At 42.0% G+C, this 115,343-nt stretch carries 100 protein-coding genes, 2 rRNA genes, 1 pseudogene and 2 riboswitches (1 of these 105 running past the window's edge); of the genes and pseudogenes, 81 read left to right on the plus strand and 22 right to left on the minus strand.

The genetic code is table 11. The features are described from left to right. From F0342_RS13355 to F0342_RS13380, 6 genes are all read left to right on the plus strand, one after another. A 23S ribosomal RNA gene (locus F0342_RS13355) occupies positions 1-443 on the plus strand; the annotation flags it as partial. 103 nt (positions 444-546) lie between these two features. After that, positions 547-663 (plus strand): 5S ribosomal RNA (gene rrf, locus F0342_RS13360). A gap of 160 nt (positions 664-823) precedes the next feature. After that, on the plus strand, positions 824-1,663 hold the full coding sequence (locus F0342_RS13365) for a tyrosine-type recombinase/integrase (protein ID WP_188048543.1): 840 nt from the start codon (positions 824-826) through the stop codon (positions 1,661-1,663). A gap of 32 nt (positions 1,664-1,695) precedes the next feature. Beyond that, complete coding sequence (locus tag F0342_RS13370; RefSeq protein ID WP_149156426.1) at positions 1,696-1,896, plus strand: hypothetical protein; 201 nt, start codon at positions 1,696-1,698, stop codon at positions 1,894-1,896. Positions 1,897-2,171: 275 nt separating this feature from the next. Continuing rightward, positions 2,172-3,002 carry an SGNH/GDSL hydrolase family protein gene (locus F0342_RS13375; RefSeq protein WP_149156427.1) on the plus strand — a complete coding sequence of 277 codons (831 nt, stop codon included), beginning with the start codon at positions 2,172-2,174 and terminating at the stop codon, positions 3,000-3,002. A gap of 785 nt (positions 3,003-3,787) precedes the next feature. Further along, a complete protein-coding gene (locus tag F0342_RS13380; protein ID WP_149156428.1) occupies positions 3,788-4,336 on the plus strand; it encodes a serine O-acetyltransferase in 549 nt (182 codons plus the stop codon). A gap of 50 nt (positions 4,337-4,386) precedes the next feature. Here the strand turns inward: F0342_RS13380 and F0342_RS13385 are convergent, their stop codons facing one another. Together F0342_RS13385 and galU are read right to left on the minus strand one after the other, a co-directional pair. Further along, the gene (locus F0342_RS13385; protein WP_149156429.1) at positions 4,387-5,721 is read right to left on the minus strand and encodes a UDP-glucose dehydrogenase family protein; all 1,335 of its coding nucleotides are present in this window, start codon (positions 5,719-5,721) and stop codon (positions 4,387-4,389) included. 11 nt (positions 5,722-5,732) lie between these two features. Continuing rightward, positions 5,733-6,644: a UTP--glucose-1-phosphate uridylyltransferase GalU gene (galU, locus tag F0342_RS13390; protein ID WP_149156430.1), complete on the minus strand. Its 912-nt coding sequence runs from the start codon at positions 6,642-6,644 to the stop codon at positions 5,733-5,735. A 336-nt stretch (positions 6,645-6,980) separates the two neighbouring features. Between galU and F0342_RS13395 the strand changes: the two genes are divergently transcribed. The 14 genes from F0342_RS13395 (at position 6,981) to F0342_RS13460 (ending at position 20,967) form a co-directional block, all read left to right on the plus strand. Beyond that, on the plus strand, positions 6,981-7,577 hold the full coding sequence (locus F0342_RS13395) for a CalY family protein (RefSeq protein ID WP_149156431.1): 597 nt from the start codon (positions 6,981-6,983) through the stop codon (positions 7,575-7,577). A gap of 124 nt (positions 7,578-7,701) precedes the next feature. Then, positions 7,702-8,550, plus strand: a complete 849-nt coding sequence (gene tapA, locus F0342_RS13400; RefSeq protein WP_149156432.1) for an amyloid fiber anchoring/assembly protein TapA — start codon at positions 7,702-7,704, stop codon at positions 8,548-8,550. Positions 8,551-8,556: 6 nt separating this feature from the next. Continuing rightward, a complete protein-coding gene (gene sipW, locus F0342_RS13405; RefSeq protein ID WP_262481743.1) occupies positions 8,557-9,132 on the plus strand; it encodes a signal peptidase I SipW in 576 nt (191 codons plus the stop codon). Between the two features lie 26 nt (positions 9,133-9,158). Next, positions 9,159-9,785, plus strand: coding sequence for a TasA family protein (locus F0342_RS13410; RefSeq protein ID WP_188048544.1), 627 nt, complete (start codon positions 9,159-9,161; stop codon positions 9,783-9,785). Between the two features lie 108 nt (positions 9,786-9,893). Further along, a complete protein-coding gene (locus tag F0342_RS13415; RefSeq protein WP_149156434.1) occupies positions 9,894-10,193 on the plus strand; it encodes a DUF5658 family protein in 300 nt (99 codons plus the stop codon). 283 nt (positions 10,194-10,476) lie between these two features. Beyond that, positions 10,477-11,037: a competence protein ComK gene (locus tag F0342_RS13420; protein WP_149156435.1), complete on the plus strand. Its 561-nt coding sequence runs from the start codon at positions 10,477-10,479 to the stop codon at positions 11,035-11,037. A 250-nt stretch (positions 11,038-11,287) separates the two neighbouring features. Further along, positions 11,288-12,187, plus strand: a complete 900-nt coding sequence (murQ, locus tag F0342_RS13425) for an N-acetylmuramic acid 6-phosphate etherase (protein ID WP_149156436.1) — start codon at positions 11,288-11,290, stop codon at positions 12,185-12,187. Positions 12,188-12,283: 96 nt separating this feature from the next. After that, the gene (locus tag F0342_RS13430) at positions 12,284-13,642 is read left to right on the plus strand and encodes a PTS transporter subunit EIIC (RefSeq protein ID WP_395940687.1); all 1,359 of its coding nucleotides are present in this window, start codon (positions 12,284-12,286) and stop codon (positions 13,640-13,642) included. After that, on the plus strand, positions 13,639-14,667 hold the full coding sequence (locus F0342_RS13435; protein WP_149156438.1) for a MupG family TIM beta-alpha barrel fold protein: 1,029 nt from the start codon (positions 13,639-13,641) through the stop codon (positions 14,665-14,667). Before F0342_RS13430 ends, F0342_RS13435 begins: the two co-directional genes overlap by 4 nt. A 131-nt stretch (positions 14,668-14,798) precedes the next feature. Then, positions 14,799-16,577, plus strand: coding sequence for a LamG-like jellyroll fold domain-containing protein (locus F0342_RS13440; RefSeq protein ID WP_149156439.1), 1,779 nt, complete (start codon positions 14,799-14,801; stop codon positions 16,575-16,577). A gap of 712 nt (positions 16,578-17,289) precedes the next feature. After that, positions 17,290-17,375, plus strand: a riboswitch (cyclic di-GMP riboswitch). A gap of 212 nt (positions 17,376-17,587) precedes the next feature. Next, positions 17,588-18,709, plus strand: coding sequence for a sensor histidine kinase (locus F0342_RS13445; protein WP_149156685.1), 1,122 nt, complete (start codon positions 17,588-17,590; stop codon positions 18,707-18,709). Positions 18,710-18,869: 160 nt separating this feature from the next. Continuing rightward, positions 18,870-19,295, plus strand: coding sequence for a type IV pilus modification PilV family protein (locus tag F0342_RS13450; protein ID WP_188048545.1), 426 nt, complete (start codon positions 18,870-18,872; stop codon positions 19,293-19,295). Between the two features lie 11 nt (positions 19,296-19,306). Next, the gene (locus F0342_RS13455) at positions 19,307-19,747 is read left to right on the plus strand and encodes a PulJ/GspJ family protein (protein WP_188048546.1); all 441 of its coding nucleotides are present in this window, start codon (positions 19,307-19,309) and stop codon (positions 19,745-19,747) included. Then, complete coding sequence (locus tag F0342_RS13460) at positions 19,744-20,967, plus strand: hypothetical protein (protein WP_149156442.1); 1,224 nt, start codon at positions 19,744-19,746, stop codon at positions 20,965-20,967. The genes F0342_RS13455 and F0342_RS13460 overlap by 4 nt, the downstream gene beginning before the upstream one ends. Positions 20,968-21,411: 444 nt before the next feature. Here F0342_RS13460 and F0342_RS13465 read toward each other — a convergent pair whose 3' ends face one another. The 4 genes from F0342_RS13465 to F0342_RS13480 form a co-directional block, all read right to left on the minus strand. Continuing rightward, positions 21,412-22,002 carry an SCO family protein gene (locus F0342_RS13465; RefSeq protein WP_316252610.1) on the minus strand — a complete coding sequence of 197 codons (591 nt, stop codon included), beginning with the start codon at positions 22,000-22,002 and terminating at the stop codon, positions 21,412-21,414. Between the two features lie 65 nt (positions 22,003-22,067). Continuing rightward, positions 22,068-23,063: an aliphatic sulfonate ABC transporter substrate-binding protein gene (locus tag F0342_RS13470; RefSeq protein WP_149156443.1), complete on the minus strand. Its 996-nt coding sequence runs from the start codon at positions 23,061-23,063 to the stop codon at positions 22,068-22,070. A 66-nt stretch (positions 23,064-23,129) separates the two neighbouring features. After that, positions 23,130-23,885: an ABC transporter permease gene (locus F0342_RS13475; protein ID WP_149156444.1), complete on the minus strand. Its 756-nt coding sequence runs from the start codon at positions 23,883-23,885 to the stop codon at positions 23,130-23,132. Continuing rightward, positions 23,869-24,657: an ABC transporter ATP-binding protein gene (locus tag F0342_RS13480; RefSeq protein WP_149156445.1), complete on the minus strand. Its 789-nt coding sequence runs from the start codon at positions 24,655-24,657 to the stop codon at positions 23,869-23,871. The genes F0342_RS13475 and F0342_RS13480 overlap by 17 nt, the downstream gene beginning before the upstream one ends. 338 nt (positions 24,658-24,995) lie before the next feature. Between F0342_RS13480 and F0342_RS13485 the strand changes: the two genes are divergently transcribed. The 3 genes from F0342_RS13485 to F0342_RS13495 all read left to right on the plus strand — a co-directional run bounded on the left by F0342_RS13485 (position 24,996) and on the right by F0342_RS13495 (position 26,987). Then, positions 24,996-26,375, plus strand: a complete 1,380-nt coding sequence (locus F0342_RS13485; protein ID WP_149156446.1) for a Glu/Leu/Phe/Val family dehydrogenase — start codon at positions 24,996-24,998, stop codon at positions 26,373-26,375. 134 nt (positions 26,376-26,509) lie between these two features. After that, positions 26,510-26,728, plus strand: coding sequence for a DUF1659 domain-containing protein (locus tag F0342_RS13490; protein WP_149156447.1), 219 nt, complete (start codon positions 26,510-26,512; stop codon positions 26,726-26,728). A gap of 40 nt (positions 26,729-26,768) precedes the next feature. Beyond that, the gene (locus F0342_RS13495) at positions 26,769-26,987 is read left to right on the plus strand and encodes a DUF2922 domain-containing protein (protein ID WP_149156448.1); all 219 of its coding nucleotides are present in this window, start codon (positions 26,769-26,771) and stop codon (positions 26,985-26,987) included. A gap of 99 nt (positions 26,988-27,086) precedes the next feature. Here F0342_RS13495 and F0342_RS13500 read toward each other — a convergent pair whose 3' ends face one another. The 4 genes from F0342_RS13500 to F0342_RS13515 are packed head-to-tail and all read right to left on the minus strand — an operon-like array spanning position 27,087 to position 30,345. Beyond that, positions 27,087-27,392 (minus strand): PTS sugar transporter subunit IIB, encoded by a 306-nt coding sequence (locus F0342_RS13500; protein WP_149156449.1) that lies wholly within the window; start codon positions 27,390-27,392, stop codon positions 27,087-27,089. Between the two features lie 12 nt (positions 27,393-27,404). Next, complete coding sequence (locus F0342_RS13505; protein ID WP_149156450.1) at positions 27,405-27,725, minus strand: PTS sugar transporter subunit IIA; 321 nt, start codon at positions 27,723-27,725, stop codon at positions 27,405-27,407. Then, complete coding sequence (celB, locus tag F0342_RS13510; protein WP_188048547.1) at positions 27,722-29,014, minus strand: PTS cellobiose transporter subunit IIC; 1,293 nt, start codon at positions 29,012-29,014, stop codon at positions 27,722-27,724. The genes F0342_RS13505 and celB overlap by 4 nt, the downstream gene beginning before the upstream one ends. 23 nt (positions 29,015-29,037) lie before the next feature. Then, a complete protein-coding gene (locus F0342_RS13515; protein WP_149156451.1) occupies positions 29,038-30,345 on the minus strand; it encodes a 6-phospho-beta-glucosidase in 1,308 nt (435 codons plus the stop codon). A gap of 222 nt (positions 30,346-30,567) precedes the next feature. Here F0342_RS13515 and F0342_RS13520 point away from each other — a divergent pair, with 222 nt between their 5' ends. Both F0342_RS13520 and chbG read left to right on the plus strand, forming a co-directional pair. Continuing rightward, positions 30,568-31,293, plus strand: a complete 726-nt coding sequence (locus F0342_RS13520) for a GntR family transcriptional regulator (protein WP_148970316.1) — start codon at positions 30,568-30,570, stop codon at positions 31,291-31,293. A 20-nt stretch (positions 31,294-31,313) separates the two neighbouring features. Beyond that, positions 31,314-32,003 carry a chitin disaccharide deacetylase gene (gene chbG, locus F0342_RS13525; RefSeq protein WP_149156452.1) on the plus strand — a complete coding sequence of 230 codons (690 nt, stop codon included), beginning with the start codon at positions 31,314-31,316 and terminating at the stop codon, positions 32,001-32,003. A 59-nt stretch (positions 32,004-32,062) separates the two neighbouring features. On the opposite strand, the gene F0342_RS13530 is transcribed toward chbG, so the two are convergent. Together F0342_RS13530 and bglX are read right to left on the minus strand one after the other, a co-directional pair. After that, on the minus strand, positions 32,063-35,395 hold the full coding sequence (locus F0342_RS13530; protein WP_149156453.1) for a GH36-type glycosyl hydrolase domain-containing protein: 3,333 nt from the start codon (positions 35,393-35,395) through the stop codon (positions 32,063-32,065). Positions 35,396-35,414: 19 nt separating this feature from the next. Continuing rightward, entirely contained in the window at positions 35,415-37,580 is a 2,166-nt protein-coding gene (bglX, locus tag F0342_RS13535) for a beta-glucosidase BglX (protein ID WP_149156454.1), read from the minus strand. A gap of 552 nt (positions 37,581-38,132) precedes the next feature. Between bglX and F0342_RS13540 the strand changes: the two genes are divergently transcribed. The 8 genes from F0342_RS13540 to F0342_RS13575 all read left to right on the plus strand — a co-directional run bounded on the left by F0342_RS13540 (position 38,133) and on the right by F0342_RS13575 (position 46,998). After that, positions 38,133-39,365 (plus strand): sugar ABC transporter substrate-binding protein, encoded by a 1,233-nt coding sequence (locus F0342_RS13540; protein ID WP_149156455.1) that lies wholly within the window; start codon positions 38,133-38,135, stop codon positions 39,363-39,365. Positions 39,366-39,491: 126 nt separating this feature from the next. Beyond that, positions 39,492-40,394: a carbohydrate ABC transporter permease gene (locus tag F0342_RS13545; protein WP_262481744.1), complete on the plus strand. Its 903-nt coding sequence runs from the start codon at positions 39,492-39,494 to the stop codon at positions 40,392-40,394. A 33-nt stretch (positions 40,395-40,427) separates the two neighbouring features. Then, complete coding sequence (locus F0342_RS13550) at positions 40,428-41,258, plus strand: carbohydrate ABC transporter permease (RefSeq protein ID WP_149156456.1); 831 nt, start codon at positions 40,428-40,430, stop codon at positions 41,256-41,258. A gap of 116 nt (positions 41,259-41,374) precedes the next feature. Next, positions 41,375-43,009 carry an alpha,alpha-phosphotrehalase gene (locus F0342_RS13555; RefSeq protein ID WP_149156457.1) on the plus strand — a complete coding sequence of 545 codons (1,635 nt, stop codon included), beginning with the start codon at positions 41,375-41,377 and terminating at the stop codon, positions 43,007-43,009. Between the two features lie 91 nt (positions 43,010-43,100). Beyond that, positions 43,101-44,090: a LacI family DNA-binding transcriptional regulator gene (locus F0342_RS13560; protein WP_149156458.1), complete on the plus strand. Its 990-nt coding sequence runs from the start codon at positions 43,101-43,103 to the stop codon at positions 44,088-44,090. Positions 44,091-44,302: 212 nt separating this feature from the next. Beyond that, positions 44,303-44,414: riboswitch (SAM riboswitch) on the plus strand. Positions 44,415-44,486: 72 nt separating this feature from the next. Next, on the plus strand, positions 44,487-45,500 hold the full coding sequence (locus F0342_RS13565; protein ID WP_149156459.1) for a methionine ABC transporter ATP-binding protein: 1,014 nt from the start codon (positions 44,487-44,489) through the stop codon (positions 45,498-45,500). Then, positions 45,490-46,155: a methionine ABC transporter permease gene (locus F0342_RS13570; protein WP_149156460.1), complete on the plus strand. Its 666-nt coding sequence runs from the start codon at positions 45,490-45,492 to the stop codon at positions 46,153-46,155. The genes F0342_RS13565 and F0342_RS13570 overlap by 11 nt, the downstream gene beginning before the upstream one ends. 60 nt (positions 46,156-46,215) lie before the next feature. Then, entirely contained in the window at positions 46,216-46,998 is a 783-nt protein-coding gene (locus tag F0342_RS13575; protein WP_149156689.1) for a MetQ/NlpA family ABC transporter substrate-binding protein, read from the plus strand. Between the two features lie 84 nt (positions 46,999-47,082). Here the strand turns inward: F0342_RS13575 and F0342_RS25645 are convergent, their stop codons facing one another. Next, positions 47,083-48,255: an SEC-C metal-binding domain-containing protein gene (locus F0342_RS25645; RefSeq protein WP_316252611.1), complete on the minus strand. Its 1,173-nt coding sequence runs from the start codon at positions 48,253-48,255 to the stop codon at positions 47,083-47,085. Between the two features lie 348 nt (positions 48,256-48,603). On the opposite strand from F0342_RS25645, the gene F0342_RS13585 reads away from it, so the two are divergent. Next, positions 48,604-51,033 carry a S8 family serine peptidase gene (locus F0342_RS13585; protein ID WP_149156461.1) on the plus strand — a complete coding sequence of 810 codons (2,430 nt, stop codon included), beginning with the start codon at positions 48,604-48,606 and terminating at the stop codon, positions 51,031-51,033. A gap of 767 nt (positions 51,034-51,800) precedes the next feature. Beyond that, positions 51,801-57,059 carry a 5'-nucleotidase C-terminal domain-containing protein gene (locus F0342_RS13590; RefSeq protein ID WP_149156462.1) on the plus strand — a complete coding sequence of 1,753 codons (5,259 nt, stop codon included), beginning with the start codon at positions 51,801-51,803 and terminating at the stop codon, positions 57,057-57,059. Positions 57,060-57,123: 64 nt separating this feature from the next. On the opposite strand, the gene trhO is transcribed toward F0342_RS13590, so the two are convergent. Further along, positions 57,124-58,089: an oxygen-dependent tRNA uridine(34) hydroxylase TrhO gene (gene trhO / locus F0342_RS13595; RefSeq protein WP_149156463.1), complete on the minus strand. Its 966-nt coding sequence runs from the start codon at positions 58,087-58,089 to the stop codon at positions 57,124-57,126. A 436-nt stretch (positions 58,090-58,525) separates the two neighbouring features. Here trhO and F0342_RS13600 point away from each other — a divergent pair, with 436 nt between their 5' ends. The 8 genes and pseudogenes from F0342_RS13600 (at position 58,526) to F0342_RS13635 (ending at position 70,171) form a co-directional block, all read left to right on the plus strand. Next, positions 58,526-59,728, plus strand: coding sequence for a M20 metallopeptidase family protein (locus F0342_RS13600; protein ID WP_149156464.1), 1,203 nt, complete (start codon positions 58,526-58,528; stop codon positions 59,726-59,728). Then, positions 59,725-61,047 (plus strand): amidohydrolase, encoded by a 1,323-nt coding sequence (locus tag F0342_RS13605; protein ID WP_149156465.1) that lies wholly within the window; start codon positions 59,725-59,727, stop codon positions 61,045-61,047. The genes F0342_RS13600 and F0342_RS13605 overlap by 4 nt, the downstream gene beginning before the upstream one ends. Then, entirely contained in the window at positions 61,044-62,276 is a 1,233-nt protein-coding gene (locus F0342_RS13610; protein WP_149156466.1) for a M20 family metallo-hydrolase, read from the plus strand. Before F0342_RS13605 ends, F0342_RS13610 begins: the two co-directional genes overlap by 4 nt. A gap of 6 nt (positions 62,277-62,282) precedes the next feature. Further along, positions 62,283-63,590, plus strand: coding sequence for a helix-turn-helix domain-containing protein (locus tag F0342_RS13615; protein ID WP_149156691.1), 1,308 nt, complete (start codon positions 62,283-62,285; stop codon positions 63,588-63,590). 194 nt (positions 63,591-63,784) lie between these two features. Next, the gene (locus tag F0342_RS13620) at positions 63,785-65,314 is read left to right on the plus strand and encodes an AbgT family transporter (protein ID WP_149156467.1); all 1,530 of its coding nucleotides are present in this window, start codon (positions 63,785-63,787) and stop codon (positions 65,312-65,314) included. A gap of 156 nt (positions 65,315-65,470) precedes the next feature. Continuing rightward, positions 65,471-66,687 (plus strand): annotated as a pseudogene (locus tag F0342_RS13625) (ISL3 family transposase). Between the two features lie 231 nt (positions 66,688-66,918). Continuing rightward, positions 66,919-68,922, plus strand: a complete 2,004-nt coding sequence (locus F0342_RS13630) for a penicillin-binding transpeptidase domain-containing protein (RefSeq protein ID WP_149156468.1) — start codon at positions 66,919-66,921, stop codon at positions 68,920-68,922. A 169-nt stretch (positions 68,923-69,091) separates the two neighbouring features. Further along, on the plus strand, positions 69,092-70,171 hold the full coding sequence (locus F0342_RS13635) for an SDR family oxidoreductase (protein ID WP_395940688.1): 1,080 nt from the start codon (positions 69,092-69,094) through the stop codon (positions 70,169-70,171). Between the two features lie 49 nt (positions 70,172-70,220). Here F0342_RS13635 and F0342_RS13640 read toward each other — a convergent pair whose 3' ends face one another. The 6 genes from F0342_RS13640 to F0342_RS13665 form a co-directional block, all read right to left on the minus strand. Beyond that, positions 70,221-71,012 carry an SDR family oxidoreductase gene (locus F0342_RS13640; RefSeq protein WP_149156470.1) on the minus strand — a complete coding sequence of 264 codons (792 nt, stop codon included), beginning with the start codon at positions 71,010-71,012 and terminating at the stop codon, positions 70,221-70,223. Positions 71,013-71,027: 15 nt separating this feature from the next. After that, positions 71,028-73,190, minus strand: coding sequence for a TRAP transporter permease (locus F0342_RS13645; RefSeq protein ID WP_149156471.1), 2,163 nt, complete (start codon positions 73,188-73,190; stop codon positions 71,028-71,030). A 15-nt stretch (positions 73,191-73,205) separates the two neighbouring features. Beyond that, positions 73,206-73,679 (minus strand): DUF1850 domain-containing protein, encoded by a 474-nt coding sequence (locus F0342_RS13650; protein ID WP_149156472.1) that lies wholly within the window; start codon positions 73,677-73,679, stop codon positions 73,206-73,208. Between the two features lie 42 nt (positions 73,680-73,721). Further along, positions 73,722-74,720, minus strand: coding sequence for a TAXI family TRAP transporter solute-binding subunit (locus F0342_RS13655; protein ID WP_149156473.1), 999 nt, complete (start codon positions 74,718-74,720; stop codon positions 73,722-73,724). A gap of 152 nt (positions 74,721-74,872) precedes the next feature. Continuing rightward, positions 74,873-75,565: a response regulator gene (locus F0342_RS13660; RefSeq protein WP_149156692.1), complete on the minus strand. Its 693-nt coding sequence runs from the start codon at positions 75,563-75,565 to the stop codon at positions 74,873-74,875. Further along, positions 75,546-77,156: an ATP-binding protein gene (locus tag F0342_RS13665; protein WP_149156474.1), complete on the minus strand. Its 1,611-nt coding sequence runs from the start codon at positions 77,154-77,156 to the stop codon at positions 75,546-75,548. The genes F0342_RS13660 and F0342_RS13665 overlap by 20 nt, the downstream gene beginning before the upstream one ends. A gap of 74 nt (positions 77,157-77,230) precedes the next feature. Between F0342_RS13665 and F0342_RS13670 the strand changes: the two genes are divergently transcribed. Then, complete coding sequence (locus tag F0342_RS13670) at positions 77,231-78,265, plus strand: DctP family TRAP transporter solute-binding subunit (RefSeq protein ID WP_149156475.1); 1,035 nt, start codon at positions 77,231-77,233, stop codon at positions 78,263-78,265. A gap of 107 nt (positions 78,266-78,372) precedes the next feature. Here the strand turns inward: F0342_RS13670 and F0342_RS13675 are convergent, their stop codons facing one another. Next, positions 78,373-78,696 (minus strand): hypothetical protein, encoded by a 324-nt coding sequence (locus tag F0342_RS13675; RefSeq protein WP_149156476.1) that lies wholly within the window; start codon positions 78,694-78,696, stop codon positions 78,373-78,375. A 174-nt stretch (positions 78,697-78,870) separates the two neighbouring features. Between F0342_RS13675 and F0342_RS13680 the strand changes: the two genes are divergently transcribed. The 5 genes from F0342_RS13680 to F0342_RS13700 all read left to right on the plus strand — a co-directional run bounded on the left by F0342_RS13680 (position 78,871) and on the right by F0342_RS13700 (position 83,015). Then, positions 78,871-79,797, plus strand: coding sequence for a manganese-dependent inorganic pyrophosphatase (locus F0342_RS13680; protein WP_149156477.1), 927 nt, complete (start codon positions 78,871-78,873; stop codon positions 79,795-79,797). A gap of 76 nt (positions 79,798-79,873) precedes the next feature. Continuing rightward, positions 79,874-80,260, plus strand: coding sequence for an SMU1112c/YaeR family gloxylase I-like metalloprotein (gene gloA2 / locus F0342_RS13685; protein ID WP_149156478.1), 387 nt, complete (start codon positions 79,874-79,876; stop codon positions 80,258-80,260). 393 nt (positions 80,261-80,653) lie between these two features. Continuing rightward, positions 80,654-81,559, plus strand: coding sequence for a helix-turn-helix domain-containing protein (locus F0342_RS13690; RefSeq protein WP_149156479.1), 906 nt, complete (start codon positions 80,654-80,656; stop codon positions 81,557-81,559). Between the two features lie 40 nt (positions 81,560-81,599). Further along, positions 81,600-82,487, plus strand: a complete 888-nt coding sequence (locus F0342_RS13695) for a helix-turn-helix domain-containing protein (protein ID WP_149156480.1) — start codon at positions 81,600-81,602, stop codon at positions 82,485-82,487. Between the two features lie 66 nt (positions 82,488-82,553). Continuing rightward, entirely contained in the window at positions 82,554-83,015 is a 462-nt protein-coding gene (locus F0342_RS13700) for a hypothetical protein (RefSeq protein ID WP_149156481.1), read from the plus strand. A gap of 375 nt (positions 83,016-83,390) precedes the next feature. Here the strand turns inward: F0342_RS13700 and murB are convergent, their stop codons facing one another. Then, the gene (gene murB, locus F0342_RS13705) at positions 83,391-84,311 is read right to left on the minus strand and encodes a UDP-N-acetylmuramate dehydrogenase (protein WP_149156482.1); all 921 of its coding nucleotides are present in this window, start codon (positions 84,309-84,311) and stop codon (positions 83,391-83,393) included. A gap of 281 nt (positions 84,312-84,592) precedes the next feature. On the opposite strand from murB, the gene F0342_RS13710 reads away from it, so the two are divergent. The 32 genes from F0342_RS13710 to ftsX form a co-directional block, all read left to right on the plus strand. Then, entirely contained in the window at positions 84,593-85,495 is a 903-nt protein-coding gene (locus F0342_RS13710; protein WP_149156483.1) for a DMT family transporter, read from the plus strand. Between the two features lie 212 nt (positions 85,496-85,707). Next, positions 85,708-86,559 (plus strand): DegV family protein, encoded by an 852-nt coding sequence (locus tag F0342_RS13715; protein WP_149156484.1) that lies wholly within the window; start codon positions 85,708-85,710, stop codon positions 86,557-86,559. Between the two features lie 130 nt (positions 86,560-86,689). Next, the gene (locus F0342_RS13720; protein ID WP_149156485.1) at positions 86,690-88,183 is read left to right on the plus strand and encodes an ATP-dependent helicase ComFA; all 1,494 of its coding nucleotides are present in this window, start codon (positions 86,690-86,692) and stop codon (positions 88,181-88,183) included. Then, positions 88,173-88,874, plus strand: a complete 702-nt coding sequence (locus F0342_RS13725) for a ComF family protein (protein WP_149156486.1) — start codon at positions 88,173-88,175, stop codon at positions 88,872-88,874. The genes F0342_RS13720 and F0342_RS13725 overlap by 11 nt, the downstream gene beginning before the upstream one ends. Positions 88,875-88,934: 60 nt before the next feature. Beyond that, positions 88,935-89,351, plus strand: a complete 417-nt coding sequence (locus tag F0342_RS13730; protein ID WP_149156487.1) for a TIGR03826 family flagellar region protein — start codon at positions 88,935-88,937, stop codon at positions 89,349-89,351. A 114-nt stretch (positions 89,352-89,465) separates the two neighbouring features. Beyond that, on the plus strand, positions 89,466-89,732 hold the full coding sequence (gene flgM, locus F0342_RS13735; RefSeq protein WP_149156488.1) for a flagellar biosynthesis anti-sigma factor FlgM: 267 nt from the start codon (positions 89,466-89,468) through the stop codon (positions 89,730-89,732). 16 nt (positions 89,733-89,748) lie between these two features. Next, positions 89,749-90,243, plus strand: coding sequence for a flagellar protein FlgN (locus F0342_RS13740; RefSeq protein WP_149156489.1), 495 nt, complete (start codon positions 89,749-89,751; stop codon positions 90,241-90,243). Between the two features lie 29 nt (positions 90,244-90,272). Then, positions 90,273-91,850, plus strand: a complete 1,578-nt coding sequence (flgK, locus tag F0342_RS13745; RefSeq protein WP_149156490.1) for a flagellar hook-associated protein FlgK — start codon at positions 90,273-90,275, stop codon at positions 91,848-91,850. Positions 91,851-91,865: 15 nt separating this feature from the next. Continuing rightward, positions 91,866-92,771: a flagellar hook-associated protein FlgL gene (gene flgL, locus F0342_RS13750; RefSeq protein ID WP_149156491.1), complete on the plus strand. Its 906-nt coding sequence runs from the start codon at positions 91,866-91,868 to the stop codon at positions 92,769-92,771. Between the two features lie 74 nt (positions 92,772-92,845). Next, positions 92,846-93,436: a DUF6470 family protein gene (locus F0342_RS13755; protein ID WP_149156492.1), complete on the plus strand. Its 591-nt coding sequence runs from the start codon at positions 92,846-92,848 to the stop codon at positions 93,434-93,436. Between the two features lie 18 nt (positions 93,437-93,454). Then, positions 93,455-93,898 (plus strand): flagellar assembly protein FliW, encoded by a 444-nt coding sequence (gene fliW, locus F0342_RS13760; protein WP_149156493.1) that lies wholly within the window; start codon positions 93,455-93,457, stop codon positions 93,896-93,898. 4 nt (positions 93,899-93,902) lie between these two features. Then, positions 93,903-94,124, plus strand: coding sequence for a carbon storage regulator CsrA (gene csrA, locus F0342_RS13765; RefSeq protein ID WP_149156494.1), 222 nt, complete (start codon positions 93,903-93,905; stop codon positions 94,122-94,124). A 156-nt stretch (positions 94,125-94,280) separates the two neighbouring features. Next, entirely contained in the window at positions 94,281-95,105 is an 825-nt protein-coding gene (gene hag / locus F0342_RS13770; RefSeq protein ID WP_149156495.1) for a flagellin Hag, read from the plus strand. Between the two features lie 505 nt (positions 95,106-95,610). Next, positions 95,611-95,970 (plus strand): flagellar protein FlaG, encoded by a 360-nt coding sequence (gene flaG / locus F0342_RS13775; protein ID WP_149156496.1) that lies wholly within the window; start codon positions 95,611-95,613, stop codon positions 95,968-95,970. A gap of 15 nt (positions 95,971-95,985) precedes the next feature. Next, positions 95,986-97,509 carry a flagellar hook-associated protein 2 gene (locus F0342_RS13780; RefSeq protein WP_149156497.1) on the plus strand — a complete coding sequence of 508 codons (1,524 nt, stop codon included), beginning with the start codon at positions 95,986-95,988 and terminating at the stop codon, positions 97,507-97,509. Between the two features lie 22 nt (positions 97,510-97,531). Then, positions 97,532-97,936 carry a flagellar export chaperone FliS gene (gene fliS, locus F0342_RS13785; protein ID WP_149156498.1) on the plus strand — a complete coding sequence of 135 codons (405 nt, stop codon included), beginning with the start codon at positions 97,532-97,534 and terminating at the stop codon, positions 97,934-97,936. Next, a complete protein-coding gene (gene fliT / locus F0342_RS13790) occupies positions 97,873-98,283 on the plus strand; it encodes a flagellar protein FliT (RefSeq protein WP_149156499.1) in 411 nt (136 codons plus the stop codon). Before fliS ends, fliT begins: the two co-directional genes overlap by 64 nt. Positions 98,284-98,291: 8 nt before the next feature. Beyond that, positions 98,292-98,681, plus strand: a complete 390-nt coding sequence (locus F0342_RS13795) for a DUF8042 domain-containing protein (RefSeq protein ID WP_149156500.1) — start codon at positions 98,292-98,294, stop codon at positions 98,679-98,681. Positions 98,682-98,760: 79 nt separating this feature from the next. Next, positions 98,761-99,105 (plus strand): MmcQ/YjbR family DNA-binding protein, encoded by a 345-nt coding sequence (locus F0342_RS13800; RefSeq protein ID WP_262481747.1) that lies wholly within the window; start codon positions 98,761-98,763, stop codon positions 99,103-99,105. Between the two features lie 6 nt (positions 99,106-99,111). Continuing rightward, positions 99,112-99,867 carry an ABC transporter permease gene (locus F0342_RS13805; protein ID WP_149156502.1) on the plus strand — a complete coding sequence of 252 codons (756 nt, stop codon included), beginning with the start codon at positions 99,112-99,114 and terminating at the stop codon, positions 99,865-99,867. 203 nt (positions 99,868-100,070) lie between these two features. Then, positions 100,071-100,616, plus strand: coding sequence for a transposase (locus F0342_RS13810; protein ID WP_149156503.1), 546 nt, complete (start codon positions 100,071-100,073; stop codon positions 100,614-100,616). A gap of 492 nt (positions 100,617-101,108) precedes the next feature. After that, positions 101,109-101,687: a ribosome hibernation-promoting factor, HPF/YfiA family gene (gene hpf / locus F0342_RS13815; protein WP_113971339.1), complete on the plus strand. Its 579-nt coding sequence runs from the start codon at positions 101,109-101,111 to the stop codon at positions 101,685-101,687. Positions 101,688-101,797: 110 nt separating this feature from the next. After that, complete coding sequence (locus tag F0342_RS13820; RefSeq protein ID WP_149156504.1) at positions 101,798-102,907, plus strand: aminopeptidase; 1,110 nt, start codon at positions 101,798-101,800, stop codon at positions 102,905-102,907. Between the two features lie 14 nt (positions 102,908-102,921). Further along, positions 102,922-103,758 carry a DUF1028 domain-containing protein gene (locus F0342_RS13825; protein WP_149156505.1) on the plus strand — a complete coding sequence of 279 codons (837 nt, stop codon included), beginning with the start codon at positions 102,922-102,924 and terminating at the stop codon, positions 103,756-103,758. A 137-nt stretch (positions 103,759-103,895) separates the two neighbouring features. Next, a complete protein-coding gene (locus F0342_RS13830; RefSeq protein ID WP_188048548.1) occupies positions 103,896-105,824 on the plus strand; it encodes an SEC-C metal-binding domain-containing protein in 1,929 nt (642 codons plus the stop codon). Positions 105,825-105,968: 144 nt separating this feature from the next. After that, positions 105,969-107,099, plus strand: a complete 1,131-nt coding sequence (locus F0342_RS13835; RefSeq protein WP_188048549.1) for a YecA family protein — start codon at positions 105,969-105,971, stop codon at positions 107,097-107,099. 506 nt (positions 107,100-107,605) lie between these two features. Beyond that, on the plus strand, positions 107,606-110,116 hold the full coding sequence (gene secA, locus F0342_RS13840) for a preprotein translocase subunit SecA (protein WP_149156508.1): 2,511 nt from the start codon (positions 107,606-107,608) through the stop codon (positions 110,114-110,116). A 371-nt stretch (positions 110,117-110,487) separates the two neighbouring features. After that, a protein-coding gene (prfB, locus tag F0342_RS13845) for a peptide chain release factor 2 (RefSeq protein ID WP_149156509.1) occupies positions 110,488-111,589 on the plus strand; the annotation gives its coding sequence in 2 pieces (ribosomal slippage) (positions 110,488-110,559 and positions 110,561-111,589; 1,101 coding nt in all). A gap of 546 nt (positions 111,590-112,135) precedes the next feature. Continuing rightward, entirely contained in the window at positions 112,136-113,008 is an 873-nt protein-coding gene (locus tag F0342_RS13850) for a YitT family protein (protein WP_149156510.1), read from the plus strand. 80 nt (positions 113,009-113,088) lie between these two features. Continuing rightward, positions 113,089-113,403: a cytochrome c551 gene (gene cccB, locus F0342_RS13855; RefSeq protein ID WP_149156511.1), complete on the plus strand. Its 315-nt coding sequence runs from the start codon at positions 113,089-113,091 to the stop codon at positions 113,401-113,403. A 509-nt stretch (positions 113,404-113,912) separates the two neighbouring features. Then, positions 113,913-114,599, plus strand: a complete 687-nt coding sequence (ftsE, locus tag F0342_RS13860) for a cell division ATP-binding protein FtsE (RefSeq protein ID WP_149156512.1) — start codon at positions 113,913-113,915, stop codon at positions 114,597-114,599. After that, on the plus strand, positions 114,589-115,343 hold the 5' portion of the coding sequence (gene ftsX, locus F0342_RS13865) for a permease-like cell division protein FtsX (RefSeq protein WP_149156513.1). It continues 130 nt past the right edge of the window; 755 of the gene's 885 nt are visible here — the first part of the coding sequence; the start codon lies at positions 114,589-114,591; its stop codon lies off the right edge, out of view. Before ftsE ends, ftsX begins: the two co-directional genes overlap by 11 nt.

Genomic DNA, 115,343 nt, shown 5'->3' on the forward strand with positions numbered 1-115,343 from the left:
TTATCTCCCCCAAGAGTCCACATCGACGGGGAGGTTTGGCACCTCGATGTCGGCTCATCGCATCCTGGGGCTGTAGTCGGTCCCAAGGGTTGGGCTGTTCGCCCATTAAAGCGGTACGCGAGCTGGGTTCAGAACGTCGTGAGACAGTTCGGTCCCTATCCGTCGTGGGCGCAGGAAATTTGAGAGGAGCTGTCCTTAGTACGAGAGGACCGGGATGGACGCACCGCTGGTGTACCAGTTGTCTTGCCAAAGGCATCGCTGGGTAGCTATGTGCAGAAGGGATAAGTGCTGAAAGCATCTAAGCATGAAGCCCCCCTCGAGATGAGATTTCCCATCACGTATGTGAGTAAGATCCCTAGAAGATGACTAGGTAGATAGGTCAGAGATGGAAGCATGGCGACATGTGGAGTTGACTGATACTAATCGATCGAGGACTTAACCACAAAGAGTCATTTATGAAATGAACAACAATTGGTCGGTATTCGGCTTTCTTGACATCAATTCTTTATCTAGTTTTGAAGGAACAACCCTTCAATTGAATATTCGTCTGGTGATAATGGCGAAGAGGTCACACCCGTTCCCATGCCGAACACGGAAGTTAAGCTCTTCAGCGCCGATGGTAGTTGGGGGATCTCCCCCTGTGAGAGTAGGACGTCGCCAGGCAAATGTGAAGAAAGAGTAGCTCTTAGGAGTTACTCTTTTTTTTGTTATTTGTTTTACAGACAAATTTCTCCCTGCCTGCTACATTCGGAGAAGTTGACTTCCTCATCTATAAGTTCTACGATAATAGTAAACAGAGGTTTGATTCGAAAGGGTGGTACTCTTGCAAGGATCTTCTAGTACTACAATTGATCAGTTTTTAACATGGCTTGAACATGAAGGGAAATCATCAAATACCATCTCGACTTACCAACAGGAACTTAAGAAATATGAGAAATGGCTTCAGGATCATAATCAGGAACTTGTAGATATTAATCAGAAACATGTTCAGAAATATATCGTATTTTTAGAGCAAAAGGGAAAGAGTCCGATCACGACGGATAAGGTTTTTGGTGTGATCCGAACCTTTGCTAAATATTTAAAGAGACCTGACATTACGTTTGATATAAAGATCAAACAGGGAAATAAAAAGGATGAAATCGAAACACTTTCTAAGGAAGATTGTGAGGAACTTTTATCTGAAGTAAGAGAAAGTGAAAATGAACGAAACATAGCGATTGTTTATATGTTGCTTCATACGGGTATTCGGGTTTCAGAGCTCTGCGCCCTGAATATATCTGATATTGATTTTAGAACAAAACAGGTAAACGTTTTGGATACTCATGGAGATAGAAGGATCATTCCTATGTCTGAAGAATTGATAGAGTATCTTTCTTTCTATATGGGTGCTATTCAACCAAAGGAAGCGGTGTTTGTTTCAAGAAACAATGAGCGTTTAACCGAGCGATCGGTGCAATATATGCTTAAGAAGTTTCATATTAATGCTCAAAAGCTTCGTCATACATTTTGTCAGCATCTTATCGATCAAGGTGCCAGCCTTGAAGTGGTATCTAAGTTGGCGGGACATAGGGACATAAATGTAACGAAAAGGTATGCGAAGTCGCGCGTTCCTGAAACTGAATTTGAGAATGCGATTCGACGAACTTTTTCGAAGGATTCATAAAGTGTATTATGAAATGGATTGAGGTGAGGATGATGAGTAAGGATGAATTAGCAAATAGAAGATGGATGGCCATACCAGGTCACATACGCAAGAAACTCGAGGGAAATGTCTTTTGTCGAAACTGTGGAGTGACTACAATCATTGATTATATTGTGGGTTCTGAAAACCATAAAACCGTGTTGGAAGGCAGATGTGAGAAGTGTGGAGCAGCCGTAGCCAGGTTAATTGATTAATGAATGGTAGAACCTCTTTATCAGAAAAGTGATAGAGGGGTTTTTTTGAAATAGCTGAAAAAGTGATCTTGAATAATGATAACTTAGCTTTCATACTCTCCCCCCTTAATCAGACCCACAGATTTAGAAGTGCCATGAATATATTATTATTCATGCGTCAATCCTCATTTATTTTGTCGGAACTTTTGGGACGGTCATCTACATAGATATACAAAATATGTAAGATTCCTTCTGTATCATAGAGTTACAAATTGATAGATTATGGGGGAGTCAAGGTGAAAAAGTTTCTGCTAATCATTCTAACCATTATGACGATTTCAACAGTAATAGGGGGGAAGTACCACTGGAATCAAAAGGTCAGTGCCGTTCAGGCGAAGCTAACTCAAGAGAAGAATGATGGAGGTAGTGTTGAAGGAAAGAGTTCTATAGAGGGAAAGCAAGTGGAAGAAAAGCCAGACAAAAATATATTGGTAAAGCTTGATAAGGTCAATTTCTTACCGAAGGATCTGCAGCCTACCTTTCAAAGGGCTATAGAAGAGAGGCGTCCTGTACACCTTATGATCACCGGCTCTTCCTCCACATCAAAAAAGAATGAAGCATGGCCACGGTTACTGGAAAGGAATTTACTCGATGTATATGGGGATTCGTTAATCCATGTAACGATTAAGGAAATAAGCGGCAAAACATTGCAACAGGTGGTTGAAGAGAATATACATAAAGAATTGGTGAATATGAAGCCCGACATTCTTTTGCTGGAACCTTTTTTACTCTATGACAATGGAGAAATCAAAATGTCTGAAAGACTGAAAAACATTTCAAAGATTATAAAATCTTTCAAAAAAGCGAATCCAGACCTGATCATCTTGATCCAGCCTGCAAATCCTATTTATGGAGCCACTTACTATCCGCATGAAGAAAACGATTTAGAACGTTATACTAAACAAAATAACTATATTTATTTGGATCATTGGAAGGCATGGCCAGATTTTAATAAGAAAGTGATTGAAGATTTTCTTACTGAAGGAAATGTACCAAATGAGAAAGGGAATGAAACTTGGGCTGAGTACTTGAAGGAGTATTTTGTAAGGGATGGCAGAAAAGAGTAGTCATAGGATAAATTCCATAGAGTTGATGAGTCCTCATAGAGCTGAGGGCTTTTTTAGATAAAATACACCTTTTTAGGCTGTGAATTTAGATTCATGAAATTTTAGTTTATGTTTGAGCTGTTCCTTCATTTTTTCATCTAGACAACTTTGTATAAGAGAGAAGTAATAAGTAGCAAGAAGCTTATGAATGATTTTCATAACGTACCCCCATTGCTTTGTAATTCGTATTCATTGATCCTATTTGTGTGTATTCTTATTTTCTACTAGATACCGCTCAAAATATATAGGGAATCATATGTATCTTTCTTACAAAATTCGCCGTCCTTTTCGTTGGAATGATTAGGAAATGAAGTCTAACTATTTCTATTGGATTATTCATAAGTTGTCATTAGGGAATAGAATGGGAGGATGGTAATGAAACATGGGGTTACAGTTGTCACAAAATGTCGAGGAAGACTAACGATTTAATCAAACGTTTGTTTAAAGGAACCAGCATCACTGATATATGAGTGAATCTGGTTAAACGAATGTTTAATGAATTTTGGAACGAAAATCTTCATATAAAAATATATTCACAAATTGTGCAAGGAGGGCCACAATGAGAAAAAGTAAGCAGGCCAAGCTGATTACCTTAAAATTCAAAGTTTTGGTTTGTTCATTTATGAAGAGTGGTATGTGAACAATGGTTGTAATCGAAAATTTACAAAAGCCTAAACTCCTTGAATCAATCTATTAACATCTCTCTAGTAAACTACAGAAAAAGAACCCAGTAGAGGGAGAGATCAATGTTTACATTAATTAAGTCTGATTACAAGGCGTATGGGTTATCATTTAAGGGATTGATCATGAGTGTGTTCAATTTTTCTACTTTTTGGCTGGTAGTACTTTATCGAATGTCACATTATTTGTATAAGAAGAGGATTCCCATTTTGCCTCGCATACTCAGGTCTATAGGAATTATTTTCTACGGAGCAGAAATTTCTCAAGGAGCTGAGATTGGACCAGGTTTCAGAATTGCTCATTCAGTTGGAGTGGTAATCGGGACCAACGTGAAGGCAGGTGCACATTTGGAAGTATTTCAAAATGTGACGATAGGTGGAAGAGATCAAGAACGCAATGGACAGATCAAACCTATCATTGGTGATAATGTGACGATTTTTACCGGTGCTGTGGTTGCGGGGCCAGTTACCATTGGCCATAATGTGTCGGTGGGGGCGAATGCCGTTGTAACGGAGGATATTGCTTCCAACCTGGTGGTAGCAGGAGTTCCGGCAAAGCCTGTTGGGGAGGTACGTATCCCTCATTCGTTAAGGAGTATGAATCGTGTCATTTAATTCAGTTCTATTTAAGAAAGCCTTCTCCCAGGAGAGAAGGCTTTCTTTTTTTACACATTTTCCTTTTCGATACAATGATTCATTACAGCAGGTCTTCCGATTGAATAATAGTTCATTGCTGTCTTCTTCGCTTCGTGAAGAGAGAAGCAATTGCGTCCATCGAACAGATTCGGGGTTTTCATTAGTTTTGCAATGGTTGAAAGTCTTAAGACTTTAAATTCTTCCCACTCGGTTGCAATGAACAGCATTTCTTGATCTTCAATCGCAGCAAAGCAATCTTCAGAGTAAGAAACGGTATTACCTAATAGAAGTTTTACTTTATCTTGAGAAACAGGGTCATATACTGTGACTCGAACTCCAGCTTTCAACAGGGCACTTATGATTTCTATGGAGGCTGCTTCACGAATATCATCTGTATTCGGTTTGAAGGAAAGCCCGAGTATTCCGGCTTTTTTTCCTTTGATATCTTTCATATGCTCTTTGGCGAGTTCGACGAGTTTTACCTGTTGTTTTGCGTTGACGTGAATGACCGATTCGAGTAAGTCGAATTTGTGCTGAAGATTTCCTGCCATTTGAACAAGGGCACTGGTGTCTTTCGGAAAACAGGATCCCCCATAACCGATTCCGGCATTCAGAAATTGGTGACCTATGCGTTGATCCATGCCCATCCCTTTTGCTACATCTTCTACGTTTGCGCCAAGTTTCTCACAGAGATTCGCAATTTCATTAATAAAGCTGATTTTTGTGGCCAAAAAGGCATTGGAGGAGTATTTTATCATTTCAGCACTTTCGATAGAAGTTTGGAGAATCGGCACCCCGAATGGCTTGAGCATTTCTTGAAGTTTCGCTGCTACCTTATTATCCTCGGTTCCAAGCACGATTCGATCTCCGTTAAAGGTATCGTGTACCCCTGAGCCTTCCCGGAGAAATTCTGGATTGGACGCAATCATGACACGCGTATTTTGTTTCAAATGATTTGTTACCCATTTTTTTATCTTTCTATTTGTCCCTACAGGAACCGTGCTTTTAGTGACAATAATGGCATCCTCGTTTTGAACAAATGAACCTATTTTTTCGGCGACCTCTTGAATAGCAGACAGATCGGCAGAGCCGTCATTATTGGAGGGAGTCCCTACGGCGATGATGATCACTTGAGCTTCATTACAAGCGGTTCTGTAGCATGTTGTAAAGGAAATGGTTTTATTCACTAGATTTTGTTGCAAAATGGCTTCCAGACCAGGTTCATAAATCGGTGAAATACCTTGATTCAACTGATCAATTTTTTCATGGTCGATATCGAGGCACGTCACGTGATGCCCAATATTCGCAAGACAAGCTCCTGTCACCAGTCCAACATATCCAACACCGATTACGGAAATTCTCATCGTCTCACTCCTTATTTATTCAGTAGTTCTTTAAGATATTGAGCTACGTCCTGTTGGAGTTCAGGTCTTTTCATGGCAAATTCAATGGTTGCTTTGATGAATCCTAGTTTATCGCCTATATCATATCGATGTCCTTCAAATGATTTTGCATAAATAGGTAATTCCTGACTGTAATAGTTGAGGGCATCTGTCAGCTGGTATTCTCCACCTGCACCTACTTTCACCTGTTCTAAATATGGAAAAATATCAGGAGTCAGAATATATCTTCCCATGATCGCTAAATGGGAAGGAGCGTTATCTTGATGCGGTTTTTCAACCAGTCCGGCAATGGGATATGTGGACTGATCCGCCCCTCCGGTTATAGAAGGCCTTACAATGCCATACTTTGATACATCATCTGGGTTCACTTCTTTTACCCCGAGAACCGGTACTTGATGATGTTCGAATGCTTGAATCAATTGCTGCAGGCATGGAATATCTGAATCGATCACATCGTCCCCTAACATAACAGCGAAAGGATCATCCCCTATAAAGGCACGGGCACATAGTATGGCATGCCCTAATCCTAGGGGTTCCTTCTGTCTGATATAATGAATGTTTGCGAGATTTGCAATCGATTGCACTTCTTCTAATGCACTCCATTTTTGTTTTTTCTCCAAAGTGGATTCTAGCTCGTAGGATTTATCAAAATGATCTTCAATACTCCGCTTTCCTCTTCCGGTAATAATGATAATATCCGTAATTCCCGATTGAACGGCCTCTTCAATAATATATTGGATGGCAGGTTTATCGACAATAGGAAGCATTTCCTTCGGTTGAGCTTTCGTCGCCGGAAGGAATCTTGTTCCTAATCCCGCGGCGGGAATGATGACCTTTTTTACCTTATGTTGTTGCTGGTTGTTAGATAAAGATGAATCCTTCATTCTATCAGCCTCCAATATGTACATGTTTCATATTTTATCAGAATGTATGCTCATATATGATTAAGGATGTAGAAATTTACGCAGGTTTAACAATAAGAAAATAAATGAGCTCCCGTTCTTAATAAAGATTAAATTTTTCTTGATAAAAAACAAAAGATTAAGAAATAGGAAGATAATTCGAGATAAAGAACAATAATTGTTCTTTTTAATGGTAAATTGACTATATTTAACCATTTTCAAGCTGGGTATTCTGTCATATACTTCAATTGTAAGTTCGTTAAAAAGAACAAAACCTTATAAACGGACTATATATTTGAAAACGAGGAGGAATTTTGGATGGGTATTAAACAAAAGTTAGGTTTGGGTGTAGCTTCAGCGGTTCTAGGTGTATCACTGATTGGTGGGGGTACATATGCGTATTTTAGTGACACAGCTGAAACTTCTGGTACGTTTGCATCAGGGACAATTGAATTAAATGCTAATCCAACTACGATCATAGATGTCCATAACATTAAACCGGGTGATACAATGCTTCGCTCATTTGAACTGAAAAATGATGGTACGCTTGACATCGCTTCTCTTAGTTTAGCAACTTCTTACACTGTAAATGATGTGAAAGGAGATAACGATGGTGCAGATTTCGGAAAGCATATCCGAGTTAACTTCCTAGTAAATGCTGATAAATTAAGTGTACCTATCTTTTCAACAACTCTTCAAGAGCTTCAAGGTATGTCACCTGATGTCATTCAAGGAAGTATCTTTAGTGGCTGGTTAGCAGAAAGAGGAGGGAAATTAAAAGCAGGGACTTCTGATACCCTCTTTGTACAGTATGAATTTGTAGAAAATGATAAAGACCAAAATATATTCCAAGGCGACACTTTAGAACTTGAATGGACATTCGAGGGTAAACAAGGCAGAGGGGAAGCCAAGTAAGAGTAAATCAGGAAAGGTGGGGCCACCCACCTTTCTTACATACTATCAAACTCTTAATCCTGTTCAGGTTTTATAAATGGGTTATGCAACCTGAACAGGATTAACCCACCCCCCACCAAAGGAAGTGATTACCATCCGTTTTTTAAGGTCAAGGAAGTTTAAAACAAATTCAAAGCGTTGGAGTGTGGCATTACAGCTTTTTGCCATCTGGTACATGGTCATTATTACGGGAACCTATCTCAGTTCCGGTACGGATGCATACTTTAATGATCATGATCAGGTGACGGGGAAAATAACAGCAGGAACATGGGAAGTGGAGTCTTCTCAGTGGGATAAAAGCTCATTGGCATTTATAAATAAAGATCAGACGATAGTAGTGAAGGCATGTCCCCCAATTAAAATTTCTACAAAAATCAGGAATAACGGGAGAGATATGAAAGGAACAACGGAATTTGAAGTGTTTTACAAAGATAGCGGAAACCCTATGAAAGGTAAAAAGATAGGAGATGGGATTATTCAGCCTATTTCCTCAAACAGGGTTGACGTTCTCACATTTGAGGTGAATAAACCAGGCAACTACAAATTTAGAGCTCTTCAAAGGCCGGGACATGGGAATAAAGATGATAGTAGACAAGACTTATGGAGTGAAACCATTACAGTGAAGTGTGAAGAAGTTAAAAAATCTCAAGAGAAAGAGGAAGTGAAATCAGAATCCGAACCTGGGAAAGAGGTAGAAGAAAAATCGGTACCAGCGGAAAAAGAGCAAAAAGCCGAACAAAACAAAGAAGCATCTGAAACAGAAAGTGACCCAGTCAAGGAAGAAGTGAAAATACCGGATAAAGTGAGTCCTGAGACTGATACCAAATTAGAAAAAAAGGATGAAACCTCAGAACAAGATAAGATTGAAGGAAAAGAAGTACCGTCTCTAACAGAAACAACTGAATCCGAGGCGCCTATGCAAAAGGAAGGATGATTACAGGTGAACGCAAAGAAGATTAAGAAATTCATCAGTTCTAGTATTACGGTCGTTTTATACCTCGTCCTTTTCACGATGATTATCGTGGTCGTATCTTCAAAAGCAGCTGGAGGAGAACCTGAAATATTTGGGAAGCAGATAAAAACCGTCCTTTCCGGATCAATGGAGCCTGGTATTCAAACAGGATCCATCATTGCAGTGAAACCAGGAGGCGATATGACCCGGTTCAAAAATGGTGACGTCATCACTTTTAAACAAGAAGAGAACATGCTGGTTACTCATAGGGTCGTCGAGGTAATGAAGAGCGGGGAACATGTCATGTACAAAACAAAAGGGGACAATAATGATGCTGCAGATTTAGAGCCTGTCTTATCAGAAAATGTTGTAGGTGAATATACAGGGTTCACCATCCCTTATATAGGTTATTTCATGAACACCATGAATTCCAAAAACGGCGCCTTCCTCTTCATCATCCCAGGACTTTTACTCCTTTGCTATTCAGGCTTTGTCATTGGTAAAGCCCTTTCTCAGATTGAGATAAAGAAACCGTCAGAGTCTATTGATAAGAATGTATCGTAAAGATGTCTAAGAAGGAAGTGGAGTCTATGGGTAATAAGCGATTCACCTTGTTAACAATTAGCGTGGTTTTCCTGCTTGGATTCTTCGTTTTTTCACTGGAAAGGGTTCAAGCCGATCAAGGGGATACGACAAATGAAGTGGATATTGCAACATCACCAACAGGAATACTCTTTCAAGTGGATAACATGAAGCCTGGTGACTGGACAACGAAAACCATCAAGGTCAAGAATCAGGGATTGAAGGATTTTCAATATACGATGTCATCGGAAGTGAAATCTGGCTCGGATAAATTATATAACGCACTAATGATGACGCTGTCAAATACTAAAGGGGTCATCTATGAGGGAAAGGTTTCAGAATTCAAAGGGTTTGATGCCCGTAAACTAGCTAGTTCAGGAGAAGAGGATATGACCTTTAAGATCGAGTTCCCTGAACATCTTGGGAATGAATTTCAAGGACTCATGACTGAACTAAAATTCACCTTTCAAGCGGAAGGTATAGTGGGCGAATCTCTTCCAGTTGGTGGAATGACACTTCCGAATACGGGAACGGTCATTTATAAACTTCTATTGATAGGTGGACTATTATTTTTCAGCGGACTTGGAGTTTATGTTTATCAATACCGAAGAAGAGTGAATATAGTGAATGGGTAGAACCTTGATGAGAAGTAGATCAAGGTTTTCTTTTTTGAATTAAATTTATTGGGGTATGAGTCAAAAAACCAGTGTAACATTCTAGTAATGATAGGTAGGGGTGAAAGGATGAAGAAACTATTCCTTGGCTTGGCTTTCCTGAATCTGATGGATGGAATTATCTCCTTTATTGGTCTTAATGGTTCCTTTATGGTAGAAGCCAACCCTCTTATGAACGAATTGTATATGACGAGTCCCATACTATTTTTAGGTATCAAAATATTGTTTTCGCTCTTCTTGGTCCTTATTGTATTTTACGACCGGATCCCGCGTCTGAAATGGGTAACTTCTATAGCATATGTTGTTAGTATCATCTATCTCTTCGTATTTTGTCTCCACGGAATCTGGATCATCCAATCGGTTATGTGATTTTCTCCTCTCGCAAAAGAGGAGTTTTTTCATTTCCTGAAGTGAGTTTCATATAAATGAAAAACTATATTCCCCTCTAGTTTGTACGTCAAGTTAAATCGATTCTTTCGACACTATCTCCCAGGAAATAATCCATTTCCTCAAATTATGAGATTTTTCTCAAAAAACACACAAATATAAATGGAAATATTTTGGGATTAGTATATAATAGTAATAAAGTCTCATATATAAGAAGATTCTGATAAAAGGGACTTTATTATAAAGGAAAAGGAAGGTGTTTTGATTGAAAGGTTTAGAAGTGCTGGTTACTCGAAGGACGGTGGCGATTTGCCCTGCATATGATGGGATTCATCGGTCAATTATTTATGACTACTCGGGGAGAAAGACGTTCAGCAAAAAATCAGTAATGGAGATTCTGGACGACTCCTGTATGGCTTACCGGTCTACATATGACGGCAGGATCAAAGCCGTTCGTCATGCTACCAAGTATTTACGTAAGACACCTCTTATGATCTGCCCGCAGGAATACATCTATGCGATACCCACAATGGCTCCAACCGACTATGATTGTATCTGGTTATTCTGCCAGCATATCGAGTCAACTTCCACTTCAGAAGGAAAAACATACATCCAGTTTACGAATGGAGAGCAGTTGGAAATCAACTGTTCGGAAAAAGTGATCGCCAAACAACGGGAACGGGCGGCAGCCACCATGAATCACTTCGCCAGCTTCCCATCCCGCAGAGCTTTGAGAAGGACCGAAAGTGAACTATATCTTCCTGGTTTTCATCCCGGTATGCTTGATTCACCAGACATTACAAATGATTCACACCTCGATTTTTGAAAGACCTTTGAATATATTAAAAACATGAAATAAAGAAAAAACAGGAGTAGGAAGCTTGTTCCAACTCCTATTTGTCATTTTCATTCACCATTGCCCCATTCTTGAAAACTTCTCCTCTTTTACCATAAAAATTATTGGTCTAATATAAAATAAAATTTCATATAATAAAAAAATCAATTGAAATTTAATTTCAAACGTGATTATAATATAATTAATGAAAACGCATACAGATTTCTGGGAGGAATAACTTATGACAGATAAATTTTTTGAATTATCAACAGAGAAGGTAAATCAGAATACGCTTGGAATCGATACAGCGAGAACTGGTGAGATTCTCCGCATGATGAATGAGGAAGATCATAAGGTCGCTTCAGTTGTTCAAGAGGTGATTCCTCAAGTTGAAAAAGTAGTAGATGATGTTGTGAAATCCATCTCTCAAGGTGGGAGATTGATCTATATCGGTGCAGGTACGAGCGGCAGGCTGGGTGTGCTGGACGCGGTGGAATGTCCTCCGACCTTTAGTGTGAGCAGTGACGTCGTCGTCGGATTGATTGCCGGCGGGGAGAAAGCATTCGTCAAAGCGGTTGAAGGAGCAGAGGACGATGAAGAGTTAGGCGTATCCGACCTGAAAGAAATCGGGCTGACGCCGGGGGACACGGTCGTCGGGATTGCAGCGAGCGGACGTACCCCTTATGTCATCGGTGGTCTAAGATATGCAAGAGTACTCGGTGCCACAACGGTCGCCCTGTCGTGTAATAAAGACTCAAAAATTTCTGCAGAAGCAAAGCATGCGATTGAAGTAGATGCCGGACCGGAAGCATTGACCGGATCCACTCGATTAAAAGCCGGAACCGCACAGAAGATGGTCCTTAATATGATTTCGACCGCAACCATGATCAAGTTGGGTAAGGCATATGGGAATCTGATGGTCGATGTGAATATCAGTAACTACAAGCTTGAGCAGCGAGCGATCGGAATCATTGAGAGTATCACAGGTGCTGATAGGGAAACGGCAGCAGCAACTTTAAAGAATGCGAACAACGAAGTGAAACCATCCATTGTGATGATCACTCTTGGCTGTGACTATGAAGAAGCGAAGAGCCGGTTAAAAGATGCCAATGGATATGTTCGATTGGCTATTGAAAAATAGGCTTTTTGTATAGGGGTACCTGTCCAGAAATCTTCATAGAAATAGATGTGAAGATGTAATGAGAATACAAAGCAGAATTGAAAGGGGAAGGTGAAATTGACAAACAAAGAATTGGCTGGCGTTATCTTAGAGCAGTTTGGCGGTGCTGATAATATAGCAAGCTATGAAAATTGTATGACCAGACTGAGAGTGAAAGTATATAACGAAGATCTAGTCCAAAAGACAAGTATCAAGAAGATCGAAGGAGTATTAGGATTTGTAGAAGACGAAACGTATCAGGTCATTTTAGGGCCGGGTAAGGTCAATAAAGTGACAGAAGAGTTTGGGAAGCTGGTTTCAGCAGGTTCAGGGGATGTTGATCTGAAGGCTCGTGCTGCTGAACAAAAAGCTGATTTGAAGAAAAAGAACAGCACTCCATTTAAATTACTACTAAGACGAGTGGCAAATATCTTTATTCCTCTGATTCCTGCGTTGATTGCGTCAGGATTGATTACAGGGTTTACGAAGTTCTTCGTTCAAGCAGGCTGGTTAAATGGAGAATCACAGCTTGTGATGATGCTCTCAATTATAGGTAGCGGATTATTTGGTTACCTGGGTATTCTTGTCGGGATGAATGCGGCGAAAGAATTTGGCGGCTCAGCGGCACTTGGCGGGTTGGCTGGTATTTTGATTATCAACCCGGCCATTGGTGATGTGACGTTATTTGGAGAAAATCTGCTTCCAGGACGGGGCGGACTGATCGGCGTATTGATTGCGGCAATTTTCATGGCATTTGTTGAGAAAAATGTACGCAAAGTTATTCCACAGGCAGTGGACATTATTGTGACACCGACCATTGCGTTACTTGTCACGGGATTATTAACATACACGGTATTCATGCCGGTAGGTGGATTTATTTCAGATTTAATTACGAACGGACTCCTTTCATTGATTGAAATGGGTGGATTAGTTGCCGGATTTGTACTTGGTGCCACCTTCCTGCCCCTTGTCGTAACAGGGTTGCATCAAGGGTTGACACCGGTTCACTTGGAACTGATCAACACGATCGGGGACGACCCGCTTCTTCCAATCCTTGCAATGGGTGGAGCAGGACAGGTTGGAGCAGCCTTCGCGATCTTCATGAAAACAAAGAAGAAGAAGCTGAAGAGAGCGATTGGCGGAGCTCTTCCGGCAGGGATGCTCGGTATTGGTGAGCCTCTCATCTTCGGGGTTACACTGCCCTTGGGAAGACCGTTCCTGACGGCGTGTATTGGTGCTGGATTCGGCGGAGCATTCCAAGCATACTTTGATGTCGCGACATTCGCGATCGGTGTATCAGGGTTGCCGCTGATTTTCCTTGTGAATGCAGGAGAAATTCTTTACTACACGATTGGACTTTTAATTGCCTATGCAGCCGGATTTGCTATCACGTATCTGGTTGGCTTTAAAGATGAAATGGCGAGTGAGTTCGAATGATCGGAATCTCCGTTTATTTATCTGATGAAGCAGCCGAAGAGAGAATTCTTCGCGCTTCTTCATCAGGTATCAAGCTGGCGTTCACCTCCCTTCACATTCCGGAAGAGTCGGCGTATAGCAGGGAGCATGTCAGTCATCTGTTATCCATTTTCAAAAGGGATGGGTTTGAAGTGTTTGCTGATGTATCTAAAAACACGACCGCTCTTTTAGGATTGAGCCATTTGGAAGAGTTAAAGGAATTGGGTGTGACGGCATTGCGTCTGGATGATGGGTTTACTGCTGAAGAGATGGTGACGTTATCTCGTCACTTTCAGATTGCCATCAATGCCAGTACGGTTGGAGAAAGGGAGCTTCGAGAATGGACCTCGAACGGACTGGAAACAGGGAACATGATTGCGTGGCATAATTTCTATCCTAAGCCTGAAACGGGATTGGATCAGGATTACTTTATGAAGCAGCAAAGACTGTTTGAAGCATTAGACATTCCGGTTTATGCCTTTATACCGGGGGACGAGGAAAAAAGAGGACCGTTATACAAGGGTCTCCCAACTTTGGAGGATCATCGTGATCAAAACCCTTATACGAGTGCCCTCCAATTGAGGCACTGCGGTGTCCAGGGTGTATTTATAGGCGATCCAGGTTGTTCACAGGAACTACTTGGTAAGCTAGCGGATTATGATCAAGAAAATGTAATCGAGCTTTCGTATGAGGGCCTCGGAGAAATTGAGGGAGAATATCAACTCAGACCTGATCCGGGAAGAGATGTGTATCGATTACTCGAAACAAGGACGAATGGCGATGCTCCGCCTTCAAATACTGTAGAAAGACCACGTGGCACCATCACCCAGGACAATAATTTGTATGGACGCTATAAAGGGGAAATGCAAATTGTCCGAAATGATCGGAAGAAAAACCCTGCCGTGAACGTAGTCGGTAGAATTCGCGAGGAAGACCTTGATCTATTGGAATTATTGGAGCCTGGTCAAAAAATCCGGTTGATAAGAGGGATGGACCTCAGTATGTGAATTACTTGTATAAAAATCTTCTAATGATTTGTTCATTAGGAGATTTTTTTTGTTTCAGAAGGATACATCTTCTATTCGACACAGTCCATACTAATTAGAAAACACTTCGGCAATTCAAAGGAGGGACGACATTGAGATTAGACAAAAAACACATGCTATTCATAACGGGACTGGCTGGTTTGATGGTTCTACTTTGGGTGTTGTTCCCTCCTGTCATTTCAGGACGGGACATGGAAGAGAGAGGTCCTTCTACAGCCATCGCCGCCCATTGGATCTTCTCGAAGGATTATATTCAATCCGGAACCATCACTGGGAAGGATCTAGTGATGAAAGACGTAAGTGGGAACGCCAATCATCTCCGGTTAATCAACCTTGAAGGCTCCAATCAAAAACATCCTTTCATCCGCTGGTCGGAAGAAGATTATGAACAAAAGGATGAGGTTCAGACCTTACAATTTAATCACAACAAAAGTGATGCTGGAGGTCAATATTTTCAAACCAGTAAAAATGCCCCTTTGAATCATAATCGTTTTAAAAACGGATATACGATCGAGGTCTTATTCAAACTGCCGAAACAGTTCTCTCCGAAAGACCACGGTGGAATGGGCATTATGTCAAGGGGGGGGCAACGTTCCAACTTATCTGTATCCGCCTATAAACAAGTCCATTGGGCCAGTCATCCCTTAAATCTTCAACGCACCGAGACAGATTGGTCCCTTGCCCTAGATAGTGAAGAAGACTGGTATCATGTAGCGGTCGTCAATGATGGGAAGAATACTAGCATCTATATAAATGGAGAGGCCGACTTTCGGCACTCCACTGCTGAAATGACCGGGATTGATTTGGTAAAAGGAAAGGGATGGTATGTCGGGGCATCAGAAAAAGAGAGTAAAGCAGATGCTTTGTTTGCAGGGAATTTACAGGAAATCCGCATCGCCAATCGATCTCTTCCAAAAGAAGACTGGCTTATCCAACATAAGCCCGGTGACCACGTCAAAAATGGATCCAATCAATATCAATCCTTACGAACGAAGAAGAAGAATTATTCCTTTCTTTTTGTCCCGGATCCACAAAAAACGGTGCGATATAAGCCAGAGATTTTCAAAGAGCAAATGAGATGGATTTCAAAGAGATATAAAAGGTTAAACATCGCTATGACAGCTTTCTTAGGAGACATGGTCGATCAAAGCGACTCGTTGGAGGAATGGATGCACTCGTCTACAAGCATCGGTATCCTCGACAAAAGAAAGGCTCCGTACGTGACGATTGCCGGGAATCATGACTACGGTAAAGGGGATCCTTATCTTAAATATTATGGATCAGGGCGTTTTTCGGACAGATCGTATTATAAAGATTCTTCCCCTACTGGATATAGTTCGTATTCCATCATTAAAGCGGGAAGTTATCATTACTTATTTCTATCCCTCGACATGGAACATATGAAAAAGGACATTCCTTGGGCGAAGAAGGTTCTAAAATCACATCCAAAAACACCGACCATCCTTCTTTCTCATCAAATCCTCGACATGGAGGGAGTCACTCCCATGGAGACAGAGAGGGGGACATTGGCCTGGGATGAACTGGTCCATCCATTTAACCAGGTATTTATGACAGTCAATGGACATCACCATGGCTCCATTCACAGAATGAAACAAAATGCAGCAGGTAATCCCGTTTTACAAATGCTTGTCGACTACCAGTCAAGCTATCACGGGGGCAATGGCTGGATGAGGTTTGCAGAATTCGATGAAGCAGACGAGATGATTTCGTTTAAGACCTATTCCCCATGGGTGGATAAACTGCCGAGGCCGCAGAAAACGTATTTTGATGTGGCGTATTTAACGGGGGTGCGTGATCAATTCAAAGTACCATTTGATTTTGAAGAGCGTTTTGATTTTGTTGACCAGTGATATTTGGGTTTGGATCTGAATAAATAAAAAAGCATGAAGACCTTAATAACATAATTTCATGCTTTTTTAGTGCAAATCTATGTTCCGTAATCTACTCAGAGTCAGAGTCAAAGCGATTGGCTTAAGCGAGCATAAAAATGGATGTAAGGATTAAATGAAAGTAAACAAACTAATACGATATAGTATATTTTCTGCGTTTTCTTGAGTAAATAAAAACAACATCGTTATACATACCCATATGTGAGAAGTTATGATCGGTGAATTTCAAACTTTCTTTCCTTTCGAGATCAAGAATTTGGAAAAGGACTGGGTGGTTTTCGAATGGATTTTTGGTTTCGTAGAAATGGAAGAGTGACAAAAAGTCATTTCATAGGCACATCGGTGTGTATCTAGTCAATCGAAAGTCAAGAAATCTTATTAGTATGAAGTGATTAGTTCTAAAGTGAGAAAGTTGTCGATAAGTATTTTCGCCTAAAATATAGATTATTCTGATTTTTCTTATATAATGTAAATACAAGTAATATTTGTTAATATTTAGATTAATAGGGGGATGGCGAATGCCTGGATATTATATGAAAGAAATATGGACACCACTAAAGATAGTGGGGATTAAAATTTTTAAATCAGAAGAAAATAGTATCTTTATGAAGGTCCTCCAAAAACCAAGGAAACGTATTTTTTAAAACTAATATATTAAATACTTCTAAAACGCGTACGATAAAGGCAAACCCATTGAAAAATGGTGACGCAAAGCTATAGGGGCTTAAGTCTACAAGATAATGCCAGCCAGTTACCGTGTACGCAAATCTTTACACAAGTTAATCAAGATACTTTCCTGAATTTTTCCTTCTTTAATATTTTAACAGATTTATTCCTTTTATTTTTCATCCCTTACCATGCTCCTCATGGTATTAAATTATCAAATGGCTCTCACCCTATCCCCTATTTTCTGTTATAGTAATATCAATGAATATTTCGACAATAACCGGAATGAAGGGACTGCCATTTTGATGACTAGTGCTTCTGTCATGCTAATAGAATTTCTTGAAAATCATTCAGACGAATTTTTACATAATTGGCGTAAGAGTGTCGTCATTTCAGATAATGATCTATATAAAGAAGAAGTGTTGAACAATGGGGTGAAAATGTTTCAATTAGTGAAACGTGCAATCGAAACGCCTCTCAGTGAAGAGGAAATTACCTATCTCGCATATAAGACCGCCCTGGAACGGGTAAACGCTAACGTGAATATAAGTGAGTTTGTCTATAACGTAAATGTCGGGAAAAGTATTATTATCAAATGGGTGAGTAATTCAGGAATTGAACTTCGGGAATTGCAGCCCATCATTGAAGAAATCAACGCGCTTTTCGACCGTTTTTCCTACTTAGCCGTTAGAAAATACACGGAAATTAAAGAACAGCAGCTTCAAGAAAAGGAGTTGTATATCGATCAAACCCATAAAGAGCGGCTGACGATCCTGGGACAGATGAGCTCAAGCTTCGTCCATGAATTCAGAAACCCCCTCACGTCGATCATCGGGTTTACCAAGCTCTTGCAAAACGGTTATCCAGACTTACCTTACTTGGATATTATGCAGCATGAGCTGGAGCAATTGAATTACCGGATCTCCCAATTCCTGCATGTGTCGAGAAAGGATTTGATTGAGAGTACCAGGGAAGAGATCATCCTTACAGAACATCTGGAAGAGACCATTGAATTTCTGTATCCGAGCCTTCTGGATGGTGATGTATCCATTGACTTTCAGTGCGATGCTGACATAAAGGTGTTGGGAAATAGGGATGAGCTTAGACAGGTCTTTCTTAACCTCATCATGAACTCCATTGATGCCCTTCAGGAAGTTGAGGGACAACGTCAAATCACGGTTTCATGCGAAGAAGAAGCAGGTAAAACAAATCTTCAAATCTCCAATAATGGCCCGCGGATCAAAGAGGAGACCATCGAAGCCATTTTCGAACCTTTTTACACGACAAAAGACCTCGGAACGGGAATCGGTCTATATATTTGTAAAAAGCTGATTGAAAAGCATGGCGGGGAAATTCGTTGTCAGTCGAACGATGAGTTGACGACGTTTACGATCGGTATTCCCGTTGAATCTAATATTGTTATTTAATTGACTATTGATTATCGGTGCCAGGCACAAAAACTTAGTTTTTGTGCCTGGCACCGATTTTTTTAGTATTTTATAGCAATTGATTTAGTGATTCATAGAGTGTGAGTGGTATAATTGGAATAGGAAAATATTATCATTTCGGTTGGGAGGGGATAAGGTCTTGGTACATAATGAAAAAGGGGTTACGTTACTTGAAGTGCTTTTGTCTATAACGATCTTATCGATTATCCTTTTGTCTATAACGAATTTTTTCCCTCAAATGGGGATGATGAATAAACACAATGAAGAAAAGTCTCAGGGAATGAATTTTGCTAAGCAGGTATTGGTAGATTGGAAGACTTCTCAAAGGGTTATTGACTTTTTAAAAGCACCGGCACCAGCTAATCGGCCTGAAGAATATAAGAGTGAAGACGATAGTTATTACTATTTTAGTACTATAAAGAATGACTTTGATGTACATATCAAAATTAAAAAGGAATCTGACTTACATTCGACTCCGTCTAAAGCTCACTTGATTCAAATTCAATTGCAGGAAAATAATGACACCGTGAGCGAAACATACGGTTATTTGACGATCGGTGAGTGAGGGGGGATAGTTTGTTACAGAATGAACGTGGACTGACTCTTGTTGAAGTCTTAGCTACATTAACAATTTTATCAATTATCAGCGTGGTTATTTGGAATGTGTTTTTTCAAGGTCTGGACTATTCTGATAAAGCTGTCACCCAAAATTCGATGCAACAAGAATCGAACTATTTAACGATGAAACTGACAAGAATCCATCAAACCGCCAAACAGTATGGACTTAAGAATTCTAACTGCAATATTGTGGTCGATTACATTAATCAAAATAATGAGTCCTCTAAAGAAATAATTACTGATGCTGATCTATGTTTTAAAACAACCTTTACAGGTCGTGTAGACCCAAGTAAGGAAGACTTGCCACTAACCATTTCCATCCATGATAAAAATAATGCTGCGAATGAATTTGTTATGGAAACGATATTTTATAGGCTGAAGGAGGATCAAAGCGAATGACCCATCTGAAAGATGAAAAAGGATATGCTTTGGTAACCGTGTTGTTGATCATCGTGGTATTTATGGTGATTTCCCTCTCCTTTATGGGACAGTCTTTAAATAGTGTGAAGCAAAATAGAGTAGTTGAAAATAACTATCAATCAGTAGCATTGGCTGAAATGGGCATTTCATATTATCAATTAGCTGTCAGGAATGCCTATCTTTCCAATCAGGAGGGTATTGTGAGTCAAATACAGCACCAATTGGAAACGGATAGACGCAATCGGGTAGAAAATACATCAGAATACTATACTGGTCTTATAGTTTCTCTCATGAAGCAGGCCATCCAATCATCTCTTGAAAATGAACATCAAACTCTCAAAATAGAGAATCGTCCCGATGCCACTTACATCATTCAGGATGTGAATATCACTTCAGAATCCAACGACATCATCATTACTTTTACAAGTCTCGGAGAAGAGGAGGATGAGACATCAAAGCTCAGCGCTGAAATGAAGATCCCTATTAAAGATTTAGGATCAACAGACGGGGAAGGTAGCGGATCCGATCCGTCCAATGCTAGTACATTACCGGATTTCAACCAAATTCAAGAGCCTAAAGGTTTACCGGACAGGTGCAAAAACCCACCTGTCATCTATGATAGTTGCAGTGAGATATTCTTAGCTGGATCAGGAGCCTTCTCTTCAAACCATAATAACTTAGATGATAAACTCCTCTACGCAAAGGGTGCATTAATACTAGGTGGTAACGCTAATAACATGAGCAATACCCAGATCCATACAGATGGTTCCTTGTCTATGGGGAAAAATATGAACAATGCAAGGAATGTATTCATAGAAGTAAAAGGAGCTACCAGCTTTGGTGGGCAGCTAAGGATGGATCGATCTCGGGTGTTTGTTGGAGGGAGTATGAGTGTTGCCGGGCACTTAGAAGTTGAGGATAAGTCTATTATATATGTAGGAGGAAGCGCGGCTGTTTCAAAACATCTATCCATCGGTTCAAATTCCAAGATGTGTGTAGCCGGTAATTTAGGTGCCAGTCAATTAGATATTGATGGGGAATTATATGTGAAGGGATCTGTGAGCGGAAAGGTCAAATCTGGCCAAGTCACTCATGTCAACCATGCAGAATTCGAAAAAAATTGCGGCGTACCAAATTCTTCTGCTGAACTAACCGTTGAGTGGGGAGATATCGTAAACAAGGTGGAATATAGTTATTGATATAAGCAGTCGTCCAATGTGTCGATTGCTTTTTTAGTAGTTTATCAGGTACAAATGAATGATTTTGTACCGGGTACAAATCCCACATGATGTACCAGGTACACTCTATCATAAGTGTGCCAGGCACCGATGCCGAGTTTCGTGCCAGGCACCGCAAAGGTCACCCATTATCTCATTGTTTGATTCGATAATTGAACCAATTTTTTAAACTCCTCGGATTCTACGTAATATACATAGAGCACCTTCCCAAACCTTTCAATCAACAGCACATCTTTGTTTATTTGTTAGGGGTAGGGGTTATTCCTGCTTTGGGCGTAGTGGTGAAAATTAAATGAGTGGTATGGCATGGGGGTTTGGTGGAAATTGGGTTATGGGATGAGATGGATGATCGGGCTGTATGACGTAATTCCACATAAAAAACCTCCTCGATTTCACTCGAGAAGGTCACTTCAACTTCTCAATATCCTCAATGATCTCTTCATATGGAGGATTGGACACCCCTTCATATTTCTTCAGAAAAACCCCATTCTCACTCATCAAATAAAAAGAAGTTCCATGAACAAACTGATTAGAGCCTTCCACTTGAGCAGCAGGAGTTTTAAAGGAGACATTGGCGAAGGATTCAATCTCGTCACGAGAGTATCCCGTTAAAAAAATCCAATTCTCATCATCCATTTCATATCGGCCACTATATTCTTTCAACACTTCAGGAGTATCATGTTCGGGATCCACACTAATCGATACCAGCTGGACTCCCCCATCCGATCCCGCTTCCGCTATCTTCTTTTGAAGCTTTGACATATTCGCCGTCATCGGAAGACAAACGGTATCACAATTCGTAAAGATGAAATCAGCAATCACAATCTTTCCCTTATTGAGATCTCCTAATGACGTAGCCTCCCCATTCTGATCCACAGCGGCCAAATCACCGACCTCTACATTCATAGGAAAAGACTCTTCAACATTCTCCCCCTGGCAGCCAGCCAAGAAGAAAAGAGATAAGACAACCGTAGCAATCATAAATTTAAATCCCACTCAACTTCCTCCTTCTGAAACAGAGGTCCGTCCCTCACATTAGAAGAGGGACGGACCTTGTCTGGTTAGTCTATAAACTGCTTATCGATCAAATCGGTGAATTCAGGTTTTTCTTTCAGGAACTTCAGTTCATAGGATGAATCAGCGAAGGCTTGAACGGCATCGGAGTCCACTTTGTAAGTGAAACCGATTCGTTCCCAAGCCTGATCGACGACTTCCTTGCCTAGTTCTTGGCCGGTTACGTCTTTCACGTCTTTAATCGTGATTTCTTTTGCTTCTTCCGGATTTTCAGCGATGAAAGAAGTTGCTTCTTTATGAGCGTCCACGATTTTTTGAATGGTATCAGGATTTTCTTTCACGGATTTTCCAGACGCAACAAGCACTGAAGCAGGAAGTGTTTCACCGAATGAAATTTCGTCATGATCGATGATGATGTTGGCACCTGTTTCCTGTTGAATCACGGCTGCCCAAGGCTCCGGCGCTACGGCAATGTCGACTTTCCCTGATTTCAGCATGTTGGCATATTGTGCCGGGTTTCCTGTTACGTGTTTCATGGTCCCACCGATACGTTGAGATTCAATGCCATGTTCTTTCAAGAATGTTTCGACCTGAACATCATGCGTGCAACCTACGGCAGGGGTGATGAAGGATTTGCCTCCAAAATCGTCCACGGATTTCACGCCGCTTTCCTTACTTGCCAGAACCACGGTTCCACCAGTGGATCCCCCACCAATGATCTTCACGTCAGCCCCTGTCATGTAATTGTTCATGGCAGGACCAGGCCCAACAAGACCGGCATCAATTTCACCTGTTTTCAATGCGGTCATAAACGAAGAGCCATCGGGGAAGGTTTTGTATTCAATGTTTGTGCCGTCTCCCAGCTGTTTTTCATAAAATCCTTTGTCCTTTGCAACCATTGCGGGAACGTGGTTAATATTTGGGAAGTAACCGATGACGACCTTTTCACTGACGTCACCGCCTGAACTCTTTTCAGTACCGCAGCCTGCCAAAACACCTAGAAATGTAAAGAAAATCGTCATGACTAGAAATGCTTTTTTCATTTTGTAACCTCCTGTTTTTATTAATGAGGCAGGTGATCATCCCCTGCCGTATTTTTTCGTCTATGCTTAAGACTCCAATCCCCAACGCTTAATCACTGATTTTTCAATGCGCTGGAAGATCAGTTGATCCACGATCGCTCCGATGACCCCAATGATGATCATGACGGCAATGACCAGGCTCATGTCACCAAAGTCTGATGCGTATCGGAGTGTGTAGCCGAGTCCGGGACCGGTGCTTAATAGTTCCCCGGCCATTAAAGCTCTCCAGGCAAAGGCCCATGCAAGACGTGAACCGGTTACTACATAAGGAATCGATGCCGGGAAAATGACTCGAATGAATAAGTCCAAACCTCTCGATCCCATTGTTTGTGCTGCTTTTAAAAAGAGGGGAGAGACGTTTTTTATGCCCATTCGTATATTGAGGGCCATGACAAATGTTCCACCGAGAATGACAACGAAAATGACGGCTTTTTCATTGAGGCCGAACCACATGATCGCCAGTGGGAGCCATACGATACTCGGTACACTTTGGAAGGCCAGCAGTAATGATCCCAGCGTATCGTCGGCCGTTTTGGATTTGGCGAGAAGGACGCCGATGCTGGTTCCGATAACGAGCGATATCCCCAATCCGATGAATAAGCGTTTAAAGCTTGCAATAAGGTCAATGATCAAGGTTTGATCTGCAATCCCAGTAAATAGGGCCTGGAAAACGGAAGTAGGAGAGGGGAGGACAACTTCTGTCCATAGCCCGAATCGTGATCCCGATTCCCAGAGGCCTATAATAAGGGCAAAAAAGATGATGCGTTTAAGAGCTGTGTTCATAGGCCAATTCCTCACTTATCACTTTGTCTATTTCCTTCTTTAAATAGCTCATGATATGTTCTTCGATTTTCACCATTTCTTCTTTATGAGCATCCCGTGGTCGGGGAAGATCCACTTTGATATCTGCCAAAATCGTACCGGGGCGGGTTCCCATGACGATGATCCGGTCTGAAAGCTTAATAGATTCCGAGATACTGTGAGTGACGAACAGGACCGTTTTCTTCGTTTCCATCCAAATTGTTTCAAGCTGGTGGTGAAGACGGGAGCGCGTTTGTTCATCCAGTGCGCCGAATGGTTCATCCATGAGAAGGATTTCCGGGTTCATGGAGAGAGCACGTGCAATGGCCACCCGCTGCTGCATCCCTCCTGAAAGCTCATGAGGGTAATGATCCTGATAGTTTCCCAGTTGGACCATATGTAAGTATTTTGCGGCTTGCTGCTTCGCTTCTTTTTTTGACATTTCTTTTTTTAGGGGGAACGTCACATTGTCACGCACATTCAGCCATGGAAACAATGCCGCTTGCTGAAACACCATCCCCCGGTCTTTTCCAGGTTTCTTGATGGGATTTCCATCTACAAGAATCTCTCCGGATGTCGAGCCGGTCAGTCCTGCCACGATGGAGAGGAGCGTGGATTTACCGCATCCTGAAGGTCCCAATATTGAAACAAACTCCCCCTTATCTATCTCGAGATTAATATCCTTTAGTACATCGATCGGTTTTCCTGACTTATCGAGGTATTGCTTATTGAGATGGTTGATCTGTATAAACATGTCATCACCCTTATCTTATAATTCATATTAGTTTAGTCGGAATATAAATAATACAATTATAGTATATTGGGGAAGGTTGTCAAGGTTTCCTTTATTTTGGGAAGAATAAAATGAGATCTGCGATAGGTCTTTAAATTTGTTGAACGTCTTTATAAATGGTTTCATATAATTGAATAGCTTTAAGAGGCGTCTTTATTATAGGAGTTGTCATATCTTACAAATGTCATATTTACCTCGATTGGATGAGCAGATTATTACTAGTCGTTTTTAACCAGGTGTGAAAGGGTAACACTATAGTAAATACCATTATTTTCTTTAATTATTAGGAGGGACCCGATTTGATCAGCCAAACGAGAGATATTGTTCAAAAGTCACTGGATGCTTTATTAGAGGACGAATCTTTTTTACCCGAAGTGAAAGGTGAGACAAGAAAGAAAGCGTTTACTTCGCTGACTTCCATTCTATCGACACCGAACCACGTACATAAATCGTATTTGAGGATTCCGCTGGAGGATGAGAAGGTGGTCAGGATCCCTGCATTTCGTGTACAGCATAATAATGCCCTGGGGCCATATAAGGGAGGGATTCGTTTTCATGAGACGGTGAATGAGGAAGAGGTCGTGAATCTTGCTTCCTTGATGACGTTGAAGAATGCCCTTCATAATGTTCCATTCGGTGGAGGAAAAGGCGGGATCATCTTGAATCCCCGGGAGTATTCGGAGAAGGAGCTTCATCTGGTTGCGAGGAAATATGTCCAATATTTCAGCGATGTCCTCGGACCCGATAAAGATATCCCTGCTCCTGATATGGGATCGGGGGAACGTGAAATGGACTGGATGATGGCGGAGTACAAGAGCATCCGGCCAGGAACGCCTTATAGAGGGAGCTTTACGGGGAAGAGTGTTGTGAACGGCGGATCGTTGGGACGGAGGGAGGCGACGGGAAAAGGTGTCTTCTTTACATTCCGCTATCTGGTTCATGATTTTGTAAAGGAACAGAAGAGTTTATTGACGAAAACCGATAATGTCTTTGCGAAAACGGCTCTTGATATTGAAGACCGTGCGTTAACGATTGCTGTACAAGGGTTCGGGAATGTCGGCTCGGTGGCGGCACTTGAAGCCTATCAATCCACTCATTTGCAGAATAAAGTGGTGGCGGTGAGTGACCGGAATGTCACGTTGTTCAACTCGGATGGTCTTGATATTCCGGCATTGGTTGAGTTTACGATGGAGAATAAAGGAGATCTTCCCACGAAAGATGAACAGTTGAAGGAAATCGGAGTAAAGGCTGAAATCCGTGGCCGTGATGAGGTTCTGTATTTAGATGTAGACGTTCTGATGTTAGCAGCATTAGAGGATCAGGTGCACAAAGATAATGTAGAAGAGGTGAAAGCAAGAATCATCGTGGAAGGGGCCAATGCACCAATTACAACAGATGCGGATACATATTTAAGTGATAAAGGAGTCATTATTATCCCTGATATCCTGGCCAATGCCGGCGGGGTCATTGTCTCCTACTTCGAATGGCTGCAAGGACGGGAAACCCAGTTCTACACAGAGGAAGAAGTATTCAACCTCCTCTACGACAAAATGAAAACAACCATGAACACCGTCCTGCCACTATTCTTCGGCGACCCATTCCCATTACGCCAAAACTGCTACATCCACTCCGTCATGAAACTATCCACGGTTCTATACAGACAAGGAAAACTTTATTAAGAACAAGGGACGGACCTCTATTCCTAGGAGCTGGTACTAGGAGTGGAGGTCCGTCCCTCTTTTAATAAATCTTTATAAAGGGTGTCCTTCACTCTCCCTATTTCCTATATAAAGGGTGAAAGGAGGTGAGGCGCATGGCAACAGCGGATTTGAAATCTACGAGAATACGACTGGCTTATAATGATGGGCTGGACGAGAAGGGGAATCCTAAGATTGTGTACAAATCGTACAGTTACATCAATGCACTGGCAACGGCAGATGAGATGAACAGCGCAGCTTTATCCCTGGCAAGTCTTTCATCAAAAGGATTGTTCAACATCGAGAAGGTCCAAAGCTTCGACATTAACGAGTAAGCGATGATCGATAATTTAATAGAAAGGAGGCAGATGCAACATGGCAAAAGTATTGGAACTGGAATTTCAAACCGAAACGGGGAAGTCAGGGAAACTATCCATCAATGACCCGGTTGAGCCGATTGATACTGTGGCGGTGAAAGCAGCGATGGATAACCTGATCGCGACCAATGTGTTTGGAAGTTCGAACGGGATGTTTGTGAGTGTGGAAGGAGCACGGGTGGTCGAGCGTAATGTGACGGATTATGATGTGATGTAGCCGAAAGAAAGTGTTTTCCTTAATGGGGGACACTTTCTTTATGTTATTTAATATGAAAAAAGAGTAACCCTTTACAGGTCACTCTCAATCACGAAAATATTATTTCCTCAACAAACTCACAGCCTGTTCCAACACTTTCTCACCATTCATCATCCCATAAGACATCCCATCGATTACATCCACCTTAATATGATAAGGCTCAGCTTTTTCCTTAATCTTAGATGATAGGTAGCGTACTTGGGGACCGATGAGGATCACATCAAGTTTATCTAAGTGATTGCTTAAGTCAGCTTCAGATGTAGCATTTATAGTGGCTTCAAGACCTTTTTCTTCAGCAGCTTTACGCATTTTTTGGACTAACATACTCGTTGACATTCCTGCTGAGCAGACTAGCATGATATTCATATAAAGCACTCCTTACTTTGTTTGATGGATTTCGATGATTTCCTGGGCCAGTTCTTTGACGGTGATGGCGTTCATGAGATGATCCTGGGCGTGGATCAATAGAATCGTAGGATTCTGTGTGTCACCGCTTGCTTCTTTTTGGAGTAATTGCGTTTGGTAATGGTGTGCTTGATGAACTTCTTTCGCTGCTTCAGCCATTTTTTCCCCGGCCGCGCCGAATTGTTTTTTCTTCGCTGCCTGGAGGGCTTCCATGGCGGAAGACCGCGCGTTGCCAGCGTGTAATATGATATGAAAAGATATTTCTTCTAAGGTTAAATGTTGTTCAGCATTCATGCGATTTTATCACTCGTTTCGGTCGTTTTCTTTAATTGGGCACGTTCAGATGCGAGTAGGAATGGAATATACATGAGTGTAGCGATCGCCAGGTTCACGAGTTGAAGAACGATTCCACTCCAGGATCCGCCTGTTACAAGGTAGCCACTAATGATCGGTGGTGTCGTCCAAGGAACAATCGCGACGGTTTTAGGTACAATCCCTAAGCTCAGGGCCAGGTAAGATGTAACCGTTAATACGACAGGTACTAGTAAAAACGGGATAAACATAAGCGGGTTTAACACGATTGGAAGACCAAAGATGACCGGTTCATTAATATTGAATACTCCAGGTGCAGCAGACAGTTTTCCAACTGTACGGTAATGCTTCGTCTTCACCACAAGGAAGATGGCGATGATCAAGGCGATCGTCGTACCGGATCCACCCATGTACACGTACGCATCAAAGAATGGTTTCGTCACAATGTATGGAACGTCGAAGGCACTCATGCCGTCTGCGAACAGCTGCTGATTTTTTTCAATTAAAGGTAGGTAGATCGGTTCGATGATCGGACCTAAAATGTTTGTGCCATGTAAACCAAAGAACCAAAGGAAATGATTTAAGAAAGCTACAACAATGGCTGATGGCAGTGAGTTTGATACAGCTTGCAATGGTTCCTGAACTACCGTAAACACGATTTCGAAGATACTTTTTTCTGCAAATGAAGTTAAGAGAGCTTGAATAAGACCAACAAGAATCAAGATGATCGTAGCCGGAATCAGGGCTTTGAATGATTTTACGACACCTTCCGGCACACCATCGGGCATACTGATCGTAAACTTCGAACGAATTAACACTTTGAATAATTCAGTGACAAGAAGGGACGTGATCACGGCGACGAATATCCCTTGTGCTCCGGTCCAGGCGTAGGATATTCCCCAGTCTTCCGTTACCGGTGTAAGGATGATGAGTGAAGCGATCGACACTAACGCTGCAGACAACCCATCGATATTATAGGACTTGGCTAAATGATAACTGATGGATGCAGCGACGAGCAGTCCGAGGATGGCGAATGATCCATTCCACATATTCCCGCCAACAGATTTCCAGTTCTCACCGAAAACAGCGACCATGAAATTCTGGAAGGCTTCAATCGGCAGATTATTTAATAAAACAGCCAAAGATCCCACGATGATCAGCGGCATGATCGAAACGAATCCATCACGGATGGCGACGAGATGTCGTTGTGATCCGATTCGTCCTGCAATAGGCATAAACTTGCTTTCCATAAACCCCATTACTTTACTCATTTCTCTTTCCCCCATTTACTAGATTAATTGAATTGCGGTAAAAACTCTTTGTGAGCTTCCAATAATTCATCGACTAGTTGTCTTGCTACCCCTTCGTTCTGTACTAGCGGATTCATCACCATGGCCTGGTAGACATGATTGTACTGACCGGACATTGCTGCTTGAATGACGAGCTCTTCGAACGCTTTCATCTGTTGAATGATCCCTTTAACTGATGGAGGAAGCGGTCCGATGGCGATCGGCCGAGGTCCGTCCCTCGTAATGACGGCGTTTGCTTCGATGACGGCGTCGTTGGGAAGGTCCGGGATGGTTCCGTTGTTTTGTGTGTTGACGGTTTGGATGTCCTCTGAATTGTTGTAAATGCTCGTCATGAGGCTGCAGGCAGCATCACTGTAGTAGGCACCTCCTCGATTTTCCAGTTCTTTTGGTTTTTCATTTAACTCTTCTTTCATATATTGTATGAAAAGTTCTTTTTCAACTTTTCGAACAACCTCTGCCCGTGTACCGTTTTCTCTATAAGCTTGAAGGTCCTTTTCCAACACAGAATCCCGTTGGAAATAGTATTGATGATAAGGATTGGGAAGCATCCCCAGTGCCTGTAAAAATTCTTTCGACCATCCGAGGGAGACGATGTTAGCCGGTGAGTAATCGACTTCTTGATGGATCAATTTTTGCAGAACCCGATCGGTTATATCCTGACCATTGACCCAAACCCTTTTACCGAATACAAAATGATTCATCCCTACAAATTCAATTTGTACTTCATTTGCAGAACAATTCATCATCTCGGCGACGCTGTTCTTCATGTTGAAAGGGATATTGCACACCCCGATGACTTTTTTATGGGTACTGTATTTAAGCAGGGCTTCTGTTACAATGCCTGCCGGGTTGGTGAAATTAATAAGCCATGCATGGGGACAAATCTGTTGGATATCCTGACAAATCTCCATAAGGACCGGAATGGTGCGCAAGGCCTTGAATATACCGCCTGCTCCATTGGTTTCTTGACCGATGACGCCATGACTTAACGGAATCCGTTCATCTTTTTCCCTGGCTATGAGGCCGCCCACCCTGATTTGTGTTGTCACAAAGTCAGCGCCTAACAAGGCATCCTGCCGGTTAAGAGTCCATTCCAATTCAATCGGCACACCTGCTTTTTGAATCATTCGACGAGCAAATTGCCCGATAATCTCAAGCTTCTCTTTCCCTGCTTCGATATCAACAAGCGTTATGTCCGTGACAGGAAAAGATTCGTATCGGTGGATGAACCCCTCGATAATTTCTGGTGTATAGCTTGATCCGCCTCCGATTATGACCACCTTTAATGACATTCTGTCGATCTCCCTTCATTTTGAAAGCGATTTCTATTTTTAAATAATGTATCATACAAATTTTCGCTCGTCTATATATTGTAATGACAAATATAAGATTTATGACTAATTTTTATTTATTTGTAATAACAAATTTATTTTATGATAAAATGAATAGGAATAGAGAATTGATTGTGGATGTGTTATAACAAATATAGGAAGAAAGTGGAAGGGAGAAACAGAATGAAAGAGACACAAGAAGCAAAAGCCTTGCATTCGCATGTAAAAGAAGAAATCATCCACATGATTAAAAATAAAGAATACGCGCCGAATACAAAACTGCCGACAGAGGCGGAGTTTTGCGAAAAGTTCAATGTCAGCCGTACGACGATCCGGACGGCGCTCCAGCAGCTGACACTTGAAGGTTACGTGTATCGCGAGCAAGGGAGAGGAACCTTTGTCGCAGAAGAGAAAGTCAGTCAAATCCTGTCCTCAACGATCGACAACTATACAGAGCAACTGCGATTACAAGGGAAGAAACCTAAGATCAAGGTACTAAGCATGAATGTCATCCCGGCAGAATCAACAGTGGAAAAAGCGTTGGAATTGAAGAATGGAGATCCCGTCAATCGTTTAGAGAGGATCCGTTATTCAGACGGGCTCCCCCTGCAATATGAGGTGGCCTATCTGCCCTGGTACAAGACGCCTGGGCTTGATAAAGACGAATGTGAAAGATCACTTTACAAGCTCCTGGAAACACAGTTTGAGATAAAAATTAAAAAAACCGTCGAAACGATCGAGTTATTTTTAGCAGATGAACGAGTGGCAGAGAAGCTTGAGGTACCAGAGGGGACACCTTGCTTTATGATCGAAACAACAGCCTATGTAGAGGATGGATCGGTTATCGAATTTTCCAAAGCGATCTTCAGAGGAGATAAAGCGAGTTTTCTTGTAGAAAGAACCTATTAGAAAAAAGGGGATGGGGGATTATGAGGAACGTGATCGTCAATGCAGATGATTTTGGTTTATGCCGGGGAGTGAACTACGGCATCGTTGATAGTCATCGATTTGGAATAGTCAACTCAACAACTATGTTGGTCAATATGCCGGGAACCCTGCATGCGGTGGAGTTGGCAAAGCTATATCCGGAATTACAGGTCGGGATCCATTTAACGCTTACATGTGGGAGACCAGTCTCTGGGGGGGTACCATCGCTGCTAGGTGAGAGAGGCTTTTTCCGATACACCAGCAGGATTTTTGAAGAAAAAGAAATCGATGTGGATGAGGTTGAGTTGGAGTGGGAGGCTCAGGTAGATAAATTTCTATCATTCGGTTTGCCCCTTTCTCATATTGACAGTCATCACCATGTTCATAGCTTTCGGCCTTTGATCCCGGTGGTGAAGAGGTTGTCGGAGCGTTTTGGGGTTCCGGTCCGGAATGCGCTTCCTGTAAGTGAGGGAATGAATGTACTAACCGATCGATTCTCCATGGCGTTTTATGGGGAGGGTGTGTCAGTTGGAGGGTTGAAGAGCATTTTGGAGAGTAGGCGTGAGGGGGAAACGCTCGAGATTATGTGTCATCCTGCTTATATGGACTCCTTTTTAAAAGGGAATTCTTCTTATTGTGAGCAGCGGTTGAGGGAGTTGGATGTGTTGACGGCAGCCAAATATTTGTCATGACAAATATGTAAAAAGGTAGTGCAGACCAATGGATTGGTCTGCACTACCTTTTTTAAGGTTTATAAGTAAATCTCAATCGTATTTGATTTCTCGTATAGCCTTTTTTCAAGTTCTTGTCGATTTATCTTGATCCCGCCTTGGCGGTAACGGTTGGTCAGTTGTTCATACGCAGATTCCTTTCCGTTAATCACAATCCGCTTTGAGTCCTGGTTGCCAAGGTGGTAGATGAACGTGACTGAGCGATTCATGAAGGTAAATTCAAGTTTCAGCCCATCAAGGTTGCCGGGTAGCACTGGATCGATGACCAGATCTTCGGATTCCTGACGTATGCCCAAACAATTTGAAATTAGCTGGTTCATGTAGATTCCCGGTCCGCTGGAGTAGATTCTCCATCCTCCTTTGACGGGCACACTCCCGTCACGAAGTTCGTTAAAATGTTCTTCTGCTTCATACCTGGTATTGAATTTACCGTCTGAGCTGCTGAAGTACGCATTGCTTTGTCTTCTTTCCGCATTTGGCACTACGTCTTTCAGACTGATTGGATTGATGATCTGTAACCCTTGCCATACATCATCGGTTTTCCCGAGCTTGGCCATAGCTTCCACATAGCGAATGTGTGCATGTACGTATTGAAGTCCGATTTCACGACCGAAATTCGAAGCCTGCTCAGCCCGTTTAAAGTATGTGCTTACACCGCCATCATATTTGGCAGGACGATTCATTAATCGAACTCCATCCGGGCAGTACAAGTGCTCTTTGACTAATTGATAATGCGAGTCCGCCTGCTCGGGTGTAAATAGCTCTGAAATGATACTGCGGTTCATTGGCAGAAGACGATAATGAATACCTGTCTTCGTATCGGTTGGATGGACCATGAATTCCGGATTTCCTGGCTCTTCCATATAAACAAATCCTGGGATTACGTCATCTTTAAGGATATAGGTATTGAAATCCTTTTGAATTCCCTGAGCTAGAGCATTGAACTCTTTTGCTTCCTCATCATATACATCTTTCAGAACAGTTGAAAGCTTCACAAGTACTTGATACGTCAGGGCGACGGTCCAGCTGCTTGCCATATATTTCTTCAATTGAGTGTCGGCCGGCTGCAGGGTATCATCCCAGTCTCCATCACCATAAGAAGATAAGAATGTGTCATGGAGGAAGTTCTCCTTTATATATGAGATTTCTTTTTGAATATGATGGAGCAGGGTTTCTTTTTCATCGGTGAATCCAAATCCGCTACGTTCTGTATAAGGTATTTTTTCCCGCAGGATCTCATAATCGTTTGTTGCGGCAATGTAGTCGCTGACTACTTTCAATGGCCATACGATGATATCCCCGTGGCTGTCGTCTTGTTGTATTTTGTAATAACGGTCGAACATGAACCATTGCGGCCAATTTCCGTTATCCTCATATTGATGGGAGTAGACAGTCTTAATGATTTCTTTCACAGATTGATAGTTTTGAGTGGCCATGAAGTATTCTGTCGGCCCCTGACATACATCCCTTGTTCCCCAAGCCGCGCCTCCGTATTGCTCAAGTCCATGAGGTACGGAATAATGCACAAGCATATTATGAGTGTACCACCATGCCAAGGCATTCACTTTTTCTAATTCGGCCGGTGCTTTCTCTCCTAAAGAGAGTCGGAACCCATTCATTACCTGATGATAATAGGCACGATATTTTTCGATTTCTTCTTTGACGTTTCGTTCTATAAAGGGTTGCTCTTCACCGTCAATCAGACCTTGAATCGTCATATTCCATTCTGAGGTTTCACTTACATCGATCACGATCAAAGAAGCAGAATTCTTTTCAACATTATGTGCGATTTTTTCTTCGTTGCCCATCTCAAAGGAGGCACCATTGACTTTCATTCGATAGGTTAATTGAGGGAACATCTCGCTGTTTTCTGACTGACGATCTGCCGTAATGGACAGAATATCTTCAGTTTGTTCTACATTAAATCCGACTTCATATTCATGATTGTTCATTGAGACCTGATTTGTAACGAGGTAACGGTATTTTTTATTGTTTTTGGATACAACTTGAAGCTGGACTTCAGGAGAATCCACTACTGTGTAATTGGTGACAATTAACGTATCACCGGTTGTTTTGTAGTACCAGCGTGCATAGTTGAAACCCATCTCAAACATAGATGGCATGGTCAGTAAATGATACATTCCATCCATTTCAACGTAAATTCGCTGACCGGACGTTTTCATGACATTCAAATGATTTCTCTGATTGGTTATCATTTTATTAAAAGAAGTATTTCCGACGACAAGCTGCGAGTTGAACAATCCGTACATGAATGAAGTCGTAGTGATGGTATCATCCTTAAGTTGATGGTTTTCACCCGACATCAGAATATGTCCATGGGGTCTTTCCGTCATCAATTCCTTTTCTTTCAATACGACATGTTCATGAGTGTCTGTGAAGAAAGAAAGAAGTGAATCACCATCCCGTTCTTCATTATGTCTAGAATTAAAATACATACTAACTTCTTCCTCTGTCATTGAAAGGGAAGAGAGGGGCTGTCCGATTGCCGGCATTAAACGTACTTGCTCCATTGTATCCGCAAATTCAGATTTGAAGAGAGATGCTTCTTTCCATGCAGCTTTTATTTCTTCCTTGAACTCCAACGAAGAAATGGCCGTTTCGTGATTTTCTTTGAATACCCCGTAGAAAATAAAATGTTGAGGTCCATTTAGTCGTGCTTTCTCCGATTGTAGTGCTGTATAAGCGAATTCATATTGGTAGACTTCGTTTGCTAATGAGTCTTTCCTTAATGCTTCAGGCTCATTGGTGTCTTTATAGGTTAATCCGAAAAATTGAAATCCATCTGTAGAGTAGCCGATTGTCTTTCCAAGGGATCCCTGTTGAATATAAGGAAATCCACTTGATTGCGGCTGGTTTTGGCGGGAGCAAAGGACATAGCCTTTCTCTTCATCTTCAAACACTTTGTGGTCAATGTATTGTGACATATAGGCTTCGTTGGAGCGGACGGCTCCTTTGTCGGCAAGACCGAGATCCTGTCCGTAAATGACGTCTACTTCGGCTTCGACTCCATCAAGCATCACATCCCAGAACCATACGCCTCTTTCAGTTAGGGTGAACGTCACTTCATATGAGATTTTCTCATATGTCCCAGTCCATCTGACCTGTGATTCCGCGAATTGAACGGAGCTGATGGACTTCACTCCGATTAGTGGGATGACGTTGATTCCAGAAGGTTCATGAATGCGTAAATACACATTATTTAGTGAGCCGTCGATTGGATTTGTTACTAACTGATTGATCATGTTCTCTCTATGTGTAATGGCGAAAAGATCACCACTGTTTAAAAATTCAAATTGAAGATCTCCAGATGTTAATTGTACATTTGAATGCATCGTTTTCCCCTCGATTCCTCTATTTTTCCAGCTTGAATGTTTGCTCCATAACGTCTTTGCTGTTTCTCCCTATATAAACCGTAAACGTCCCGGAATCGCTTTTGTACTGAAGGTCGGAATGATGATACCTCAGTTGATCTTCCGATATCGTAAAGGATACGTCAGCTGTTTCACCCGGCTCCAGGCTGATTTTCTTGAAATCCTTCAATTCCTTTACAGGGCGGATCACTTCTCCGCTATGGTCACGAATATAGAGCTGTACGACTTCCTCGCCTGCAACAGGTCCATCATTCGTCACCTGAATGGAAACATCCAGTGATTGTTCTTCGGTCATCGTTTCATTAGATAGTTTCATTTCAGAATAAGTGAAGGACGTATAGCTTAAGCCGAACCCGAATGGCAGCAGTGGATCATTCGGGATGTCCAGATATTGTGATACATATCGTTCTTGTGCATCGGGTACCCCTTTGGGTCTACCGGTGTTGAAACGGTTATAATAAACGGGAATTTGTCCAACATGATATGGGAAAGACATGGTTAAACGTCCGGAAGGATTCACGTCTCCAAATAATAGATCTGCGATTGCAGCTCCGCCTTCAGTCCCCGGATACCATGCTTCTAACACTGCATCGGTTTGATCCAGAACTCCGTGCAAATCGAGTGGACGCCCATTAAACAGGACAGCAGCCATCGGCTTATCCAATGATTTTAGATGCTCGATGAGTTGTAATTGAGCTGCAGGGAGCTGAATGTTCGCTCTGCATCCGGCTTCACCGCTCATTTCAGAGTCTTCTCCTAGGGCTAAGACGATCACATCCGCTTCTCCGGCAGCTTTCAATGCTTCTTCCAGTTGGGCATCTGTAATGTTTTCGGTGTCACAGCCTTTTGACACGGTTAGGTGGCTGTCCTTTATTTTGGTAAGGAGTCCTTCTTTAACGGTGGCTGCATCTTCCTTAGAACCAAGCCATGACCAAGGTCCCAATATGTCTCCGTTCTCTGCAAAAGGACCTATAAGGGCAATTTTTTGTTCCCTTTTAAGAGGGAGGGTGTTTTCGTTTTTCAATAATACGGAGGATTTTGCTGCAAGTTCCCGTGCAGCTTCTCTATGGGTCGTACTCATGACCACTTCAGATTCAAGCTCCACATTTGCACCCCGGTACGGATTTTCAAACAAGCCCAGTTTTTGTTTCAACTGTAATATGCGTAAAACAGCCTCATCAATCAAGGACTCATCGACCAGTTTTTCTTCTACTAGTTCTTTTAAGTAATTCACGTAGGTTGACGTCATCATTTCAATATCCACACCAGCCGTTATCGCCTTGTAAGCTGCTTCCTTTTCGTTCTCTGCTACACCGTGTGGAATCATTTCTTTCACTGCCCCCCAATCGGAAATAAGGATACCGTCAAAGCCCATTTCTTCGCGAAGCATCTTTCTCATAAGCCGTTTATTACCGGTAGCAGGGATTCCGAATACGGTGTTAAAGGCCGTCATCACCATTTCGCAGCCTTCCTCAAGAGCCGCTTGATAGGCAGGCAGGTAGTTCTCACGAAGCTCTCTTTCAGACATATCGACGGTGTTATAATCACGTCCGCCCTCAGGTGCGCCATATGCAGCAAAGTGTTTCACACACGCAGCAACCCGTTCAACATCCGTTGTCAACTCGTTCCCCTGGAAACCGCGGACGAAAGCTCGGGCGAATTCACTGTTTAAGAAAGGATCTTCCCCGGTTGATTCCATCACTCTTCCCCAACGAGGGTCACGAACAAGATCTACCATGGGGGCAAACGTAACATGTACACCGGAAACGGAAGCTTCCTTCGCTGCCATTTCGGCGCTCTTCTCGGCTAATTTTAAATCCCAGGAACAGCCGATTGCGAGAGGAACAGGGAAAATCGTCTTATAGCCATGTACAATATCGGACATGAATAATAAAGGGATTCCCAAACGATTCTCTTCCATATGTGTGCGCTGAATGTTCATAATCTCTTTTGCACCTGATGCCCCGAGGACAGAACCACTGTTTTGGACGATCATATCTGTTATTCTCATATCTGCCATCGGTCCTGTAATCTGTCCCTGGTCTTCTGCTCCTTTAAAGAAGGGAGTAGCCAGCTGCATGAGCTGGGCGATTTTTTCATCGATTGTCATTTGATTCAATAATGAAATCAGCTTGTTCTCGCTCATTGATAGAACCTCCGTATTAAGATTTATGATTTTTTCTCAATTAAGTGAAACGTTTCGAAAATAAATTGAGATGAATTATAAGTGGGTTTCATTGGATAGTCAACCCGATCCTTTAAACCTAAAAACTCCCTATGACCTCTATATATCAGTGATTTCTGATATATAGAGGTTTGCTCAAGGATGAATTCATATTCAATTCAGTAATTTCTAAAAAAAGTGTTGAAAGCGTATTCACGTTTGATTATAATATAGTTATCGAAACGTTTCAACAAAACTTGAGTGATTTTCCTTTTTATCTTTAAGACTCTTTCGTGAAGATTGTTGCTATTTAAAGAAGTATGTAGGAGTTGATTTCCGCTGCAGGATGCTCGCTTTCTGCTGTAACAAGAGCGGTTCCCCTACCATCTAGTACTCACTGGCTAACAAAAGTACTTGGCAGATCTTTTAAAACAAAAGAGCCATAAAGGTTTTGTATTCTATCAGAGGTAATCATTCGACACGCTTTACCATTTTTAAAGAGTTTTAAAAACAAATAGAAATGGAGATGGGAAAATGAGAAAGAAAAAGTGGTCTATACTACTGATCGGCATACTGACATTATCGACGATTCTTGCAGCGTGCGGCGGCAACGGTGAGTCAAAGGATGGAAAGAAAGAAGTTACTGTGTGGGCAATGGGGGAAGAAGGTAAAAAGTTAAAAGGAATGGCTGAAAAATTTGAAGAAGAAAACAAAGATATCACTGTTAAGGTTCAAGCGATACCATGGGCAAGTGCACATGATAAGCTTCTTACTGCTGTAGCTTCTGGGAACGGTCCTGACGTAGTACAATTAGGAACTACCTGGATACCAGAATTCGCTGATGCCGGAGCACTTTTAGATTTAACTTCACATTTAGATGACTATCCAGAATTCAAGTCTGAAAATTACTTTGCGGGCTCCGCTCAAACAATGAAATATGATGACCAAGTAATTGGTGTTCCTTGGTATATTGATACTCGAGTGTTATATTATCGTACAGATTTATTGAAAGAAGTAGGATATGATCAAGCACCTTCAACATGGGATGAATTAAAGGATGCCGCTGAGAAGTTGAATGCCAGAGGTGATGATGTCTATGGTCTTGATATTGACCGTAATGACCAGATTACTCCTTATATTTTCGCTTGGCAAAATGGATATGAATTTGAAAGTAAAGACAAAATGAATTTTGAAAGTCCCGAATTTAAAGAAGCAATTAAGTATTATGCGAGTTTCTTTCAAGAGGGTATAAGTCCGACAACAGAAGGTATAGATATTGTCCAAGCGTTTAAAGACGGGGTCAAACCAATGTTCTTCAGTGGTCCTTGGATGATAAACATCATAAACGATCAAGCGCCTGACTTAAAGGATAAATGGGCCGTAGCCGTTATGCCTAAAAAGGAAACAAATACATCCAGTATTGGTGGATCAGTCTTTTCTGTCTTCCACAATTCTGAACATGTAGATGAATCTCTGAAATTCATTTCATACATGAATGAAGTAGATACACAAATGGAATGGTTGGATGTATCGAACACTCTTCCATCTCGTGTTGACGCTTGGGAAGAACCTAAGTTAAAAGAGGATCCATTACTTTCTGTGTTTGGTAAGCAATTAGAAAATACAAAAGCATCTCCTAAGATCAAAGAATTTGAGAAGATCACTCAAGAATTCCTTGCTTCTATTGAAAGAATTACAGTAGGCGGAGCAGATGTCGATAGTGAAATTGAGAAGTTCAATAAGAAAGCGCAAGAAATAGTAGAATAACATTAAATAAAAAGCACTTGCTGGATAAGGTTCATATGGAGTTACAGGCACATCCTCTCCCGGATTGCCTGAACTCCATTTTTAGAATCATACCTTATTTATAGTGTTTTGGTTAGGTGGGGTATCATGAGCAATAATATGAAAAGTAGCATATTCAAAAACAAACATCCCTATGTGTTTATTGCTCCTGCAGTAATCATTTTAACTGTTTTCAGTATTGTTCCTATCATTGTAGCCTTTTTCATAAGTTTTACGGACCTTGATTTAAAAGGGCTGGCCAATTGGACAAACGTCAACTTTATAGGTATGGAAAATTACTCTGCGTTACTATCAGACAGCTTGTTTCACAAGTCGATTTTCAACACGTTGTTCTATGTCATCATCGGTGTTCCTCTTGTCATCGTGTTTTCATTAGGAATTGCTTTACTCCTCAATTACGGAACAAGCAGATTGTTTACAGTATTTCGCGGAGTATATTATATGCCTTCCATTACAAATATCATCGCAGTAGCCGTTATTTGGGGATTTCTTTACAATACTGAATACGGTTTATTTAACTATTTATTATCATTACTGGATGTCGAGAAGATTCCTTGGTTAGGAGAGCCAACGATCGCTAAGCTATCGTTGATTGTTTTAGCTGTATGGAAAGGGATTGGTATCAATATGATCATCTTTCTCGCTGCGTTGCAAGGAATTCCGAAATCCTATTATGAAGCAGCTGAAATGGATGGGGCTAATCGTTGGCAGGTTCTGTGGAATGTCACCATCCCATTATTACGATATGCTACTTTCTTTGTAACAGTAACGACTTTAATTGGCTGGCTTCAATTCTTCGAAGAGCCATTTGTCATGACAAATGGTGGACCTTTAGACGGCACCATCTCGATGGCATTATTCATCTATCAAAAAGGCTTCCAGTTCAGTGAATTCGGTTATGCTGCCGCAGGATCGTTTATCCTGTTCATCATTATCATTATCATCACACTTCTTCAATTTAAGTTGAGAAAATCTGATACAGAATACTAATTTTGAAAACTCTACAGTATCGGGGATGAAAATATGGATACAAAAACAACGAAATTTAAAATGGAAAAGCTATTTGTCGCCATTTTACTAATACTCGGCGGAATCATCGTTTCAGTTCCGTTTATTTGGATGATTTCAAGCTCATTTAAGCCTGAAAGTGAAGTTCTTCAAATACCGCTAAGTTTAATACCTGAAAATCCATCCATTGAAAATTATGTGAATCTATTTGAAAGTATGAATTTTGGTGTTTATTTACGAAACACTCTCATTATCGTCTTATTCTCCTTTGTAGGATTATTCTTTAATGCCATGGCCGGTTATGGATTTGCCAAATATCAATTCAAAGGTAGAGAAAAGATCTTCTATATCGTACTGGCAACGATGATGATTCCTGCACAGGTTACGATGATTCCTGTTTACCTGATCCTGAATGAAATGGGACTCACCAATACGATGGCTGGAATTGTGCTGCCAGGTCTTGCAGCAGCTTTTAGTATTTTCTTATTCAGACAGTTCATGACGACCATTCCGACTGATTTAATCGAAGCAGCAAGACTTGATGGGGCGGGAGAATTTTATATATTCTTTCGATTGATTGTGCCGATTGCGAAGCCGATCTTTGCCGTGCAAGGAATTCTTACGTTTATTGGGGCCTGGAACAGCTTCCTGTGGCCGTTGATCATTGCAAATGATGAAAGTCTCTACACATTGTCTGTAGGACTATCGCTCTTACAAGGTCAATACGCTAATAATTTCGGCTTGCAAATGGCAGGGGCTGCCTTCATGGTTGTACCGATCATCATCATCTTCTCCTTCTTCCAGAAATACATTGTCGAAGGATTTACGATGTCGGGGATTAAGTGATCCGTCGTTGTTGGTAGGAGTGTACCTGGTACAAAGATTAGTGAAATGTACCTGGTACATTTCTTTGGTTGGTGGATGACTTTATTACGAAAACCTAAGAATACGGAGGCGGAATGATGGAAAAAGCATGGTGGCATCAATCCACTGTTTATCAAATTTATCCGAGAAGCTTCAATGATCATAATGGGGATGGAATCGGGGACCTTCCGGGCATCATCGAAAGGCTGGATTACCTGGCTCTTCTAGGTATCGATATCATTTGGTTAAGTCCAGTCTATCAATCCCCGAATGACGACAATGGATATGATATTAGCAATTATTATGAAATCATGGATGATTTCGGTACCATGGAAGACATGGAGAGGTTAATAGAGGAAGCGAGGAAAAGAGGTCTTCATATCATGATGGACCTTGTCATCAATCATACTTCCGATGAGCACCCATGGTTTAAGGATTCCAGAAAATCAAAGGATAATCCTTATCGTGATTACTATATTTGGAGAAAAGATGAGAATGGTCCCCCAAGTGACATTCAATCTGTTTTCAGTGGCTCAGCCTGGGAATGGGATGAACACACTGGTGAGTATTATTTTCACCTCTTCAGTAAAAAACAACCTGATCTCAATTTGCATAACCCTAAAGTTAGGGAGCACCTATACACCATGATGAATTATTGGCTCAGTAAAGGAGTCAGCGGTTTCCGCATGGACGTGATCGATTTAATCGGAAAAGAAATCGACCGAAAAGTTCTGACAGATGGTCCAATGCTCCATGATTATTTACAGGAGATGAATGCAAAGGTTCTTTCCAATTATCCTACAGTCACGGTCGGTGAGACCCCTTCCGCTACTCCTGAAACCGCTCAACTATATACAGGAAAAGGCCGGAATGAACTTGACATGGTGTTTACCTTTCAACACATGTCCCTGGACGAAATAGAAGGGGAAGGAAAATGGGCCTTAAAGGAAATGGATTTACTTGAGTTGAAAAATGTGTTGAGTGAGTGGCAGACGTCACTCTTTCAAAAGGGGTGGAACAGTTTATACTGGAATAACCATGACCAGCCCCGTATCGTATCCAGATGGGGAAATGATAATGAATATCGGGTGGAATCAGCCAAGATGCTGGCAACGGTCCTTCATATGATGCAGGGGACACCTTATATCTATCAAGGTGAAGAAATCGGGATGACCAATACCGAATTTAACGATATCTCGCAATATCGTGACATTGAGACAATTAATTATTATAAAGAAAAGACATCTGCAGGTGTCTCCCCAAAGGATATTATGAAATCAATCCGCACAAAAGGAAGAGATAATGCGAGAACTCCTTTTCAATGGAATGACGATGTTCATGGTGGATTTACAGAGGGAACTCCCTGGATTGATGTGAATTCGAACTATAAAGAAATAAACGCTGAACAAGCCATGAAGGATAGGGACTCTATCTTTTATCACTATCAGAAGCTCATTTCACTCAGGAAACAAATGGAGATCATCGTTTATGGAGAGTATGAGCTATTATTGGAAGACCATCCTGAAATCATGGCATATACAAGAAAATGGGAAAATCAGACACTGCTTGTAGTGGCAAATTTCTATGGGGGAAATCCTGAATTTCTTTTACCTGAAAAGATTGATGATACTCATGCCGAGATCATCATCAGCAACTATCCCAATACTAATCGACCATCAGAGTTGCACACTCTTCGTCCCTATGAAGCGATTGTGTACTTAATAGAAGAATAACCCAATAAATCGAAGCGCTTTCATGTATAATGGACAAAGAAAACACTTTAGAAGGATGCCTTCATTTATAGAAGCAATAGGATGTGAACTTATGGCAACCATCAAAGATGTGGCTAAGCTGTCCGGTGTCGCCGTTTCAACCGCTTCATACGCATTGAACAACAGTAAGAAAGTCAGCGAAGGGACCAGACAAAAAGTTTTAGCTGCAGCAAAACAATTGAATTACCAAAAAAACGGGCTTGCTTCAGATTTGAAACGGACAAGCACCAATACGATCGCCTTGATTCTGAGCGATTTATCAGGGCCTTTTTACTCAGAACTGATCAAGGGCGTACAGGACGTTACAACCACAAACGGATATGATCTGATCGCATGCAGTTCCATAGGAGGAGTGCAATCGACTGCCGTTAAATTCTTAAAGGAAAAACGTGTCGATGGCGTCATCATACTTGCCCATAATATCAATGATGAGACGATCCTTGAGTCTGCAAGGGAAGGCTTCCCCATCGTAGTTCTGGACAGGAGCATAAAAAGTGATTACGTCACTCAGATAGAAGTCGATAACGTTCACGGAGCCTTTGTGGCAACGGAACACTTGATTGAAAACGGGAGTCGTGACATTGCCTATATCAGCGGACCATATAACTCCCATGACAATGAGCTGCGTTTTCAAGGATTTCGGGAGGCTCTTGGGAAACACAATATCGAGTACAAATCAAAATGGAAAGTATCAGGGGGGTTCACTCGTGAAGGAGGCTATCAGGCCACCAAAATGCTGATCGCCCAGAGAGATGTCCCACACGCCATCTTCTACGCAAATGATGAAATGGCCATCGGTGGCTTACAAGCACTAAACGAAAAAAACATTTCAGTACCTGGAGACATTTCTATCATTGGTTTTGATGATATTCAACTGTCAGAATACGTTTCACCTGCCTTAACGACCATGAGGCAGCCAAAGTATGAAGCAGGTGCACTGGCTGTTCATCTTATCTTTCAAATGCTCTTAAAGGAAGAGGTCGACTCGTACTACAAGCTGACAACCGAGCTTGTGGAGCGGGAATCTGTGAAGAGGCGTTGATTGGACAGGGTTACCCGGTCCTTACCCGAGTAGTGGGAGGGAGCGGGTTTTTCTGTTATATGAACATTGAGGTGCTGACCAAAAAAAATTCCCTTGATATGTAAGTGAAGATAACGCTTACAACAAGATCCATGAAAATTACCCTATTGACATCCCCACCAATCCCCAGTATTATCCTCTATAAGATAAAAATTTAGAAAATTACATACTTTCAATTATCCAGAGTGACCGAGGGATCAGGCCCTATGACGTCCGGCAACCTCCAGTATTAGTATTGGAACGGTGCCAATTCCTGCAGAATGATTTCATTCTGAGAGATAAGTCGAGATAAACAGGCGATGCTTCTTTCAGGTGAAAGGGGCATTTTTTTATTGGACTAAAAAAGGGGTGTGCACATTGATCGAGATTCGGAATTTGGTGAAAACATACAAAACTAAGAAGCAAACGGTGGTCGGTGTCGATAACGTTTCCGTAAAGATTGAAAAAGGTGAGATCTTTGGAATCGTCGGGTACAGTGGAGCGGGGAAGAGTTCACTCATTCGCTGCCTGAATCTATTAGAAACCCCTACATCAGGAGAAATTATCATTGATGGACAGGATTTTACGAAGCTCACGTCTAAACAACTAAGACTAGCCCGTCAAAAAACGAGCATGATCTTTCAGCATTTTCACTTGATCAAATCCAAAACGGTTTTTGACAATCTGGCTTTTGCTTTGAAAGCGGCTAGTGTGCCAAAATCGAAAATCAAGCCCAGGGTCGTCGAGCTCCTTAAGATGGTCGGTCTTTCTGATAAAGCGGACGCCTACCCGGCTCAGCTAAGCGGAGGACAAAAGCAGAGGGTGGGGATTGCAAGGGCCCTGGCGAATAACCCATCGGTTTTACTTTGCGATGAAGCGACATCGGCACTCGATCCGAATACGACGAAATCGATTTTGAAGCTATTGAAAAAAATCAACAAAGAACTGGGTTTGACGATCGTGCTCATTACCCACGAGATGGAAGTGGTGAAGGAAATCTGTGACCGGATGGCCGTGATGCAGGATGGAAAGATCGTAGAGGAAGGTCCGGTATACGACCTGTTTGCCGAACCGAAACAGTTTTTAACGAAGCAATTCATTGAAACGATCCTTCAATTTGAACTCCCGCCACACCTCGTGGAATCAAGAAAAGGAAAGCTGATCAAAATCCAATTCAAAGGATCGATAGCAGAGGAAAGCGTCGTTTCAGAAGTGTTCCAGAAATACAAAGTGCAAGGCAATATCCTTCACGGCAAGATTGAATATATTCAGGAAGTGCCACTCGGGATTTTTATCATGGAACTGATCGGCTCCCATGACGAAATTGAAGCCGCAATCCGGTATATCACGCTGAAGACACAGAGCTTGGAGGTGCTTGAGAATGCTGCCTGATTCATTGACTGCGATTTTACCAGAATTGAATAAAGCCTTTTTTGAAACGGTATATATGGTGGGGATTTCACTGGGAGTTGCGATTTTAGTAGGGTTACCTCTCGGGATTCTTCTTTTTGTTACAGACAAAGGCTTGTTTTTACAAAATAGTTTGATCAAAAAGGTAGTTGGATTTGTCGTCAATATGGTGCGGTCTGTTCCGTTCATCATTTTATTAGTCGCACTCTTACCATTAACTAAATTATTGACCGGTACCACGATCGGACCGACGGCAGCCTCCGTATCACTTTCTGTTGCGGGAATTCCGTTTTTTGCGAGAATGATAGAAACATCATTGCGTGAGATTGATAAAGGTGTCATTGAAGCTTCGGTTTCAGTGGGGGCAAGCCCTTGGATGATCATTAAGGACGTATTGTTACCGGAAGCTCGTCCAGCAGTGATTCAAGCGATCACGATTACAACAATCAGTTTAGTCGCCTATTCAGCCATGGCCGGCATCGTCGGTGGAGGGGGAGTCGGGGACCTGGCGATTCGCTTCGGGTACTACCGTTATGACAACACGGTGATGATCACGACCGTCATCATTTTAATTTGTTTAGTTCAACTCATCCAATATACGGGTGATGTGTTTGCACGATTAGTCGATAAACGATAACTACTTTAGGGGGAACAACAAGTGAAAAAGTGGATTTTATTCGTAGCATTAGCGGTAACAATGAGCATTCTTGCAGCTTGCGGAGGGGACGAAGCAAGTTCAAGTGCGGAAGATACAAAAGGAGTAACCATCGGAGCGACATCCGGACCGTACAGTGATATGGTGACAAAAGCGATCAAGCCCGGACTTGAAGAAAAAGGATATACGGTGGAAGTGAAGGAATTCAGTGATTACATCCAGCCGAACAACGCGCTGGCCGAGGGAGATCTGGATGCGAACCTTTTCCAGCATAAGATCTACATGGAAACCTTCGCGAAACAGCATAACCTGGATTTATCCGAAGTGATTGTCGTACCAACGGCTCCAATGGGGATCTACTCACAGAAGTTTGATTCTATTGAAGACATCAAAGAAGGCAGCGCCATTGCCATTCCAAACGATCCGACAAACGCAGCACGCGCATTTCAGATTTTAGAAGATGCGAAATTGATCACGTTAAAGCCGGATACAGATCCATTGACGGTGTCAGAAAAAGACATTGCTGAAAACGTGAAAAATCTGCAGTTTAAACCAATCGAAGCGGCTCAGCTTCCAAGAGCGGTTGACAGTGTTGATCTATCTGCGGTTCCAGGGAACTACGCACTTGCTGCCAACATGGACTTACTTGATGCACTTCAGCTGGAAAACATGCCTGATCAGTATCGAAACCGAGTAGTTGTAAATACGAAGGACGTTGATTCACAGTTGGCGAAAGACATCAAAGCAGTCGTCGAAGCAGACGAATTCGAGAAAATCATCGACGAAGAATTTAAAGGCTTTGGTAAGCCGGAGTGGATGGAGTAGAGGGACGGACCTCTAGTCAAAATATTTAGTATAAGAAAGCGATAGGGACGGACTTCCGCAGAATGCGGAGGTCCGTCCCTCACTTTATAGACAGCACTTTTTATATTTTTTCCCGCTTCCGCAAGGGCAGGGGTCATTGCGTCCTACTTTTTCGTCGTTTATGACAGGCTTTGGAATTAGCGCGGGTGGCTCATTCAACATTTGAAGCTCCATTACCTCCAGCAAGTGTCTCCATTCTGGAAGTTTGGGGTGTTGGATGCCATTCATGACGCAATTGACATATAGTGATTCTTCTAAACAAAGCAGCCCATCTTCATACCCTGTTTCAATTAAATCTTCTATCTTGGGGATGGCGTCTGTTGATAAATGTCGACATAGATTATCTGCAATGATTGTTTTGGCGGTTAAGTCATCCGCTTGATCAAACAGTCTGAGTAATGCCTTTTCAGCTTCTTTGGTCTTTATCCTACCGAGTACGTCCAGAGAATAGAAGTAAGTGTTCCCGTAGAGTGCTATTTTTTCAACTTCCCGTACTACTTGGTCCGTCCCTATTTTGACCAGGGAATTTGCAGTTTCCTCAAATATGAAGTCTCCTTCCTCTTCATTTTTGAAGAGACTCACTAATTGAGGGATTGCACCTTCTTTCTGTATTTCACCGGCCATGTAGACGTCATAAATCCCTTCAAATCCGAAAAACTCCCCTTTATCCATATTTTTCTGAAGTCGATTCTGTACTTCCCAGCTTTCAATGCCGCCTTTTTTAACAAGCTCTTTGATAATTCTTTTTCCATGATCATAAAGGATTTGATCAAACTTATGTTCATCCAAGTAACTCATCACGTCAGCTAACGCCATGTAGAGCCCTTCTATAGTTAAAGAAGGAAGCTTCTCTACTTCTTTTAACTGTACCTCACCAACATATTGATTTACTCTATTTCTGTATGTAATTAATAATTCCGTGTTGGCGTTATTAACTAATTGAATGTAGAACAGTCGGTTGTTATCCTTTTTACCCATGACATCTAATCGATTTACTACTTCTTTCAACCCTTCATCATTAAGGGGTAAGTACATTAAATTTGGAAGAATAGGGGATGAATATTCCGAAACCGGTCCACGATCAACTGCATCCAACCCTGTCAAAAAAGTATTCCCATCTGATAAATAAGTGCCCTCCAGCATTTCTATAGCATATCTCTGAACAAATGGATCTTCACTTAGGAAATAAGGCTCGACCCTTTCAACAAAACGATTCATCCAACCATCCTTTATCATTATATTTTCATTTAGTGTAAAGGGTGGGAGTGGAAAAGGGAAGAGGGAAGAGGGACGGACCTCTCTAGCGGCAATTTAATAGCAGTATGTTCTGAGGACGGTCTTCAGCTGAATACGGAGGTCCGTCCCTCTTTATTTCTATTTATTTTAAAAGTTCGTAGTTATCTCTATTTTATTACATTTAATTCTAAATAATAGGCCTTTTTACTCAAGGGATTGAGTTTTGTTAGGTGAATTACTATTAGAGTTGTGTATTTTTTAATGGGATGAGGAGGGTTAAGAGTCATTTGGTAAAACCATTTTATGAAAAAGGGAGTTGTAGGATTTACTATGAAAAAACGATTTTCACAATCATCTATCATTTCAATCGTCCTGGTATTTATTCTTTCCATCTTTGGATCAGGGGCAATGGCAAACTCGAATGCAAAGACACCTCAAGCTCAAACACCACCGGATTTAGCCGAAATCTTCGGAAACATCGATACAACATCTTCAAAGTCTACCACCGTTATTGTTGAAATAGAGGAAGAATCCTTAGTCGAATCAAAACATAAAGGGAAAAAACAATCCAAAGCGAATTTGACAAACGCACGACACAAAGTAAAGAAGAATGTTAAAGGAGTAACAAAATCCAGCAAAGTAAAACGTGAATACGATTATGTTTTCTCTGGTTTTTCTTTAGAAGTAGCTGCTGATGAAATTCCAAACCTATTATCTGTACCTGGAGTAAAAGCAGTGTATCCTGATGTTACATATACAGTGACAGGGTCTGAAGGGATTTCCATTGAACAGGACGCTTATCATCCTGAAATGGCTAATAGCGCTCCCTTCATTGGAGCCGAGCAGGTATGGGATGCCGGGTTTACCGGAGAAGGAGTAACCGTTGCAGTCATTGATACAGGGGTTGATTATACTCACCCCGATTTAGATCAGGCATTCGGAGATTATAAAGGTTGGGATTTCGTCGATAATGACGGAGATCCACAAGAAACACCCATCGGGGACCCGCGTGGAGAAGAAACGGCTCATGGAACTCATGTGTCTGGAACAGTAGCGGCGAATGGAAACATTAAAGGAGTAGCACCTGATGCCACTCTATTAGGATACCGTGTTCTAGGGCCTGGTGGCAGCGGAACAACAGAAAATGTTGTTGCAGCCATTGAAAAAGCGGTTCAGGACGGGGCGGATGTTATGAATCTATCACTTGGAAACAGCTTGAATAATCCAGATTGGGCAACGAGTATTGCATTGGATTGGGCAATGGCTGAAGGGGTAGTGGCTGTTACATCAAATGGGAACTCAGGTCCTGATAATTGGACAGTCGGTTCACCAGGTACTTCACGTGATGCCATTTCTGTAGGAGCGACTCAACTGCCTTACAATGTATACACGTCTAAAGTAACGACAACTGGTGGTGTAACCTATGAATCTGATAAAGTAATGGGCTTCCCAAGTGACGAGGAGTTATTATCCCTTGATGGGAATGAATATGAATTTGTCGATGTCGGTTTAGGCGGACCAGAGGATTTTGCAGGAAAAGATGTAGAAGGTAAGATTGCTCTTATTAGCCGTGGAGCATATCCTTTTGTTGATAAAGCAGCCAATGCAAATGCTGCAGGAGCAGCAGGAGCGATTATCTATAATAACGAACCTGGAGAATTCACATTTGAAATTCCAGGTATGGAAGTACCGACCATTAAAATGTCTTTAGAAGATGGTAATAAAATGCTTTCTGAATTGGAAAAAGGAAATAACAAAGTTTCATTTGAACTGGAGTTTGCACGTGAAATCGGGGAAACAATGGCTGATTTCTCATCTCGTGGCCCTGTTATGGATACATGGATGATCAAGCCTGATGTTTCAGCTCCCGGGGTGAACATTGTAAGTACAGTACCGACTCATAATCCTGAAAATCCATATGGCTATGCCTCTTATCAAGGTACCAGTATGGCATCTCCACACGTAGCAGGTGCTGCTGCGCTTTTACTTGAGGCTCATGGGGACTGGAATGTAGACGCTATTAAATCATCACTGATGAATACAGCTGAAAATTTATTCGATGCAGAGGGGGGCCAATATCCACATAATACTCAAGGAACGGGCAGTATCAGACCTCTGGATGCACTCCATGCGGAAACTCTTGTGTCACCTGGAAGTCACTCCTTTGGTGTATTCAGTAAAGAAAAAGGAAAACAAGTAGAAAAGCAGCATTTTACAGTTAAAAATTTATCCAGTAACAAGAAAAAGTACAGCTTTGATGTGAACTTTGAAGGGAATCCTAAAGGAATAAAAGTTTCCACAAGCAAAAATCTTAAAGTGAATGGTAATCAGTCGAAAAAGGTAAATCTGCATGTTCAAGTTGATGCTGGTAAGTTAGACCCTGGTTACTACGAAGGAACTATACAGGTTTCTGATGGAGTATCTTCATTTGAAGTACCTACGATCCTCTTTGTAAAAGAGCCGGACTACCCTCGAATTACCAGCTTAGACGTCACTAAAACCGACGAAGGCTATGATTTAGAAGTTTATCTTCCAGGCGGAGCAGAAGAAGCGGTCATCTGGGTTTACAGTGCTGACACGCTAGCTTATATCGGGGACGGCCCTGTATTTACAAATCTTAAAAGAGAATATAACACCTTGAAATGGGATGGTAAAATTAATGGGCAGGATCTGGCTCCTGGAAGTTACTATTTCTTCGTGAATGCGAAAAAAGGTGAACAGGAAGATTATGTGAATAGTGATATCATTGTGGTGGAATAGAATATAAGTATAAAAGTCGAAAAGGTGTTTGCGGGGAAAACTCTGCAAACACCTTTTTGGTTTTAGTAAGTTATTTGTTAGGTGAATGGAGCCCCCTGATGGCCTTAAAGATAAGCAATAAATCTTATTATTATTGGACAGAATGTTTACAGGGGAGGGGGCATTCTGAGGATAGCGGTGATGAGTTTATATGGGATTCTTATTAAAAAAAAGCTAAAACTCATGTACGTAACGAATCAGTTGCAACTTTAGTAACTTAATTTTTTATATTAACTGTTTCATCTAAGAAGAATATCTTTTGATGTTTATCATTCAGTAGGTTGATAGGTATTTATACCTATTCAAAAAAGATTGCTTTCCATCTCAAAGAGAGTGACGAACTCATTCCGTCTCCTCATATTAATATAATATGAATCCATTGTCTCATTTTTGTAAATTTTTTTATAATTCCTTAATCCTCGACAAAAAAGTGATATATTTAAGAAGTACTTGGTTTACATTATTCTACAGAATTTGAACTAAGTGTAATAGACTAGTGGAGGTGTTTTAAATAGGTAGATTTTAATCAATAAGTTTCGCGAATCTACGTATTTTGGCACGGAATTGGACTTTCCAAGGGAAATGAATATACTTAAAAGTAAGCGCTTTCAAAACCTTAGAAGGTATTGGTGCCATAGAAAAAAAACTAAAAGCGGTTTAATGAAATAGGCGGTTTACTAGATACATAGGCTTATTTCACAATCATTACAATATGAGGAGGAACCAGGTTGAAAATAGCGAAAAAACAGTTGTTAATCCTGACAACGATTCTGGCGATGCTTGTCAGTTATATTGCTCCCATTGGTTCAGTCGCTTCTGCATCCGATTATTTAACGGTTCGGGAAGCGATTGAGAATAATACAGGTACAGGAACTGTTACTGGGTATATTATTGGGCATACAAAAGCTACCAATAGTTATAATTTTGAAGGTGATTTTAGTAATGATTACAATATTGCCATTGCAGATAGTGTGGAAGAGACAGACCCTTCCAAGATTCTTCCCGTTCAACTGCCAAATGCTTTCCGGGCGAAATTTGGCCTTAAAACAAACCCGGACAATATCGGCAAAAAAGTTATCATTACAGGCAATCTCACCGCCTATTTTCAGGTTCCTGGCTTAAAAGATGCTACAGCCATCTCTTTCGACGGTGAACAGCCCGATGAGCCAACACCATATGAAGGTATTGAAGGTTTGCGAATTCACGATATTCAAGGTGAAGCACATGCATCACCTTACAATTCAGAAAAAGTAAAAGGTGTAGAGGGGATTGTCACCCACGTTGTGGATGCAAGCAATTTCTACATGCAGGATGCTCAGCCAGATGATAATGATAAAACATCTGAAGCTTTACTTGTTTATAAGCCGGCTCATGGTGTAAACGTAGGGGATGCCGTGTCGGTTGATGGACAAGTAAAAGAGTGGGTATTGGATGGATACTCAGAAAAGTTAGATACAGACCTTGCGATGACTGAAATTAACGCACAGTATGGAAATGTCATTGTCACTTCTGCTGACAATGAACTTCCAGAATCCCTTGTGATCGGGGGGGATTTAATTCCTCCAACAGAAGTGATCGACAATGATCAATTCAGTGAATTCGATCCCGGGCAGGATGGAATCGATTTTTACGAAAGTGTAGAGGGGATGCGTGTATCTCTAGATAGCCCAACCGTTACAGGACCTCAAAAGTATGGCGAAGTTCCTGTCATTACTGGAAAAGTAGACGGAAAGGCGTATACAAAAGAAGGTGCACCTCTTTTAACGAAAGAAAATCAAAATCCTGAGAGAATGTTCTTATTATTAGATAACCGTGATTATGTAGCAAAAACAGGAGATCAATTCAATGGAACGGTAACAGGGATTGTAAGTTACGGTTTCAGTAACTTTAAGATACTGGTTAATGAAGAAAGTCTGCCTGAACTATCCGAACGTGAATTCACATCGGAAGTCACAACGATTGAAAAAGAAGAAGACAAGTTGACCGTCGCAGGTTACAACATTGAAAACTTTGCTGCTTCTGATACTGAAAAACGTGACAAGCTTGCTAAATCAATGGTGGAGAATTTAAACTCTCCGGATATTATCGGCTTAGTAGAAGTATTAGATGAGAGTGGTACTACAGATGATGGCGTTGTAAAGGCGGATGCCAACTATAAAGCATTAAGTGATGCGATTGCCGATTTTGGCGGTCCGACTTATGCGTGGACGGAAGTTGCTCCTGAAAATAAAGTAGATGGTGGGGTTCCAGGGGGGAATATACGTGTCGGTTATTTATATAATCCTGAGCGTGTAACCCTAGCGGAAGGAACTAAAGGAGATGCGACTACTGCAGTAGCTTATGAAGACGGTACTTTAACGTTGAATCCGGGAAGAATCGATCCAACAAATCCTGCATTTGATGATAGCCGTAAACCATTAGCTGCACAGTTCAACTTTAATGGTGAAGACGTTATCGTCATCAATAATCACTTTAACTCTAAAGGTGGAGACCAGCCATTATTCGGCAAGAATCAACCACCTGTATTAGGAAGTGAAGAGCAGCGTCTTAAAATCGCTGAAATTGTTAATTCCTTTGTAGCAGATATTCATGAGAAGAATGAAAACGCTAATGTAGTCGTTATGGGAGATTTAAATGATTTTGAATACTCAGCACCTCTTCAAACTCTTAAAGGTGATGTGTTAACGAATCTTGTTGAGACTCTTCCTGTTAGCGAACGATATACGTACACGTATCAAGGAAATGCACAAGTCTTAGATCACATGTTAGTATCTAACCGCCTTGCTGCGGGTGCGGAATACGATATCGTAAACTTTAACTCTCCTTATATGGAAGAGCATGGACGGGCAAGTGATCATGACGCTTATGTAGGGAAGTTTGATTTATCTGTCGAAAGTAATGATGAGTTTGATCTTTCGATTATGCACACGAATGATACACACGCACATGTAGAAGGGTATCCTCGATTATTCACGGCGGTTAACGAAATTCGTGCCGAAAAAGAGAATGCCCTGTTGCTGGATGCAGGTGACGTATTCTCAGGTACGCTTTACTTCCGTCAATATGAAGGTCTTGCAGATCTCTGGTTCATGAATCAGCTTGGCTTCGATGCCATGACCCTGGGGAACCATGAGTTTGATAAAGATTCTGCGACACTTGCTAATTTCATTAAAGAAATGAATTTCCCGATGGTTTCGTCCAACGTTACGGTAACAGGTGACGCAGATTTAGAACCACTGGTGAAAAATGAAATAGGGACTCCAGGTGAAGGTGGAAACATCTATCCGGCGATGATCAAAGAGGTAGATGGGGAAAAGGTTGGAATCTTCGGATTAACAACACCTGATACAGAATTTATCTCTAACCCTGGAGACAATGTTGTTTTTGAAAATGCAGTTGAAAAATCAACGGCTACAATCGAAATGCTTGAGAATGAAGGGGTAAATAAAGTCATCGTTCTTTCTCACTTGGGATACTCAAATGATTTAGACCTGGCTGAAGAGGTAGATGGTCTTGATATCATCGTTGGTGGCCACTCTCATACTGTTCTTGACGAACCGGTGGTCATTGACAAAGAAGAACCGACCCTTATTGTTCAAGCTGGTGAATACTTAAACCTGCTTGGTTTACTGGATGTAACATTCAATGCTGAAGGTGTCGTAACGAGCCATAAAGGCGAAGTGCTGGCCCTTGAAAACTACGATGAAGATGCCGAAGCTCTTGCAAAAGTTCAGGAATATAAGGCACCACTTGAGGAATTAAAGAGAGAAGTCGTAGGAAAAACAGAAGTTGCCCTTAACGGGGAACGCTCAGAAGTACGAAGAAAAGAAACGAACTTAGGGAACGTAATTGCAGACGGTATGGTTGCAAAAGCAAATGAGTTTGTGAAAACACACATCGGTCTTCAAAACGGTGGTGGAATCCGGGCTTCAATCGACGCTGGAGATATCACTCTTGGGGAAGTCTTAACGACGATGCCATTTGGCAATAATCTAGTTACACTTGATTTAACTGGAAAAGAAATCTTAGATGCTCTTGAGCATAGTGTAGCAAGGGTTGAAGGTACAGACGCACCAGGTGAATTCCTCCAGGTATCAGGAATTAACTATAAATATGATATAAACAAGCCGGCAGGCGAACGGGTTTGGTTTGTTGAAGTGAAAACAGACAATGGATTTGAAGAATTAGATCCCGAAATGATGTATTCTGTTGCTACTAACGCTTTCACTGCAAATGGTGGAGACGGATACACCATGTTTAAAGAGGCAAAAGAAGATGGTCGTCAAACAGAATTGTTCGTTGTCGATTTTGAGGTGTTCACATCTTATCTTGAAAAGAACAGCCAGATTTCACCTGAAGTTGAAGGACGGATCGTTCAAGAAGCAGCACCGGAAGAATCGACTGAGTTTGATTTATCCATCATTCACACAAATGACACGCACGCCCATGTGGAAGGATATCCTCGACTGTTCACAGCTGTTAACGAGGTTCGTTCCGAGAAAGAGAATGCTTTGTTAGTAGATGCAGGGGATGTCTTCTCAGGAACTCTTTACTTCCGTCAATATTCAGGTCTTGCAGATCTCTGGTTCATGAATGAACTTGGCTATGATGCCATGACATTAGGGAATCATGAATTTGATAAAGACTCTAAAACATTAGCCGACTTTATTAAAGAAATGAACTTCCCTATGGTTTCCTCAAACGTTACTGTAACAGGTGATGAAGAGTTAGAACCATTAGTGAAGAATGAAATAGGCACTCCTGGTGAAGGTGGCAACATTTATCCAGCCATCATAAAAGAAGTAGATGGAGAGAAAGTAGGTATCTTTGGCTTAACGACTTCAGAAACAGAATTCCTATCAAGTCCCGGAGAAAACGTGGTATTCGAAGATGCTGCTGAGAAATCAACTGCTACGGTTGAAATGCTTCAAAATGAAGGTGTAAATAAAATCATCGTTCTTTCTCATTTGGGTTATTCACATGACCTGGAGCTGGCCGAAGCTGTTGATGGAATCGATGTTATCGTGGGCGGGCACTCTCACACCGTATTAGAAGAGCCGGTAGTGATTGAGAAGGAAGAACCTACACTGATTGTCCAAGCTGGGGAATATTTAAATCTACTTGGATTATTGGATGTAACCTTTAATGCTGAGGGTGTCGTTACTAGTCATGAAGGTGAGGTCCTCGACCTGGAATCATACGAAGAGGATGCAGAGGCCCTTGCGAAAGTAAATGAATTCAAGGCTCCTCTGGAAGAAATTAAAAATGAAGTAGTAGGTAAGACGAAGGTAGCTCTAAATGGTGAGCGTGCTGATGTTCGTACGAAAGAAACGAATCTGGGAAATCTGATTGCTGACGCCATGGTAGCAAAAGCAAATGAGTCCGTTAAGACACATATCGGTCTTCAAAATGGTGGCGGTATTCGGGCATCCATCGATAAAGGCAAGATTACATTAGGCGAAGTTTTAACCACGATGCCATTCGGAAATAATCTTGTGACACTCGACTTAACCGGTCAGGAACTTTTAGATGCTCTTGAACATGGTGTAAGCGGGGTAGAAACAGGAGAAGGGCGATTCCTTCAAGTATCAGGTATCAACTTCAAGTATGATATAAACAAACCGGTCGGAGAAAGAGTATGGTTTGTTGAAGTGAAAACAGATAAAGGTTTTGAAAAAATCAAAACCGACAAGATGTATACAGTAGCAACAAATGCCTTTACAGCTGATGGTGGAGACGGGTATACCATGTTTAAAACAGCTAAGGATGAAGGTCGAATGACAGAGTTGTATCAGGTGGACTACGAAGTATTCACTGACTATTTAGCTAAAAACAAAAAAGTGGCTCCTAAAGTAGAAGGCAGAATCATTCAGGAAGTACAGCAAGATGATTCAGATGATGGAGACTGGCAGGATGATTTCTTCGACTTTATCAAGAAATTGAAAAACTGGTTATGCACATTGTTTGGACTTTGTGGAAGACCATAATAGAAAAACTTCAACATCAAAAAAGCACTGGCTGAATTTTCAACCAGTGCTTTTCTTAGATTATTTAGATAGTCTCCGTTTCCTTCTCCCGCTCAATCACTGCCAAACGCTGTGCCACTTCTTCCTCTGTCAAATCATGCTCTTTAATGTAGCGGTTTTCAGGGCTCTTGCGGCATTCATCAGAGCAGCTTCTCATATACTTATGCTCGTTTTCTTCAGAGCAAAGAATTTTTCGGTTACAAGGCGGGTGCGCACAGTTTACGTAGCGCTCACAAGGTTCACCTGTGTAGTAGTCTTTCCCGACAACGACATGCTCTGTCTGGTTGACAGGAACACCGATACGCTCATCGAACACGTAAAGCTGACCGTCCCATAGCTGACCTTTCACTTCAGGGTCTTGTCCGTAAGTGACGATTCCACCATGAAGCTGTGCTACATCCTCAAAGCCTTCTTTCACTAACCAGCCTGAGAATTTTTCACAGCGGATACCACCCGTACAATACGTGATGATTTTCTTGCCTTCCAGTTTATCTTTATTATCACGGACCCAATTCGGAAGATCGCGGAAGTTTTTGATATCAGGCTTCACGGCTCCTCTGAAGTGTCCCAATTCATATTCATAGTCATTTCTTGCATCAAGAAGAATCGTATCTTCCTGCTGGATTTGTTCAAAGAAATCCTTTGGCTCAAGGTATTTACCTGTGAGTTCATTCGGATTCACATCATCTTCAAGACGAAGTGTCACAAGTTCTGGACGGTGCTTAACTTTCAATTTCTTGAAGGCATGACCATCAGCTTCGTCAATTTTGAACACAGTGTCCGAGAAGTGAGGATCCTTTCTCATCGCTTCCATATAAGCATCTGTCTGTTCAATCGTACCGGAACATGTTCCGTTGATTCCTTCAGATGAAATCAGTATACGTCCCATAAGGCCAAGCTCCTCACACAATTCTTTATGCTGGGCCGTAACCTCCTCGGGATTCTCAATGGCTACATAGTTGTAATACAGTAGTACTCGATAATTTTTCATGTTTATTTCCACCTATCGATATATATTTGCAAGATATAATCTTAGGATTCTGTTCCTTATTACTCTTACGATGTACTATTATAACAAATTTTTAAAGAAATGCATTATGTATGATGGGGAAAAGGTGGGTTTTGCAAGGAAAAGTTGGTGGAAATTGGTTCTAGATTAGTATTACTAGAGAGAGGCTGTGAGGTATCTGTCATCTTCCTATTTTAGCTTTTCTGTCCAACATCCGTATATCTCTCACTTTGTAAGTATCCTCGCCGAAAGAAATACCTTCAAAAGAATCTCACCAATGCTGCTGAGCAAAAAACAAATTCCTAAAAAACTTTCTACTCCACATAGGATTTTCCAACTTTATATCGAATATATTTATTAACGGTATTATTAAGGAACTTTTCCTTAAATGATCATTCGACCGAAAAGGAGATTTTTCATGAAGTTAAAGCAGCTTGTCCAATCAGTAGAGAAAGAAGTCATAGAATTACGCAGACACCTTCACCAATTCCCAGAGGTGAGTGGAGAGGAATTCGAAACATCGAAAACGATTCAGGTGAAATTAGCAGAAGTAGGGATTCCATATAAAACGGGCTATGCCAAAACAGGAGTGCTTGGAATCATTAAAGGAGAAAAACCTGGAGGTACGGTCGCATTAAGAGCCGATATTGATGCACTGCCAATCCAGGAGGAAAATGATCTCTCCTACAAATCCACTATCCACAACAAAATGCATGCGTGCGGTCATGATGCCCATACGGCCATGCTCGTTGGTACAGGGAAAGTATTGAATCAACTAAAACCGGAAATAGCAGGTACGATTCTTCTTGTCTTCCAACCGGCGGAGGAGAATGCCCCTGTAGGAGGTTCTCAGCAAATGATGGACGATGGACTATTCGATGAATATACGCCTGACGTCATTTTCGGGCAGCATGTATGGCCGGACCTGCCTGTCGGGGAAATCGGAGTGCTCCATCATGAAATCATGGGAGCTTCGGACCGCTTTAAGATTACCGTTAAAGGCTCTGGTGGTCATGCGAGCATGCCTCACCAATCCAATGACGCCATCATTATTGCCAATAACCTCATTACCCAGCTTCAAACGATCGTGAGCCGAAATACAGATCCCATCGATTCTGCGGTCCTCACCATCGGGAAAATAGAAGGAGGCTATCGCTACAATGTCATTGCGGATGAAGTAACCCTTGAGGGAACCATTCGAACCTTCAAACCGGAAGTGAATGAAATGGTGAAGGACCGTTTTCACTCCATCATTGAAGGAGTAGGGAAAAGCTTTGGGGCTCACATGACCATCGACTATTTAGATGGATACCCCGCGACGGTCAACACACCTCAATGGGCAGATGAAGTGCGTAACGCTGCCCGAAAAGTACTTGGAGAAGAAGCTGTACCTGTGGTATCGCCGTCTCTTGGAGGAGAGGATTTCTCCCGCTTTCTGAAGAAATATCCTGGTGCCTTCTACTGGCTGGGGACAGCTGTGAAGGATTCTGAACCACAATACCCTCTCCATGACCCGAGATTTAAACTAAATGAAAGTGCATTGCCTAAAGGGATTGAAGTGATGGCCCAGCTTGCACTGGATACCTTGAAAAAGCTTGAAAAAAGGAGTCTTGAAAGATGAAAACTGTTGAACATTTTATTAATGAAATATCACAGGCACTCACTGCCTTCAGACGCACCTTTCATCAGAAGCCCGAACTGGGGTTCACTGAATATGTCACCACCTATCTGATCGGAAAAGAATTAATCAACCTCGGCTTCATGGTTCACCTTGGAAAAGATGCTTTGGAGTCCACGGAACGAATGGGGGTTCCCCTACAGGAATATTTAGTCCTTCAAGAAGAACGTGCCATAAAAGAAGGCGTGGAAAAGGGCTGGCTCGATAAAATGAAGGGCGGTCATACAGGATTGGCTGCCACATTTGATACAGGAAAGCCCGGTCCACATATGGCGTTCCGTTTTGATATCGATGCCCTGCCCATAAAAGAAGCGAATGATCCTGATCACCACATGCCAATGAAAGAAGGTTTTCGTTCCCAAAATGAAGGGATCATGCATGCTTGCGGTCATGACGGTCACGCTGCTATCGGCCTGGGGGTGGCAACCTTCCTGTCAGCATACAAAGATCAGCTCTCAGGAAGGTTCACTCTCCTCTTCCAGCCTGCTGAAGAAGGTGGACGGGGAGCAAAAGCCATGGTAAAAAAAGGCTGGCTGGAGAATGTCGATTACTTTGCAAGCGGTCATATCGGCATTCGGGATTTAAAGCTTGGACGAGTGTATGCTACGACTCATTCTTTTCTCGCTTCATCCAAAATCAACGTCACCTATAAAGGAAAAGCGGCCCACGCAGGTCTCGAGCCTGAAAAAGGGAAGAATGCTTTATTGGCTGCGGCTGCGGCAAGTCTTCACCTTTACAATATCCCGCGCCATTCTGACGGGGCGACCAGGATCAATGTCGGGAAGCTTCAAGGGGGAGCAGGCCGAAACATCATTGCCGATGAAGCTCATCTTGAAATGGAAACAAGAGGGGAAACGACTGCCATCAATCAGTACATGCAGAAGGAAGCTCTGCGTATCCTTCAAGCATCGGGAGACCTTTATGGTGTGGAAACCGGCATCGATGTGGTGGGAGAGACGGTTGAAGCAGCATGTAACCCTGAATGGATTCAGTGGTTAAAGGATGTGGGAGAGGAAAGTGCATTTATATCCGAAATCCATGATGGTTTACCTTTAAAGGCATCAGAAGATGTGACCTATATGATGAATGAGGTACAAAATCAGGGTGGAAAAGCAACCTACATGGTATTTGGAACAAGATTGAAAAACGGACATCATCACCATCGATTCGATTTTGAAGAGGGCGTCTTAAACGTGGCAGTGGATGCCTTCGCACGTATTATTCTAAAATTATCTCACCTAAAAGAGGAGGTTGCGAGTTGAAAGAATGGTTAAGAACAACTCTAGAAGCATTAAATTTGGTTGACACGATGGAACAACCCGATGGATTTACGAGATTAGGATATTCCAAGGAAGAGACTGCTTCCATGAATGTGTTTCGGGACGTTGCAGAAACGTTAGGGTTATCCGTACAGAGGGACCGGGCAGGGAATCTATTTGCCAGGTGGGAAGGGGAGACCAGTCAAGTTATCATGACCGGATCTCATCTCGATACGGTTGAAAACGGGGGAGGCTATGATGGAGTAGCCGGTGTCCTGTGTGGACTGGGAGCCGTGAAAGCATTAAAAGACCGTGGTTTCAAACCCCATCACTCCATTGAAGTGGCCTGTTTTGCCTCTGAAGAGTCAGCACGTTTCGGTGTTTCTACTCTAGGAAGTAAATGTGTGGCAGGAATTCTTGATAAATCAGTAGAAAACGTAAGAGACCAGCGCGGGGTCAGCATTAAAGAAGCAGTGGAATCAATGGGCTTAAACTGGTCATCTGTTGAAAAAGCTGAACGCTCCCGAGAGGAAATCCTCTCTTTCATCGAGCTTCATATCGAACAAGGGACCCAAATCGAAGATCATGCTGCTCAATTCGGAATTGTCCGGGGTGTAGCCTGTCCGATCCGCTTGAAGGTAAAGGTGGAAGGAATGGCTGGTCATACGGGAACGACACCAATGGGGAAACGGGCGGACGCCCTTGTGGCTCTAGCTCCCCTAATCACATTTGTTTCCCAAGAAGCGGAAAAGCTATCAAGCCAGTCCCAGAAACCACTTGTAGCAACCGTCAGCACGATGAACGTGAAACCGAACGTCATGAATGTGATCCCGGGCGATGCAGAAGCGGGAATCGATATCCGATCCGTCGACGATGACCTAAAGCGATCCATGGCCGATAAAATAATTGAAAAGTGTCGAAGCTTAGAGATTGAATTTAATGTTACAATCAACATAGAAACTCTTGTAGAAAATCCTTCTATTCTATTAGATGAAAAGCTGACAGCCAGAGTCAAACAAGCCGGGGAAACCCTGGGGTACGACACCTTTGACATGGACAGCGGGGCAGGGCATGACGTCATGAATATGGCAGCGAAATGGCCATCTGCTTTAGTATTCATTCCCTGTGAAAAAGGGATCAGCCATCATCCAAAGGAACATAGCTCATTAGAAGACTTGTATGCAGGAGTCGAGATTCTAGCTGAAGTATTGCGGCAAGAAGCAGGTGAATAACAGTTGATGATAAAAATTGGTGTCATCGGCCCGGATGATTCGATTCAGCGGATCAATCATGTGGCCACTCATTTTGACAATATAGAACTTATGAATTTTCCCTATCACGGGGTGAATGAAATAGAAGAAATTCTTGAGAAGAACCGCGGTCTAGTAGATCAATGGTTCTTTTCAGGACAATCCCCCTTCTATTATGCGCTTGAGAAAGGATGGATCACGGAAAAGGAAGGGAGCTTTCCGCCCTTACATGGATCCAGTTTCTTTGGGGCATTATTAGAAGCGCAAATGAAAGAACAGACTCTGTTAAATAAGATTAGTATAGATACAATATCAAAGGAGGAAATTGAAACAGCCGTTCAATTTCACTCCTTTGATCAACTAGAAATCTCAAGCTATCCATATGAAGGATACCGGAGTGCAGATGAACTCGTAGACTATCACCGTTCACTCTACGAAAAAGGTGAAATTGAAACGGCGATTACGTGTATTCAAAGTGTCCAAATGCGCCTCACTGAAGCAGGCATTCCTTGTTACCGTGTCGTACCGACGAATTTATCCATCCGGATGATTTTGCAGTATTTATTAGAGAGGGCACAATCGAGGAAATATCGTAAATCCCAAATTGCCATCGTTGGAATCGAAGTCATCTATTCCACACAGACATTGGACGAGTCCCATTTTTCTTATAAAATGAAGCATCAGGAGCTGGATCTGAAGCGGAATCTCCTTGATATCGCCCAGAAGATCAATGGTTCCATGGTTCAATTAGGGGACGGATTGTTCTTCGTTTATACAACGAGAGGGGAACTCGATCTTCATGAGAAGGAGTCGATTTTCACTACTTTGACTCAGGAAGTGAAGACCCATACAGATCTGGATATCCGTGTGGGATTAGGGTTTGGTGTGACCGTATTAGAAGCGGAACATCATGTACGTCTTGCTTTTCAACATGCGAGAAAGCACGAATCTTCCATCGTCATAAGTGTCAATGAAGACAAGACGGTAACGGAAATTCTTCCATCGTCGGAGTCCATTACATACGCTCTCAACAACTGGGGCAATGAATGGAAGGAAGTCTTTAAAGAGGCTTCGGTCAGTTCAGCCATCGTCTCAAAAATCCTTTCTCTTTCCCGTCATTACGACAAAGAGGAAATCACGTCCCAAGACCTTTCCCGCTGGCTGAAAAGCACCGAACGGAACGGGCGCAGAATCCTTACTGAAATGGAAAGGATCGGGATAGTGGAAATCAGCGGTGAAGAACAAAGCGGCGGCAGGGGAAGACCAAGGAAGTTATATCGCTTCCAACTTAAATAAATGGATCCTAAAAATCCCTTACTCTAACTATGAGTAGGGGATTTTTTATCCTCATCTATTCAGTAATCCGTAAATTTAAAATTTTCTCATAAATATTAAAAAATAAAGAGGATTTATACAATTAATATCGAAATACTTATTAACGGAAGTAAAAAGGAATTATTCCTTAAAACATTATTTGAAGGAGTGACCTCATGACAAATCCCAATTTAGAGCCAAATCCACCTCAAAAGGAGAAGGGATATCTTCGAATTTTAGGTGGAATTGAAAAGGTAGGGAATAAACTCCCTGACCCATTCATGTTGTTTGTGTACTTATCTGTCTTTATTGTTTTATTTTCCTGGTTTATTTCAAGTCTGGGTGTGACGGTTATACACCCGAAAAATGGAGAAGAGTTAGCGATCAAGAGCCTGGTTTCCGGAGAGGGACTCCAATACATCCTGACCTCCATGCTCGATAACTTTACCGGCTTCGCTCCACTCGGCCTCGTATTAGCGATGATGCTTGGGATCGGATTGGCGGAAAAGGTGGGATTACTGGAAACAGCGATTAAGAAAACCGTTTTAAACGCTCCCAAAGGATTGATTACATACGCTGTTATTATGGTAGGGATCATGGGGAACCTGGCGTCAGACGCAGCCTTCGTTATCATTCCTCCACTTGCCGCCATGATCTTCTATACGGTGGGAAGACATCCTCTGGCTGGACTTGCTGCCGGGTTCTCCGGAGTAGGAGCAGGCTTTACGGCAAACTTTATCATTACCGGAACCGATGCGTTATTAGCCGGGATATCAACCGAAGCTGCCAAAGCATTTGAAGTAACGGTGACACCGGTGGATAACTGGTACTTCATGATTGCATCTGTTGCTCTTCTGACAGTTGTAGGCGCTCTCGTTACCGAAAAAATTGTCGAGCCGCGTTTAGGGACATACAAAGGGAAAGTAGATAAAACTTTAGAAGAAGAGAGTCCTTTAGAAGGAAAAGGGCTTCGAAATGCAACCTTGGCAGGATTAGCATTTATCGTCCTGTTAGTCGTCTCGATTGTCTGGCCGGACTCTCCGATGCGAAATGAAGATGGGGGACTTATTCCTTCTACCTTCTTATCCGGAATCATTCCCATCACGCTATTCTTCTTTATCGTGATCGGGGTTACTTACGGGGTGACCGTGAAGAAAATTCAATCCAGCAGGGACGTACCAAGGTATATGACAGAAGCCATGAAAGACATGGGCGGTTATATCGTATTAATCTTTGCAGCAGCCCAATTTATTGCTTACTTTGACTGGACGAATCTAGGAACATGGGTAGCGGTCAGTGGAGCGAATTTCCTGGAATCAATCAATATGACGGGGCTTGCGGCCATTATCGGTTTTGTCCTGTTGACAGCATTATTGAACCTATTGATCTTCAGTGGTTCCGCTCAATGGGCATTGGAAGCACCGATCTTCATCCCGATGTTTGCGACACTTGGATATAACCCGGCGTTTGTACAAGCGGCCTATCGTATCGCGGATTCATCAACGAATATCATCACACCGATGAACCCGTATATCATCGTGATTCTTGCCTTTATGAAGGAGTATGATAAAAAAGCAGGGCTGGGAACTTTGATCTCACTTATGCTTCCTTATACGATCGCGTTCTTATCTGTATGGATCGTGTTACTTCTGACATTTGCGTTATTGGGTATTCCATTTGGTCCTGGGGTAGGGGTTTACTTATAGTAGTAGAGAAGGCCGGTTTATGAACTGGCCTTTTTTATGGTTCTATAATATTTGTTGGGGTTCTTACACAAATTGAACATAAAAAATGCACGTAATCATCCAGTCTTTTATACTTGAGTTGTCGAGAAACAAGTATAGATTGGAGATACGTGCATAATGAATTCTAACATAGTTTTACCGGGTTTTGAAGATGCATTGGTTACGAAAATGGAGGAAGTGGAAGCGAGACTTTGTATTTATGTAGAAATGCCAGTTACAGCTCACAAATGTCCGGTTTGTGCTACTTTCACTCATAAGATTCACGACTATCGTATACAAAAAATTAAGCATTTAAAGCTGTTTGAAAGACACACACTCATCTTTTACAAAAGAAGAAGATATGCTTGTCCTTGTGGAAAGAAGTTTGCGGAAAAGAACCCCTTTGTGAATCGATACCAACGGTTATCTCTCGAACTGAACCAAGCGGTTAAAATTCGTAGTATTAAAGGCAAAACCTTCAAGGAAACGGCAGAAGTCTATGGAACATCCTTTTCAACGGTCGTCAGGCGCTTTGATCAATTGGCAAAGGAGACAGTCAATGAGGAAGCGAAGGAATTGCCAAAGGTCATTGCCATTGATGAATACAAAGGCGACACCAAAGAAGGTAAGTACCAGCTCATCATCGCAATTGGAATCACCAAAGAACCCATCGATATCCTTCCAAATCGGTACAAAAATACGATTAAGCACTATCTGAGGAAGTATGGCGCTCATGTGGAAGTCGTCATCATGGATATGAGTCAATCTTTTAAAGCCGCTGTCACACAAGCACTTGGTAAGCCTATTATTGTGGCGGATAGGTTTCACTTTGTTCGGTATATTTATTGGGCTCTTGATAACGTGAGGAGAAGAGTTCAATCCAGTTGGCAGACTACGATCGGAAGAAATGCAAAAAAATGCGCCATGTATTCTATAAAAAGTCTTGTAAGTTAACAGAGGAAAATCGATGGTATCTTCAACGGTATCTGGATATGTCCCCTGAATTAAGGCAGGCTTATGAATTGAAAGAGTTATTCTGTCAATGGTTCGTCGAGGCCAAACAAAATGGAGAAGAGAACATCCACCAAACCAAACATGACTTATATTCCTTTTACAAAGCCATTGATGAAGCTGGTCTCCCAGAATTTCAAAAAGCAGCGCAAACCTTAAAGAATTGGCAGATTGAAATATTAAATAGCTTTATGTACAACTATTCCAATGGCTTCTTGGAGGGAATCAATAACTTAACGAAAGTAATGAAGCGAAACGCATTTGGGTTTCGAAGCTTTATGCGTTTTCGAGCTAAAATACTATTAACACATAAGTATAAAAGACTGGGTACACATATTGGTTAAGGGTGGAGCAAAATTCACTCCACCCCAACATTTGACGTTGAACCTTTTTTATTTGTCAAAAAGAATTTATATGTGTCGTTCTTCAAGATATGACAACTTTCGCCTCTCATTCAAGTCATAATCATACCTAAGAAATACAAGCATATAGATACATTAAATTTGAAAATATTTGTTTTTTTTGAAAGAATTAGAAGTGAGATGAAAAGTCTAATATAGGGGTTGTCAGTACATATGTATAGAAAAGTCATGCTGTTTTGTCTTTTTGTCACTTTCAGTCTGTTGGTCGCCGGATGTCAAGAGAAGCCAAAGCCTGATGATCGCTTGCAGGAATACGTCGATCTGTGGAATAAAGAAAAGTTTGAAAGCATGTTCAATGAGTATCTAAACTCTTCAACCAAAGAGTCGTTCAAGAAAGAAGATTTCGTCACGAGATACAAGGACATCTATGAAGATTTAGAAGTGAAGGATGTAAAGGTAACTTTTAAAAAGCCGGAAAAAGAAGTGGACTGGGACAAGGAAACAAAAGCGGGATATCCTTTAAAAATTACCTTCAACACTTTGGCTGGTAAGGTGTCCTATGATAAAGAAATCACTTTAACCAAAGAAAAACAAGGTGAAGATGAAAATTGGTTTGTAGAATGGGAGCCTTCTTTTATCCTGCCGGAAATGGAAAAGAGAGATAAAGTAGGTGTGGAGAGTGTACCTGCTAAGCGCGGGGATATACTTGACCGGAATCAACAGCCCCTTGCGATGAATGGAGAGGCATTTGAACTGGGGATCGTACCGAAAGAGTTCAACGAGAGTGACTTAAAGAAGCTTTCATCCCTGCTCGATATGTCAGCGGAATCGATTCAGGGCAAGCTCGATCAGAACTGGGTGAAACCGGAATTTTTTGTGCCGATTAAAAAGATTTCCCTAACCGAGCGACCTTTAGCTCTGGAAGTTATTGAATTAGGAGGTCTGTACTCTAAACGGGTGCCTGCAAGGGAATACCCATATGGGGAAGCGACCGCCCACCTGACCGGTTATATAGGAAAACTTACAGCAGAAAAGCTGGAGAAACTAAAAGGTGAAGGCTATACAGCTCAATCATTGATGGGGCTCAGTGGTGCTGAAGAAGTATATGAAGACCAATTAAGAGGAAAAGATGGTCAGCAGATTTATTTGAAGAAAGAAGAGTCTGAAGAAGTAGTGCCCGTTGCAGAACAACCGGTTGAAGATGGCAAAAACATCACCTTGACCATCGACGCCGAAATGCAAAGGAAGCTTTATGAACAGATGAAGAGTGAAGCAGGGACAGCGGCAGCCCTCAATCCTCAAACGGGTGAAGCATTGGCACTGGTCAGTACGCCAGCCTATGACCCGAATGATTTTGTATTGGGCATGTCCTCTGAAAAATACAAAAAGTTGGCTGACGATCCGAAAAAGCCTTTACAGAATCGTTTTCCAATTGCGTATTCACCTGGATCAACCATGAAGGGCATCACAGCTTCGGTCGGATTGAAATCCGGAAAGCTAGATCCAAATAAGATCTATGATATTACGGGGAAGAAGTGGCAGAAGAATGATTCCTGGGGGAATTACCGAGTCGTCCGTGTCTTTGATAATGAGAGTAAGGTGGACTTGGAAAGTGCGTTGAAATTCTCGGATAACATCTATTTTGCCCGAGTGGGATTAGAGATGGGGGCAGATACCTTTATCTCAGGATTAAAGGAATTTGGATTTGGAGAGGATATTCCAACTTCTTATCCAATTTATAAGTCACAAATCTCCAATGACGGAAACATCTCCAAAGAAGTCCAACTGGCTGATTCAGCCTTTGGTCAAGGGGAGGTTCTCATGAGCATTGTTCACCTGGCCAGCTCCTATGGCGGAATCATCAACGATGGAACCATGATGAAGCCAAGGGTCTTAATGGGCGAGGAACATGAAGTATGGAAAGAAAACTTACTGTCGAAAGAACAAGCTGACATGCTGAAAACAGATTTGCGAAAAGTTGTCACTGAAGGAATTGCCGGAAAAGCGAGTGTAAAAGGGAAAGCAATCGCAGGTAAAACCGGTACGGCAGAGATCAAGGCAGAACAAGGAACAACCGGGACTGAAAATGGATTATTTGTATCTTATGATCAGAATGACCCGACGATGGTGCTTGCCGTGCTTCTTGAAGACGTAGAAGAAGCGGGAGGCAGTACGCATACGGTAGAAGTGACGAAAAGATTTTATGATAGCTGGTAAAGTGAAGAGAATATGAGTTGAAAACGATGAGCAGAAATATGCTCATCGTTTTTTGCTATTAAACGTCCGTCTTTTGACATCATGTTCCAACTCTCTCTTTAACCACGATTCCGCTTTCAATATGTGCTATGATAGACAAAATAGCCCTAGAGGTTGAAATTCAACAGGAGTGATCAATTTGAATTTATTTTTAACAGGATCGACAGGTTTTCTTGGTGGGAGGCTCATCAAGAACCTTTTACAACATAAACGTAACGAAGTCTACATTTTAGTAAGAAATGTAGAGAAGGCTGAAAGATTAAGAGATTCCTTTCAAATGGATGAGCAAAAGAGAATTCATATTTTTCAAGGGGATATTACCATTCCCAATGCCGGCTTGAGCAGGGATGATCTTGAATGGTTAACAGGGAAGATTGATGAGGTTTATCACCTCGCTGCCCTGGTGAAATTTGATTTTGATTTGCGTGATGAACTATTTGCTGCTAATTACGATGGGACCAAGCATATCCTTGAATTGGCTACCATTCTGCAAGTGAAGAAGTTTTATTATGTGAGTACGGCTTACACAGTCGGAAAGCTGGCAGAAGGGGTGGAGGAACTTTATCCAGCAGACGGAGAGTTCCATAACCCATATGAGGAAAGCAAAGTGAAATCGGAGCATCTTGTTTTTTCTTATCGAGACAAAATGGATGTGTCCATTTTCCGTCCGGCTATTATTGTAGGAGATTCTAAAACGGGGGAAGCGGACTCTCAATTCACACTGTACGGATTCATGCGTGCTCTTGGTGTGTTCAAGCGTAAGACTGCAAGGCGCCGGGGAGAAGAGCGTACCTACAGACTGGTTGCAGCGAAAAACGGTACTTCCAATCTCGTTCCCGTTGATTATGTAGCGGACATTCTAAGTCTTGCTCCAGAAAAAGCCCAACCGAACAAAATCTATCATATTACGAATCCGAATCCTCCAGAGAACATCGAGCTTCTGAAGATGTTAAAAGAGGCACTTCAATTTGAAAACTTATCAGTCGTTGAAAACACGGGTGAGTATGAGTTAGATGAAGAGGAAGTAAAGCTTAATAGCCTGATTGATGTGTTCAAGGTGTATCTGGCAGGGGCGTTGACGTTTGATGATCGCAATACTCAAGACCTGATGGAAGGTACTGCCGTTTCTCATTTGGATATGTCGAATGAGACGGTTGAGATGATCATTCGGACGGGATGTGAGCCTAACGGAGGAAAACTCACAGTATAAATAGAATGAGCAAAGCCCCAATGGTACGTGCTATTGGGGCTTTGCTTTTTTATAGTGCGGTAACCAATCCGCCATCTACGACGAGGGATTGCCCCGTTAAATAGGTATTTGCATCTGAAACCAGAAAAGTAATCACTCGGGCAAACTCTTCTGGCTCCCCGTAACGCCCAATAGGTATCGCTTTTTCACTCATATTCTTTAGCTCTTCAACGGGGATATTTTGTTTTTCTGCATGTATTTGGTCTAACTGAGCCACTCGTTCTGTTGCAATTCTACCCGGACCTACCGTGTTGATGAGAATGTGATCCTGGGCCAGTTCCCTTGATAAGCTCTTCGATAAGCCGACAATTCCTGTTCTGAAGGTGTTGGATAGAATCAGACCATCAATTGCCTGCTTCGTGGAGGAAGAAGCGATATTGACGATTCGTCCGCCCTTATTCTTTTTCATATGGGGAATAACCTCCCTGATGGTACGGATATAGCTGAGCAGGTTAAGCTCAAAGGCATACTGCCAGTCTTCATCATCAAATTGCTGGAAGCCCCCTGCAGGTGGGCCGCCTGTGTTGTTGACGAGAATGTCAACACCTCCAAGTTTATTTACCGCTGTTTCCACGAGTGCTTGAATGTCTTCTGCTTTCGTCATGTCACATGTTGTAAAATAGACTTCGTGATTCCCGGCCAGTTCACTGATCTCTTTTGCGGTAGATCGAAGCTCTTCTTCATTTCGGCTGGAAATAAGCACGTGAGCCCCTTCTTTTGCAAGCTCGAGTGCCGTTGCTTTTCCTAATCCTTTACTGGAAGCAGTGACAATCACTGCTTTATTTTTCAAACCAAAATCCATTAAAATCCACCTCGTTTAATTAGGAATATTGATCTCTTTACTCATCGGTTTACCCTTTCCTTGATAGTTCGAAAACAAAACTAGTACGAAAACGATGAAGCCAATGATATCTGTCATCCAACCGGGGTAAATCAAGAGAAAAGCGGCTACAGCACTTATCAAGCGCATACTGACAGGGATTTTCTTTTTGAAATAACCCTCGATGGAAACGGATAACAGGAACACTCCGATAACAGATGTAACGGTCAGGACAAGAATACTCGTAACGGATGCATCCACCATCAGCATTTCATGGGAAAACACAAACATAAACGGTACGATAAACCCTGCAATGGCAAGTCTCATCGCCTGGAATCCGGTCTTAGTCGGATCACCGCCACTGATGCCTGCTCCGGCAAACGCTGCCAGTGCGACAGGCGGCGTGATATTTGCAAAGATTCCAAAGTAGAATACAAACATATGAGCAACAAAAACGGCCGTTTCCGTCGACCCAGCCAATTCACGGAACAATGGCAGCTGTAAAAGGATCGGTGCTGCCATGGTACTCGTAATGATATAGGTTGGGATACTTGGTAAGCCCATTCCCAGTACGATGGAAGTGACCATTGTCAGCAGTAAAGTAATAACGAGCTGAAGGAGGGGACTGTCGATCATTTCACCAATACCGACAATACTGTTAGCGAGCTCCAGTGCAACTCCGGTCAGGGAGGCAACTCCTACGACGATACCAACAGCACCGCAGGCGACTGCAACCGGAATCGTCGTTTTCGCTCCTTCTTCCAGTGCTTGTACACAATCCTTTAACCCTATTTCCTCGGCTTCCAGATTTTTCGTTTTTCTAATGAGATTGATGACTAATGGAATCACCACAATCAACAGGAGTTCCCACCATCCGTTTTTCAGGGGGGGGATGCCTTGTCCTGAAAGGAGGCCATTCACCTGTGGTTGGAAAATGAAAAATACTCCGAGCAGGGTTGATAACGTCAGAACCTGCTTCGAACCAGAAATGATAATCGTTGCCAAAATCGACCAGAACGCAGCGTAGAACGGTGTTTTTCCTGAGAATAATAAGTACAGGAGAATCACCATCGGAATGATTAAATGTCCCCTTTCGGCCAGCACTGCTTTCACCGACGGCAACTCTGATTTCGGTACTCCGTGCAATCCACGTTTGGATGCTCTAAAGTGTACCTGAAGCAGGATACCGATGTAGAATAGCAGCGCAGGAATGATACCTGCCATGATCACTTTGGTATAAGGAATATTTAGATTCTCTGCCATAATGAAGGCGGCTGCACCCATGATTGGAGGAAGGATCTGCCCACCGACACTTGCTGCTGATTCGACCGCACCTGCAAATTCTTTCTTATAGCCGATCTTTTTCATCAATGGAATGGTGAAAGCCCCGGTTGTCACGACATTGGCAACAGCCGAACCATTAATGGAACCGAGAAAGCCACTGGCAATCACCGCGACTTTAGCAGGACCGCCTTTTGTATGACCAGCGACTGCCAGTGCCAGGTCATTGAATAATTTCCCCATGCCGGAGCGGCTAAGGAATGCTCCAAACAAGATAAAGAGAATGATATAGCTTGCCGATACACCGATCGCTGTACCAAGGATCCCTTCCGTAATGTATACAAGCTGGGATATCATTTTCTTTGTCACAGTCAATGTGATTTGAGAATTTAATTCTGGATAGATAGCCAGCTTTACATAGAGACCATAGATTAAAAATCCAAGGGCAAGAAGCGTCAAGCCCCAGCCGGTCACACGCCTTGTCAGTTCGAGAAGAAGGACAATGACGAGTATACCTACGATGAAATCGGTATCGTTGATTTGTCCCCCCATTTTAATGATGCGCTCCGCACTGAATAACATATAAATGCCAACGAATAAGGACAAGCCGCTTAAGATATAGTCATAAAATGGAACAGGGAGGCCTTTCTTTTTACTGATAAAAGGGTACAGGATAAATCCAATGGACATTAAGCCATACAAGTGGATGCTTCGCTGCTTAACATCGACTAACGCGCCTGCATAAGACGTGTATAGATGGAAGAGTGCAATCCCGGCTGCCAATACTAAAATAAATAGACCAATTACTTTGGGAAACTGGCTTCTCGTATTTCCCTCCCGATCCAACTCTTCCACAGATGTGTTCTTTTGTTTTCTCATCATGAGTCACCTCGCTTAATCATTAACAATCATATAAATCAGTTCATACATAGGTACGGACCTCACCGATAATTGGTAGGACCGCTGAGAATCAAGTACTAGAGTTCGTTCATTTAATGAAATACAATGATTCGTATTCTTACCTGTCTGGAAGCGCAATGTGTCTCCAATCGGTTGATGGATATTCGTCATATATACCCAGCCATCTTTGATATATGTGTCCTCGCCTGCGTTATCCGGGACACCGGCACCAAACGTTTTGAAGCGGGTGGAGGTCAAGTTGATGGTATTATCTTTAATGTGAAAAAATTCTTCCCAATCTTCTTTTTCAACAGAATGTGTCCAGCGGATGGAAACTTCCTTTTGATTAAAAACAGGCTCCACGAATATGTTTTTATTTTGATAGGATAAGATGATCGTATTGAACGGAACAATGGCGAGAAGAATAAATAGGAGCAGGGCAGAGGCACCCAGAATTCTTTTTATCATAGATAGAATGAAAAGGGCACCTGGATTGATGCCCTTTCTCTATTATTCCAGTAATCCTTTTTCTTCATAAAACTTCTTCGCTCCCGGGTGCAGGGGAGCAATGAGGCCCTTCGCCATTTCATCCCGGTTGACTTCTTTTAGCGGTGCAACCGCAACTGCGTCTGTTCCTAAGTAGTCGTAATAACGTTTTGTTAAGTCGTACACTGTGTCTTCACTTACATCCTTCGATACAATCAGCATATTTTGAATCCCGACGGTTTCAACTTTCGAATCCAGGTTATATTTTGCCTCGTCTCCTGACTCAATCGTAAATGTTTTATAGAACGGATATTTCTCCATTAGCTTATCAGCAAGATCTCCTTTGATTTCAACAAACGATACATCATTTTGCTGCATAAGGTCTGTAATATTACTGTTCGGTACACCTGAAGTGAAGAATGCAGCATCAAGTGTGCCATTTTTCATTTCCTGAACAGAATCCGCGTACCCGGTGTGAGTGACTTTTTCAAGGTCATCATACGTTAGTCCGGCCGCTTCCAATACTTTCTTCGCGGATTGTTCCACGCCGGAACCTACCTGACCGACTCCCACTTTCTTACCCTTTAAATCTTCAATACTCTTAATTCCGCTATCAGACATAGCGACTACCTGCACAACGTTTTGGTACATGCCTGCAAGAGCCTGAACCTCTACTTTATTGCCTTCGAACTGTCCTTTTCCTTCTACGGCATCATAGGCAACATCGCTCATGACGATCGCCATTTGATTAAGACCATCTGTAATGTTCTGGATATTGGCAACAGAAGCTCCTGTCGATTCTACTGTTACATTCCCGATTGAATCACTTTCCTCGAAAATCGGTTTTAATGATCCGCCAATCGCATAATAAGCACCAGACGTTCCACCTGTACCAAATACGATTGATTGGCTGGAAGAATCATCGCCACTGCTTGAATCGCCGCCGCTTGCGCCATCACTGCCACATGCCGCCAATAGTAATGAAATGATGGCTACCATCGAGATCCATTTTAATTTTTTCATCGTTTCGTCCTCCTTTAACTTACCTATTAAATATGGTAACGCTTACAAATTAAAATTAGAATATTTAGAACTTAAAGGACGTTTTGGTCTTTTTGATCTGGGAGTGAGATAGAGGAGAACGAAAAAAGAATGAGGGGTGTCCTCATTCTTTCTTACTGCCATTGATATCGATTGATCGGGCGTCCAATACCGCCATACTCGATTATGATTTGAACCTGTCCTGATTTCTGTAAATAGTCTAAATATCTTCGGGCTGTTACACGGGCAATGCCGATTCCTTCAGCGGTTTCTTCTGCTGATAAGGGGCTTTTTTGGTCTTTTATAAATTGTATGATCTGCTGTAACGTTTGCTGGTTCAATCCCTTTGGTAATTCTTCCTTCACCGAGGGAGAATTAATGGGAGAGGGAACACCCTGAAGCTGATCTAATTCCTGTTGTCCCACCGATCCCTCTCCAGTCATTTGATGTTTAAACATTCGGTATTTCTCGAGAGCTTGTTTCAATCGTTCAAACTTAAAAGGCTTAATGATGTAATCGAATACTCCTAATCTCATCATCGTCTTTATGGTTTCTTTATCCTGTGCTGCAGATATGACAATCACATCCACGTCTGTCTCCTGATTTCGGAAGGCTTGTAAGGTTTCAAGACCATTTTGTTTTGGCATAAAGTTATCCAGCAGAACAAGGTCGGGCTGATAGGAAGAAACCTTTTCCGCACCTTCCTGTCCATTCCCAGCAATGGCACACACTGTAAAGCCGGGTACCCGTTCTATGAACATTCGATTGACTTCCTGAACCATTGGATCGTCTTCAATAAGTAATACCTTAATCGGTTCCTTCATGATTGTTCCCTCCATTCATTGGTAAAGTGAGTTGGAATAACGTCCCTTCACCCGGGGTTGACTCCACTTCTATATGACCGTCTGCTTTCTCTATAATGCTATGAATCAAGTAGAGCCCAATGCCTGACCCATCACTCTCTTTGGTGGTGTATCCTTTTTGAAATAAGTGGGGAAGCTGTTCTTTCGTCATTCCTGCTCCATTATCTCCTATTTCAATATGAAAAGTGTCCGGGTCTTCTTTTAAATAGACATGAATGACCTTGATATATTCTTCAGAATCTTTTAGGGCATAAAAGCTATTTTCAATCAGGTTACCTAAGATAATGACAAAATCATGTTCATCCAGAAGAGGGGGAAGGGATGATAGGTAGCTATCGGGATCGATCTTTACTTCTATCCCCATTTCGTTTCCTCTCCTGATCTTGCCCAATAGTAATCCTGTCAAACTATCAATTTTGATTTGCCGCGTCAGGGAGGCGGTGAGATGCTCCTCTTCTTGAGAGGATTGAAAGATATAATCGAGAGCCTTCTCTCCTTCTTCTAATTGAATCAGGCCGGCAACGGTATGTAATTTATTCTGATGTTCGTGGTTTTGGACCCTTAATGCCTCAACGAATTCTTTCACTCCAGTCAGCTCTTCTGCCAGTTGAGTCATCTCCGTTCGATCCTGAAACACGGCGACGGCCCCGACAATGTCCCCGTTTACCAAGATGGGGACCCTGGAACTTAATACAATTTTGTTCTCTAATCTCATTTCTTCATGATAAATCGGTTCCTTCTTGTGTAACACGTCCGGTAATTTTGAGGAAGGAAGTACCTCTTGAATGTATTTTCCGGTTGGATCTCCATCTAACACCAATATGTCTTTGGCCTTCTCATTAAAGACGGTGATCCTATTTTGATTATCAATGGCAATGATGCCTTCATTCATGGCTTGAAAAGTAGCTGTTCTTTCCACCAGGAGTTTTCCAATTTCATGAGGTTCCAGCTGAAAGGTATCTTTCTTTATTTGTCTTGCTAATAACCATGAACCCATGATTCCGAACAGGAGAGTGATAGCACCAATAATGACAAGTTCATTTTGAAGATTCCTCATTATATCGAGTGTAGAGGGGAGCAGGATACCTACAATGACCACACCGATTTGTTGGTGCTGATCGTTCATGATCGGAACAAATCCCCTGACAGCCGTACCAATTTCCCCCTTTGCTGTCGTCACATAACTATGCTCAGCAAAAGCAGTACCTTCATCCTTTCCGGCAGAGATGGTCCCAAGCTGCTCATCGGACGGGTGTGAGTAACGGATCCGGTTCATATTAAGGACGACGATGTAGTCAGATCCATTTACAGTCCTGATATTTTCTACAATGGGCTGGATTTCTTTCCACCCTCGGAGCACTTCTAAATGGCTTTGTACAGTTGGAAGATTCGCTACTGTTCTAGCTGTAATAAGTGCCTGGTTTCCTAACTCTTCTTTCTTCATTTCAATCGCTTTTCCTACAAATATAATAAATCCAATGATGAGCGCAAACAGGACTACACCAAAGGATAATATCGTTATTTTCCAACGAATGGGCATTTGTTTTCGATTCATTCTGAATATTCCTTCCTCTTCATTCAAAGTTATTGTACCATTTTTAGTAGAACGGAGAGAGGGGAGGTCCAATTATGAGAACTTTTTTCTTTATAGGGTTGTTCATTTTAACAGGGATTGCTTCAGCCTATTTTGTTGGATTTCATTCTCAGACCGGCTTTACCTCGGAATATGATGACGATCAAGAGAAGCTGAAAGATGGCATTGTCATTAAAGTCAGTCATGTTGTTTCTGAAAATACACCGAAAGGAAAAGCAATCAGGCGTTTTAAAGCACTCGTCGAAAAGAATACCAAGGGAAAAGTGAAGGTTGAAATTTATCCTAACGGCTCGCTCTATTCGGATATCAGTGAATGGAATGCCCTAAAAAATAATAATGTTCAAATGATTATCCCCGCCACGTCTAAAGTCTCTACCTATGTTCCAGAGTATAGTGTGTTCGACTTACCCTTTGCGTTTAATAGTTATGACGATGTTCAACGGGCATTTGAGGGGAATATAGGAGATATATTACTTGAAAAGGTAGAAAAACAAGAAAACGTGAAAGGGATTACCTTTTGGTATAACGGATTTAAACAAATCACCAATAGTCAGCGACCCTTGATTAGGCCGGGTGATTTCAATCGGCTCCACTTCCGTACAATGCCGGGTGAAGTGATAAAAGATCAATATCAAAGGATGGGGGCTGCCGTAAGTCACCTGCCTTTTAATAAAACCTACGAGAACTTAGAAGTAGGATTTATAGATGGACAGGAAAATACCATTTCGAATATTTACTCAAAAAAGCTTTATGACTATCAATCCTATCTTACTGTCAGCAACCATACTTATTTAGGCTATGTTGTATTAATGAACGAAGAATTTTGGGATGAGTTACCTAAAGAGTACCGTGTAGAAATTGAAGAAGCGATGAAGCAAACGACTGAGTGGATCCGTCGGCATTCTATTGAAATCAACGATGACCATATGCGCGAATTAAAGAGAAATACTGATTTGGATATCCACATTCTATTGAATTCGGAAAAAGAAGAATGGATGAAGAAGCTTGATCCTTTGTATGAGGAATATGAAGATGAAATTGGGAAGGAATTAATGAGGGAGATTGAATGAAAAGTGGTCAGGCAGTATGTGGAGACCTCCGTTATTTATTTTTCATGGTCGGTGGTTAATGATGAAGTTTATCTAAGAGGAAAGAGTGGGAGTGAAAGTATCTGAGATTATTGCTCCATCCCCACTCGTCGTTTTACTTTATGGAGATCTTTTTTATGATCCCAATTTTCTTTTACCAGAATCGTGATGTTATCCTGGGTGTCTTGTTGATTTTCTTCGAGGACGGTCATTCTGGATTCGAGCTTGTCCATGCGGTTTTCGAGCTTGTCCATGCGTGTTTCCAGCCCATCCATACGGGTTTCAATTCTACCCATACGCGTTTCCAGCCCATCCATTCGCGTTTCCAGTCTCTCAAAACGGGTATTTACATTTGATTCAAAACGAGTCATTTGCTCCTGCAACTCTCTAATGGCTTGTAAAATCTGATCCATGTTTTTGTCACCTCCTTGTCCCCATAGTATAACACAGAATCTGGGAATATTGCCTTCATAATCACTGGAAAAAATCTTCACGAACAGATACGGTTTTGCTTTTAAATATGGTAATATAAGAAAATGTAAAGAGAGAAATCACGAACCACATTACATAGAGTTAGGAGAATGAATATGAGTAAAACACTTATTTTCGGACACAAAAATCCAGATACAGATACGATTACGTCTGCCCTTGTATATGCTGATTTGAAGACAAAGATTGGGATGGACGTCGAACCTGTGCGTTTAGGTGACGTTAACGGTGAAACACAATATGCCCTTGATTACTTTAACGTTGAAGCACCTCGTTTGGTTGAGAAGGTTGCCGGTGAAACCGATGCAGTTATCCTTGTTGACCATAACGAGCGTCAGCAAAGCGCTGTAGACATCGAGGATGTACGCGTTATTGAAGTCATTGACCACCACCGCATCGCAAACTTTGAAACGGCGGATCCTTTATACTACCGTGCAGAGCCTGTTGGATGTACAGCAACGATCTTAAACAAGATCTATAAGGAAAAAGGAGTAGAGGTAACCAAGGAAATGGCTGGATTAATGCTTTCAGCAATCATTTCGGACTCCCTTTTATTCAAATCGCCAACTTGCACGGACGAAGACGTAGCTGCAGCGAATGAATTGGCTGAAATCGCTGGTGTTGAAGCTCAAGTATACGGTCTGGAAATGCTTAAAGCTGGTGCGAACATGAGCACGAAATCAGTGGCTGAGCTTGTAACCCTTGATGCGAAGGAATTCTCTATGGGTAACGCGAAAGTTGAAGTAGCTCAAATCAACGTCGTCGATGTGAATGACGTATTCGGACGTCAGGCAGAAGTGGAAGCTGCGATGGAAACAATGATCAAAGAAAAAGGATTGGATCTTTTCTTACTTGTTGTGACTGACATTCTGGAAAACGACTCAACGGCATTGGCTCTTGGAAGTAAAGCTGCAGAAGTGGAAAAAGCATTTAATGTAACCCTTCAAAATAACACGGCGCTATTAAAAGGCGTTGTATCACGTAAAAAGCAAATCGTACCTGTGTTGACGGATGCGATGAAATAATAGGTAGTCGGAAAGAAGCAGTTTATGTGATTGCTTCTTTTTTTTTTAATAAAATACAGGAGGTGCCTGTCACCATATGAACTTTAGAAAAATACATCACATTGCTATCATCTGCTCTGATTATAATAGATCAAAAAACTTCTATGTCAACAAACTGGGCTTTGAGGTCATACAAGAGGTTTACAGAGAAGAGAGGAATTCTTACAAGCTGGACCTCGCGTTAAATGAGGAATATGTTATCGAGCTATTCTCCTTTCCCGCTGCTCCAGCACGTCCAAGTTATCCGGAAGCACGAGGGTTACGTCATTTAGCATTGGAAGTAGAGGATATTGAAGAGACTGTAAGACTTCTTAAAGAAGAAGGTATTGAATCGGAGGAAATAAGAATAGACCCTTATACTCACAAACGATTCACTTTTTTCGAGGATCCGGATGGTCTGCCATTGGAGATATATGAGGATTAATTGGGCCCATCCCTAAAAAAAGAGCACTTCCCATAAAGAGAAGTGCTGTCCAAAGGTATTGTAATTTATCGTTAAGTTTATTAAAACATAGATAGAAATATCGATGGATTATGGATGTAGAACGATTCTCCTTGAAAAATGAAGGAGTTCCTTAAGAATATCTTCTTTTTCTATATTTTTGCTTGTCGCTAAGTCAAAAAAAGAGCACTTCCCACAAGGAGAAGTGCTATCAAAAGGTATTGTAATTTGTCGTTAGATATATTAAAACATAGATTTTAAATGTATGTATTGGCGGTTTATCACCTTAAGAGAGAATATATGGGGATTTCACTGAAAAATTTGCATGTTTCCTGTTAAAATATAAAAATATTAATATTTACGGGAGGTGGGGTTATGGACAATTCTGTCATTGGTAAAAAGATCAAAGAGTTGAGAAAAGTCGTGGGTTTGACTCAGGGTGAACTGGCAGACGGAATTTGTACTCAAGCCCTGATCAGTCGAATAGAAAAAGGGGATATCTATCCGAGTGCTACTTCTCTTTATCAAATTTCCAAGAAGCTTGGGGTTGATGTGAACTACTTTTTCGAGATTGGTACGACTCCCCGCCTGGATTATGTAAAAGAAGTTGAACGTCGACTAAAGAAGTTAAGAGTGAAATTGAAATATGATGAAATCATCGAGATCGTTCGAACAGAAGAGAAGAATCCATTATTTTTAAAAGATGAAACAAATCTTCAGCTTCTCTACTGGCATAGGGGAATATATGTGAATGAGGTCGAGCAAAACAAAGAGGAAGCATTGATTATTTTAGAAAAGGCACTCTCCCTGACATATAATAAGAAAAAGGCCATGTCTGAGCGTGAAATGAATATTTTTATCAGTAAGGGGATACTGGAATTCAGTCGTCATAATTATGATCGGGCAATAGAAATTTATCAAGGTGTAAATGATGCTTTAACATATAACGACCAACTTCACGACAAGTCCATTAAAACGAGGCTCTTATATAATATCGCCAGGGTATTGACGAGGCTCGGAAACTATCATGAGTCTATCCAGTATTGTGAAGATGGTATTCGTTGGATTATTCAAGAAGAAACTTTATATGGATTCGCGCAATTAAATTATCATATTGGGTATAACCTGGAGTTGCAAGAGAGATATCAGGAAACTCTGCCTTATCTGGAGAAAGCTGCTATGCTTTTTGATATCCAATACAACCCTAAATTATCCAATTTTATTAAAGGGAACATAGAAAAACTCAAAAAAATTATAGATGAAAATGCATTTTTAACTTAGTAATTTTCTTACTAAATATAACCTCTAGGGAGGCAGGCTCGTGGATTACTCTATCATTGGTAAAAAGATAAAGGAGCTACGTCAGGTTGTGGGGATAACTCAAGGAGAATTAGGAGAAGGGATATGCACACAGGCACTTATCAGTCGAATAGAAAAGGGAGACATCTATCCCAATGCCACTTCACTTTATCAAATTTCCAAAAAGCTTGGAGTGGATGTGAATTATTTCTTTGAGATAGGAACAACCCCCCGTCTGGACTACATAAAGGAAGTCGAGCGCCAATTGCGTCACTTAAGAAAAAAACACAGATATAAAGAAATGATCGAAATGGTGAGAGCAGAAGAAAACAATCCACTTTTTAAGGAAAGGGAAAACCTTCAACTCCTTTATTGGCACAAAGGAATCTATATATTTGAGATTGAAAATAATCGTGATGAAGCCTTTCGACTGTTAAATGAAGCCTTTTCACTTACAGCAGACAGTAAAAAAGCGCTTTCGGAAAGGGAAATGGAGATTCTATTAACCATTGGGGGTTTTTACGTAGGCACAGAAGACTATGCCGCAGCTCTCAAATATTATGATCAAGTTAGAGAGGCAATCCATACTACTGGACAACTAAGCGATAAATCAATTAAAACCCGATTGCTTTATAATAAAGCAAGGGCGTTAACCAGAGTAGGAAAATACAGTGAATCGATTGATCACTGCACGGAAGCAATAAAGTGGTGCATTGAAGAGGAGCACTTATATGGTTTAGCACAATTACATTATCACATAGGCTATAATTGCGAGCTGAAAGAGAACTACGAACAAGCCTTCTCTTATATAGAAAAATCTATAATGATGTTTGAGATGCTTGGGAATGATGAACATAAGACCTTTCTAACTGATAAGAAAGAGCAATTATACCTCAAGATTCTGTCATAATATTTCTGTTTCATACATTCAACATGTCCTTCATAAGCATGATTATAGATGAGGAGTGTTGGATGAATGAGAAGGAAAAGCCCGATTCCTCTTTTTATCGGAGCGATTGTTGCTATTTTGCTTGCTGTGGCTCTGTTTATGTTCATTGGAAAAAACCAGGAACCTGATACACCTGAAGAAGTGATCGAGGAATTTTACAATTTTGAAAAAGACGGCGATTTCGGTAACGCATGGGAGTTGTTCCATTCGGAAATGCAAAAGAAGTTCCCCAAATCCTCATACATCCAAACGAAAAACCATGTATTCATGGGGCATATGGGGGTCGATGAGTTTGAGGTGGAGGTCGGCAATATTGAAAAGGAGAAGGAGTTCACGTTTAACGAAGAAGGGCTTAAATTTAAAAATGTTCGAAAAGCGGAAGTGTACTTGTATTTTGATAGTCAGTTTGGTGAATTAATGATCACACAAACCTGTTATGTAGCCATAGAAGAAGGAGAATGGAGGGTACTATGGAACTATAATTTCTAAGGTGATGATAATAATGAAATTTTTTCACTGAAATTGGTTTTATCTTGAATTTTTCGGGTAAAAAGAAACTAATATTTTCACAAAGGAGGGCATTAGCTGTGTCGCTACTCTATTTTAAGGCTCGTGAAGCCTATGCAAAAGATGCGAAGTTATCTCAATTCCAAGTGACAAGATTGAGAGAATTTCGCAGAAAAAAGCCAGCTCCTGTTGTCAAAAAGAGATAGCTAATGTTCCTTAAGAATGAAATTTATTGTGAAAGAGCCACTGCCCAGTCTAAAATCATTTAGACTGTTTTTTTTGTTTAAAGTTGGTTACAGTTATTTTTGACGGTGAATGAAATAAAAAAGGTCAGGAATCCAATGATTCCTGACCTTTTTATTCCAGATCTTCTCCAATAATACGTACTTCCCGTTCAAGCTCCACATCAAATTTTTCTTTCACTGTTTTTTGAACGTGTTCAATGAGTGAAATATAATCCGAGGCTGTCGCATTGTCTTTATTCACGATGAAACCAGCGTGCTTCATGGAGACTTCAGCGCCACCAAAGTTCGTTCCTTGAAGCTCACTGTCCTGAATAAGCTTACCTGCGAAATATCCAGGTGGTCGTTTAAAAACACTTCCGCAAGATGGGTATTCTAGTGGCTGCTTGGATTCCCGTTTATCTGTCAGATCATCCATAACGGCCTTGATTTCTTCGTAGTCGCCAGGCTTTAAACTGAAGGTTGCTTCGAGTACAATATCGCCTTTTTCAGAAATATTGCTGTGACGGTAATCAAGTTCTAATTCTGCGGCTGTACGCTTAACCAGGTTCCCTTCACAGTCGACGACATGGCAATAATCCAGAACATCTTTAACTTCTCCGCCATAAGCCCCGGCGTTCATGAATAGAGCGCCACCAACGGTACCTGGAATCCCACAGGCGAATTCGAGCCCTGATAACTTTTCAGCTAACGCGCGTCTCGACACATCGATGATCGCTGCACCACTATGAGCGACAATCAGTTGATCGGTCGTTTTGATGTCTTTAAAGTTTTTCAGATGAAGAACGATGCCACGAATTCCACCATCTTTCACAATCAAATTCGATCCGTTACCTAACAATGTAAATGGGACATCCACTTCATTTGACAGCTTCACGATGTTTTGAACTTCTTCATAAGTAGTTGGCGTTAAGAAGAAATCTGCTTTTCCGCCTAACTTCGTATACAAATGCTCTCTTAACAATTCGTCACGTTTAATATTGTCAGAATGCATCACCTTTGATAATTCTTCAAATACTTTTTCCTTATTGTACATTCTATATCAGTCCTATAAAGTAATTTTCGTCATTTCATTAATAAATCCTACCCCACCATTATATGACGAAAACCCATGAAAGTTAAATGGTTTCAGTTGGCAGGTGTGAATCCCCTTCAAATGAACCTCATTAATTGGAAAAGAATGCTTTATTATAGGTCAAAAATATGAAAAAAAGAATGTTCCCATCTTAAGCAAAGTGAGTTAGGATAGAACTAACAAAATATGTTATAACGTCTATTTAACTATTAAATTATACAATCTAGGGAGGAGGAAGCAAATTGGCCAAATTATATGTAGCCTTAATCGGTTTAAGTCTGATTTGGGGGATGTCGTTCGTTTTTATTAAGTGGTTGGTGGATCCAGTTGGTGTGTGGGGGACGGTATTCTTACGATGTTTAGCTGGGGCACTTGTGCTTCTTCCAATCTTTTTCGTACAGAGGAAAAAAGGGGAGAGGAAATCGCTCCCTATGTGGAAGCTGATCGTCGTTGGGATTGGTAATGCGGCGTTACCTTGGACCCTGATCGCGTTAAGTGAAACACAGATTAATAGTAATACGGCATCCATCTTAAACGCAACCACACCAATTTGGACGGGGCTGGCAGGGTTTTTATTTTTCTCAGTCATACTGACCAGGTTTCAATGGATTGGAATTGTCGTTGGGTTTATGGGGATTCTTGTCCTGATGAATTTCGAGGTGAGTGGGATCTTCACTTCGGATTTTGTAGGGGTGGGGACGATGGTGCTTGCCACCATGAGTTACGCGTTTGCTTCTCAGTACGCAAAAAAATATCTAGCTGGAACGAGTGTGGTTGTCATTTCTACATTCCAGCTGTTGATTGGGGCAGCTGTAGGTTTTGTAGGAATGATATTGACCAATCCGATCTCTATTGGAGACTTGTTAACAGGAGAGGTCATCCTGGGTATCTTAGGGTTAGGCTGTTTAGGATCAGGTGTAGCAACGCTTCTTTATTTCTATATCATGACGAATGGAAGTCCGGAATTTGCTTCGACAGTGACATACTTGATTCCGGGTACTGCGATGATTTGGGGATTCGTTCTTTTGGGGGAGCCTGTCACGCATAACCTGATATTAGGATTACTCATCATTTTTGCAGGAGTATTCCTCTCATCTAGAAAATCAAAAAAAATCGTCTCCTCTTTGCCTGTAGGTATGAGGTAAGACCTTTAAACAAACGTTTGATTAGGACATCGAATCTCTTGTACTGTAAGGCTCAGAGTCTTAAACAAACGTTTGTTTCGTTTTGTGGAGCCGAAAGTCCCGAGAAACTAATGCAAACCAACTTGTTTTCATATAAAATGAAAAGGATACATAAGGTAGACTAGATAAGCTCGCAGCAGGGCTATAAAAATAAACAATAAGGATGGTATTCTATGAAAACGGCAATTGTAACGGATAGTACCGCCTACATCCCGAAAGAATTGCGTGATCAACTGAACATACATATGATTCCTCTCAGCGTCATTTTCGGAGGAGAAACCTATCAAGAAGAAGTTGATATTACGGCAAGTGAATTTTATGAAGAGGTCAGCAACCAGGAAAAGCTTCCAACGACTTCACAGCCTCCAGTCGGAAAGTTCGTCGAGCTATTCGAGAAACTTTCAAAGGATTACGACGCCGTCATTTCCATTCACTTATCAAGTGGAATCAGCGGAACGTACCAAGGCGCAGTTCAAGCTGGGGAAATGGTCGAGGGCATTAAAGTGTATCCCTATGACTCAGAAATCAGCTGCATGATCCAGGGCTTCTATGCCATCGAAGGGGCCAAGCTTGGCCGTGAAGGGAAAAGTGCTGAAGAAATCGTTGCGTTATTGGATGAAATGAAGCATTCGGTACAGGCATACTTCATGGTTGATGACCTGGCTCACCTGCAGCGCGGAGGCAGGCTATCGCAAGCTCAGGCGATCATCGGAAGCCTTTTACAGGTGAAGCCTTTGCTTCATTTTGTTGATAAGGTGATTGTTCCGTTTGAAAAAATTCGTACGAAGAAGAAAGCGTTGAAGCGAGTGGAGTCTTTGCTTGAAGAAGCAGTGGCTTCCGGAGAAGAGTTTCAGGCATCAATTATTCATGCAAATCGCGAAGAAGACGCAATTGAGTGGAAGAATGAGCTTCAAGAGAAGTATCCGAATGTGGAGTTCAATGTAAGTATTTTTGGCCCTGTTATCGGTACCCATTTAGGTGAGGGTTCGATGGGGATGGGTTGGGCTCGGAAGATGAGTCGATAGTTTTGATTGTACCAGGTACACTTTCCATCCCGGTGCCAGGCACAAAACATCGTTTTTGTGCCTGGCACCTTTTTTAGGCAGGATTTACACCCCTTTATGTAGAATACATCACTATCCCAAATAAGGAGTGATGTTTTTGCGCTTTGCTTTTGCAGATAATGGTTTAATACCAGAACCTCTTACAGAACAAGACCCCCCCGTTCTACAAAAGATCTCAGAGTTCCCTTTCCTTCCTGCTCAACCTCTCAACCCGTCATTTCGTTTTTCTCCAGAGCTTCAATCCTTTCTTAGTGGACGTTCATTGCTACAGGACGAGCTCCCATTTTCACTCGAAACCCTTCAAGAACACTATTTAAATGGCTATGTTTCATATGAAAAAGGTGTGGAAAAATGCAATTGCCCCCGTTGTGGAAATACCAGCCCCCATTTATTCGCTTCATTTTCCTGCTCCAGATGCCACACCCAGTGCAGCTACTGCCGTAACTGTATCATGATGGGAAGGGTATCGGAGTGCACACCACTTATAATTTGGAAAGGACCTGCGCCAGCGTCAGAAGCGACTCCCACTTTCAAATGGTCCGGCACTCTATCAGAAGCGCAAAAGACAGCTTCTGAAAAAATGGTTTTGGCCGTTAAAGAGGAGAAGGACTTGCTGGTTTGGGCGGTGTGCGGAGCTGGAAAGACGGAGGTTCTCTTTGAAGGAATCCATGAAGCCCTTAAGGAGAATAAACGTGTATGCATTGCCGCACCTCGAACGGATGTAATCCTTGAATTATCTCCACGTATTAAAAAGGTATTCCTTAACACATCGGTGACCACCCTTTATGGAGGCTCGGAAGAACGGAACACCTATGGCCAGCTTGTTCTATCCACCACCCACCAACTGAATCGATTTCAGGACGCTTTTGATGTCATGATCATTGATGAAGTCGACGCCTTTCCATACTCCTACGATTCTTCCCTGCAATGGGCAGTGGAAAAAGCACGAAAACCCCAGTCCTCGATGATCTACCTTACAGCTACCCCGGATAAAAAAACACAGAAGCAGTGTGCCAAGGGGAATAGAAGCTATATCCAAATCCCGGCCCGCTTCCACCGACACCCCATTCCTCTGCCGAAGTTTGTGTGGTGTGGTCTTTGGAAAAAGTCCTTGAAGAAAAATCGAATCCCTCATCCTTTGAAAAAATGGACATTATCAAGACTCCAGCAATCCAAACAAGCCCTCATTTTTTTCCCAACAGTCGAACTTATGGAAAAAGCCCTGCCATTATTTCAGGAAATGAATCCTCTTATCGAATCCGTCCATGCCGAAGATCCAGATCGAAAAGAGAAGGTAATGAAAATGAGAAACAAAGAGATTCCGATTCTATTAACCACCACCATTTTAGAGCGGGGTGTGACGATCCCGAACATCGATGTCGCGGTCCTTGGGGCAGAAGAAAAGATTTTTACAGAAAGTGCCCTCGTGCAAATCGCAGGAAGAGTAGGGCGTAGTGCAGACCATCCAAAAGGAGACATTATCTATTTTCATTACGGCCGAACGGGTGAGATGATCAAAGCCATTCTTCATATTGATCAGATGAATAAAGAAGCCGGGAAAAGAGGATTGCTTCATGATCAATAACTGTTTGAACTGTGATGATGAACTGGTTGAGATGATGACCTGGAGAGGGTTGTTTTACAGGGAACCTCAATTTCTGTGTTATGCGTGTGATAAACAGCTGGTGAAAATAGATGGGAAGCGTTGTTTGGGGTGCTCCCGATCCTTGGATGATCTGGCTCCACAATTGATTAAGGGTGATGGGTGCCTGGATTGTCATCGATGGGAAGTGGATCCTAGGTGGAAAGGGATTCTACATCAGAATTTTTCAATGTATTTTTATAATGATTTTCTTAAAGAGTATCTGGCAAAGTATAAGTACCGCGGGGACTACGTGTTGGCAAAAGCCTTCTCACATACTATTAAATCCTATCTCGCTAAAGTGGATTACGACTTCATCATTCCCATCCCGCTAAGTGAGGAACGCCTCTATGAGAGAGGGTTCAACCAATCTACAGCTCTACTGGAGGAAGCAGAGGTCCGTCCCTCCAATATACTTGCCCGTTCGCATTCTGAAAAACAGTCTAAGAAGACACGTAAGGAGCGGCTGAGTCAGGAACAGGTTTTTCAGTTGGTTGAATCCGATCTGAACGGTAAATCGGTTTTGCTGTTTGACGATATTTACACGACGGGAACGACCTTGAGGCAGGCGGCAAGGCTCTTGAAGGAAGCGGGGGCTGAAGAGGTATCTTCCTTAACTCTTGCCAGGGGTTAAAGCAAACTCCATTTCTGCCGATATAACGGATAAGAGAAGCTTTATCGGGAGGAACCAATTATGTCAGAAATCATCAACTGTCCACTCTGCAACGCGATTTTTATGAAAAATAAATTCCGTGATGTATGTGACAAATGCTATAAAGAAGAAGAAAGCATGTACGAGACTGTCTATCAATTTTTAAAAAAGCGGGATAACCGAGCTGCGACAATGGATCGTGTCATTGAAGTAACGGGTGTAGATGAGGAACTTCTATATAAATGGGTGAAAAAAGGCCGCATTCAGACGAGACAGTTTCCAAATATGGGTTATCCTTGTGATAAATGCGGGAAGATTATAGGGACGGGTAGGATTTGCAGTGATTGTTCTTCTGAACTTGCCAGTGATCTGAAAAAGTTCGAAACCGAGCAGGAATGGAAGAATAAATCAAAGGAATCCGGTCAGAGAACGTATTACACCATGAGAGATAAGAACTAGACGGCCAGCACATAAATCAGGAAAAACTAACCAGACTCTAAAACTAAACAAACGACGTTTTTATCCGATATACTAGGTAGAAACAATGGACGTGATGAAAGCGAGGGGAAAATGATGAAGATTAACAATATCGGAAATCAGAACATCAATCCTTATAAGCGCAATCTTAACAAGATGGACCAGGTCGGCAAAACGGAAAAAACGGCATCTGACAAAATCGAAATCTCTTCTGCTGCCAAAGAAATGCAGGAGGTATCTAAACTCGGCAAAGAGCGCCAGACAAGAGTGGAAGCTTTAAAAGATCAGGTTCAGAGCGGGAACTACACCATCGACCCAAAAGCCATCGCTAAAGGGTTAAAGAATTTCTATAACGGACAATAAAAAGGAGCGAACAAACATGTCAGCAACCAATCTAACTACAACTCTTGAAAAACTATATAAGCTGCATAAAAGTTTGTTCGATCTTTCAATTGATAAAACGGACGTCATCAAACAAGGTGATATGAGTGAACTCGATCGTGTATTGAAGGAAGAACAAAGGCACTTGGCCGCCATCAATACGGTGGAAGCTGAGCGGCAGCGAGAGTCCAGTCACTATCTTCAATCACGGGGAGTACATTTCAACGAGTCACCAACCGTATCTCAGTGTATCAAGCACGGTTCACCCCAGGAACAAGAAACGCTTGCCCGTTGGCAGCAAAAATTGGTTGGTATCATCGGAGAATTGAAGGTTCAAAATGAGCTGAATCAAAAGCTTATCTATCAATCTCTTCAATTCGTGAATATGAATCTATCCATGACTCAACCGCAGCCGGATCAATCAACCTATTCACGTCCAAACGGTGAAAAGAAATCACCAACTGGAAGATCCATGTTTGATTCGAAAGCATAGCACTTACTAATTGAAACGGAGGCAACACCATGCGATCCACTTTTATGGGCCTGGAAACGGCAAAACGAGGGATGTACACCCAGCAGGGCGCCCTTTATACAACCGGTCACAACATCTCCAACGCAAATACCCCTGGATATACCCGTCAACGAGTCAATTTTGAACAAACGACACCTTATCCTGCCCCCTCTATGAACCGTCCACAAATCCCAGGTCAAATCGGAACCGGAGTCGACGCCGGTTCGATTCAACGCGTGCGTGATTCATTCCTGGACATGCAGTATAGAGGTGAAAACCAAAAGCTTGGCTACTGGGAAACAAAAATGGAAGCGATGAAGAAGATGGAAGAGGTCATGAACGAACCGTCGGATTCAGGCTTATCTAAAACGATGGATATGTTCTGGCAGTCCCTTCAGGATCTAGCCGTTAACCCATCCAACTCAGGTGCCCGGTCAGTCGTCGTTGAGAGAGGGAAAGCTGTTGCTGAAACATTCAATTACTTATCGTCATCCTTAACGAGTGTCCGGGGCGACCTGAAAAATGAGCTGTCTGTCAGTGAAAAGCAAATCAATTCCCTGTCCAGACAAATCGATAACATTAATAAACAAATAGCAGATGTTGAACCACACGGCTATCTGCCGAATGATCTATACGATGAGCGTGACAGATTGATCGATGAACTTTCACAGCATGTTTCCATCCAAACGAGCTACAAGTCCAATGGAGGAGCGTCATCCCCAATCGCAGAAGGTGCGGTCACGGTCACATTGGTTGGAAAAGACGGAAACCTGGCCGCCAACCTTGTAGGTAAAGGTGGAGTCAATGAACTAAAGCTTACCTATGATGGTCCTCAAAATACAGTGGATACCGTAACGATTGGAAACCAGACACTCGACGTCAAAGACTTCTTATCACAAGGCGAAGGGAAACTGAGAGCCCTTGTCGATACATACGGCTTCAAAAATAAAGATGGTGAAGCAGAAGGCTCCTACATCAGCATGCTCGATGAACTGGACAGCATGGCGTATGAATTCGCCAAAGCATTCAATGAACAGCATCAAAAAGGTTTCACACCTGAACAAATGAACGATCCAAACTTTGATCCTGACAACGATACTCCGGATACACCGAAGTTCTTCCAGGATGCAAAGAATGTCGCAGCTGATTTGGACGGTGTGCCGAAAGCAGGCTTCGCTCAAAGAATCCAGGTGGCTGATGAAATGAGCAATCTCGATAACATCGCGACAGCAGGTGCAGATAATCCGACCCTCGGAGACGCATCAAACGTTCTGGCCCTAGCCGACATCATCACAACGACTAAACTGCCTTATGGTGAAAAAGAAGCCTCATTCCAAGGACACTTTGAATCCGTGATCGGTAAAATGGCCGTAGAATCACAAGAATCCGTCCGTCTCGCAAGCAACTCCAACGTATTAAGAGGAGCAGTGGACGAACGCCGAATGTCCGTCAGCGGTGTGTCCCTTGACGAAGAAATGACCGACATGATCAAATTCCAGCATGCCTACAACGCCTCTGCCAGAATGATTACAATGCAAGACGAAATGCTTGATAAAATCATCAACGGTATGGGTACCGTTGGGAGATAGGTAGGTGAAATAAATATGCGTGTTACTCAAAGTATGTTGACTGCAAATTCGATGAGGAATTTAAGTTCTTCTTATGGACGAATGGGACAGCTGCAGGATCAGTTGGCGACAGGGAAGAAGATTACGAAGCCATCGGATGATCCCGTGGTTGCGATGAAAGGGATGTTTTATCGTTCGAACCTGACAGGGATCGAGCAGTATAAACGAAATCTATCGGAACTTTACTTGTGGATGGAAAACTCGGAGTCGGGAATCGAACAGGCGAATCAAGGTTTGCAGCGTGTACGGGAATTGACGCTTCAAGGTAAAAATGGAACGTTAAGTCCGGAAGACCGGAAAGCCGTAGCTGTTGAGATTGAACAGATTAAACAGGATTTGGTTAGTGTCGCTGAAACGAAAGTGGCAGGTAGATATATTTTTCATGGAACCGATGTTGGGAATTCTCCGATCAAGGATGGGAATCCCGCAGACGGAAGTGCTCCACAGGTCGCTGACAATTTAGGCAGCAGTGCTATCGATGCTTATCCTGTAGAGGTTTCACAAGGTGTTTCTTTAAAAGCCAATGTTAATCCTAATAAGGTCTTTAATCAGAAACTGTTCGACACAGTGCACAATATCCAAAAAGCATTGGAGTCGGGAGATGATTCTGCCCTTGATACAGAGCTTGAGAATCTGGATAATGTCATGAACACGTTATCAGCAGAACGTTCCGAACTCGGTGCCCGTTATAATCGTCTTGAAATGGTAGACGACCGACTGGGTCAACAGGAAGTAACAGCAAGCCGAATTCTTTCTGACAACGAAGACGCTGACATTGAACGCGTCATCACGGATTTGAAATCCCAGGAAAGTGTCCACAGAGCGGCACTCAGCGTCGGGGCCAGAATCATTCAGCCAACATTGATGGATTTTCTACGATAAAAGCATGGGGACTGACCCTTTAAGGTGTTTTGTCACCTTAGGGTCAGTCCCTTTTTATATGGAGGTGAGTATGCGTGAACGTTCCACAAATAAGATTGCAGTCCACTTCAGCAGCCCTGAGCATCCGGACAACTCCAGGCCGTATGGACATTGAACAGCCACCTGCACAATTGGATATTCAGCAGCCAAAGGCAAAGACGGAAATAGAACGGACGCCTTCCAAACTGACCATCGATCAAACCGAGGCCCGGGCGGATATGGACTTGAAATCGGTGCCTCGCAGGATAGAAGAATATTCCCAACAAGGATATGAAGACTGGCTGGCGGGACTTGCCCGTGTCGCCCAGGACGGGGATGAACTGATGATGATCGAGAATGGCGGTGGTGTGATTGCTGCCCAGGCTAAAAGGAACAGTGAGAATCCGATGTATGAGTTCAACATTGGGTGGATTCCTTCAGCGGGGAGCGTCAAGATTGGATACGATCCCGGAAGTGTTAAAGTGAACGTCGAACCGCAAAAAGTGGTGAATAACTCTCGTCCTCAAAAGCCCAATATACAGTATACTCCAGCTCAAGTGGATATCAGTTTGAAACGGTATGCAGATTTGCAAATTGATTTTGCAAACTTAAAACACGTAGGGGTTAACTACGAACAAGAAATATAGAATGAAGGAATGAAGCGGATGAAAATCGATACGAAATATCATGGAGAAATAGATGTGAAGTCAGAAGAGATTCTAACATTTGAACACGGAATACCCGGATTTGGGGAAGAAAAGCAGTTTTTACTGTTGCCCCTTCCGGAAAATGAGTGGTTTCATATATTGCAATCAGTGGTAACATCTCAGCTCGGGTTTGTAGTGACAGATCCGTTTGTATTTTTTAAAGAGTATGATTTTGAGTTAGATGAGGCTAGTGTGGATTCTCTAGGGAAACCTTCTGAGAAAGATGTGCAGGTGCTTTCTATTCTTACAGTAAGAGAAACGCTTAATGAATCTACAGCTAATTTACAGGCCCCTATCATTCTTAACCTGGCAAATCGCAAAGGAAAACAAGTCATCTTATCAAACTCAGACTATCAAACCAAGCATCTGATCTTTGCTCAGCCTGCAGGAAAGAAGGGGTGAGGGAATGTTAGTACTGACAAGAAAAACGGGAGAAAGTATTCAGATTGGGGATGACGTTGAGCTAACAGTCATTTCTATAAAAGGTGATCAAGTGAAACTCGGAATCAATGCCCCTAAGAACGTAGATATCCATCGGAAAGAAGTTTACCTTTCTATTCAGGAGGAAAACACCGAAGCTTCGAAAGGAATCGACAATCTGTTTAACCTTTTGCCAAAAAATGATTAATTATTTTTCGGAAACTATTAAATCACAGTCGAAACGACCGATAATAGTATTGTAAGCAATGAGGAGAAGGGCGGCCGACCTTTGTGACTTGTTGCAAACTAAAAATTAGATAGTTCACATGGATGTGGGCTTAATTTCAAGGAGGAAATTATTGTTATGAGAATTAATCATAATATTGCGGCTTTGAATACTTATCGTCAGTTGAATAGTGCGAATGGAGCACAAGGTAAATCAATGGAGAAATTGTCTTCAGGGCTTCGTATTAACCGTGCTGGTGACGATGCTGCTGGTTTAGCGATTTCTGAAAAGATGCGTGCTCAGGTTCGTGGATTGGATCAAGCTCAACGTAACTCTCAGGATGCTATTTCTATGATTCAAACTGGTGAAGGAGCATTGAATGAAACGCATGCGATCTTACAACGTATGCGTGAGTTAGCTGTTCAATCTTCAAATGATACAAATACAGCTGATGATAGAGCTGAAATTCAATTGGAAATTACAGATTTAATTGATGAAGTTGACCGAATTGCAACAACTACTCAATTTAACAGTCAAAATCTACTAGATGCTACTGGCGGAACAACAGGTACATTTACGTTCCAAATTGGTTCTAACGATTCCCAAACATTAGACGTAGCATTCGCTGACATGCAAGCTGCGGCACTTGGAATAGATGGTATTGATTTAAGTGTCGATTCAGGTACTTCCTCTACAGCTATCGCAACAATTGATGACGCAATTAAATTAGTATCAGATGAACGCTCCCAGCTAGGTGCAAAGCAAAATAGACTAGAACATACAATTAACAACCTAGGCACATCTTCTGAGAATTTAACTGCAGCTGAGTCTCGTATCCGTGACGTAGACATGGCAAAAGAAATGATGAATCAAACAAAGAACTCAATTCTTTCTCAAGCATCACAAGCAATGTTGGCTCAATCCAATCAGATGCCTCAAGGAGTTTTACAACTTCTGAGATAATTGATTCGAGGGCGTCCAGTTTGGTAACGAACTGGAGTATAACTGGGTGAATTGCTGGAACTTCCTAAAGCTTTATCAACCACAACGTAACTGGAAACGGTAGACGGAACGGTTTGAAAATGATAGAGATACAAAAATGGATAATCAGCAGCCAAGCTCCTGTGAGGAAACTCTGGAGAAGGTTCAACGACTAGAGAACACGGTCTACGGCAAATGCTATGACTATGAATCTCGTAGGGCAGTAAATACTGTTCGAAGTGCCCAGCCCCTTACATACAAGGGTGAAGATATAGTCTATTCTAAGATCGAAAGACATAGTCGCAAAGCAAGCGAACCAACAACCACAAGGAGTTTTACAACTTCTACGTTAATTTTTATTTTTCTAAGAGGGACTCTAGCAATAGGGTCTCTTCTTTTATGTTTAAATTTGAATAGTCTAGCTAACTGCTAAACTTTCCCCACCAAACACCGATATAACCCATATAACCCTCTGGAGGATCAAAAGATGATTGATAAAGTGACAGGCGGAGTTTCAGGAATACAATCATTTATTAGATTAGAGAACCATACAAGCGAAGAAGTGAAACAATTTCAAGCGCAGGAACGACACCATGAAGAAACCACCAGAAGAGAACCTGTCACCAAAGAAAAATTGAAAGATATCGTTCATGGGATGAATGAGTTTATGTCCACTTCGAATACACACCTCAAATTTGAATTTCATGATAAATTAAAAGAATACTATGTGACGATCGTGGATGATCGTACGCAGGAGATAGTAAAAGAAATACCAGCAAAGAAAATGCTTGATATGCATGCCGCAATGACGGAATTTGTTGGATTACTGGTCGATAAGAAGGTTTAATGGAAGGAGATACATATGGCGGATATGAGAATTGGTGGCCTTGCCAGTGGTATGGACACAGATCAAATCATTAAGGACTTAATGAAGGCGGAACGAATTCCTTTAGACAAATTGGAACAGAAGAAACAATACCTTGAGTGGCAGCGCGATGATTACCGGGATATGAATAAGATGATGTTTGATTTTAGTAATATTATTTTTGACGGGGTGATGAAGCAGGGGACATATACGCAGAAGTCGGTTACAGTCTCAGATCCGAATGAAGTTTCGGTTAAAAACATCAACTCGACTACCGATTTTACCGGAACATTAAAAGTTGAGAAGTTGGCTACTGCTGCTACTATGTACAGTTCAAGCATTACTCAGTCTGACGGTGGAGAATTTGATCCTAAGAAAAAATTGAGTGAGTCGTTCGGAATGACTGGTGAGCAAAGTATTAAAGTAAAGGCAATCAAAGCAGACGGAACGATGGCGTCTGATTTTACTGAAATTAAATTTAATGCTGAAGATGAAACATTGGACAGTTTGATATCCAAAATCAATGCGCAAACAGGTGTGACGATGTTTTATGACCAGCATACAAAGCAAATGTCAGTGATGAGTAAAAATACAGGAAGTAATGCCAGTGGGGCTGAGATCGAGTTACAGGGTGATCTATTTACCACACACCTGAAATTGGACGCGGATAATGATGTTGCCCTGGCTAATAATCGGGGTTCCATTGGTGAAAATGCCAAATTTACATACAACGGAATGGCAACTGAACGGTCGTCCAACACGTTTACCATCAACGGTTTTGAACTGACCTTGAAGAACGCATCCAATACAAATGTAACTTTCGCTTCACAACCCGACACCGACAAAATCCTGGAAAAACTCGTCAAATTCGTCGATGAATACAACAAACTCATTGAAAAAGTAAACGGTGAAGTAAGCGAAAAGAAATACCGCGATTTCCAACCATTGACGGCTGAACAAAAAGAGTCGATGGAAGAAAAGGAAATCGAACTATGGGAAGAAAAGTCCCGCAATGGTACTCTGAGAAACGATTCCGTCTTAACCTCTGCTCTAAACAAAATGAGAACCGACATGTACACACCAATCTCAGGTGGAACATCAGGCGTTGACCAATTAGCCCAGATTGGGATCAAAACATCAAGTAACTACCTTGATCGTGGAAAGCTGATTATCGATGAAAGCAAGCTGAAAGAAGCAATTTCCAAAGACCCGAATGCGATCTATGAGATTTTTGCTAAAGATGGTGCGACTTCAAATGAACAAGGGATCGCGCGTCGATTACGTGATACGTTAAAAGATACAATGGACAGCATTGAGCAAAAAGCAGGGAAAGCTTCGAGCACCAATAATACATTTACCCTGGGCCGTTTACTAAATAATATGGACAGCCAAATGGACCGATTCGGAGACAGGCTGATCCAAGTCGAAGACCGTTACTGGCGCCAATTCACCGCCATGGAAAAAGCCATCCAGCGTTCCAACGAACAATCCATGTTCCTCATGAACCAATTCGGAGGCTAATTATAACTAAAGGAGTGTCACTATGGCCATCAACAACCCGTATGCAGTATACCAGAACAATTCGGTCAACACCGCATCACCAGGTGAACTCACCCTTATGCTCTATAACGGAAGCCTGAAATTTATTCATATCGCGAAAATAGCGATTGAAGAAAAAAATATTGAACTGAAAAATACCAATATCCAAAAGACCCAATCCATCGTAAATGAATTGATGGTTACATTGAACACGGATCTTGAAGTCTCACAGAACCTCATGTCCCTTTACGACTACATTAACCGTCGCTTAACAGAAGCCAATATCAAGAATGATATGGCGATTTTAGAAGAAGTTGAGGGTCTCATCACTGATTTCCGTGACACATGGAAACAAGTCATTCAACTGAACCGTCAGAAGCAGCATTCCGGACATGGTGGACAGGCGTAATGAACTCTGTCCTTCTTTGCTATACGATCACGAAGCAATTGAAAGAAGCATTGGAACAGGTGACTGATGTAAACAGGGAAGCTACGATTGAGGAAGTGGAATCTCTTTTAGAAAAAAGACAGAGTGTACTTGGGACAATCAAGCCGCCTTATACTCAGGATGAGCAGGAGCTCGGCAAGCAGATGATTGCCTGGAACCGGCAGATTGATCGGCAGTTGGCTCAACTGCGTTTAGAAATCAAGCGAGATATGAATGGGTTGACGAAGAAAAAAACTTCCGTTCAAAAGTATTCAAATCCATATGAATCCCTGCAATATGATGGAATGTTCTACGATAAAAAGAAATAGGTGGTTCTTTGATAACGAAACTAGACGAAAAACAGTACGAATTGGTCAGCCAATACGTCGGTTTGCTTGATATAATCGAAGAAGCACTGAAGTACGTTGTAGCAAGCTTCACTGATTTAAGTAAAACAGAGGGGGACATGCTCCTTTCAGAAGTCTTCCTGACCGTTGAGCAGATTTCAGAATGCAATCCCTTGTTAATAGAAATATTTAATGGGAGCGAAGGCATTCAGAGGGCTCTAATCCAATTTGAAACCGTTACGGATCCGGTATGGAGATTGGATGGGCAGTTAGAAAACAACATAGACAAACAAAGTATTGTGCAGGAAATACTGTCACCCGCATTTTCTACATGGAAAATGACAATTGAAAAAGAACTAAATCCCTATTTAACACACTAAGCCTCGGATTCCCGAGGCTTTTTTCATTTGTCAAATACTCTCATGCTATAATAATAGAAAAATGCTGGAGGAAGACTTGATGAAAAATAGTCTGGTAGAAGAAATCAGAAGTCTTTGCGTAACCTACCCTGAAGTTCATGAACATATAGACGGCTTTGGACACACTTCTTTCCGGGTGAAGGACAAGCCATTTGTAATCATTGGCGAGGAGAACAATCTCTCCCTAACCATTAAAACGCTCCCCACCACTCAAGAAATCTTACTTGAGCAGCCAGGCTACACAAAAGCCCCCTACATCGGAAGACATGGCTGGGTGTTAGTAGAGACAGAGGTAGTAGTGTGGCAAGCAATTGAAGCCTTGATTCAGGAAGGCTATTTAAGAGTGGCTCCAAAGAAACTGGCAAATCAAGTACGAAACGGATGAAGACATATGATCAATCTAATCACCAATGAACTCTTAAAGCAACTATCCCGTCCCCTCATGTGGATCTCCCTTGGGGTCATCGTATCCATCAATTCCATCGCATCCCTTTTTGTCTACATGCTATTCGAAGGAATCCAATTCTCCTTCTGGGAATATATGCGAATCAGCTCAAACCTTATCATCGTTCTACAAGTCTTCTGCCTCATCATAGCCGGTGACATCGTATCCAATGAGTTTTCGTCAGGTACCATCAAGCTGCTGCTCATACGACCTGTCAATCGTGTGAAAATACTGCTCTCCAAATACTTAGCCGTTATCGTCATAGCAACCATTCTTACGTCTGCCCATTTCTTATTTTCTGCCTTACTGGGCATTATGTGGTTCTACGACAGCTTCTTTGAGTTCAACGTAAACTTTTTCCTGGTAGCGGGTGCTTATGTCCTGAGATTTATTGAACTGATTGTCATCTGTTCTGTGGCTTTCACTCTTTCTGTGCTGACGAGAAGCAGCTCCTTTGCCATTGGAACGACTCTCTTTCTGACGTTTTCCGCAGGAACTTTCTTGATTGTCATGAATGAGCGGGGAATGGAATGGGGGAGGTATTTATTGTTTGCGAACACCGATTTGCAGCAGTATTTCTTCGGGACTCCGCCTTTTGAAGGGATGACGTTTTGGTTTTCGGTTGGGGTTATTGTAATGTATTTGATTGGGTTTGGTGGATTGGCTGGGTGGTATTTTGGGAGGAGGGATGTGGATGTTTAGTTGGGGATCTAATATTTGGGGTTCAGCTGCTGAATAAGTGGAGTTATTCACCTGCTGATTATTGACTATAATTCAGCAGGTGAATATCATAGTAATTTCAGCAGCTAAACTGATAATGAATCTGTTTCAATTACACTCTGCTGGCAGGAATATTGAGTACAAATGTCGAATAAAGAAGAATCTAAAATTGAAAGGAAGTTGCTATGTACCACAAAAGAGAATGGTCTCCAGGATTTATCTACCATATTACCGCCCGGGGAAACCGGAAATATACAATCTTTCGCAATAAAGACGATCGCTTAAAATACTTGGAGATTGTAGAAGATGCAAAAGAAAAATATCCCTTTATACTTCACTCCTATTGCCTCATGACCAATCACGTTCATCTCCTGATCGAAACGAAGAATCATCCCCCAGGTAAAATCATTCACTTTATTCACTACCGCTATGCCCGTTATTTCAATAAGAAGAATGGTTTCAATGGTCACCTTTTTGAGGGGCGATTTAAGTCAGTCATCATAAAAAATAATAAGCAAATGATTGATACCAGTTGCTACATCCACCTTAATCCGGTACGAGCCGGTATATGTCCGACTCCTGAGAGTTACCAATGGTCCAGTTATCGTTCTTTTATAACTAATCGCACCAACAAACATGTCCAAACGGAGAAAATACTTTCTTATATGAATAATGGCTCTAAGAGTCATTATAAATTTTATGTGGAGATCAAGTTACATCAATTTACTTAACGTTTTAATATGGAGGTCACCAAAAGGTTCAGCAGCTGAATAAAAGCTAATATTCAGCAGCTGATTTTCTATAATAATCTAACTGCTAAGTTTTAATTAAAGTTCAGCTGCTGAAAATAAACGAAAATTCAGCAGTTGAATTCTGCCAATTATTTAGCTGCTGAAAAAATTCAAAAAATCAGCAGCTGAACCGAGCGGACTCACTCAAACCTTCACAAAACCGCCCCAAACCATTCACAATTCCTCCAAATTCCCACCGTTTATTCTCTTCAAAAAGTGAGAAAATAATAATATAAAGAGTGAGGCGATCCCTACATACTCGCAACCATCACCTCACTCTTTCATTCTCCAATCCCACACCCATCAACACTCTCGACACCATATTACAAACTTTACTAAAAATTGACGAAAAATTTAGAAAGTTTAAGGAGGAATAATTGAGGGAATGGAGAATATATAAACATAGCTTTATTTTTAAAAGGAGGAGTTTACATGTTGAACTACAACATTCGAGGCGAGAACATTGAGGTAACTCCAGCGATTCGCGAACACGTGGAGAAGAAGATTGGCAAGTTAGACCGTTACTTTAATGAAACTCCTGATGCAAATGTACATGTTAATTTAAAAGTGTATCCTGATAAAAATACGAAAACTGAAGTGACTATTCCAATGCCGCAATTAGTGTTACGTGCAGAGGAACGCAACACGGATATGTATGCGGCCATTGATCTGATTGTAGATAAATTGGAGCGTCAAATTCGCAAACATAAAACAAGAGTGAACCGTAAAATGCGTGAGAAGGGCAGCCCGAAGGAGTTTTTCGCGGCTCAGGAAGATCTGAATCACGTTTCTCCAAATGGTGCAGCTGCGGTTGAACTGGAGGAAGAGGACGATACGGAAGTAGTAAGAACGAAGCAGTTCAATCTTAAGCCTATGGACAGTGAAGAAGCGATCCTTCAAATGAACATGCTGGGTCATACATTCTTCATCTTCACGGACGCAGAGACCAACGCAACAAATATTGTGTATAAACGTCGTGACGGGAAGTATGGCTTGATCGAAACAAACTAATAACCTTAAATCCTGCGGTCACTGCGACCGCAGGATTTTTTAATTTCTAAGGAGGTTTTTTCCATTTTTTGTCGAAGTTTGAAGGTAGACAAAATTTAGGGGGATACCAAGTGAGAGATCCAAGACTAGAGAGGTTGGCAGAGGTACTGCTTACCCATTCCTTGAAATTAGTAGAGGGGGAGAAGCTCTTTATAATGGGAGAGCATTCGACAAAACCGCTTGTAAAGGAGGTTCTCCAGAAAGCGTATGAGATGGGGGTGATTCCATACTATGAGCTCGGCGAACAGGAGTTACTGCGTATCATGGCCACCCATGCGAAACCGGAACAAATGATTCTGCAAAATAAATGGAATATGGATAAATATCAGGATATCGATGCGTTTCTCAATATTTCAAGCGAAGCAAATGATGCAGAGATGAGTGAAGTACCGGCCGAACAGTGGCAACTCCTCATGCCTCATATGAAAGAATCCAATGACTATCTCATTCAAAATAAGAAATGGGTTCTATTAAACTATCCAAACCCGTCACTCGCCCAGAAAGCGAAGATGAGTTATGACACGTTCTTCGATTATCTTCTAGAAGTCTGTACTGTGGACTATAAGCAAATGGAAGAAGCCCAGAAGCCTCTTAAAGAGCTGATGGATAAAACCGATAAAGTACGCATTACCGGCGAAGGGACGGACCTTACGTTTTCCATCAAGGATATTCCGTCTGTCATGTGCTTTGGAGAGCGGAATATTCCGGACGGAGAAGTGTATACAGCTCCCGTGAAGGATAGTGTAAATGGGACGATTACATACAATACGCCGACACTATACCGCGGATTTTCTTTTGACAATGTTTCTTTGATGTTTGAGAACGGGAAGATCGTGAAAGCCACGGCTGATAAAACGAAGGAATTGAACGATATTCTGGATACAGATGAAGGTGCCCGTTTCATTGGGGAGTTTGCCCTTGGTGTAAATCCGAAGATCAATGAGCCGATGCTCGATATCTTATTTGACGAAAAAATAAACGGCAGCTTCCATTTCACACCAGGACAGGCCTATGAAGGGGCGGATAATGGAAACCGTTCGAATGTACATTGGGATATGGTCTGTATCCAGCGTCCGGAATATGGCGGAGGAGAAATTTACTTCGATGATGTTTTAATTCGGAGAGATGGGTTATTTGTAGTAGAAGAGCTAAAAGGATTAAATCCTGACGCTTTAATTTAAAGGAGGACTTCATCATGACGTATTCCATTGTAGGTTATGACCCGGAAGAGAAAGAATGGGGGATTGCGGTACAATCCAAATTCCTCGGTGTTGGTTCTGTCGTACCTTTTGCGAAAGCGGGTGTGGGAGCCGTGGCTACTCAGTCTTACGCGAATACTTCGTACGGGCCTCATGCACTTCAATTAATGGAAGAAGGAAAGACGGCAGAAGAAGCGCTGGATATCATCACAAAGGATGATCCCGAGCGTCCATTACGACAGGTGGGATTGATTGATGCTGGTGGGAATCCCGCCACTTTTACGGGAGAGGGATGCTATGACTGGGCCGGTGGACAAACTGGAAAGCATTTCGCAGCTCAAGGCAATATTTTAGTAGATGAGAATACTGTAAAGGCGATGGCAGAGACATTTGAGTCGACAACCGGATCTCTTGCTGAACGATTACTTCATGCACTCGATGCCGGTCAGGAAGCAGGAGGCGATTCCCGGGGCATGCAGTCTGCTGCGCTTCTAGTAGTAAAGGAAAGCGGTGGATATGGTGGCTTCAATGATCGGTACATCGATCTCAGGGTGGATGATCACGCATCTCCTATTAAGGAACTGAAACGAATCTACTTGATGCATCAGCTCTATTTTAAAGAGTCAGAGCCTGGTAGAGTCGTATTGCTGGAAGGTGAAATCCATGATGATTTGGAGCGGGAACTTACACGTCTTGGTTATGCAAAAGAAAGACAGTCTCTTCATCAGAGCTTGAAAGACTATCTCCATACAGAAAACTTTGAAATGCGTGAGCAGGATGAGAACTATATTGATCTTGACGTGTTGGATTATATGAAGAAGCAAGGCAGATAATAGAAAGCTTTTCTCAGGATAGGTATTTTATCTTGAGGAGGGCTATTTTTTATGAGAATCTATAATTGATTCACTGTATGTGTTAACAATATTGAGGATATAATAGATTCATAATGAATAGAGTGGGGTGGAGAGTGTTGACTGATGTTGGCCGAAATGATCCGTGCCCTTGTGGAAGCGGGAAGAAATATAAAAAATGTTGCGGTGGGGTGAATGTCGCTCAGTTGGATCATCTGATTCTTGAAGATCTCGAGCGGGTTTTTGCGAATGTACTTGATTTTGCATATGAGAGGTTTGAATGGAAGCTCGAGCATGAAAAACAAAAGGTTACCAGACAACTAAGTTCTTTTAATTTTGAGACGCCTGGTGGGGACTTCCTTTTTTACACATGGTTTTTGGTCGCTTTTAAAGGAAAAGATCGCGGCACTATACTGGAAAGTTTTATCAATGAACGATTGAACACCATCCCCCGTACAAGAGTCCGGGACGTTGTAAGTCGATGGGCCACATTTGCATTTGTCGTCGGGGAAGTGAAGGAAAACGATGGCGAAAGGATGTTAGTTGAGGATTTCATGAGTAGCGAACGGTTTGAATTTAAGGGAGTTGATTTGTCTTTTGCGATAGGAGAGACGGTGTTCACAGCTGCCATGCCTTATGAAAATGGTCAGTTTGTGCCCTTTACTACCTTTTTCAACTTAGATCCGGACGTCACAACTCTGGCCAAAAAAATCGTCGGGGATCTATTTGAAGATTCTTCAAGGGATTTGCAAGGGTTTTACAGAGAGAATTTTCTGTGTTTAATCGATTCCGTATTTGAAAAAATGCACGATGAAGAGAATTTAAGCATTGATTCCTTCACATGGAGAAATGATCTCGAAGAAAATGCTGGTCAAGAGCTTTACTCGTTTGTTATGGACCATAATCATCAAGAGGAATGGGCGTATTTGATCACAAAATATTTAAATGATTATTTTCAAATGGCGTCAGCGAGAATACGGAATCCACGCATTTATGCGGCGGCTCTTTATTATATGTGCAGCGAAGTATTGCCGATTCTTCAGTTTACTCAAAAGGAACTTGGAACTTTCTTTGACGTCTCGCCTGCAAGTATTTCAAATCGTTCTTATACGATCGATGAGGCGATTGGAGAGAGGATGGCCTATGATTTTTCGATGTTGGAGCAGCATGGGGAACCTTCTCTTTCATTCCTTTATGGAAACGAACCGGCTCCGACAGAGAAGACGATGTGGGAAATCATGCTGGTGACAGAAAATAGTGATGATGTAGATCTGGATCAATTCATGAGGCAGACTCGTGAAGGTGGAATCAGGCTTCCTGAGTTAACTCATAAAGAAGAAGCTCAGCAATTGATTTATGAAGCATTTGAAGCACAGCCACCGGAAAGGTATACCCTTTGTGAAAAAGCTTTGAAAGTCGATGCAGATTGCGCAGATGCTTATAATCTATTAGCTGAAAAAGAAAAGAGGATGGAAACAAAGCTTAAGCTTCTGGAGAAAGGCATGAGACTTGCTAAGAAAGAAATCAGGGAATGCTTTCACGACGGGACGCCTTTCTGGAAGTATGTCAGGACTCGCCCTTATATGAGATTGACCCTTAACCTTGCTCTTGCATTGAAGGAAGATTCCAGGTATGACGAGGCAATTTATTATATGAAGCAGTTGATGAAATTGAATGCTGAGGATAATCAGGGTGTACGATACGAATTGATTCCTTTACTAATTGCTTCCGGGAAGAAAAGAGAAGTGGAAGGCCTGCTGGATATGTACGAGGAAGAGTATGCATATGCTTACTATATACAATTCTTTATGAGTATCTACTTTGAAAAGGGGAATGTGAAGGAGAAGGCAGATGCAGCAGTGGACGAAAACCCTTTTGCAATGGCCTATATGACAGGAGTTTGGCCATTACCGGATGAGTTGCCTCGGACGTATGCGCCTGGGAGCGAAGAAGAGGGTATTGTTATAGCGAAACAGACGGGAATCCTATGGAAAGATCAGGATCTATTTCTTAAGATTATTGAAAAAGAAGGTTCACTCAGGAAGTAGATTGCCTCCAATCATGAGTGTAAAGAACCAGTCCGAAAACGATTGGTTCTTTTTTCTTGTTCTAAAACAGTTTAAGGAACGCTTCAAATGTTATATAATGAACATTTGTGTACGGGACTCAAGAAGTTGGAGGTAAATACAAACATGAGTACAGTCGGAAGAAATGAACCATGCCCATGCGGCAGTGGGAAAAAATATAAGAAATGCTGTGAAAAAGAAAATGTTGTGAATATAGATACGTTGGTTAGTCAGGAGCTTGATGTGCTTCAGGCGCAACTCTATGATTATATTGCTACGGCGCAGTCAACAGAGATGGAAGAATCCTATCATCACTACCTAGCGAAAATGGATCTGATGCAAGCGGATCCGGATATTTATGAAATGGCATTTGTCAGCTGGTACGGAGCGACTCAGAAGGATGCTGACGGTGTTCGTTTGATCGAACGCTTTGTTGATAAGCAGTTGAGCACGGTGACTCGTCCTCAGACAGCTGAAGTACTGGAGTCTTGGAAAAACGTGCGTGTGACGGCAGGTACCGTAGAGAAGCTGGATGAAAATACGTTACGTGTGGAAGAAGCCATCACTGGTGATGTGCTGATTGTAACTGAGAAGTTCGGGAAGTTAGAAGAGAATAGTTTCTTCTTGGGGCTATTGCTGCCGAATGGGGAGAAGTATCTTCCATTCGCTCAGTACTTCATTTATCCTGCGATAGAGAAAGCAGCGGTGGAACTGGTGAAAATCCGATTTGAACAAGGTGAGTTTGGAAATCTGCATGACTACTTATCAGGGCAGTACTTGGAAATAGCAGATGTCGGATTCGTTCTTTATAGTGCTGAGAAGAAAAAGGCCGGAAAAGCAGCAGCATCTACTAAAGGCACGGATGAAACAGATACTTCCAAGGATTCGGATGAGAAAGCCGAAGAAGCGATCGAAGGGGTAGAAATCTGGAAAACGCCGGAATATGTTGAAGCGATCACATCTCTTCAAAACTTCCTGACTGAAAAAGGGGAAGACAAAGAAGAAAGTGAGCTGCTGGTAGCCGTATTGGAAAAATACTTCTACACAGAGCGCCCAACGATCCGAAATCCGAAAATCTACTCGGGAGCACTGGTGGACATGGCGAAAAACATCGAGGAAATCAGTATCCGCCACGTCCAAAAAGAACTGGCTGAATACTTCGATGTCTCCGCCAACAGCATCTCAAGACGAAGCAAACAAATCTGGGAAAGCTACCAGGACACCGTCTACGAACTACTAAAAGCAACTAAAGCCTAACCATTCAAATACACAACATCTAAAAGTCGTCTGCATAGGCGGCTTTTTTGTTTGAGGGACGGACCTCCCTTCACATGGAAAATTATAGGTTTGAAGGCTGCTATTAAAGCATCCGACTTCTAAAGGGAATTAAAATGGGAGGTCCGTCCCTCAAGGTGTACCTGAATCGACGCTATTTCCAGAGGGAAGGACCCCGCATATCACGAGCAGTCCAGGGATATCGTGTGATAGTGAAGCACCCAACCATTAAAAGCTCTGTGATTGAGAGGTCCGTCCCTCCTTGAGTTGTAACCCATATAGGATAGTGGTAAGATTGGTAGGGAATATATCGTGTTTTTGTGGGAGGATATTTGGATTTTGTAGCGAATTTTAAGTAGAGTGATTGGAAACGTGTGAAGGTGACTTTTTATATGGATTTTTCATGATTCTCATCTGAATTTCATTTTCTTTCGTTATTCTAGTGGCGTTCGGCTCTCATTTAAACACAGATAAAGGAGCGTTTATACATGCTTGGTCTATTAAACAAAGTGTTCGATGCGAATAAAAGAGAATTAAAGAGGCTTGAAAAACTGGCTGATCAAATAGAAGAATTAGGCCCCGATATGGAGCGATTGACGGATGATGAAATCCGTGAAAGAACAGAAAGATTCAAGGAGCGCTTTCAAAAGGGTGAAGACCTGGAAGATATGATGATTGAGGCTTTCGCTGTCGTACGGGAAGCGGCTCGCCGAGTTCTTGGTTTATATCCGTACCGCGTTCAGCTTATGGGTGGTGCCTCCCTGCATGGCGGGAACATCTCCGAGATGAAAACCGGTGAAGGTAAAACGCTGACAGCGACGATGCCTGTGTACTTGAATGCGATCACTGGAAAAGGCGTTCACGTTATCACAGTCAACGAATACCTGGCCAGCCGTGATGCTGAGGAAATGGGCAAGCTATACAATTTCCTGGGACTCACTGTAGGACTGAACTTGAACTCGATGTCCAAAGACGAAAAACGTGAGGCATACAAAGCGGATATTACGTATGGTACGAATAACGAATTTGGATTCGACTACCTACGTGACAATATGGTCCTGTACAAAGATCAAATGGTGCAGCGTCCACTTCATTTTGCCGTAATCGATGAGGTTGACTCGATCTTGATAGATGAAGCACGTACACCTCTGATCATTTCCGGTAACGCACAACGTACGCCTCAGCTTTACATTCAGGCAAACGCTGTCGTACGTACGCTGAAAAAAGATGAAGATTACACATATGATGAAAAAACAAAAGGTGTTCAATTAACGGAAGATGGAATCAGCAAAGTAGAAAGAGCTTTCCACATTGAAAACCTGTTCGATATTTCACACGTAACCCTTAACCACCATATCAATCAAGCGTTAAAGGCTCACGTCAGCATGCATCGTGATGTGGACTATGTGGTTCAGGAAGGTGAAATCGTCATCGTTGACTCTTTCACAGGACGCCTGATGAAAGGTCGTCGCTACAGTGACGGACTTCACCAATCAATCGAGGCAAAAGAAGGTCTTGAAATCCAGAATGAAAGCATGACGATGGCAACGATTACGTTCCAGAACTACTTCCGTATGTACGAAAAGCTTTCCGGAATGACCGGTACGGCGAAAACGGAAGAAGAAGAGTTCCGTAATATCTACAATATGAATGTTATTGTGATCCCAACGAATAAGCCGATCGTTCGTGATGACCGCGCCGATCTGATCTATGCTTCTATAGAAGGTAAATTCCTTGCTGTAGTCGAGGATATCAAAGACCGTCATGAAAAAGGACAGCCTGTACTGGTTGGTACTGTTGCTGTTGAAACGTCAGAGCTTATCTCTAAACTATTGACAAAAAAAGGCGTTCGCCACAATGTGTTAAATGCGAAAAACCATGGCCGTGAAGCGGAAATCATTTTGGAAGCCGGGCAGCCTGGTGCCGTAACCATCGCGACAAACATGGCCGGTCGTGGTACGGATATCAAGCTTGGTGAAGGCGTCATCGAACGTGGCGGTCTAGCCGTTATTGGTACCGAGCGTCACGAATCACGCCGTATCGATAATCAGCTACGTGGACGTTCCGGACGTCAGGGAGATCCTGGTGTGACTCAGTTCTATCTTTCAATGGAAGATGAATTGATGCGCCGATTCGGATCTGACAATATGAAGAGCATGATGGAGCGCCTTGGTATGGATGACACTCAGCCAATCCAAAGTAAAATGGTCAGCCGTGCTGTAGAATCTGCCCAGAAACGAGTGGAAGGAAACAACTTCGATGCTCGTAAACAGCTTCTGCAATACGATGATGTTTTACGTCAACAGCGTGAAATCATTTATAAACAGCGTTATGAAGTAATCGACTCAGAAAACCTTCGTGAAATTGTTGAGGGTATGATCAAATCAGCCATCGAACGTCAGGTAGCAGCCCATACAGCAGAAGAAGATATGGAAAACTGGAACCTTCAAGGCATCGTTGATTATGTGAACGCAAATCTTCTTCCAGAAAACGATGTAACAGTTGATGATCTTCGTGGAAAAGAGCCGGAAGAAATGATGGACCTGATCTATGAAGATGTGAAACACCGTTACGATGAAAAAGAAGAAGAGCTTACTCTGGAGCAAATGCGCGAGTTTGAAAAAGTCATCCTGCTACGCGCTGTTGATTCGAAATGGATCGATCATATCGATGCCATGGATCAATTGCGTCAAGGTATCCACCTTCGTGCCTACGGTCAAACCGACCCACTGCGCGAATACCAGCATGAAGGATTTGCCATGTTCGAAAGCATGGTACTCGCAATCGAAGAAGACGTGGCAAAATACGTCATGAAAGCTGAAATCCGCAGCAATCTTGAACGTCAGGAAGTAGCCAAAGGTCAAGCGGTGAACCCTAAAGAAGATGGCGGTAAGGCTAAGAAACAACCAGTTCGCAAGCAAGAAGACGTAGGACGCAACGAGCCATGTCCATGCGGAAGCGGCAAAAAGTACAAACACTGCCACGGCATAACTGGATAATTAAAGAGATGCTACCTGGTACTTATTTTGATAAAATAAGTGCCAGGTACTTTTCCGTTTTTTACGGGTGCCTGGGATAGAGTTTACTAATAATTGGATGTTTCTTGTAATAGTGTTTTTTAAAATAGGTTATGTAATAGCATAACTTTAAAGTTGATTGGAGCGGAAGGTGCTCGACTCCTGCGGGAATAGCGTGAAAGTTGAGACCCCGCAGGGCAAAGCCCGAGGAGGCTAAACTCACGCCCCGCGGAAAGCGAGCACCTGGAGCGGAAATCAACCACTACTGTCTAATAAAACACGGCCACTCTATTCCAGATATCATCAATACAAAATAAATTCAACAACCCAAATAACTATAGAGGTGACCACACATGGAACTATCAGAAATCAGAGCAGAGTTAGAAAAATCAGCTAAAACCTTAGCGGACTTCAGGGGGTCTCTTTGACTTAGAAAACAAAGAGGCAAGAATTCAAGAGCTGGACGAAATCATGGTTCAACCCGACTTCTGGGATGATCAGCAAAAAGCTCAAGGATTAATTAATGAAGGAAACGGTTTGAAGGATCTTGTAAATGAATACAAATCATTGCTTGAATCCCAAGAAAACCTTGAGCTTACCCTTGAACTTATCAAAGAAGAACCGGACGAAGAACTTCAAAAAGATCTTGAAGAAGAGCTGGGTGATTTGGTCAAACGATTAAATGACTACGAACTTCAGCTTCTTTTAAGCGAAGAACATGATAAAAATAACGCGATTCTTGAGCTGCATCCTGGGGCAGGTGGAACCGAGTCACAGGATTGGGGTTCCATGCTGCTTCGCATGTATACGCGCTGGGGTGAGAAACGAGGTTTCAAAGTAGAAACCCTTGATTATCTTCCTGGCGATGAAGCTGGAATCAAGAGTGTGACCCTTGCCATTAAAGGGCACAATGCGTACGGTTACTTAAAAGCTGAAAAAGGTGTACACCGTCTTGTTCGTATTTCACCATTCGATTCTTCAGGACGTCGTCACACTTCCTTCGTGTCTTGTGAAGTCATGCCTGAGTTTAATGAAGAAATCGAAATCGAAATCCGTACAGAAGACCTGAAAATTGATACGTATCGTGCAAGTGGGGCCGGTGGACAGCACATCAATACGACGGATTCGGCTGTTCGGATCACGCACTTACCAACGAATGTCGTGGTAACCTGCCAATCTGAACGTTCTCAGATCAAGAACCGTGAGTCAGCCATGAAAATGCTGAAAGCAAAGCTCTACCAAAAGCGAATCGAAGAGCAGGAACAGGAACTTGCCGAGATTCGTGGAGAGCAAAAGGAAATTGGATGGGGAAGCCAGATCCGTTCCTACGTTTTCCATCCATACTCTATGGTCAAAGACCACAGAACAAACACAGAATCAGGAAACGTACAAGGCGTCATGGACGGAGACATCGACCCATTCATCAACGCTTATCTGCGTTCCAAAATTCAATAATCATACTCAAGCTGGATCCTCCCATTAATTGGATGATTCAGCTTTTTTGAGGGACGGACCTCTTAGAATGATGCGTTTCTTCCATTATATGTATAAATAAGAACGTGGAATCTACTTTACACACACGAATAATTACACGCCGACTACCGGGGTTATCACTTATTGCAGAAGCGGAATTTGAATATACTATTGCAGAAAATCGAAATGCAGGTGTAAAGCCTCTCATTAATTAAAGGTCCGTCCCTCACCAGCACAACACCCCAACTTATTAATGCTTTACCACGTTATTGAAGTGTTATTTACACCTCTAAGTACCCATGCTATACTCTCAAAAGTTGATACAGAGCGTGTTTGAAGGGTGGAGAAGATAATTTGCACCTGGTTCATACATATGTTTTTTAACTATATTAAGCGAAATTCATGAACAATCTTCATCCTCAGAGGTTCACGACATGACCAATTAGAGGTCCGTCCCTCTGCATACTCTGCATAAAGGAAGAGGTTGTACTCATACTATAAATACATAGGTTAAAGGAGTCGTAATGGATGGGTTTGAAAGAGAGACGTCGTGGGCAGGCATTTAATCCGCGGAAAGAGAAGTTGTTAGAGTATTTGTTTGTTGTGATTGGGTCAACGATTGTGGCCCTTGCGTTTAATGTGTTCTTACTGCCGAATGAGGTGGCTTCAGGAGGGGTGAGCGGGATATCGACCATCCTAAAAGGTCTGTTTGATTGGAAGCCTGCCTTTGTTCAGTGGGCATTTAATATTCCGTTATTCATTGCAGGGTTAATCTTTCTTGGCCTTCAATTTGGAGTGAAAACAGCCATCGGTACGGTTTTCCTGCCGCTGGTAGTATTTTTAACAGAAGACTGGAAGCCGTGGACGGAAGATCCCTTGCTGGGTGCTTTATTCGGAGGGATTGGTGTAGGACTGGGGTTGGGAATCGTCTTTCGAGGTAAAGCCTCTACAGGAGGGACGGATCTTGCAGCCCAGATTGTAAACAAATTCACCGGGTTGTCCTTGGGAACGAGTGTCGCGCTTATCGATGGAATGATTGTTCTTTCTGCTGCGATCGTGTTTGACATTGAACGTGGTTTATATGCTCTTATCGGCCTCTATGTGACAAGTAAAACGATTGATTTAGTCCAGGTCGGGATCAGCCGATCAAAAATGGCACTTATCATTACAAACAGACAGGAAGAAGTTCGTGAAGGGATCCTGAATAAAATTGATCGTGGTGTGACAAAACTATCTGCATACGGTGGTTATACGGACGATGAGCGCCCGATCCTTATGTGTGTGGTCGATCAAACAGAATTCACAAAACTGAAACAACTGGTCAAAACCATTGACCCCTCTGCTTTTGTCGTCACAATGGACGCTTCAGAGGTGTTAGGTGAAGGTTTCAAACGGGTTTAACCTTGGTATAATTATGTAATAGAGGGACGGACCTGGATACTTACCGTTACTCTTAAAATGTGTTCCTAGGGGGATAAAAAATGAAGAAAAAGCTACTTGGCATTGTTTTTGGCGCTTCATTGGTACTTGCAGCTTGCGGTGGCGGCGGCGAAGAAAGTACAGAAACAAGCTCTGGCGGAGTAGACCCTGAAAAAATCGTAAACAATAAATGCACCAGCTGTCATGGTGGAAACCTTGAAGGCGGTATGGGGCCAGCCCTTGATAAAATCGGTGCTGAATTAAACAAAGATCAAATCTTGGAAGTCATTCAAAATGGTAAAGGTCAAATGCCTGCAGGACTCATCGAAGGTGAAGAAGCAGAAGCAGTGGCAGAGTGGTTGGCGAATAAGAAGTAAGTGAGGAAGAAGAGTCCCTAACTGAGGATTCTTCTTTTTTGATTTATCCACAAACTATCTCCTTTCCCTTCTTTAAATATATGTTACAAAACCCCTTTTAAAAAATAATGTAAAAAATCCGCACTTAAACGGCAAAAAATTATAACCTAGTAACTTAATAAGATTAGCATCATCCTAAGGCTTATCATTTTCTTATCATCAAACTTTTTTACTTGGTTATAGTACTAGGTCATAGATAAAAATACCTACAAATATATCGGTAAATAGGTAGAATCGACAGTGAAAAAGGTAAAATATACACATTATTTCAATCTTTGAAACGTAAATGTAATAATTTTTTTCCTTAACAACGTACAAAGTGATGTTATAATAATTCTCGGAAGAGCAATTCGAGGTTTTTCGCCATTTCATGTCTAATTATGGTAAAGACGTCGTTGTGTTCAAACCATGTACATATGTCGATAACAGCCAAGAGGGTAACTACATAATACAAATTAGGTGATTTTATAATGATAGAAATGAAAGACGTGTATAAGCAGTACAGCAACGGTGTCATGGCTGCCAATGGCTTAAACGTCCACATTAAGCAAGGTGAGTTTGTGTATGTTGTGGGTCCAAGTGGCGCCGGGAAGTCTACTTTCATCAAGATGATGTACCGCGAAGAGAGGCCTTCTAAGGGTGATATCATCGTAAACGGTATTAATCTTGCAAAATTAAAAAATAGTAGAGTTCCATACTTACGAAGAAACGTTGGAGTCGTGTTTCAGGATTTTAAGCTGTTACCTTCTCTTACAATCTATGAAAACATTGCCTTCGCTCTTGAAGTAATAGAAGAACATCCAAAGCAAATAAAGAAGAGAGTCATGGAAGTACTGGATCTGGTAGGGTTAAAGCATAAAGCAAGAATGCTTCCGAATGAATTATCAGGCGGAGAGCAACAGCGTGTATCGATTGCACGATCTATCGTGAATACGCCGAAACTTGTGATTGCTGACGAGCCTACGGGTAACCTTGATCCGGAAACATCTTGGGATATCATGAACATTCTTGAAGATATCAGCAATCGTGGAACAACGGTGATCATGGCTACTCATAACCGGGAAATCGTAAATACCATCAAGCATCGGGTAATTGCCATCGAAAATGGCCGAATTGTTCGTGACGAACAGCGAGGTGATTACGGTTATGAAAGCTAGGACGTATGGTCGACATCTAAGAGAAAGCTTCAAAAGCATCGGACGTAATGGCTGGATGACATTCGCATCTGTGAGTGCCGTTACTGTAACCTTACTACTTGTTGGTGTATTTATGGTACTTATGCTGAACATGAACAAGGTTGCAACCGATATTGAGAAAGACGTTGAAGTTCGCGTACTACTTGAGATCGGTACTGAAAAAGCTCAAGTAGAAGAAATAGATAAGAAGATTAACCAAATAAGTGGTGTGGAATCCGTAGAATACTCTTCTAAAGAAGAAGAGCTTCAAAATCTGGTAAAGGATTTAGGAGACGATTTCAGGTTATTCGAACAGGATAATCCATTATACGATGTATTTATCGTAAAAGCGGAAGATCCCCGTGATACTGGGAAAATCGCTGCTGAAGTCAGCAAGTATGAAGGTGTGAACGAAGCACTTTATGGTGAAGCGAAGATAGAAAGATTGTTTAATGTACTGGAAATGAGTCGAAACGTTGGATTAGTGTTAATCATCGGTCTATTGTTTACCGCCATGTTCCTCATCTCAAATACAATAAAAATCACCATTGTCGCCAGAAGAAGGGAAATCGAGATAATGAAACTCGTGGGTGCAACCAACTGGTTTGTACGCTGGCCATTCATTCTAGAAGGATTATGGCTTGGAATCTTAGGTTCTATTATCCCGATCGCTCTTGTCACAACAAGTTACTACTATGCCTATGAATTTATTAAACCAAAACTACA

Origin of the sequence: Bacillus sp. CH30_1T (assembly GCF_008364765.1) — a bacterium.
Lineage (GTDB): Bacteria > Bacillota > Bacilli > Bacillales > Bacillaceae_B > Rossellomorea.

Bases quoted from the DNA above. Each gene is read 5' to 3' on its own strand.
- F0342_RS13370 (WP_149156426.1), top strand. From the start codon at position 1,696: ATGAGTAAGGATGAATTAGCAAATAGAAGATGGATGGCCATACCAGGT.
- F0342_RS13380 (WP_149156428.1), top strand. From the start codon at position 3,788: ATGTTTACATTAATTAAGTCTGATTACAAGGCGTATGGGTTATCATTT.
- F0342_RS13385 (WP_149156429.1), bottom strand. From the start codon at position 5,721: ATGAGAATTTCCGTAATCGGTGTTGGATATGTTGGACTGGTGACAGGA.
- galU (WP_149156430.1), bottom strand. From the start codon at position 6,644: ATGAAGGATTCATCTTTATCTAACAACCAGCAACAACATAAGGTAAAA.
- F0342_RS13395 (WP_149156431.1), top strand. From the start codon at position 6,981: ATGGGTATTAAACAAAAGTTAGGTTTGGGTGTAGCTTCAGCGGTTCTA.
- F0342_RS13410 (WP_188048544.1), top strand. From the start codon at position 9,159: ATGGGTAATAAGCGATTCACCTTGTTAACAATTAGCGTGGTTTTCCTG.
- F0342_RS13415 (WP_149156434.1), top strand. From the start codon at position 9,894: ATGAAGAAACTATTCCTTGGCTTGGCTTTCCTGAATCTGATGGATGGA.
- murQ (WP_149156436.1), top strand. From the start codon at position 11,288: ATGACAGATAAATTTTTTGAATTATCAACAGAGAAGGTAAATCAGAAT.
- F0342_RS13435 (WP_149156438.1), top strand. From the start codon at position 13,639: ATGATCGGAATCTCCGTTTATTTATCTGATGAAGCAGCCGAAGAGAGA.
- F0342_RS13445 (WP_149156685.1), top strand. From the start codon at position 17,588: ATGACTAGTGCTTCTGTCATGCTAATAGAATTTCTTGAAAATCATTCA.
- F0342_RS13460 (WP_149156442.1), top strand. From the start codon at position 19,744: ATGACCCATCTGAAAGATGAAAAAGGATATGCTTTGGTAACCGTGTTG.
- F0342_RS13470 (WP_149156443.1), bottom strand. From the start codon at position 23,063: ATGAAAAAAGCATTTCTAGTCATGACGATTTTCTTTACATTTCTAGGT.
- F0342_RS13475 (WP_149156444.1), bottom strand. From the start codon at position 23,885: ATGAACACAGCTCTTAAACGCATCATCTTTTTTGCCCTTATTATAGGC.
- F0342_RS13480 (WP_149156445.1), bottom strand. From the start codon at position 24,657: ATGTTTATACAGATCAACCATCTCAATAAGCAATACCTCGATAAGTCA.
- F0342_RS13490 (WP_149156447.1), top strand. From the start codon at position 26,510: ATGGCAACAGCGGATTTGAAATCTACGAGAATACGACTGGCTTATAAT.
- F0342_RS13495 (WP_149156448.1), top strand. From the start codon at position 26,769: ATGGCAAAAGTATTGGAACTGGAATTTCAAACCGAAACGGGGAAGTCA.
- F0342_RS13500 (WP_149156449.1), bottom strand. From the start codon at position 27,392: ATGAATATCATGCTAGTCTGCTCAGCAGGAATGTCAACGAGTATGTTA.
- F0342_RS13505 (WP_149156450.1), bottom strand. From the start codon at position 27,725: ATGAATGCTGAACAACATTTAACCTTAGAAGAAATATCTTTTCATATC.
- celB (WP_188048547.1), bottom strand. From the start codon at position 29,014: ATGAGTAAAGTAATGGGGTTTATGGAAAGCAAGTTTATGCCTATTGCA.
- F0342_RS13515 (WP_149156451.1), bottom strand. From the start codon at position 30,345: ATGTCATTAAAGGTGGTCATAATCGGAGGCGGATCAAGCTATACACCA.
- F0342_RS13520 (WP_148970316.1), top strand. From the start codon at position 30,568: ATGAAAGAGACACAAGAAGCAAAAGCCTTGCATTCGCATGTAAAAGAA.
- chbG (WP_149156452.1), top strand. From the start codon at position 31,314: ATGAGGAACGTGATCGTCAATGCAGATGATTTTGGTTTATGCCGGGGA.
- F0342_RS13530 (WP_149156453.1), bottom strand. From the start codon at position 35,395: ATGCATTCAAATGTACAATTAACATCTGGAGATCTTCAATTTGAATTT.
- bglX (WP_149156454.1), bottom strand. From the start codon at position 37,580: ATGAGCGAGAACAAGCTGATTTCATTATTGAATCAAATGACAATCGAT.
- F0342_RS13540 (WP_149156455.1), top strand. From the start codon at position 38,133: ATGAGAAAGAAAAAGTGGTCTATACTACTGATCGGCATACTGACATTA.
- F0342_RS13545 (WP_262481744.1), top strand. From the start codon at position 39,492: ATGAGCAATAATATGAAAAGTAGCATATTCAAAAACAAACATCCCTAT.
- F0342_RS13550 (WP_149156456.1), top strand. From the start codon at position 40,428: ATGGATACAAAAACAACGAAATTTAAAATGGAAAAGCTATTTGTCGCC.
- F0342_RS13555 (WP_149156457.1), top strand. From the start codon at position 41,375: ATGGAAAAAGCATGGTGGCATCAATCCACTGTTTATCAAATTTATCCG.
- F0342_RS13560 (WP_149156458.1), top strand. From the start codon at position 43,101: ATGGCAACCATCAAAGATGTGGCTAAGCTGTCCGGTGTCGCCGTTTCA.
- F0342_RS13570 (WP_149156460.1), top strand. From the start codon at position 45,490: ATGCTGCCTGATTCATTGACTGCGATTTTACCAGAATTGAATAAAGCC.
- F0342_RS13575 (WP_149156689.1), top strand. From the start codon at position 46,216: ATGAGCATTCTTGCAGCTTGCGGAGGGGACGAAGCAAGTTCAAGTGCG.
- F0342_RS25645 (WP_316252611.1), bottom strand. From the start codon at position 48,255: ATGAATCGTTTTGTTGAAAGGGTCGAGCCTTATTTCCTAAGTGAAGAT.
- F0342_RS13585 (WP_149156461.1), top strand. From the start codon at position 48,604: ATGAAAAAACGATTTTCACAATCATCTATCATTTCAATCGTCCTGGTA.
- trhO (WP_149156463.1), bottom strand. From the start codon at position 58,089: ATGAAAAATTATCGAGTACTACTGTATTACAACTATGTAGCCATTGAG.
- F0342_RS13600 (WP_149156464.1), top strand. From the start codon at position 58,526: ATGAAGTTAAAGCAGCTTGTCCAATCAGTAGAGAAAGAAGTCATAGAA.
- F0342_RS13605 (WP_149156465.1), top strand. From the start codon at position 59,725: ATGAAAACTGTTGAACATTTTATTAATGAAATATCACAGGCACTCACT.
- F0342_RS13615 (WP_149156691.1), top strand. From the start codon at position 62,283: ATGATAAAAATTGGTGTCATCGGCCCGGATGATTCGATTCAGCGGATC.
- F0342_RS13620 (WP_149156467.1), top strand. From the start codon at position 63,785: ATGACAAATCCCAATTTAGAGCCAAATCCACCTCAAAAGGAGAAGGGA.
- F0342_RS13630 (WP_149156468.1), top strand. From the start codon at position 66,919: ATGTATAGAAAAGTCATGCTGTTTTGTCTTTTTGTCACTTTCAGTCTG.
- F0342_RS13640 (WP_149156470.1), bottom strand. From the start codon at position 71,012: ATGGATTTTGGTTTGAAAAATAAAGCAGTGATTGTCACTGCTTCCAGT.
- F0342_RS13645 (WP_149156471.1), bottom strand. From the start codon at position 73,190: ATGAGAAAACAAAAGAACACATCTGTGGAAGAGTTGGATCGGGAGGGA.
- F0342_RS13650 (WP_149156472.1), bottom strand. From the start codon at position 73,679: ATGATAAAAAGAATTCTGGGTGCCTCTGCCCTGCTCCTATTTATTCTT.
- F0342_RS13655 (WP_149156473.1), bottom strand. From the start codon at position 74,720: ATGAAAAAATTAAAATGGATCTCGATGGTAGCCATCATTTCATTACTA.
- F0342_RS13665 (WP_149156474.1), bottom strand. From the start codon at position 77,156: ATGAATCGAAAACAAATGCCCATTCGTTGGAAAATAACGATATTATCC.
- F0342_RS13670 (WP_149156475.1), top strand. From the start codon at position 77,231: ATGAGAACTTTTTTCTTTATAGGGTTGTTCATTTTAACAGGGATTGCT.
- F0342_RS13675 (WP_149156476.1), bottom strand. From the start codon at position 78,696: ATGGATCAGATTTTACAAGCCATTAGAGAGTTGCAGGAGCAAATGACT.
- F0342_RS13680 (WP_149156477.1), top strand. From the start codon at position 78,871: ATGAGTAAAACACTTATTTTCGGACACAAAAATCCAGATACAGATACG.
- gloA2 (WP_149156478.1), top strand. From the start codon at position 79,874: ATGAACTTTAGAAAAATACATCACATTGCTATCATCTGCTCTGATTAT.
- F0342_RS13690 (WP_149156479.1), top strand. From the start codon at position 80,654: ATGGACAATTCTGTCATTGGTAAAAAGATCAAAGAGTTGAGAAAAGTC.
- F0342_RS13700 (WP_149156481.1), top strand. From the start codon at position 82,554: ATGAGAAGGAAAAGCCCGATTCCTCTTTTTATCGGAGCGATTGTTGCT.
- murB (WP_149156482.1), bottom strand. From the start codon at position 84,311: ATGTACAATAAGGAAAAAGTATTTGAAGAATTATCAAAGGTGATGCAT.
- F0342_RS13715 (WP_149156484.1), top strand. From the start codon at position 85,708: ATGAAAACGGCAATTGTAACGGATAGTACCGCCTACATCCCGAAAGAA.
- F0342_RS13720 (WP_149156485.1), top strand. From the start codon at position 86,690: ATGTTTTTGCGCTTTGCTTTTGCAGATAATGGTTTAATACCAGAACCT.
- F0342_RS13725 (WP_149156486.1), top strand. From the start codon at position 88,173: ATGATCAATAACTGTTTGAACTGTGATGATGAACTGGTTGAGATGATG.
- F0342_RS13730 (WP_149156487.1), top strand. From the start codon at position 88,935: ATGTCAGAAATCATCAACTGTCCACTCTGCAACGCGATTTTTATGAAA.
- flgM (WP_149156488.1), top strand. From the start codon at position 89,466: ATGAAGATTAACAATATCGGAAATCAGAACATCAATCCTTATAAGCGC.
- F0342_RS13740 (WP_149156489.1), top strand. From the start codon at position 89,749: ATGTCAGCAACCAATCTAACTACAACTCTTGAAAAACTATATAAGCTG.
- flgK (WP_149156490.1), top strand. From the start codon at position 90,273: ATGCGATCCACTTTTATGGGCCTGGAAACGGCAAAACGAGGGATGTAC.
- flgL (WP_149156491.1), top strand. From the start codon at position 91,866: ATGCGTGTTACTCAAAGTATGTTGACTGCAAATTCGATGAGGAATTTA.
- fliW (WP_149156493.1), top strand. From the start codon at position 93,455: ATGAAAATCGATACGAAATATCATGGAGAAATAGATGTGAAGTCAGAA.
- csrA (WP_149156494.1), top strand. From the start codon at position 93,903: ATGTTAGTACTGACAAGAAAAACGGGAGAAAGTATTCAGATTGGGGAT.
- hag (WP_149156495.1), top strand. From the start codon at position 94,281: ATGAGAATTAATCATAATATTGCGGCTTTGAATACTTATCGTCAGTTG.
- flaG (WP_149156496.1), top strand. From the start codon at position 95,611: ATGATTGATAAAGTGACAGGCGGAGTTTCAGGAATACAATCATTTATT.
- F0342_RS13780 (WP_149156497.1), top strand. From the start codon at position 95,986: ATGGCGGATATGAGAATTGGTGGCCTTGCCAGTGGTATGGACACAGAT.
- fliS (WP_149156498.1), top strand. From the start codon at position 97,532: ATGGCCATCAACAACCCGTATGCAGTATACCAGAACAATTCGGTCAAC.
- fliT (WP_149156499.1), top strand. From the start codon at position 97,873: ATGGAAACAAGTCATTCAACTGAACCGTCAGAAGCAGCATTCCGGACA.
- F0342_RS13800 (WP_262481747.1), top strand. From the start codon at position 98,761: ATGAAAAATAGTCTGGTAGAAGAAATCAGAAGTCTTTGCGTAACCTAC.
- F0342_RS13805 (WP_149156502.1), top strand. From the start codon at position 99,112: ATGATCAATCTAATCACCAATGAACTCTTAAAGCAACTATCCCGTCCC.
- F0342_RS13810 (WP_149156503.1), top strand. From the start codon at position 100,071: ATGTACCACAAAAGAGAATGGTCTCCAGGATTTATCTACCATATTACC.
- hpf (WP_113971339.1), top strand. From the start codon at position 101,109: ATGTTGAACTACAACATTCGAGGCGAGAACATTGAGGTAACTCCAGCG.
- F0342_RS13825 (WP_149156505.1), top strand. From the start codon at position 102,922: ATGACGTATTCCATTGTAGGTTATGACCCGGAAGAGAAAGAATGGGGG.
- F0342_RS13835 (WP_188048549.1), top strand. From the start codon at position 105,969: ATGAGTACAGTCGGAAGAAATGAACCATGCCCATGCGGCAGTGGGAAA.
- secA (WP_149156508.1), top strand. From the start codon at position 107,606: ATGCTTGGTCTATTAAACAAAGTGTTCGATGCGAATAAAAGAGAATTA.
- F0342_RS13850 (WP_149156510.1), top strand. From the start codon at position 112,136: ATGGGTTTGAAAGAGAGACGTCGTGGGCAGGCATTTAATCCGCGGAAA.
- cccB (WP_149156511.1), top strand. From the start codon at position 113,089: ATGAAGAAAAAGCTACTTGGCATTGTTTTTGGCGCTTCATTGGTACTT.
- ftsE (WP_149156512.1), top strand. From the start codon at position 113,913: ATGATAGAAATGAAAGACGTGTATAAGCAGTACAGCAACGGTGTCATG.